Source organism: Streptomyces sp. NPDC043853, assembly GCF_056436025.1.
Map to the genome: position 1 here is coordinate 1 of NZ_JBWKDJ010000012.1, position 114,460 is coordinate 114,460.

Sequence of the window (114,460 nt, forward strand, 5' to 3'; positions counted from 1 at the left end):
TCCTTCGTACTGACCCTCGCGGGCTTTCCTCCGGGCGCTTCCTTCGTTCTTGCGTTTCCGACTCTATCAGATCTTTTCCGACCCGATTTCCTCGGTGCTTTCCGGTTCCGGCGCTTTCACGCTTTTCCCTTTCGGCGTTTCCAACCTTACCAGACCTTTTTCGTTCCCCGCTTCTCGAAAGTCGCGGTCGGTTCGAATTTTGATTCCGGTGGCCGTTGGAGGGCCTTTTCCCTTTCGGGCGGACCAGACCATATCAGGTTTCCCGGGTCTGGATTCCCACCACCTGCAGGACCCGTCCAGGCACACGTGTGTGCCTCGGTTCTTGCGGGGTGGAGTCGTCAACGTACTGGAGCGGGGCCCCGGATGCAAATCCGGAGCCCCGCTCCCGCCGTGTCGTCACCGACCTGGCTCAGACCTCGACCACGACCGGGAGGATCATCGGGCGTCGGCGGTAGCCGTCGGAGACCCACTTGCCCAGCGTGCGGCGGATGAGCTGCTGCAGCTGGTGGGGTTCCGCGACGCCGTCCGAGGCGGCCCTGGCGATCGCCTCCTCGATCTTCGGGACCACCGCGGCGAAGGCGGAGTCCTCGATACCGGAGCCCCGGGCGTTGATGTTCGGGCCGCCCACGACCTTGCCCGTGGTGCTGTCCACCACGATGAAGACCGAGATGATGCCCTCTTCGCCCAGGATCCGGCGGTCCTTCAGCGCGCCTTCCGTGACGTCGCCGACCGACAGGCCGTCGACGTACACGTAACCGGCCTGGACCTTGCCGGCGATGCGGGCGCGGCCGTCGATCAGGTCGACGACGACGCCGTCCTCCGCGATGACGATGTGGTCCTTCGGGACGCCCGTCATCGCGCCGAGCTCGGCATTGGCGCGCAGATGGCGCCATTCGCCGTGGACCGGCATGAGGTTCCGGGGGCGGCAGATGTTGTAGAAGTACAACAGCTCGCCCGCGGAGGCGTGGCCCGAGACGTGCACCTTGGCGTTGCCCTTGTGCACCACGTTGGCGCCCCACCGGGTCAGGCCGTTGATCACGCGGTAGACCGCGTTCTCGTTGCCCGGGATGAGGGACGACGCCAGGATCACGGTGTCGCCGGGGACGATCCGGATCTGGTGGTCGCGGTTGGCCATGCGGGACAGCGCGGCCATGGGCTCGCCCTGGGAACCCGTACAGACCAGCACGACCTCGTCGTCCGGCAGGTCGTCGAGGGTCTTCACGTCGACGACCAGGCCGGCCGGCACCCGCAGGTAGCCCAGATCCCGGGCGATGCCCATGTTGCGGACCATGGACCGGCCGACGAAGGCGACCCGGCGACCGTACTCGTGGGCCGCGTCGAGGACCTGCTGGATGCGGTGCACGTGGCTGGCGAAGGACGCGACGATGATCCGCTTGGTGGCGCCGGCGAAGACGCCGCGGATCACGTTGGAGATGTCGCGCTCCGGCGGGACGAAGCCCGGGACCTCGGCGTTCGTGGAGTCCGACAGGAGGAGGTCGATGCCCTCCTCGCTCAGCCGCGCGAACGCGTGCAGGTCGGTGAGCCGGTTGTCCATCGGCAGCTGGTCCATCTTGAAGTCGCCGGTGGCGACGACCAGCCCCGCGGGGGTGCGGATGGCGACCGCGAGGGCGTCCGGGATGGAGTGGTTGACCGCGATGAACTCGCAGTCGAAGTTGCCGAGGCGCTCCCGGTCCCCTTCCTTCACCTCCAGGGTGTAGGGGCGGATGCGGTGCTCCTGGAGCTTCGCCTCGATCAGCGCGAGCGTCAGCTTGGAGCCGATCAGCGGGATGTCCGGCTTCTCCCGGAGGAGGTAGGGGACGGCGCCGATGTGGTCCTCGTGGCCGTGGGTGAGGACGATGCCGTCGATCTGGTCGAGGCGGTCCCGGATGGACGTGAAGTCCGGCAGGATCAGGTCGATGCCCGGCTGCTCCTCTTCGGGGAAGAGGACGCCGCAGTCGACGATCAGGAGGCGGCCGTCGAACTCGAAGACGGTCATGTTCCGGCCGATTTCGCCGAGGCCACCGAGGGGGGTCACACGCAGGCCGCCCTTGGGCAGCTTCGGCGGCGGGCCGAGTTCCGGATGCGGATGGCTCAAAAGACTCTCCTCACCACACGCGCCACGTACCCCTTTAAGGCACGTGGCGCGCGTGACATTCGTGCACTTGCTGTCTGTGTGTGGTGGTGCTTATTCAGTTGTGAAGTCTGGTGTCAGAGCTGTACCCCGCCGGCCGCGAGATCCAGCTTGAGCTGGGCGGTCTCGGCGTCGTTCAGGCCGACCATCGGCAGCCGCAGCGGGCCGGCCGGGAGGCCCTGCAGGGCCAGGGCGGCCTTGGTCGTCATGACGCCCTGGGTGCGGAACATCCCGGTGTAGACCGGGAGCAGCTTCTGGTGGATCTCGGTGGCCTTCTGCACGTCTCCGCCGACGTGGGCCTCCAGCAGGGCCCGCAGGTCGGGGGTGACCAGGTGGCCGACGACGGAGACGAAGCCTACGGCGCCGACGGAGAGCAGCGGGAGGTTCAGCATGTCGTCGCCGGAGTACCAGGCCAGGCCACTGCGGGCGATGGCCCAGCTGGCGCGGCCGAGGTCGCCCTTGGCGTCCTTGTTGGCGACGATGCGGGGGTGCTCGGCGAGGCGGACCATGGTCTCGGTGTCGATCGGGACGCCGCTGCGGCCGGGGATGTCGTAGAGCATCACCGGGAGGCCGGTGGCGTCGGCGATCGCCGAGAAGTGCTGGTACAGGCCCTCCTGGGTGGGCTTGTTGTAGTAGGGCGTGACGGCCAGCAGGCCGTGTGCGCCGTCGCGCTCGGCCTGGCGGGCGAGTTCGAGGGTGTGGTGGGTGTCGTTGGTGCCGATGCCGGCGACGACGTGGGCGCGGTCTCCGACCGCTTCGAGCACGGCTCGTACGAGGTCGCTTTTCTCCGCGTCGTTGGTGGTCGGGGACTCGCCGGTGGTCCCGTTGATGATCAGGCCGTCGTTGCCTGCGTCCACCAGGTGGACGGCGAGCTGCTGCGCGCCGTCGAGGTCGAGTGCGCCATCAGCCGTGAACGGCGTGATCATGGCGGTGAGGACCCGCCCGAAGGGGGTCTGCGGAGTCGAGATCGGAGCCATGGGTAACACGCTACTCGCTGCCATGCTCGCGATGCCCCCTCGGGGGACGTGTACCGGAGGCGGCTCGCAGTCGCGCTTGGAGGTGTTGGAGCCCGGCACTGCCTGCTCGGGGGTTCAAGCAGTGCCGGGTCCGTTTGATCAGCCTAGATGAACTTCACGAAACGTCGCAATACGGACACTTCGGTCTGTGGCTTCGCACATCCGACCGGGCGTGCGTTACGGGGCCACACGGCCGTTCGCATTGAAGGCGGCGTAGGTCAGCGGCATGAGCTTCGCCCAGTGCTGCTCCATCCTCTCGCCCACCATCTCGATCTCCCGCTGCGGGAAGGACGGCACCTTCGCCAGCTCGTGCTGGGTGCGCAGGCCGAGGAAGTGCATCAGCGAGCGGGCGTTGCAGGTGGCGTACATCGACGAGAAAAGTCCCACCGGCAGGACCGAACGGGCCACCTCGCGGGCAACGCCGGCAGCGAGCATCTCCTGGTAGGCCGCGTACGCCTGGCGGTAGGAGTCCTCCATGACCCGGCCGGTCAGCTCCTGCTGCGCCTGGGTGCCCTCGACGAAGACGTACTTGCCCGGACGGCCCTCCTGGACCAGCTTGCGCTCGGCGTCCGGCACGTAGAAGACGGGCTGGAGCTCCCTGTACCGGCCCGACTCCTCGTTGTACGACCAGCCCACGCGGTGCCGCATGAACTCGCGGAACACGAAGATCGGCGCGCTGATGAAGAAGGTCATCGAGTTGTGCTCGAAGGGGCTGCCGTGCCGGTCCCGCATCAGGTAGTTGATCAGGCCCTTGGAGCGCTCGGGGTCCTTCTGCAGCTCTTCCAGCGACTGCTCGCCGGCCGTGGACACCCGGGCGGCCCACAGCACGTCGGAGTCGGTGGCGGCGTGCTTCACCAGTTCGACGGTGATGTCGCTCCGGAAGTCGATCTTCGGCTCGGGGGTCTCGCTCACGAGGTCCTTCCCGTTCGTACGGTCGAGGGGCGCGACCACTCTACGGCGATCGGGGCGCGCCTCCCGCCACTGCCCGGCGGCTCACGCGGGCGGGGGCGGATTTTGGGCAATGCGCGGTAATCCGGCACCGATCGGGATCTCCGCTCGTCCTTACCGGTAGCAGTGTGAACACGCCATCGTGAGGGGTGAGGCCCGAAATGTTCGGTCGGCGCGAGCCAGTTCCGTTCGCCTTCGTCGCCGAGGCGGAGCGTTTCCGCAGTAACGTCACTCCACCGCCCCGGGAGCGCCTGAGCGCGGCGCAACTCGCCGCCCGTACCCTGGTCGGACTGACCGTGGTGGCGGGGCTCGTCGGCTCGCTGGTCTTCGGCATGCCCGCACTGCAGCCGCACGAGGCGCCGGAGAAGGCGCAGCAGTCCGAGGCGGCCGAGGGCCGCTGACGCGCCCGCCGCCGATGTGCACATGAGTGAGGATCAGCCGTGCCCCTGCCCTTTCTGACGGCCGAACCGGAAGACGTCGCGCTGCCCCACGACGACCATGACCGCTGGCGGCGGCCCTACCGGCCGGGCCCCTGGCGCGTGGCCATCGGTGCGGTGCTGCTGCTGATCGCGTCCTTCATGCTGCTCGCCACGATGATCATCGCCTTCGCCGGTGGCTGGAGCGGCGCCGCCGTCTGTCTGGCGGCCGCGCTCGCGGTGGTCGCCGGCACCGCGCGGATGCTGCGGGCCGGGGTGTGGGTGAGCCGTACGGGCCTGCGGCGGGTGTCCTTCTTCGGGACCCGTTCGGTGCCCTGGAGCCAGGTCGGCGAGCTGCGTACGGTGCAGCAGCCGGTGCGCTGGATGGGGCTGCCCCGGACGGTGCAGGGGCAGGCGCTGACCGTGGCGGCGGCCGGCGGCACGCAGCTGCCGGTGCTGTTCACCGACCACGGCCCGGACTTCCTGGCCCGCGCGGAGGCCTTCGAGCGCGCCGTCGACAGCATCGGGGCGTGGGCCGAGGAGTACCGGGGCGTTCCCGCGGGCCGGTGAAACGCGCCGGCCGGCCCCTGGAGGGCCGGCCGCGGCATGGGAGCCCGTACGGGGATCAGACCCGTACGGGCTTCTTGTCGTGCAGGGCGATGGCCCGCTGCATGGCCTTGCGCGCCCGCGGGGTGTCCCGGGCGTCGTGGTAGGCGATCGCCAGGCGGAACCAGGAACGCCAGTCCCCCGGGGTGTCCTCGGTCTCCGCCTTGCGGCGCGCGAAGACCTCGTCGGCGGAGTCCCGCAGGATCCTCCCGTACCGGTCCCGTTCCAGCTCGTCCACCGGCAGTCCGCCCTCCGCCTCCAGCTCCTCGGCGAGCCGGTTGGCCTTGCTGACGAACTGGGTGTTCTTCCAGAGGAACCAGATGCCGATGACCGGCAGGATCAGCACGGCCGCGCCGAAGGTGACGGTCAGCGGGGTGCCGATGCGGATCAGGGCCACGCCCCGGCCTCCGGCCAGGACGAAGTACAGGGCCAGGACGGCCGCGGTGACGAGGTAGGTGATCTTCGCGCGCATGGGGTGCTCAGCTCAGGTCGAGGAAGTGTTCCAGGCCGAAGGTGAGGCCCGGGGTCTGCGGCACACGGCGGGCGCCGAGCAGGATGCCCGGCATGAAGCTGCTGTGGTGCAGGGAGTCGTGACGGATGGTGAGGGTCTCGCCCTCGCCGCCGAGCAGGACCTCCTGGTGGGCCAGCAGGCCGCGGAGCCGTACGGCGTGGACCGGTACGCCGTCCACGTTCGCGCCGCGCGCGCCGTCGAGGGCGGTGGCCGTGGCGTCGGGCTGCGGGGCGCAGCCTGCCTTCGACCGGGCCTCGGCGATGAGCTGGGCGGTGCGGGTGGCGGTGCCGGAGGGGGCGTCCACCTTGTTCGGGTGGTGCAGTTCGACGACCTCGACGGATTCGAAGTAGCGGGCCGCCTGGGCGGAGAACTTCATCGTGAGGACGGCCCCGATGGAGAAGTTGGGGGCGATCAGCACGCCGGTCTCCGGGGAGGCGGAGAGCCAGGTGTCCAGCTGGGCGAGGCGGTCCTCGGTCCAGCCCGTGGTGCCGACCACGGCGTGGATGCCGTGGCGGATGAGGAAGTCGAGGTTCCCCATCACCGAGCCGGGGGTGGTCAGCTCGACGGCGACCTGGGCCCCGGTCTCGACCAGGGTCTCCAGCTTGTCGCCGCGGCCGAGCGCGGCCACCAGTTCCATGTCCTCGGCGGCCTCCACGGCCTTGACCGCCTCGGAGCCGATGCGGCCCTGGGCCCCGAGTACCGCCACGCGCAGCTTGCTCATGATCTTCGCTTCCTTCACTCCGTACGGACTACGCGACCGCTTCGTCGAGGCGGGCCGCCTGCTTCTCCTTGAGCGGGCCGATCACCGACAGCGACGGTCGCTGTGCCAGTACATCCTGCGCGACGGCGCGGACGTCGTCCGGGGTCACCGCGGCGATGCTGGTCAGCATGTCGTCGACGGACATCTGGGTGCCCCAGCACAGCTCGCTCTTGCCGATGCGGTTCATGAGGGCGCCGGTGTCCTCCAGGCCGAGGACGGTGGAGCCGGAGAGCTGGCCGACGGCCCGCTTGATCTCCTCGTCGGTGAGGCCCTCGGAGGCCACCTTGTCGAGTTCGTCGCGGCAGATCCGGAGCACGTCGTGGACCTGGCTGGGGCGGCAGCCGGCGTAGACGCCGAAGAGGCCGGTGTCGGCGAAGCCGGAGGTGTACGAGTACACGCTGTAGGCCAGGCCGCGCTTCTCGCGGACCTCCTGGAAGAGCCGGGAGGACATGCCGCCGCCGAGGGCGGTGTTCAGGACGCCCAGGGCCCAGCGGCGGTCGTCGGTGCGGGCCAGGCCCGGCATGCCGAGGACCACGTGGGCCTGCTCGGTCTTCCGGTGGACCAGGTCGACCCGGCCGGCGGTGCGGCGCCGCTTGGTGCCGCCGCGGGGGCCGGTGGGGACGGCGTCGGTGCGGCCGAGCGCGCCGGCGTTCTCGAAGGCGGCGCGGACCTGGCGGACCACCTTGGCGTGGTCGACGTTGCCGGCGGCGGCGACGACCAGGTGGGTGGGGTCGTAGTGCTTCTTCCAGAAGCGGGCGATCTGGTCGCGGGTGAGCGCGTTGATCGTGTCCACGGTGCCCAGGACGGGGCGGCCCAGCGGGCTGTTGCCGAACATGGTCTCGGCGAAGAGGTCGTGGACCATGTCGCCGGGGTCGTCCTCGGTCATGGCGATCTCTTCGAGGATGACCCCGCGCTCGGCGTCGACGTCCGATTCCAGGATGAGGGAGCCGGTGAGCATGTCGCAGACCACGTCGATGGCCAGCGGCAGGTCGGTGTCGAGCACCCGCGCGTAATAGCAGGTGTACTCCTTCGCCGTGAAGGCGTTCATCTCGCCGCCGACGGCGTCGATGGCGGAGGAGATGTCGAGGGCGGACCGCTTCTTGGTGCCCTTGAAGAGGAGGTGCTCCAGGTAGTGCGTGGCGCCGTTGAGGACGGGGGTCTCGTCCCGGGAGCCGACGTTCACCCAGATGCCGAAGGTCGCGGAGCGGACCGAGGGCAGTGTCTCGGTGACGACGCGCAGTCCGCCGGGAAGGACGGTGCGCCGGACGGTGCCGATGCCGTTCTCGCCCTTGAGCAGGGTTTGGGTACGGGCGACGGCCCGCCCCTCCGAAGAGGGGCGGGCCGTCACACGGGAACTACGCGACGTCACTTGTCGGAATCGTCCTTGTCAGCCTCGTCGGCGGCGTCCTCGCCCTCGATCACGGGGATCAGGGAGAGCTTGCCGCGCTGGTCGATCTCGGCGATCTCGACCTGGACCTTGGTGCCGACCGCGAGCACGTCCTCGACGTTCTCCACGCGCTTGCCGCCGGCGAGCTTGCGGATCTGCGAGATGTGCAGCAGACCGTCCTTGCCCGGGAGCAGGGAGACGAAGGCACCGAAGGTGGTGGTCTTGACGACCGTACCCAGGTAGCGCTCGCCGACCTCCGGCATGGTCGGGTTGGCGATGCCGTTGATCGTGGCGCGGGCGGCCTCGGCGGCCGGGCCGTCGGCGGCACCGATGTAGATGGTGCCGTCGTCCTCGATCGTGATCTCGGCGCCGGTGTCCTCCTGGATCTGGTTGATCATCTTGCCCTTGGGGCCGATGACCTCACCGATCTTGTCCACGGGGATCTTGACGGTGATGATCCGCGGGGCGTTCGGGGACATCTCGTCCGGGGTGTCGATCGCTTCCATCATCACGTCGAGGATGTGGAGGCGGGCGTCGCGGGCCTGCTTGAGGGCCGCGGCCAGGACGGAGGCCGGGATGCCGTCCAGCTTGGTGTCGAGCTGGAGGGCGGTGACGAACTCCTTGGTGCCGGCGACCTTGAAGTCCATGTCGCCGAAGGCGTCCTCCGCACCGAGGATGTCGGTGAGGGCGACGTAGTGCGTCTGGCCGTCGATCTCCTGGGAGATCAGGCCCATGGCGATGCCGGCGACGGGGGCCTTGAGCGGCACACCGGCGTTCAGCAGCGACATGGTGGAGGCGCAGACCGAGCCCATGGACGTCGAACCGTTGGAGCCGAGGGCCTCGGACACCTGGCGGATCGCGTAGGGGAACTCCTCGCGGGTCGGGAGGACCGGCACGATCGCGCGCTCGGCGAGCGCGCCGTGGCCGATCTCGCGGCGCTTCGGCGAACCGACGCGGCCGGTCTCGCCGACGGAGTACGGCGGGAAGTTGTAGTTGTGCATGTAGCGCTTGCGGGTCACCGGGGAGAGGGTGTCCAGCTGCTGCTCCATGCGGAGCATGTTGAGGGTGGTGACGCCCAGGATCTGGGTCTCGCCACGCTCGAACAGCGCCGAGCCGTGCACGCGCGGGATGGCCTCGACCTCGGCGGCGAGGGTACGGATGTCCGTGATCCCGCGGCCGTCGATGCGGACCTTGTCCTTGATGACGCGCTCGCGCACCAGGGCCTTGGTCAGGCTGCGGTAGGCGGCGGAGATCTCCTTCTCGCGGCCCTCGAAGGCCGGGAGGAGCTTCTCGGCGGCGATCTCCTTGACGCGGTCCAGCTCGGCCTCGCGGTCCTGCTTGCCCGCGATGGTCAGCGCCTGGGACAGCTCGCCCTTGACGGCGGCCGCGAGGGCCTCGTACACGTCGTCCTGGTAGTCCAGGAAGACCGGGAACTCGCCCTCGGGCTTGGCGGCCTTGGCGGCCAGGTCGGCCTGGGCCTTGCAGAGGACCTTGATGAACGGCTTGGCGGCCTCGAGGCCCGCCGCGACGATCTCCTCGGTGGGCGCCTCGGCGCCTCCCTTGACCAGGGCGATGGTCTGCTCGGTGGCCTCGGCCTCGACCATCATGATCGCGACGTCGCCGTCCTCCAGGACGCGGCCCGCGACGACCATGTCGAAGACGGCGTCCTCGAGCTCGGTGTGCGTCGGGAAGGCGACCCACTGGCCGCGGATCAGCGCGACGCGGACGCCGCCGATCGGGCCGGAGAAGGGCAGGCCGGCCAGCTGGGTGGACGCGGACGCGGCGTTGATCGCGATGACGTCGTACAGGTGGTCGGGGTTGAGCGCCATGACCGTGGCGACGACCTGGATCTCGTTGCGCAGGCCCTTCTTGAAGGACGGGCGCAGCGGGCGGTCGATCAGGCGGCAGGTGAGGATCGCGTCCTCGGAGGGGCGGCCCTCGCGGCGGAAGAAGGAGCCGGGGATCTTGCCGGCCGCGTACTGGCGCTCCTCGACGTCCACCGTGAGGGGGAAGAAGTCGAGCTGGTCCTTGGGCTTCTTCGACGCGGTGGTCGCAGAGAGGACCATCGTGTCGTCGTCCAGGTAGGCAACGGCGGAGCCGGCGGCCTGGCGGGCCAGACGGCCCGTCTCGAAGCGGATGGTGCGGGTGCCGAAGGCGCCGTTGTCGATGACGGCCTCGGCGTAGTGGGTCTCGTTCTCCACTAGCGTTTTCTCCATTTTCGTCGTCTCCGTCCTCCGCCCGTGTGGCGGGGGACGGTCGGAGAAGCGCGCCTTGCGTGCGGGCCGGTCTTCGATCGAAGCACCCGGGATTGGGGCCCGTACGGGCTCTCCGGATGCCACTACCGAGGACCGGCGGTGCGTAGGGAGGGCGCTCCCCCTCTTCATTTGTGCTTCGGGTGTGCGTTGCGACCAGACTACAAAGCGTCCGGTACGTCCCGCACGTACAGCAAAGGGAGCGGTCCCCTAAGCGTGGGAACCGCTCCCTTCACAGCGTCTTACTTGGCGCCCGCGGCACCGCGGCGGATGCCGAGGCGCTCCACCAGCGTACGGAAGCGCTGGATGTCCTTCTTGGCCAGGTACTGCAGAAGGCGGCGGCGCTGGCCGACCAGGATCAGCAGACCACGGCGGGAGTGGTGGTCGTGCTTGTGGGCCTTGAGGTGCTCGGTCAGGTCCGAGATCCGGCGGGAGAGCATCGCGACCTGGACCTCGGGGGAGCCGGTGTCGCCCTCCTTGGTGCCGAACTCGGCGATGATCTGCTTCTTCGTGGCGGTGTCGAGCGACACTGTTACTCCTCGTGAGTGAACATTGCCTCCGAGTGCCCCAGGTCTGCTTCTCTGAGGAGCTTCCGTAACTCGGGAGGCGGGGTCGGTGCTCCGTCCGCGGCTGATGATCAGCGCGTTCGGGCGCAGCCCGAGGGGTGAACCCGGGGCGCATGCACAAACGACCGTCACACAGCGTACCAGGCCGCGGGGAGGCCGGTCTCAGCTGGTGAGAGAACGGGCCTGGGTGAAGACGTCGAGCACGGCCAGGCAGAGCGGGACCAGGCTGAGCAGTACCGCCGCCTCGGCGAGGTCGAGGGTACGGCCCCAGAAGGGTGAGAGGCCCTTGCGGGGGATGACCAGGCCGATGCCGGCGAGGAGCGCCGCGCCGGCGGCCACGGCGGCGGAGAGCCAGATCGTGCGCAGGTCCAGGCCACCGCTCTCGCCGGTCTTGGCGAGCTGGAGGACCAGCTCCCGGGGCGGGTTCAGGGCGAGGCCCAGGACGAGCAGGGCGATGGCGGCGAGGCCCGCGGCCAGGGCGCAGACCACCTGCGAGGTGTACCGGAAGAGGCGGGCCCGCAGCAGCATGGCCAGGCCGGTGGCCAGGGCCAGCAGCTTGCCCCAGGTGTTGTCGGAGAAGCCGAGTACGGCGGCGGAGCCGACGGCGACCGCGGCGCAGCCGCCGACCAGGCCGAGCAGCATCTCGTGGCCGCGGCGGGCCTGGGCGGCGATCAGCTCGGCGTCGAGCGGGGTGACGGGGTCGGAGCCCTCTGCGGTCTGGTCGCCGTAGGGGTCGGTGTCGTAGCCGTCGGAGCCCGGGTACTCCTCGGTGGAGCTCTGCGGGGCGGCGTAGCCGATGGGCAGGCGGGCGAAGCGGGCGGAGAGGCCCGGGAGGAAGGCGACCAGGCCGATCGCGACGGGGGCGCAGACCGCGGCGGTGGCGGTGGCGGTGGCCGAGGTGACGATCGCCAGGAAGGTGGCGAGGGTGCCGGTGGCCGCGAGGAAGGTGGTGGCGACGAACAGGGCGTCGCCGCTGGGGGTGAGCGCGACCAGGATGACGGAGGCGACCAGGACGGTCACGCAGCCGAGCAGGAACTGGAGGCGGCCGGGGCCCTCGCCCTCGGCGGGGGCGAGGATGCCGGAGCCGGCGATCAGCAGCTGCGGAAGGGCGCCGAGGCCGAGGACGACGGCGGAGCCGCGGTCCCGGTAGACCCGGGCGCGGACGCCGGCCGCGGCGGTGAGGAGCAGACCGGCGGCTCCGGCGATGATGCCGGGCAGCCCGTGCATGTCGTGGCGGACCGGGTCGGCGTACCAGAGGACGAAGCCCAGCAGGACGAAGAGCACGGCGGCGGCGGTGAGGCCGGCGGCGCGCAGCATGTCGTCGCTCCAGCGGTGCCGGTCGCGGACCACGGCCGAGGCGACGGCGTCGGCGACGTCGTCGAAGACGGCGGGCGGCAGGGATTCGGCGAAGGGGCGGAGGCTGAGCACCTCTCCGTCGAGGATCGTCTGTGCGGCGAGGGTGCGTGCGCCGTCCAGGACCGAGCCGTCACGGCGGACCAGATGGAAACCGGTGGGGCTGCCGACGGGCTGGGTCTGCCCGGTGAGGCGGAGCAGTTCCGGGTAGACGTCGGCGACGGCGATGTCCTCGGGGAGCGCGACGTCTATGCGGCTGTCCGGGGCCACCACGGTGACCCTCACGAAACCGGTCGCCTGGCCCGTACTCACCTGTGTGACCCCCATGTTCGGTGGCTGCTTCGCGGATGCGCATGAATGCGCGCGCCACCCTACCGGCAGTGGGGGTGACTGTCGGCAAGTAGGATCACCATCCCCCGGCCACCGCCGGGATGACGTCCCGTCCGTCTTCGAGGGATTGATGCTCCGGTGAGCCAGATCGTCGTCAAACGACCGCCGCGGTCCCTGCCGCCCGAGGTCCCTTCGGACGAACTGCGGCTGGAACCTCCGCCGGAGCTTCCGCGCGGGCAGCAGGAGGGTGTTGCGATGCAACTCCTGCCGCTGCTCGGCATGGGCTCGTCGGTGGTGTTCTTCTTCATGCCCACCGGCATGCCGTTCATGAAGATCATGGGCGTGCTGATGCTGGTGTCCACCGTCGCGATGGTGATCGCGCAGCTCGTGCGGTACCGCAAGGGTACGCAGGGGCAAATGGCAGATGTGCGACGGGACTACCTGAAATACCTCGCGCAGACCCGCCGTCAGGTGCGGCGCACGGCGCGGGCGCAGCGGGACGCGCAGCTCTATCTGCACCCGGCCCCCGAGCAGTTGTGGTCGGTGGTGGCGGAGGGCTCGCGGCTGTGGGAGCGGCGGGTCGGCGACCAGGACTTCGGGCAGGCCCGGCTGGGGCTGGGTCCCCAGCGGCTGGCGACTGCGCTGATCGCTCCGGAGACGGCACCGGTGGACGAGCTGGAGCCGTTGACGGCGGGCGCGATGCAGCGCTTCCTGAAGATCCATTCCTCGCTGGACGCGCTGCCGGTGGCGGTGTCGATGCGGGCGTTCTACCACGTGGCGGTGTCCGGTGAGCCGGAGTCGGCGCGGAGCACGGCGCGGGCGCTGGTGGCGCAGCTGGCGACCCTGCACTCCCCCGAGGACCTGCTGGTGGCCGTGGTGGCGGCGCCGGACGCGGTGCCGCACTGGGACTGGGTGAAGTGGCTGCCGCACACGCAGGTGTCCGGACAGCCCAACGGATACGACGGGGCCGGTACGAAGCGCCTGTTCGGCGACGACCTGGCCGAGGTGGAGGGGCTGCTGGGTTCCCGGCTGGACGGGCGGCCGCGGTTCAGCCGGGACGTTTCGCCGGTGCTGGACCAGCCGCACGTCGTGCTGGTGCTGGACTCGGACGCGCGCGGCGGACTGGTTCCGCCGGACTCGGTGTTCGCGGCGGCCGAGGGCCTGCAGGGCGTGACCATCGTCGAGGTGGTGGCGGGCGAGCTGGACGAGCCGCGGGGCGGGCTCTCGGTCGTGGCGCGGCCGGGCCGGCTGCTGCTGGAGTCGGGTGGCGGCGTCGCCTACGAGGGCACCCCGGACGGGCTGTCGCTGCCGGCGGCGGAGGCGCTGGCCCGGCAGCTGGCGCCGCTGCGCACCGGCGGTGGTGACGAGGACGAGCCGCTGCTGGCCAACCTGGACTTCACCGACCTGCTGAACCTGGGCGACGCCGCGTCGATCGACGTGGCGCGGACCTGGCGGCCGCGGTCGGCGGGCGAGCGGCTGCGGGTGCCCATCGGCGTGGGCGTGGACGGTGCGCCGGTGATGCTGGACCTGAAGGAGGCCGCGCAGGAGGGCATGGGCCCGCACGGGCTGTGCGTGGGCGCGACCGGTTCCGGCAAGTCGGAGCTGCTGCGCACGCTGGTGCTGGGCCTGGCGGTCACGCACACCTCGGAGACGCTGAACTTCGTCCTCGCGGACTTCAAGGGCGGTGCGACGTTCACCGGGATGTCGCAGATGCCGCACGTGGCGGCGGTCATCACCAACCTCGCGGACGACCTGACGCTGGTCGACCGCATGGGCGACTCGATCCGCGGTGAGCTGCAGCGCCGGCAGGAGCTGCTGCGGTCGGCGGGCAACTACGCGAACATCCACGACTACGAGAAGGCGCGGGCGGCGGGTGCTCCGCTGGAGCCGCTGGCCTCGCTGGTGCTGGTCATCGACGAGTTCTCCGAACTCCTCACCGCCAAGCCCGACTTCATCGACATGTTCATCCAGATCGGCCGGATCGGCCGGTCGCTGGGCGTGCACCTGCTGCTGGCCTCGCAGCGCCTGGAGGAGGGCAAGCTGCGCGGCCTGGACACGTACCTGTCGTACCGGATCGGTCTGCGGACCTTCTCCGCGGCGGAGTCGCGGACGGCGATCGGCGTGCCGGACGCGTACCACCTGCCGTCGGTGCCGGGTTCGGGCTACCTGAAGTTCGGCACGGACGAGATGGTGCGGTTCAAGGCGGCGTACGTGTCGGGGGTGTACCGCTCGGGCGGCCCGGACCTGTCGGTCGGGCAGTTCCCGGTGGAGCGGCGCCCGGTGCTGTTCACGGCGGCGCCGGTGCCGGTGGTGTACGCGGCTCCGGACCCGGCGTACCTGGCGGCCCCGGCGGAGTCCCGGGAGGACGACGCGCTGGCGGACACGGTGCTGGACGTGATCGTGGGCCGGCTGGAGGGTCAGGGCGTGCCCGCCCACCAGGTGTGGCTGCCGCCGCTGGACCAGGCGCCGCCGCTGGACCAGCTGCTGCCGGCGCTGGCGGTGAACGAGGCGCGCGGGCTGCACGCGGAGGGCTACACGCGGCCGGGCGGGCTGGTCGTGCCGCTGGGCCTCATCGACAAGCCGTTCGAGCAGCGGCGCGAGGTGCTGTACCGGGACTTCTCCGGCGCGGCCGGCCACATGATGGTGATCGGCGGTCCGCAGTCCGGCAAGTCGACGCTGATGCGGACGCTGATCTCGTCGTTCGCGCTCACCCACACCCCGCGCGAGGTGCAGTTCTACGGGCTGGACTTCGGCGGTGGCGGTCTGTCGGCGGTGCAGGACCTGCCGCACGTGGGCGGGATCGCGTCCCGGCTGGACCCGGAGCGGGTGCGGCGTACGGTCGCGGAGGTCGCGGGCATCCTGAACCGGCGGGAGGAGTTCTTCCGGGCGAACAGCATCGACTCGATCGCCACCTACCGGCGCCGGCGGGCGGCGGGCGAACTGCCGGGCGAGCCGTGGGGCGACGTGTTCCTGGTCGTCGACGGCTGGGGCGGCTTCCGCAGCGAGTACGAGGGCCTGGAGCCGGTGGTCACCGACATCGCGGGACGCGGTCTGGGCTACGGCATCCACGTGGTGGTCACCGCGGCGCGGTACATGGAGGTGCGGGCCGCGCTCAAGGACCAGATGCTGAACCGGCTGGAACTGCGGCTCGGTGACGTCATGGACTCGGAGTTCGACCGGAAGGTCGCGGCGAACGTGCCGCCGGGCATGCCGGGCCGCGGCCAGGTGGCGGAGAAGCTGCATTTCCTCGGCGCGCTGCCGCGGACCGACGGCTCGCACTCCGCGGACGACCTGTCGGAGGGCACGGCCGCGTTCGTGGCGGCGGTGCAGGCGGGCTGGTCGGGTCCGTCGGCGCCGGGGGTGCGGCTGCTGCCGCGGCTGCTGCACGCGGACCAGCTACCCAAGGGCGGCGAGTACCCGGGCCGCGGGATCGCGTTCGGCATCGACGAGACCGATCTGGAACCGGTGTTCGTGGACTTCGAGACCGACCCGTTCTTCCTGGTGTTCGGCGAGAGCGAGTCCGGCAAGACGAACCTGCTGCGGCTGATCGCGCAGCAGATCGCCCAGCGGTACACCCCCGACCAGGCACGGCTGGTGGTCGGCGACTACCGGCGGACGCTGCTGGGCGCGCTGCCGGAGGAGCACCTGCTGGAGTACGCGCCGATGGCGAGCTCCCTGCAGATGCACATGGAGGCACTGGGCGGGGTGTTCTCGCGGCGGCAGCCGCCGGACGACGTCACCCCGCAGCAGCTGCGCGACCGCAGCTGGTGGACCGGCCCGGACGTGTTCATCATCATCGACGACTACGACCTGGTGGCGACCAGCCAGGGCAACCCGCTGGCCCCGCTGGTGGAGTACCTGCCGTTCGCCCGGGACACCGGTGTCCGGTTCATCATCGCCCGGAGTTCGGCGGGCGCCTCGCGGGCCATGTACGAGCCGTTCATGCAGCGGATCAAGGAGCTGGGCGCGCAGGGCGTGGTACTGGCCGGTGACCCCTCCGAGGGCGACCTGATCGGCAACGTCCGGCCGCGGCCGATGCCGCCGGGCCGGGGCTACTTCGCCTCGCGGAAGCGCGGCACCTCGCTGGTGCAGCTGGGCCGGATGCCGGGGATGTGAGCCCCCGCCCGGGGCGGATCCGGGCGAACACGGCCACGGGCGCGGCCCGTGGCCGGATAATCGGGGGCGGCGGACGCCACACGGCGGACGCCGCACCACCGAGGGGAAGGCCGCCCATGGGCACTCAAGCGGAGAAGGACGAGCTGTACGGGCTCGACATCAGCGGTGCGGAGTGGGAGGGACCGCCCGGGACCAGCCCCGACGAGGAGCGGGTGGAGATCGCGCACCTGCCGGGCGGCGGGGTCGCCATGCGGTCCTCGCTGGACCGGGAGACCGTGCTCCGCTACACCGCGGCCGAGTGGGAGGCGTTCGTGCTCGGCGCCCGGGACGGCGAGTTCGACATCGAGACGCCGTAGGTCCGCCGGTACGGGAAAGGGGCGCGCCCGGTGCGGGCGCGCCCCTTCCGTGTTCGCCGGGCACGCGTGTGGCGGCACGTGGTGCCGGGCGGGAGGCTCAGAAGGCCTCGGTGAAAAGGCGCGAGGCCTTCACGTCGGTGGCGCGGTAGTCGCCCTTGCCCTGCTCGATGATCTTGGCGACGTTCTCGAGGGTGTCGCGCATGTGCTCGGCGCGGCCCTTGTACTTGGCCTGGAGCTGGACGTACTGCGCGTGCGCCTCACCGTCCCAGGTGTCGGTGACGACCTTCAGCGCCGTGTCCATCTCGTTCAGATCGTCGACGATCTTCTTGGAGACGGCGCGAATGCGGTTCGCCATCTCCTGGACGCTCTCGTACCGGACCTTCATCTGGCCCTGGTCACCGGCCATGTTCTTCTCCTTAGTGCTGGGCGGACGCTTCCGAAAGGACGGTGGTCCGTCAGATGCCGTTCAGACCGGACGAGTTGGCGGACTGGGCCTTGATGCTGTTGAAGGCCGCGCGCACGTCGTCGTCCTGGGCGTTGCTGAGGTTCTTGGTTTCGGCCACCGCGTGGTGCAGCACGCCGAGGAGGCGGCGGATCGCGTCGTGGTCCTCGTTCACCATGGTCTGCGCCGTGACGAAGCCCGAGGCACCCGAACCGGTCCAGCCGGCACTCACCGTGGCGAGGATGTCGGCCAGCTCGCGCGCCTGCGTGGTGACGGCGTTGGCGGTGCTGTTGATCTTGTTCTTCGCCTGGACGATCGGATCGTCTGCGAGTCCGAAACCGCCTGCAGGGTTACTCATCTTCAAGCTCCTCACTTCTTAATTCACTGACCCGACCGGCGTGGTTACGTCAGTCCCCCGATCACAGTCGTGAAGGCTGTTGTCACTCTAGTCAGTTCATCTGCCCGTCCCAACACCGGCACGGGCGTGCTGTAGGCGAACTGTGACGGTTCACTGCAAACGACGACGGCGGTTCCGGGCATCCCGGACGACCACGGCCGTACCCGCGATGACGGCGATCAGAACGGCGGCCGTGCCCAGCGCGTAGGTGCCGAGCCGCTCCTCTCGTTCCTGCGCCGTCTCGGTCAGTTGCAGCGGGGCCACGTCGGGCGCGGCGGCCGGCGGCGGACCGGGGTCCGGGACCGGGGCCTTGGGCCGCTCGTGGTCCTGGGTGACCGCCCGCACCGGGTCGACGACACCCCAACCGACGTAGTCGTCACGGCCCTTGACGGACCGTTCGGCGGTCTGCTGGATCTGCCAGATGATCTCTTCCGGGGTCCAGTCCTTGTGCTGGGCCTTCAGCAGCGCCGCGACCCCGGCGACGTACGGGGCGGAGAAGCTCGTGCCGTTGTCGACGCACTGGCCGAAACGAGGGACGGTGGACAGCATGTCGACGCCGGGCGCGGCGACCGCGAGGAAGGTGCCCGGCTGTGAGAACGCCGCCCGCTCGTTGTTGCGGTCGGAGGCGCCGACCGCGAGCACCTTGGGGTAGGCCGCCGGGTACGTCTTGCGCTTCTGGCCGTTGAGGCCGTCGTTGCCGGCCGAGGCGACGATCAGCACGTTCTTGTCCACCGCGCGCTTGACCGCCTGGCCCAGCATGGAGTTCTCGCCCAGCGGGGCGTCGGTGTCCTGCGAGATGTTGATGATGTGGGCGCCCTTGTCCACCGCGTGGTCGATGGCCTTGCTGAGGCTCTCCGCGTTGCCCTTGCCCTGCCCGTCGTTCTGCCGGATCGGGATGATGGTGGCCTCGGGGGCCAGGCCGACGAAGCCGGTGCCCTTGTTGGGGCGGGCCGCGATCAGGCCGGCGACCTTGGTGCCGTGGCCCACCGTGTCGTTGGTCCCGTCCCCCTTGCCGTCGATGAAGTCCTTGCCCGCGCCCACGTCGAGGGCGCCGCTGAGCTGGGGGTTGACCCGGTCGACGCCGGTGTCGATCACCGCGACCCGGACGTCCTTGCCCTTGCTCTCCGCCCACAGTTCGTCGAGCAGCAGCCGCTGCAGGGCCCACGGGCGGCCGGGGGTCTGCTTCTTCATGGGGAAGGTGCACTCGCCCGCGCCGGACAGCGTCAGCGCGGCGGCGGGGCTTCCGGTCCGGGGGGCTGCGGCACCGGTGGTGCCGAGGGCGGCGGTCAGGGCCAGGGCGGCCGCCAGGCGCGCCGCCCGGAGCGGCCGGGACTCCGGCCGGTGTGTCGTCGCTGTCGCCGCCTTCATCGGATTCGCCGGAGTCGGCGGAGTCGCCGGATTCGGCGGTGTCGTTGGATTCAGTGGTGTCATCGGCGGGCGTCCCGTCCTCACGAACCCTGCGGCTGGCGGGCCGCGTTGGTGTCCAGGCGGGGGCCCTTGGAGAGGAACTCCGACCAGGTGATGGGCACCAGGGCCGGGGCCACGTCCTTGTAGCCGAGCCGCGCCTGGGCCTGGCTGGCCTCCGGAGCGCCGTCCGACTTGCCCTTGCCGTCCTCCGTCCCGGGCTGCGGGGAGGCTCCGATCCCGGACTGCTCCGCGTCGCTGTCGCCGTTGGCCTGGACGGCGTACCGCAGGCCGGTGTCGGTGACCAGGAAGAGGGAACCGCCGCCCTTGGCCTGCTTGCCCTGGAACTGGGTGTAGAGCAGGCCCGAGCCGGGGGTGACGTACGAACTGGTGCCGCTGGCGCTGATGTCCACGGGGTAGCCGGGGCCCGCCCAGGTGCTCAGGGTGGTCCTGCCCTGGCCGTCGACGGAACGCAGCACGTTGCAGACGGTGCTGCGGGGGCCGCCCTGGGCGGCGCTCGCGGCGGCCGCGCCCGTGCTCCCGTTGACCTGGCTGGACTGGGTCCTGGGCCAGCGCTTCTTCTCGTAGAACTGGGTGCCGTCCGGGCGGATCGACTGGAGGTCGACCTCCTTCGCCCGGCCGTTCATGTTCAGGCGCTCCGCGGCGGGCGAGTTGATGAGCAGCCAGGCCGTGAAGGAGGAGACCCGGGAGACCTTGCCCGCCTGGACGACGAAGTGCTGCGGGCCCGAGCCGGTGCGGGCCAGCAGCACCATGCCCACCCGGTTGTCGGCCGTGGCCAGGCCCTCCGCCTTGGCGTCCTCGCCGGGCTTGCCGTCGAGCTTGGGGAAGGCCAGGTCCTCGCCCGTGTTGAGCGTCTCCAGCCACTGCGGGGTGACCTGCTGCGGGGTGCCGGTGCCGACCAGGGCCATGGTGAGGGTGGCCGCGTCGGGCGTGCCCTCCGGGAACTTGTACTTGGTGCCGGCGGAGTCGACCAGGTAGCGCACGGTGACCTCGCCGCCGTCCGGCCGACGCGTCTTGGCCTGGACGTAGAGCACCTGACCGTCGTTCAGCCTGCGCTGGTCGTCCATCAGGCCCGCCTCGCGGGAGGCCAGCACGAACGCGGCGGTCTGCACGCCCTTGTTGTTGCCGCCGGGCTGCTGACAGACGGCCCAGCGCTTGGCCTCGCCCGCGTCCTTGGCCGAGGGCAGCCGGTCCGGGGCGTAGGGGATGCCGATGATGGGGCCGCGCGGCGGTGTGCCGCCGTCCAGGATCTTGTCGTCGACCTGGATGACGTCGAACTTGCCCGGGTCGAGGAGGAGTCGGGCGGAGGACAGGTTGAGCACCGGGTGCAGGCGGGGCTTCCCGTCCGTGTTGAGCACCACGTAACGGGTGGTCGAGGTCTTGCCGACGATCACCTTGGTGCCGGGCTTGTCCCACTCCTTGGGGGCCTGCGGCTTGAACATGCCCCAGGCCCCGAACCCGGCGAGCACCAGGGCGCCCACGACCAGGCCGGGCACCACGGCCCGCAGCGGGCGCGGGGCGCCCTCCTCGGTGCCGGTGGCGGACGGCTGGAGGAACGCGGCCACCGAACGGCGCTTCGCAAAGGTGTACGCGTTGAGTTCGTCGCGTCGTGATGCCATGGCCGCCTGCTTCTCCCCGCCCGGCCCGGTCGGTGGGTACGGTCCCCGGGCCTCGATTGTCGGACCGGGCACCTACTATGCCTGTTGACGAAGGGGTTGTACGGGGCGGGTAGGGTGAGGCGGCCGCTCGGGGCCTTCCTGTGCCGCTCGTTGCCTCCCGTTGCCTCCCGTTCCGGTCCCATCTGGGCCCGTTGGGGCGGATCGGGAGATTCCGGCGAGCCGCGGAAACCGTCCGCACCGCTCCGGTGCGCGCGGGGGCGCCCGGGGGCGGGGCCGTGGAAGGGGAGGTGTGCCGGAGATGGCCATCGCGACGGAACAGCGCGCTGCCGCGGCCGCGCCGCCGCGCGGCGGGGTGACGCCGCATCCGAAGTCGAGCCCGGGCCGGTTCGGCCCGTTCCGATTGCAACAGCTCGTGTTGCTGCAGGTCGCCGCCGCGTTGCTGGTGGCCGCCTGGGTGGTCGATCCGCTGCTGCTGGCGCCCGCCGGCGTGGCGGCCGCCGTCCTGCTGGTCCTCGCGGTCGTACGACGGCACCAGCGGTCCCTGCCCGAGTGGATCGGTACCGCCGTGTCCCTGCGGGGGCGGCGCCGACGGGCCGCGGCGTTCACCGTGCCGGCCGGCACCGAGCCGGGACTGGCCCCGGTGGTCGAGGCGGAACCGGCGCTGCGTACGTACACCTTCAGCGACCGCGACCGGCGGCCCGTCGGGATGATCGGCGACGGCACCTTCCTGACCGCCGTGGTGCAGGTCGACATGGACGCCACCGCGCTGCGGCCGGACCGCTCGGCGCGGCCGCTGCCGCTGGGCATCGTCCGGGACGTGCTCGAAGTGGACGGGATCCGGCTGGAGTCGGCGCAGCTGGTGCAGCACACCCAGCCCGCGCCCGCCCCGCACCTGCCCGCGCAGTCGATGGCGGCGCGCAACTACGCGCCCCTGCAGGCCCGGACCGGCACGCCGGCCGTCCGGCTGACCTGGGTGGCGCTCAAGCTGGATCCGGAACTGTGCCCGGAGGCGGTGGCCGCGCGCGGCGGCGGCCTGACGGGCGCGCAGCGGTGCGTGGTGCGGGTGGCCGACCAGCTCGCCAGCCGGCTGGCCGGCGCGGGCTTCCGGGCGACCGTGCTGACCGAACAGGAACTGACCGCGGCGCTGGCGACGTCCACCTGCGCGAACCCGATGGCCATCACCCAGGCCGGCCGGTCCACGAGCACCGGGCGGCGCACCGAGGAGACGGCGCGGGCCTGGCGCTGCGACGACCGGCGGCACACCACGTACTGGCTGTCCCGCTGGCCCGAACTGGGCGGCGGGGCGGCTCCGCTCCCGCAGTTCGTGGCGCTGCTCACGTCGCTGCCCGCGCTGGCGACGAACTTCAGCCTGACGCTGGCTCCGGCCGACCGGCACGGGGTGACGGTGAGCGGGCACGTACGGGTGACCGGCCGGAGTGACGAGGAACTGGTGGCGGCGCGACGGGAGCTGGAGCGGACGGCACGCGGGATCAAGGCCGGCCTGGTCCGGCTGGACCGCGAGCAGGTGCCGGGGCTGCTTGCGTCGCTTCCGCTGGGAGGTGCGCGATGAGCGGGGTGCGCGGAGTGCGTACGGGGCGCGGGGCGGGACGCGGCGGCGGCACTGCGGGCGCGGGGCGCGGCCGCGGCGGCGCGTCGGGGCTCGGGGGAACGGGCGCCGGGCATGAGGCGGGTGCCGGGCAGCCGTCCGGCGCCGGCTCCGGCGCCGGTACTGGTTCCGGCCGGATCGGGTACGGGCTGCTCGGGCCGCGGCGCGAGCGGCACACGATATCCGCGGCCGAACTGGACGCACTGGCCGTACCGGTCGGCGACGACGGGGTGGTCATCGGGGTCGACTCGGAGGGCCGTCCGGCGGTGCTCGGCGTCAACCGGCCCACGCCGTACGAGGTGACGCTGATCGGCGGCCTGTGGACGGCGCAGGTACTGGCGCTGCGGGCCGCTGCGACGGGGGCCCGGGTCGCGGTGGAGACCGGCCGGGCCCAGGTGTGGTCCGCGCTGGCGCAGGCCGCGGGCGGCGGGCAGCAGTGCGTGACCCTGCACGAGGTGGGCCGGGTCCCGCCGCAGGGCGCCTCGGCGGGCAGTCCGGTCCTGGTGGTCCGGGACTGCGGCATGCGGCCGCCGCGCGGGCGCGTGGTGGCGGGCCCCTGGCAGTCGGTGCTCACTCTGCTCCCCTACCTGAGCCCGACGGCGCCGCGGTTGCTGCGACAGTCCTCGCTGGTCGGGGTGCAGCGGGTGTCACCGGACGAGGCGGAACAGATCGGCCGCCTGATGAACCTGCCCCGGCCGGCGGTGGAATCCCTGCCGACGCTGGGCGACGGCGTGACCCTGTGGTGCACCGGCCGCGACCGCCAGTTCGTGATGACCCAGGGCACCGAGGCCGAGTCCGGCCTCCTGGGCCCCGCGCGACGGATCGACTGACGGCGGTTCGGCTGACGGCGGCTCGGCTGACGGCGGAGGGCCGAGGGGTGAGGGCCGAGGGGTGAGGGGTGTGTCGCGGGCCCCTTTTCGGTGGCCCGCCCCGGGCCCGCGCCGCGGTAGGAGCGAGGCCCTTACCGGTGGGGCTTGTGACACCCTGCACAGGTGACAGGGAGCCGGGGGCAGTTCCTTGGCCCGCCAGGCCGGCCGGCGCACGGCGGTTGTGGTCGGCGGCCCCGCCCCGGGGCACCGCGAGTCGTCCGGACTCGGGCACCGGCGTGGTGCGGGGGACAGCAGACGGGCCACCGGGCCGGACGGGGTACCACTGCGCAGCGGCTGCGCCGGGTCCGGGTGGGGAGGGACTGTGCGGACCTGCCCTGGATCCCGGCGCCGGACGTCCGCGCCATTAGGCTGACCGTGGGCGCGTCGTCTCGTGCGGACGCCCGAACGGCTTGAACGGCGGAACGGGACCGAGGGCCCGACCAGACCAGGAGGACGAAGTGAACGGCGATCGGAACGAGAGCCGCGGCGGGGCGTGGGACGTCCCGACGGACGATCAGTCCGACGCGGAGCCCGAGCTGACGGGCGAGTTCACCATCGACTACACCCCGCCCGCCTGGTACACGCAGAACGCGTCGGCCGCGGCGGTGCCGGACCTCCCGGCGGGCAGCGGCTTCCAGCCGCACCGCCCGGACGATGTGTCCGCGCCGTCCACGACCCGGCCGGCCCCGCCGTCGCGCCCCGCGGACCCGACGCCCTCGCCGGCGGCCGGTACTCCGGTCGGCCCGGGCGGGCAGGGCGATCCGGAGGCTGCGGGCCGGCCCTCGCCCCTGCCTGGAGCGCCGCTCTCCGACCTGCCGGGCAACCCGGCGCCGTACCGGGCCGCGCCCGGGGGCGGTGACGCCCCGGGGCTGTCCCCCGCGAGCGGGACGCCGTACCCGGCCGTCTCACCCGCCGGGGGTACGGCCTCCGTGCCCGCCCCCGCCAACACCCCCGACGTGCACGCGCCGTACGCGCAGACGCCTGCCGCCGGTGAGGCCGGCGGGACGTCCCCTGCGGGTGCTCCGCCGTTCCCGTCCGCTCCGCCCGTCGCGGGTGCGCCCGTGGCGGCCCCGGCCGACGCACCGGTGGCGTACCCGTCGACCCCTCCGGGCGGGATTCCGTACTCTGCCGCCGGTGGCGAGGCCGCGGGTCTGTCCCCCGCAGGTGGGACGCCGTTCCCGGTGGCCTCCCCCGCCGGGGGTACCCCTCCCGTACCGGCGCCGGTCGATGGCTCCGGCGTTCCTGCGGCGTACCCGGGTGTTCCGGCCGACGCGGACAGCGATCCGTACCGGGCGGTCGCCGCCGACGGTGAGGGCGGGCTCAGCCTGGCCAAGACCTCCGAGACCTCCGAGACCTCCGGTGTCTCCTACACGGCCACCCCGCCGAACGGCACCCCGCTGCCCGCCGCTCTCGTGGATGCGGCCGCCGGTGAGCCGGGACCGGCTCCGGTCTGGCCCGGGAGCGCGGGTGAAGCGAAGTCCGGTGACGCCGCTTCACCCGTTCCGGCGAGCGGCGATCTGGCCGCCGTACCGCAGGACGCCGTACCGGCCGAGGCCGACCGGCAGGCGTGGGGTGTGCCGGCGCCGCAGGACGAACCGTCTTCGGCCGAGCCCGCGTTCACCGCTGCCGGGCCCGAGGACCGCAGGCCGGACGCCCCGGCCGTCGCGGCCGACGGACACGAGGTCCCGTCCGTACCACCGCAGGCCCCCGCCTCGTACGACTTCCCGCCGGCGCAGCCGCAGGCCGCTCCTGCCGGGTACGGCTTCCCACCCGTGCAGGCGCAGCCCCCGGCGCCGCAGCCCGAACCGCACCCCACGCCCGACGGATACGGCTTCCCGCCGCCGCAGCCCCAGCAGGTGCGGCCCGGAGCGCAGCCGCCCGCCGGGTACGGGTTCCCGCAGCCGCAGGTGCAGCAGCAGCCGCAGCCCGGCGCACCCTGGGGTGCGCAGCCGGGTACGCCGGCACCGGCACCCGTGGATCCGCAGCACCAGCCGCAGCCGGGGCAGCAGCCGTTCCAGCAGCCGCAGGGTGACCCCCGGCTCAACCAGCAGTGGGCGCCGCAGAACGAGGGCCCCGTCGGGCAGGGGGGTCCGGGCGGTCAGGGCGGTCCGGGCAGCCCCTTCGCCGCAGGTGGTGGTCCCGCCGGTCCCGTCGGCCCTGCCGGACCGGGCGGCATCGCAGGCCCCGGCCCCGCAGGCCCCGGCGGTCCCGCCGCGCACGATCCCCGCTACCAGGGCGCGCCCGGCGCCGGTGCGCCGCTCGGCTACACCGCCGCCGTGGAGCTCTCCTCCGACCGCCTGCTGCGCAACAAGCAGAAGCCCAAGAGCAACCGGCCCGCCGGCGGCGGCTCCCGCTTCCGGCTGGGCGGCAAGGCCGCCGAGGCGGAGCGCCGCCGCAAGCTGGAGCTGATCCGCACCCCCGTGCTGTCCTGCTACCGCATCGCGGTCATCAGCCTCAAGGGCGGTGTCGGCAAGACCACGACGACCACCGCCCTCGGCGCCACCCTCGCCTCCGAGCGCCAGGACAAGATCCTCGCCATCGACGCGAACCCGGACGCCGGCACCCTCGGCCGCCGTGTGCGCCGCGAGACCGGCGCCACCATCCGCGACCTCGTGCAGGCGATCCCGTACCTGAACTCCTACATGGACATCAGGCGGTTCACCTCCCAGGCCCCCTCCGGTCTGGAGATCATCGCCAACGACGTGGACCCGGCCGTGTCGACCACGTTCAACGACGAGGACTACCGGCGCGCGATCGAGACCCTCGGCCGCCAGTACCCGATCATCCTCACCGACTCGGGCACCGGGCTCCTCTACTCCGCCATGCGCGGGGTCCTGGATCTCGCCGATCAGCTGATCATCATCTCGACGCCGTCCGTGGACGGTGCGTCGAGTGCGAGCACCACGCTCGACTGGCTCTCCGCGCACGGCTACGCCGACCTGGTCTCGCGCTCCATCACCGTCATCTCGGGGGTCCGCGAGACCGGCAAGATGATCAAGGTCGAGGACATCGTGCAGCACTTCGAGACCCGCTGCCGGGGCGTGGTCGTGGTGCCGTTCGACGAGCACCTCTCCGCCGGTGCCGAGGTCGACCTCGACATGATGCGGCCCAAGACCCGCGAGGCGTACTTCAACCTGTCGGCGCTGGTCGCGGAGGACTTCGTACGGGCACAGCAGGCGCGCGGGCACTGGGCCCAGCCGGGTCAGCACCAGGCGGGCCAGCCGCAGCAGCCGTACGGGCAGCCGGGGCAGCCCGCCCCGAACGGTCCGCAGCAGCCGCCGCAGCAGCCCTACGACCAGCCGTACCAGCAGCCGCCGCAGCAGCCGTACGGGCAGCCGCAGCCGGGGCAGCCCCAGCCCTACCCGCAGCAGCAGCCCCCGCAGCCGTACCCGCAGCAGCCGGGCCAGCCGGGCCAGCCGCCGTACGGACAGCCCCAGCAGCCCCAGCAGCCGGGGCCGGGCTGGCCGCAGCAACAGCCGCCGCAGGATCCCCGCCAGGACCCGCGGCAGCCGCGCTGAAACGCCGAGGGCCCGTACCGTTCCCCGTGGGACGGTACGGGCCCTCGCCCGTCAGCCGGTTCCGCGGATCGGCCCGCGGATCGGCCCGCGGATCGGACGCGCGTCAGCCCGCGGAGCGTGCCGCGGCCGAGTCGTACGCCTCCGTCAGCGTCCGCGCCCGCTTCACATCGTCGGCCATGGCGTCGAGCAGCCCCTCCAGGGAGTCGAACTTCGCCATGCCCCGCACGTACGCCAGGAAGTCCACGGTGACGTGCAGCCCGTACAGGTCCAGGCCCACCCGGTCGATCGCGTACGCCTCGACCGTCCGCTCGGTCGCGTCGAACTGCAGGTTCGTGCCGACCGAGATCGCCGCGGGCATGCGCTCGCCGTCCGCGGTCAGCCAGCCCGCGTACACCCCGTCGGCCGGGATCGCGGTGTGCGGCAGGGTCTCGACGTTCGCCGTCGGGTAGCCCAGCTCGCGGCCGCGCTGCGCGCCGCGCACGACGACCCCCTCGACCCGGTGCGGGCGGCCCAGGATCTCGGCCGCGCCCTCCACGTCGCCTTCGGCGACCAGCCGGCGCGCCAGCGTGGAGGAGAACGGCTCGCCGCCGCCCGCCTCCCCGCGCACCACCAGGTCGAGGATCTCGACCTGGTAGTCGTAGGTGGCGCCCAGCTCGGTCAGGAACCCGACGTTGCCGGCGGCCTTGTGGCCGAAACGGAAGTTCGGGCCCTCGATGACGCCGCGCGCGTGCAGCTTGTCGACCAGCACCTTCACGATGAAGTCGGCCGGGGACAGCTGCGAGAACTCCGGTGTGAACGGCAGGATCAGCAGCGCGTCCACGCCCAGCTCGGCCATCAGCTCGGCGCGCCGGTGGTGCGGGGCGAGCATCGCGGGGTGGCTGCCGGGGCGGACGACCTCGCTCGGGTGCGGGTCGAAGGTGACGACCACGGCCGGCACACCGAGCTGGCGGGCCCACTCCACGGCCCGCCCGATGATCAGCTGGTGTCCGCGGTGCACGCCGTCGTAGGAGCCGATGGTGACGACGCTGCGTCCCCAGTCCTGGGGGATGTCCTCCAAGCCACGCCAGCGCTGCACTGTGACCGCTCCTCGCCCGAACCCGTGTAGTGCGTAAGTGAAGATTGCAGATCTAAGACTGCCATGCCGCCGGGCGGGGCCCCGCATCGGTATCGGGACAACACCTCGGGACGGCACCGGCGGGGTCCCGGCCGGGGACGGGCTCCGGGACCGGCCGGGCCCCGGTACCCAGGTTCTCGACGGTGTGCCGGCCGCTCGGGCCCAGCAGCGAGGACGCCTCGTGCGGCTCCTCTCGGAGCCAGCGGGCGATCAGCCGTCCGAAGGGCGGGAGTTCACGGGACAGGGAGACGGTCCGCCGTTCGAACTCGGCCGCGCCGCCGGGCACGACGAGCAGCCGGCGCCCGGTACGCCGCACCAGCTCGCGGGTTCGGCGCTCGCCGCGTTCGACGGTGGCCCGGGCGACCGCGCCGAGCAGTTCGCCCAGTACGGCCGGGTCCGTCTCGGTTCCGAGGAACAGGTCGAGCAGCTCTCCGCGCAGCGCCGTCGTGGCTGGTGCGCCGGCCGCGCCGAGCACCCCGGCGAGGGCCGCCCGGACCGGCCGCTCGCCGCGGAGCAGCCCGTCGGTGAGCCGGCGGAGCGCGTCGGCGGCGACCGGCCCCCGCTCCAGCACGCGGTCGACGTACGCCGCCGCGTGCGGGGCGTCCCCGGGGTGCCGTTCGGCGTGCTCGCGTACGAGGACGGCGGCGCGGGCGGCGGCCGCGGGCGAGGTCAGCCCGGCCAGGGCCGGCAGCACCTGCCCGCCGGTGCGGGCCCGCAGGGCGTCGAGCACCGCCTCGGCCCGGCCGGGCAGTGCGTCGGCGGCGGCCACCAGCGCGCCCGGGGGCACGCCGGGGCAGGTCAGCGCACGGGACACGTGCGCCTCCCGGGTCTCCGGGTCGAGGAGCAGCATGCCGAGGGCGGGGCCGTGCAGGCCGGTCTCCCCGGTACGGTCGAGCAGGGCGAGGGCGGCGCGGCGGAGCAGGACGCGGTCGGCTCCGTCCGCTGCCGCGGCGGCGGCCGGACCGTACGCGGCGGCCGCGACCCGGCGCTCCGGGCGGGGGTCCCGGGCCCAGCGGTCCACGGCCCTGGCCATCACGGCGGGCTCCTCCTCGGCCAGGACGGCGAGCAGCTCGTCGGCGCGCGGGTGCGCGGCGCAGACGAGCGCCTCGGTGAGCCCGTCGGGCGCGAGCCGGCGGTGGGTGTGCAGCAGCGCCTGGGCGGCGGCGGCCACGGTGGCACCGGGCCGGCCGCGCAGCCGCCGGTCGTCGCCGAACCAGTCGCAGAGCAGGGGCTGTACGCCCTGCGGGTCCCTGCGCAGTCTCCGCGCGGTCGCGTCCAGACACCCCGGTTCGGCGGGGAGCACTCGGCGGAGGAGGTCCATCCGCTCGGGTTCCGGCAGCCGAAGCCGGCTCCAGAACCGGGCGTCGAACCCGTTCCCAGGCCCCTCGTCGCCCTCGCACCGGTCGGACCCGGAGCCGGTACCGGTGTGGGTGTGGGTGTGGGAGACGTACTCGGCCAGCGCGTGCAGCAGATCGAGAGAGGGAAGCGCATCGGGCAGGCGCAGCAGCGTCCCGCGCACCAGCCGCGCGGCCCACCAGGCCCGCTCGTCGCCGGTGCCGCCGCCCCCGGGTCCCCCGGCGCGTCCGGACGGGGGGTACAGCGACCGGAGCAGGGTGCCGAGGTGCTCGGCCCGGGCCGCCGGGGGCAGCAGGAGGAGGGCCTCCTGGACGGGTCCGATGCGGTGCCGCGGTACGGGAGGGCCGGTGCGGAGCAGCGTGTCGAGGGCAGCGGGGAGGTCGAGGTGAGTGGCCATCAGCCAGTCGGCGAACTCCTCGTCGGCGAAGCGGTGACCGGCGCCGGCCGGAACGAAGAGGCCCTCGGCGAGGACGGCCTCCGCCCAGCCGGAGTCGGTCGGGAAGAGGGCGCCGAAGGCGGCCTCGTGCAGGACGCCCTGTCCGGGGCCGAGGCAGCGGCACGCGGCCTCGTGCACCCGTCCGGCGACGCGGATCGCCAGCCGGCCCACGGCCCGGCCGGGGGCGTCGCCCCGGAGCCGGGTCGCCACGCGCAGGCACACGAGGTCGAGGTACGCCTGGAACACCTCGGCGCGCCCGGGCCGCCCGGACGTGACCCCGGCCTCCCGCACCTCGGCCAGCATCCGCAGGGTGAGCGGGTGCCGGCTGTCCGTCGCGCGCAGGGCACCGGCGGGAATCCGGTACCGGTCCCGGGCACGTTCCGCCTCGGCGGCGGTGAGGTCGTCGAGCGGGTGGGTGAGGGCGCTCCCGTCCGGGTGGAGGGCCGCGACCCGCTCCCAGTACTCGGGCCGGGTGGCCAGGACCAGCCGCACCCGGTGCCGGCGGAGCCAGGCGGTCGTGGCGGCGGTCCACTCGTCGAGCCGGCGGGCGAGCCGGGGCGGCATCTCCTCGGGCGCGTCGAGCAGGACGACGAGCCCGCGCCCGGCGCCGTCCGCCACCCGGGCGATCTCCTCGACCCCGGCCGCGGCCCCGCCCTCGCCCCCGCCCTCGCCGTAGCCCCCGGCCCCGGCCCCGCGCCGCGGTGACAGGCCACGGCCGAGTGCTTCGGCCAGCGAGGTGTCCGACGGCAGGAGGTCCGCGCCGCGGAGGTGGATCACGGGTGCCGGGTGCGGCTCCCGGGACCGGCGGCCGGCCAGCGCCGCGAGCTCCGTGCTGCGGCCCGTACCCGGGTCGCCGACCAGGGCGAACACGACGGCGGGCGAAGCCAGGAAGGCGTCGATCGCGCCCACCACCGCCGCCCGCGCCACCGGCTCGGGGCCCGCCGGGCGGGCGGGGCGCCGCGGTCGGCTCGTGAGGCGGAGGGCCGCGGCCAGGTTGAGGTCGGGGCCGTAGCCGGGGGCGGTTTCCGCGTTGCGGGCCAGGAGGGCCGCCAGGGGGCCGTGCGGGTCGGCCGCGGCGGCGGACCGCAGGGGGATCGCGAAACCGCCCGAACGGTGCTCCGCGTGCAGGGCGGTGCCCAGGACCGCGAGCACCGCTCCGGTCTCGGCGTCCAGGACGGGCCCGCCGCTCGCCTCGCCGCCGGTGCGCAGCGCGTCCATGCCGTCGGTGCCGATGGCCAGCTCCAGCGCGGTGCCGAGCCGGTGGGTGCCGTCCGCCGTGCGGCAGAGGACCTCTGCTTCCGCCAGGACCCGGGCCTGCCGCCGGCCCCGCGCGTACAGCCGTACGTACGTCCCGGCGGGGACCCGCTCCCGTACGGTCACCGCGAGCGGTGCCACCCCGAGCCCGACCGCCTCCGCCGTCCGTACGAGGGCCAGCCCCGCCTCCGCCAGGAGGGTGATCGCGTCCGGGCCGGCCGTGCAGGTGCGGCCGTCGGGGCCGCGCAGCACGAGCCGGTCCAGGCCGGCCACGACCTCGTGGGCGGTGATCAGCGTGCCGCGGTCGTCGGCCACGAAGCCGGTGCCCCGCGGCCGGCCCCCCGGATCGCAGATCCTGACCAGCGGTTCTGCCCGGTCCTCCGTGACCTTCATTGCACGACCGTAGGTCGGTGAAGATCACCTCGGGAAGCGTGTGCGCCGAACGCGCCCCCCTGTGCTCCCTCCATTCACTCCGAGCGCCTGCTCGTGCGAGTGAATACGCGGCTCCAGATGGATAGAGACCTACAGCGAGGGGGGTCGTGGAGCGGTGAGCAGCAGTCCTGCCTCGGCGGACCACATGCGCTCACCGCTCCACGTCAATCGGGGCTCCAGGTCAATCGGAGCTTCCCGTCCATCGGGGCCCCACCTCGATCGATGGCGACGCGAGGCGCCCTACGCGAAGACCGCCAGGGACTTCGCCTTGCCGGACTTGCTCTCCACCAGGCCGAGCAGCCGGCCCTCCGGGCCGAACACCGCCACCGTCCTGCCCGGCTCGTACTCGTCCGGCATGTCCAGCCGCACCCCGTTGCCGAGCAGCGACGCGCGCCGCGCGTCCAGGTCCCAGCGGGGGAACGCCGCGGCCGCGGCCTCGGCGATCGGCATCACGGTCAGCTCCTCCTGGAGCTGGTCCAGGGTGCGCGCCTTGTCCAGCTTGTACGGGCCGACCCGGGTGCGCCGCAGCGCGGTCAGGTGGCCGCCGACACCGAGGTCGGCGCCGAGGTCGCGGGCCAGTGCCCGGATGTACGTACCGCTGGAACAGACCACGGAGACGACCAGGTCGATCACCGGGGTGCCGTCCTCGGCGGTGGCCTCGCGCATGTCGTAGACCCGGAAGGACGAGACGGTGACCGGACGGGCCGGGATCTCGAACTCCTCGCCCTCGCGGGCGCGCTTGTAGGACCGCACGCCGTTGATCTTGATGGCGCTGACCTTCGACGGGACCTGCATGATCTCGCCGGTCAGTTTGCGGATGCCCTCGTCCACGTCCTCGCGACGGACCCCGGAGGCGTCCGTCGACGAGGTGAGGTCGCCCTCGGCGTCATCGGTCAGCGTGTTCTGGCCGAGCCGGATGGTGCCGAGGTACTCCTTCTCGGTCAGCGCGAGGTGCCCGAGGAGCTTGGTCGCCTTCTCGACGCCCAGGACGAGGACGCCCGTGGCCATCGGGTCGAGGGTGCCGGCGTGGCCGACCCGGCGGGTCTTGGCCATGCCGCGCATCTTGGCGACCACGTCGTGCGAAGTGAAGCCGGACGGCTTGTCGACGATGACAAGGCCGTCCGGCGTGGTGGGTACGTGCTTGCTCATTCGGCCGCGTCGTCCTCGTCCTGCTTCTTGTACGGGTCGGCCTCGCCGGCGTACGTGGCGCCCGAGGACGCCTGGCGCACCTCTTCGTCGGAGGCGCGCGCCCGGTCGAGGAGGTCCTCGATGGTACGGGCGTTCTCCGGCAGGGCGTCGGCGACGAAGGTCAGGGTGGGCGTGAACTTGATGCCCGCCGCCTGGCCGACCGCCGAGCGCAGGATGCCCTTGGCGCTCTCCAGGCCCTTCGCCGCGGCCGCCCGCTCCTCGTCGTCCCCGTAGACCGTGTAGAAGACCGTGGCCTCCCGCAGGTCGCCGGTGACCCGGGTGTCGGTGATCGTCACGTGCGTACCGAGGCGCGGGTCCTTGATTCCACGCTGCAGCTTCTGGGCGACCACCTCCCGGATGAGGTCTGCCAGCTTCTTCGCCCGCGCGTTGTCGGCCACTGGTCCGTCTCCTTCATTTCTTTGCAGGCAAGCTGCAGGTCAAGCAATCAATCAGTCTTCATCACCGTGGAGGCGCCGTCGTACGGACAGCAGCTCCACTTCCGGACGTGCCGCGACCAGCCGCTCGCAGCGGTCGAGCACGTCCGACAGGAATCCGGGGTCCCCGGACACCATCGCGACCCCTATCCGGGTCCTGCGGTGGAGGTCCTGGTCGCCCACCTCCGCCGCGCTCACCGAGAACTTGCGCTGGAGCTCGGCGACGATGGGCCGGACAACGGAGCGTTTCTCCTTCAGCGAATGCACATCGCCGAGGAGCAGGTCGAAGGACAGAGTCCCCACGTACATGCGGTGCCGGATGTCCCGCCGGTTCGGGTTCGGTGGCCTGCCGGCCGTCGCTCGGCAGGAACACCAGAACCGTACACGCAACGGCCGGGGCCGATCGACGGAAATTCCGCCGACCGGCCCCGGTCACGACACAGGTCGTGAGACAGTCGCGATCGCTGCGCGTCAGACGCGCGGCTTCTCGCGCATCTCGTACGTCGCGATGACGTCGTCGATCTTGATGTCGTTGAAGTTTCCGAGGTTGATACCGCCCTCGAAGCCTTCGCGGATCTCGGTGACGTCGTCCTTGAAGCGACGCAGGCCCGAGATGGTGAGGTTCTCCGCGACGACCTTGCCGTCGCGCAGCAGGCGCGCCTTGGTGTTGCGCTTGACCTCGCCCGACCGGACCAGGACACCGGCGATGTTGCCCAGCTTGGACGAGCGGAAGACCTCGCGGATCTCCGCCGTACCGAGCTCGACCTCTTCGTACTCCGGCTTGAGGAGACCCTTGAGGGCCGCCTCGATCTCCTCGATGGCCTGGTAGATCACCGAGTAGTACCGGACGTCGACGCCCTCGCGCTCCGCCATCTGCGCGGCACGGCCGGCCGCACGGACGTTGTAGCCGATGACGATGGCGTCGGAGCCCATCGCCAGGTCGATGTCGGACTCCGTGACCGCACCGACGCCGCGGTGCAGGACCCGGATGTCGACCTCTTCGCCGACGTCGAGCTGGAGCAGGGAGGACTCCAGGGCCTCGACCGCACCGGACGCGTCGCCCTTGATGATGAGGTTGAGTTCCTGGATCTGACCGGCCTTGAGCACCTTGTCGAGGTCCTCGAGGGAGACCCGGCGGACCCGCTTGGCGAAGTTGGCGTTGCGCTCGCGCGCCGCGCGCTTCTCGGCGATCTGGCGGGCCGTACGGTCCTCGTCGACGACCAGGAAGTTGTCGCCGGCACCCGGGACGTTGGTGAGACCCAGGACCAGGACGGGGGTCGACGGACCCGCTTCCTCGACGTTGTTGCCCTTGTCGTCGAGCATCGCGCGGACACGGCCGTACGCGTCGCCGACGACCATCGTGTCGCCGATGCGCAGCGTTCCGCGCTGGACCAGGACGGTCGAGACGGCACCGCGACCGCGGTCGAGGTGGGACTCGATCGCAATACCCTGCGCGTCCTGCTCCGGGTTGGCCCGCAGGTCGAGCGAGGCGTCGGCGGTGAGGACCACGGCCTCCAGCAGGGAGTCGATGTGCAGACCCTGCTTGGCGGAGATGTCGACGAACATGGTGTCGCCGCCGTACTCCTCGGCCACCAGGCCGTACTCGGTCAGCTGACCGCGCACCTTGACCGGGTCGGCGCCCTCGACGTCGATCTTGTTGACCGCGACCACGATCGGGACGTCCGCAGCCTTGGCGTGGTTGAGCGCCTCGATGGTCTGCGGCATGACGCCGTCGTTGGCCGCGACCACGAGGATCGCGATGTCGGTGGACTTGGCACCACGGGCACGCATGGCGGTGAACGCCTCGTGACCCGGGGTGTCGATGAAGGTGATGCGACGCTCTTCGTCGTTCACCTCGGTGGAGACCTGGTAGGCACCGATGTGCTGGGTGATGCCACCGGCCTCGCCCGCGACCACGTTGGTCTTGCGGATCGCGTCGAGGAGTCGGGTCTTACCGTGGTCGACGTGACCCATGACGGTCACGACCGGCGGACGCGCGACGAGGAACTCCTCGCCGCCCTCGTCCTCGCCGAACTCGATGTCGAAGGACTCGAGAAGCTCGCGGTCCTCCTCCTCCGGGCTGACGACCTGGACGGTGTAGTTCATCTCCTGGGCCAGCATCTCCAGCGTGTCGTCCGACACGGACTGGGTGGCCGTGACCATCTCGCCCAGGTTCATCATCACGGCGACGAGCGACGCCGGGTTGGCGTTGATCTTCTCCGCGAAGTCGGTGAGCGACGCACCGCGCGACAGGCGAATGGTCTCGCCGTTGCCGCGGGGCAGCATCACGCCGCCCACGGACGGGGCCTGCATGGCCTCGTACTCCTGGCGCCTCTGCCGCTTCGACTTGCGGCCGCGACGGGCCGGGCCGCCGGGACGGCCGAAGGCGCCCTGCGTGCCACCACGGCCGCCGGGGCCGCCGGGACGGCCGCCGAAGCCGCCGGGACGACCGCCGCCGCCACCCGCGGGACCGCCGCCGAAGCCGCCGCCACCACCGGGACGCGGGCCGCCGAAGCCGCCGCCGCCTGCCGGGCGGGAGCCCGGACCGGCCGGACGGCCGGCGAAGCCGGGACGACCGCCGCCGCCACCGGGACCGCCGGGACGACCGCCGCCGGGACCGCCGGGACGACCGCCGCCGCCGGGGCCCGGACGCGGGCCGGCAGCGGGACGCTGCGGCATCATGCCCGGGTTCGGACGGTTACCGCCCGGACCGGCGGGACGCGGGCCGCCCTGCGGGCGCGGCATGCCGGCCGGCGAGGGCCGCCCACCGGGCTGACCGCCCTGGCCGGGACCCTGCGGACGGGGACCGCCCTGACCGGCACCCTGCGGACGCGGGCCGCCCTGGCCGGCGCCGGGGGCACCCGGACGCGGGCCGCCCTGCGGGCGCGGAGCCTGCGGGCGGGCCATGCCGGTGGAGCCGCCGGACGTGAAGGGGTTGTTACCGGGACGCGGGCCGGCCGGACGGGCACCCGGACGCGGGGCCTGCGGAGCCTGCGGGCCACCCGGACGGGGGGCCTGGGCGCCGGGGGCACCACCCGGGCGCGGCGCGCCGGGACGGGCACCGGGCGCGGCGGGACGCTGCGCCGCCGGGCGCGGGCCCGGGGTCGCGGCGGGACGCGCCGGGGCGGCCGGAGCCGACGGCGGGGCCTGGAACTCGGCCGCGACCGGAGCCGGAGCCGCCGGAGCGGGCTTCGGGGCCGGAGCCTTGGGACCGGGACGCGGGCCGGGAGTGGCCGGGGTCACCGGGGCGCTGACGGACGGAGCCTCGGACGCGGCCGGCTTGGGGGCCGGGGCGCCGGGCTTCGGGGCAGCAGGACGTGCCGCGGCCGCCGGAGACGGCGCAGCGGGCTTCGCAGGCGTCGCCTTGCGGGGCGCACCGGGCTTCGCAGCGGTCTTGCCGGCACCGCCGGGACCCTGCAACGCGTCGGTCAGCTTGCGTACAACGGGCGCCTCGATCGTCGAGGACGCCGAACGGACGAATTCACCGAGTTCTTGGAGCTTGGCCATGACGACCTTGCTCTCAACTCCGAACTCCTTGGCGAGTTCGTATACCCGGACCTTAGCCACTTCGCTCCTTTTAGGTCCGGGTTACCGCCGGACCGTTGCTACTTCATGGGCGTACTCATCGCGTACTCATCGAGTGCTCATCGCAATCTCGACCTACTTCCAACTCGCGAGGTACCTGACCGCACGGGGTATCCGTGCCGTACTTCTCTTCTTACGGTGTCGCCTCGATGACCGTCCGCAGCGCGGAGGTCTCGAGAGTCCCCTGGACCCGGAGGGCCCGGGGGAACGCCCGGCGGCGTACCGCCTGGTCGAGGCAGACCACGGCAGGGTGCACGTAGGCACCCCGGCCGGGCAGCGTACCGCGATGGTCGGGCACACACTCGTCCCCTACCGCCACGATGCGCAGCAGATCGTTCTTGGCCGCTCGCTCCCGGCACCCCACGCAGGTGCGCTCAGGGCATGCGCGGGCATGCGTCCGGCCAGACACGTTCAGTCTACCTCCCCGTACCGACCTCACCCCTTCAGGCGAAAAATCGAACGGATGTCGTCCTCATTCAGGCCGCCGAACCGGCGCCTTCCTGTCTACCGGCCCGGAACCCGGACCGGTAGCGGTTTATTCCGCCGCGGGCTCGGTGTCGGGGCGGATGTCGATGCGCCAGCCGGTGAGCCGGGCGGCGAGGCGGGCGTTCTGCCCCTCCTTGCCGATGGCCAGCGACAGCTGGTAGTCGGGCACGGTCACCCGGGCGGACCGCGCGGCCAGGTCGACGATCTCCACCTTGCTCACCCGGGCGGGTGACAGGGCGTTCGCGACCATCTCCGCCGGGTCGTCCGACCAGTCGACGATGTCGATCTTCTCGCCGTGCAGCTCGGCCATCACGTTGCGCACCCGGCCGCCCATCGGGCCGATGCAGGCGCCCTTCGGGTTCAGGCCCGAACGGGTGGAACGCACCGCGATCTTGGTGCGGTGGCCGGCCTCCCGGGCGATCGCGGCGATCTCGACGCTGCCGTCGGCGATCTCCGGGACCTCCAGCGCGAACAGCTTCTTCACCAGGTTGGGGTGGGTGCGCGACAGGGTCACCGACGGACCCCGGACGCCCTTGGCGACCCGGACCACGTAAGTGCGCAGCCGCAGTCCGTGCGGGTACTCCTCGCCGGGGACCTGCTCCTGCACCGGCAGGATGGCCTCCAGCTTGCCGATGTCGACGAGGACGTTCTTGGGGTCCTTGCCCTGCTGGACGACGCCGGTGATGACATCGCCCTCGCGGCCGGCGAACTCGCCGAAGGTCAGGTCGTCCTCGGCGTCGCGCAGACGCTGGAGGATCACCTGCTTGGCGGTGGTGGCGGCGATCCGGCCGAAGCCCGACGGCGTGTCGTCGAACTCCTGGGCCTCCTGGCCCTCCTCCAGATCCTGCGGGTCTTCCTTCGCCCACACGACCACGTGCCCGTTGGTGCGGTCCAGCTCGACGCGGGCGCGCCGGTGGCTCCCCTCGGTCCGGTGGTAGGCGATGAGGAGGGCCGACTCGATCGCCTCGACGAGCAGGTCGAAGGAGATCTCCTTCTCCCGGACCAGACCCCGCAGGGCACTCATGTCGATGTCCACGGCTACGCCTCCTCTTCCTTCTTGTCCTTGCGGTTGAACTCGATCTCGACACGCGCCTTGGCGACGTCCGTGAAGGCGATGCGGCGGGAGGTGGCCTTGCGGCCCTTCACACCGGGGACCTCGAGATCCATGCCGTCCTCGTCCACGCCGAGGATGCGGGCGATCAATTCCCCGCCGTCTGCCAACTGGAACTTCACGAGGCGGCCGGTCGCCCGGACGTAGTGACGGTGCTCGCTGAGCGGGCGGTCCGCGCCCGGGGAGCTGACTTCGAGGACGTACTCGTCCTCGCCCATCGCGTCGGTCTCGTCGAGCCTGTCGGAGATCTCGCGGCTCAGCTCGGCGCAGGTGTCGAGCTCCACGCCCTCGTCGGAATCCACCACGATACGGAGCATCCGCCGCCGCCCGGCCCGGGAGATCTCGATCTCCTCCAGGTCCAGGTCCTTCGCGGCGACGAGCGGTTCCAGCAGTCCGCGCAGCCTGTCGCTCTGGGTGGTGCTCATCCGGGTGACTCCTCGGCCGCGTGTGCTGTTGTGGTTCCGTCGCGTGGATCGCGTGTCAGATCAAAGGGTATCCGGTCGCAGAGGGTGTTGCCGTCCGCCCCTTGGACCGTGCCCCCGGGTACCGTGATCACAGCCTGTCCCGGCTGCTCCCCGCCCCGCGCCCCCGAGGACTCCACCGTGCCCCTGATCCTGCCTTCGCGAAGAAGCCTGCTCACCGGCGCGGCCGGGGTGGCGGGCGCCGCGCTGCTCACCGGCTGCTCGGATTCCGGCGCGCGTCCCGGCGCACGCCCCGAGGTTCCACTCGATCGGCGGATGCGCGAGGCCGCCGTCCGTGACAGCCGGGGGCTGCTGGAGCGCTACGACGCCACCCTCGCGGCGCATCCGGCGCTGCGGGAGCGACTGGCCCCGCTGCGCGCGGCGGTCGCCGCCCACGCCGAGGCCTTCGCCCCGCAGGACGCGGGCGGGTCCACCGCGCCGGCCGCTCCCTCCGCACCCGCCTCTCCGGCGGCGGGCGCGCCGGCCGCTCCGGCCGTGCCGCAGAAGGCCGAGGAGGCCCTGGGCGCCCTGGCCGTCGCCGAGCGCTCGCTCGCCGAGGCCCGCACGATCACGCTCGCCGACGCCCCCGGGGAGCTGGCCCGGCTGCTGGCCTCGGTGGCGGCCTGCGGGATCGTCCACCACCACCTGCTGACCACCAACGGCAACCAGGGAGCCGCGGCATGAGCACCGACGTCCTCGCGGCGGCGCAGGCCGCCCTCGCCGCGGAGCACGCGGCCGCGTACGCCTACGGAGTGGTCGGCGCCCGCGCCGCCACCCGCACCGCCGAGGCCCGGGAGGCGTACGGCGCCCATCTCGCCCGGCGCGACGCCCTCGCCCGGACCGTGCGCGGGCTGGGCGGCGTACCCCGTGCGGCGGAGGCGGCGTACCGGCTGCCGTTCGACCTGCGCACCCCGGGAGACGCCGAGCGGCTGGCCGCCGAGATCGAGGACCGGGTGGCGGGCGCGTACTCCGACCTGGTGCGGGCGGCGAGCGGCCCGCTGCGCCGGGAGGCCGCCGACGCGCTGACCGCGGCGGCGGTCCGCGCGGCACGCTGGCGCGGCGGCGGCGTAGCCTTCCCTGGGCTGACCGAACGAGCGGGACCACCGCGATCGGCCCCGCACAGCTGAAAGGGACCACGCACGCATGGTTTTCGAACCGCCGGAGCGGCTTGTACGGGCGCTCGGCGAGCAGCCGGACACAGCACCGCAGCAGGAGTGGCTGGACCGGCTCCCCGGCCTCGTCGACGAGGCGCAGGCCCGACGCGGGGTGCAGGTGCAGCGGGTCCAGGCTCCCGGCGGCCGGAGCAGCGTGGTGCTCCTGGTCCGCTACCCCGACGGCACCCCGGCCGCGCTGAAGCTGGCCCCGCCGAGCGCCCGCCCGGACCTGGAGCTGGCCGCGCTGGCGCACTGGGCCGGGTTCGGGGCCGTGCGCCTGCTGGACACCTGGCACGGGGACGGCGGCCTGTTGCTGGAACGGCTGCAGCCGGAGGTGTCGCTGCGGTCCCTGCCGGAGGCGAAGGCGCTGCTGGAGGCGGCCGGGACGGTCCGGCGGCTGTGGGTGGCCCCGCCGGCGGAACACGGCTTCGAGACGGTGGCCGACCGTACCCAGCGCCAGTCCGCGGTGCTGAAGGAGGCCCCGGCGGAGCTGCGGGCCCTGGCCGATCTGGCCCTCTCGGTCCGGGACGAGCTGACGGCGCTGCCGCCGGAGGAAGTGCTCCTGCACGGCAACTTCCGGCAGGGCAAGGTGCTGGCCGGTGAGCGGGCGCCGTGGCTGACGGTCGGCCCGGAGCCGGTGGTCGGCGAGCGCGCCTACGACCTGGCCCGGCTGGTCCGGGACCGGCTGGAGGACCTGGTCGCCGCCTCCGCGGGGGCCGCGGGCGCGCGACGCCGGGTGAACAAGCTGGCGGACTCCCTGGAGGTGGACCGGGAGCGGCTGCGGGGCTGGTCCGTGTTCCGCGCGGTGGAGTCGGGTCTGCGGGCGCTGGCCGCCGGGCGGCACCGGGACTCCGAGCTGCTGCTGGAATTCGCGGCGTGGCTGTAGGGAATATCGTAACCAAGAGGACATAACACCCAGAACCAGCCGCTTGATCGGCCGGGCAGGGGGCCGTCATGGTCGAAGAACTGCTCACCGCGGCGGTCGCCGCCGCCACCGGGATCGCGCTCTACAGCGCGGCCGCGGCCCGGGTGGTACGCCAGTACGAGCGCGGGCTGGTGTTCCGGTTCGGCCGGCTCCGGCACGAGGTGAAGTCACCGGGGTTCACCATGATCATTCCGTTCGTGGACCGGCTGCACAAAGTGAACATGCAGATCGTGACGCTGCCGGTGCCCGCGCAGGAGGGCATCACGCGGGACAACGTGACCGTCCGGGTGGACGCGGTGGTGTACTTCCGGGTGGTCGACCCGAAGAACGCGGTCATCGAGGTCGAGGACTACCGTTTCGCGGTCTCACAGATGGCGCAGACCTCGCTGCGCTCGATCATCGGCAAGTCGGACCTGGACGACCTGCTCTCCAACCGGGAGAAGCTGAACGAGGGCCTGGAGCTGATGATCGACTCGCCGGCGGTGGGCTGGGGCGTGCAGATCGACCGCGTCGAGATCAAGGACGTGTCGCTGCCGGAGGCGATGAAGCGGTCGATGGCCCGGCAGGCGGAGGCCGACCGGGAGCGGCGGGCCCGGTTGATCAACGCGGACGCGGAACTGCAGGCTTCGCGGAAGCTGGCGGAGGCGGCGGCGGTCATGGGCAAGGAGCCGGCGGCGTTGCAGCTGCGGCTGCTGCAGACGGTCGTGGCCGTGGCGGCGGAGAAGAACTCGACGCTGGTCCTGCCGTTCCCGGTGGAACTGCTCCGCTTCCTGGAACGGGCGACGGACGCCCACCCACCGGGCGCGTCTTCGCCGGCCGTGGCCGCCATGCCGCCGCAGCCGGCCGTTGCCGAGCCGCAGCCGCCGGCCGTGGCCGCCATGCCGCAGCCGGCCGCTGTGGAGCCCCCGCCGGTGCCGCGTCCGGCCGACGCGGAGCCGCCGGGTGCGGCCGCGCCGGCGGTCGTCAACGGCTCCCCCGCCGAGCCGGAACCTCCGACGGGGCCCGTGGACGCCCCGGTCCCGCCCGACGCCGCCGACGAGCCGGTCCCGCCGGACCCGCGGCCGTAACCACCGTGGCGGGGCTCCGCCCCCGCCCCCTTCCGGGGCTCCGCCCCGGCTCCGTGCGGAGCTGCGCCCCGGGCCGGGTTCCCGGGCCTGGGCCCGCTCCCTGGGCCGGCTTCGGGTGGGGCGGGGTTCCACCGCACGCGGCAGTGTCCCCGGTGTGCCCACCCTCCCCCAAGCTCTCGACTTCGCTCGAGCAGGGGGGACCCCCATCGCCCTGCGGGACGCCTGCCCACACCGCGGTAGTCCGCCTGCCCGCGCCGTTCGGCTTCTGTCACCACCTCGCCGGAGGCCGGAGTGCCGCGGGAGGGGGTCGGGGGTGGAGGGTGGGGGTGTCCGGGACACTAAAGCGTGATTTGTGGCGCGCCCCCGCCCGACAACCGGACTCCGCGCAACGCGCCGTAAATCATGCCGTCCCGGATGCCCCCACCCGGAGCCCACGGCCCCGCCCAGCGGCCAACACCCCCCGGGCCCGAAGCCCTCGCCCGGCCCGGCCCAGCCCAGCCCGCCAGCCAAAGCCGAAGCCGAAGCCGAAGCCGGAGCTAAGCCGAAGTCAGGCGCGCCAGCGCGTCCGGCAGGGGCAGCTCCTCGCGCGTGCCCGCGCGGCGGTCCTGGAGTTCCACGACCTGCTCGCCCGCGCGGCGCCCGGCGACCAGGATCCACGGGACGCCGATCAGTTCGGCGTCGGTGAGCTTCACGCCCGGCGACAGCCCCGCCCGGTCGTCCAGCAGCACCCGCAGCCCCGCCGCGGCCAGCGCGTCCGCCGCCTCCGCCGCCAGCTCCTGCTGGGCCGTCTTGCCCGCCGCGACCACGTGCACGTCCGCCGGTGCCACGGACGCCGGCCAGCACAGTCCCTTCCCGTCCGCCGTCTGTTCGGCGAGCGCCGCGACCACGCGCGAGACACCGATCCCGTACGACCCCATGGTCACCCGCACCGGCTTGCCCTGCTGTCCCAGCACGTCCAGCCCGAACGCGTCCGCGTACTTGCGGCCCAGCTGGAAGATGTGGCCCACCTCGATCGCCCGGTCCAGGGACAGTGCCTCGCCGCAGGCGGGGCAGGGGTCACCCGGCTCCACCACGACCACGTCGAGGTACCGGTCCACCTCGAAGTCCCGCCCGCAGACGACGTTCCGGGCGTGGGTGTCCACCCGGTTCGCGCCGGTGACCCAGGCGGTGCCCGGCGCCACCCGCGGGTCGGCCAGGTAGCGGACCTTCTCCAGGCCCTGCGGGCCGACGTAGCCGCGTACGAGGTCGGGCCGGTCCACGAAGTCCTCGGCGGTGACCAGCTCCACCACCGCCGGAGCGAGGTGTTCGCCCAGTTTGCCGAGGTCGACCTCGCGGTCGCCGGGGACGCCCACCGCGACGATCTCACCGTCCACCTTGACGAGCAGGTTCTTCAGCGTGGCGGAGGCGGGCACGCCGAGGTGCGCGGCCAGGCTCTCGATCGTCGGGGTGTCGGGGGTGTCCAGCTCCTCCACCGGCCCGTGAGCACTGCCCTCCCCCGCGGCAGCGGTGAGCGGGAACGTGACCGCCTCGGTGTTCGCCGCGTAACCGCAGGCACCGCACGAGGCGAAGGTGTCCTCCCCCGCCGCGGCCGGCGCGAGGAACTCCTCGGAGGCGGAGCCGCCCATCGCGCCGGAGACCGCCGACACGATCCGGTGGTCCAGCCCCAGCCGGCCGAAGATCCGTACGTACGCCTCGCGGTGGAGGCGGTAGGACTCGGCCAGCCCCTCGTCGGTCACGTCGAAGGAGTACGAGTCCTTCATCTGGAACTCGCGCCCGCGCAGCACGCCCGACCGGGGCCGCGCCTCGTCCCGGTACTTCGTCTGGATCTGATAGAGCATCACCGGCAGGTCCTTGTAGGACGCGCACTGGTCCTTCACCACCTGGGTGAAGATCTCCTCGTGGGTGGGCCCGAGCAGGTAGTCCGCGCCCTTCCGGTCCTTGAGCCGGAACAGCAGGTCCCCGTATTCCGACCAGCGCCCGCTGACCTCGTACGGCTCACGCGGCAGCAGCGCGGGCAGCAGCACCTCCTGGGCGCCGATGGCGTCCATCTCCTCGCGGACGATGCGGGAGACGTTGTCGAGGACCTGCTTGCCGAGCGGCAGCCAGATCCACACCCCCGCGGAGGAACGGCGGACGAAGCCGGCCCTGACCAGCAGCTTGTGGCTCAGGGTCTCGGCGTCGGCGGGGTCTTCCCGGAGGGTCCGCGCCAGCAGGGTGGACATGCGCCGGACGCGCTGTGCGTGTTGTGTGGACATGTCCGGAGGCTAGCGGCGCAGCAACGGCAGTGTCGCGCCCATTACGGCGTAGGGCAGGCTCGCGCTGGGGAAGTGGACCTGGCGGGCGATGTCCTCGTAGCCGAGGGAGCGGTAGAGGCCCCGCGCCGGGGTGTCGGTGTCGACGGCGGAGAGGATGGACCGGTTCTGCTCGGCGGCGTCGGTGAGCCGGGTGATCAGCTCGCGGCCGACGCCGTGCCCCTGGAAGCCCGGGTGGACGTGGAGTTCGGTGACGGCGAAGGCGTCGTCGAGCCAGTGGTCGTTGCCGCCGGCCTTCAGGTACGGCTCGACGATCGTGGACCACCAGTGGCCGCGGTCGTTGGGCATCCCGTAGACGAATCCGGCGAGGGCACCGTCCTCGGTGAACGCGCCGAGCGCGCGGGCGCCGGGGCAGGTCATGTGGCGCTGCACGATGTAGCGCCGGATGCCGACCTCCTCCTCGCTGAGCCCGAAGGCGACGGCCTGCACCCGCAGCGCCTCGTCGACGCGTGCGGCGAGGTCGAGCGGGCCGATCTCCAGACCTGCGGGGAAGGGCAGCACCATGCAGCGACCTTACTTCGCGGTACCCGGCGGGGAACAGCGGCCCCGGGCAGGACCGCGGCGAATCGGACGAAGGATCGGACGACGGACCGAACGGCGCATCGGACAGCGGATCAAACGGCGGACCAGAGGACCAGAGGACCAGGGGACCAGGGGATCAGAACAGGACGCTCATGAACGCGCCGACCTCGCGGAAGCCGACGCGCCGGTAGGCGGCCCTGGCAGCGGTGTTGTAGTCGTTGACGTAGAGGCTGACCACGGGCGCGACATCGCGCAGGGCGAATTCGATCACGGCGGCCATCCCGGTCTCGGAGTGGCCGCGCCCGCGGAACTCGGGGGCCACCCACACGCCCTGGATCTGGCAGGCCTGCCGGGTGGCGGCGCCGATCTCCGCCTTGAAGACCACCCTGCCGTCCTCGACCCGGGCGAACGAGCGGCCGGCCGTGACCAGCTCGGCGACCCGGGCCTGGTAGAGCAGGCCGCCGTCGCCGGCGAGCGGGGAGACACCGACCTCCTCGGTGAACATGGCCACGCAGGCGGGCATGATCAGGTCCATCTCGTCCTTGCGGACGCGGCGGACCAGCGGGTCGGGGGCGATGTCGGCGGACGGCCGTTCGGTGATCATGAGCGGCTGGCGGGCCCGGACCTCGCGGGCCGGGCCCCAGTGCGGTTCGAGCAGCCGCCACAGCCGCGCCGTGGACTCGGCGGGGCCGACGATGGAGGAGCAGCGGCGGCCGGTGCGCCGGGCCCGGTCGGCGAAGGCGCGTACGGCCTCGGGGGTGGCGCACACGGGCACCAGGTTGGCGCCCGCGTAGCAGAGCGAGCGGAGCTCGCCCTCGCTGTACCAGCCCCACATCTCGCCGCCGAGCCGCCAGGGGTCGAGTCCGGCGACCTGGACCCGGGAGGTGACGAAGGCGTTCGCCACCGGGTCGCGTTCGAGTACCTCGAGCGCGGCGGGGAGGTCGCCGGGTTCGAGGACCCTGGTGGTGGTCTGGGTCAACACGTGGGCGCCTCACCGTACGGATCTGCTGATCTCCGCACTTTACCCGGCGTGACGCGCGGACGCCGCTCACCGCAGGTCACGAAAAGGCCCCGGCCTCCTGCGTTCGCAGGGGGCCGGGGCCCTCGTACTCCGGTCGGCGGTCGAACGCCGGTGGGCGGTCAGACGCCGATGGCGACGGTCGGCTCGCCGGAGGCCACGCCGTCCTTCTCCATCTGCTCGGCGATCTTCATCGCCTCCTCGATCAGCGTCTCCACGATCTTCGACTCGGGGACGGTCTTGATGACCTCGCCCTTGACGAAGATCTGGCCCTTGCCGTTGCCGGAGGCCACGCCGAGGTCCGCCTCGCGGGCCTCGCCGGGGCCGTTCACGACGCAGCCCATGACGGCGACGCGCAGCGGGACCTCCATGCCGGTCAGGCCCGCCGTGACCTCTTCGGCCAGCTTGTACACGTCGACCTGGGCGCGGCCGCAGGACGGGCAGGAGACGATCTCCAGACGGCGCTGGCGGAGGTTCAGCGACTCCAGGATCTGGATGCCGACCTTGATCTCCTCGGCCGGCGGGGCGGACAGCGAGACGCGGATGGTGTCGCCGATGCCCTGGGAGAGCAGTGCGCCGAAGGCGACCGCGGACTTGATGGTGCCCTGGAAGGCCGGGCCGGCCTCGGTGACGCCGAGGTGCAGCGGGTAGTCGCACTGGGCGGCGAGCTGGCGGTACGCCTCGACCATGACGACCGGGTCGTTGTGCTTGACCGAGATCTTGATGTCGCGGAAGTCGTGCTCCTCGAAGAGGGACGCCTCCCACAGCGCGGACTCGACCAGCGCCTCGGGGGTGGCCTTGCCGTACTTCTTGAGCAGGCGGGCGTCGAGGGAGCCGGCGTTGACGCCGATCCGGATCGGGGTGCCCGCGTCCTTCGCGGCCTTCGCGATCTCCTTGACCTTGTCGTCGAACTGCTTGATGTTGCCCGGGTTGACCCGGACCGCGGCGCAGCCGGCGTCGATGGCGGCGAAGACGTACTTCGGCTGGAAGTGGATGTCGGCGATGACCGGGATCTGCGACTTCTTGGCGATGACCGCGAGCGCGTCGGCGTCGTCCTGGGTCGGGCAGGCCACCCGGACGATCTGGCAGCCGGAGGCGGTGAGCTCGGCGATCTGCTGCAGGGTGGCGCCGATGTCGGACGTGCGCGTGGTGGTCATCGACTGGACGGAGACGGGCGCGTCTCCGCCGACGGCCACGGAACCGACCATGATCTTGCGGCTGACCCGTCGGTCGGCGAGCTTCGTCGGCACGGACGGCATTCCGAGAGAGATGGCAGTCATCTGCTGTGCAACCCCAAGGTGTGGATCAAGGTCCCGATATCGGCGGGCTCAGGCCTCCGAGACTACGGCACACCCCGCTTCGGGCCCGCATCGCAGGGGGTGCGCCACCCGAACGTAGGGAGCCGGACACGTTTCGTGTCCGGCTCCTCACGCCGTGGGTTACGCGGGCGCAATCAGGTGATCTTGATGGGGTTGACCACGTCCGCGATCATCACGAGCACGGTGAAGCAGACGAACACGCCGGCCACCACGTACGCCACGGGCATCAGCTTGGCCACGTCGAACGGGCCGGGGTCGGGCCGCCGGAACAGCCGGGCGGTGTGCCGCCGTACGGATTCCCACAGGGCGCCCGCGATGTGCCCGCCGTCGAGGGGCAGCAGCGGGAGCATGTTGAAGAGGAACAGCGAGAGGTTGAACCCGGCGAGCAGGTTCAGGAACCACACCAGCTGGTACTTGGCGGGCACGTCGAGGGTGAAGATCTCGCCGCTGACCCGGGCCGCGCCGACGATGCCCATCGGGCTGTCCTGTTCGCGCTCGGCCCCGTTGAAGGCCGCGTCCCACAGGGCCGGGATCCGGGACGGCAGGTCGATGATCGACTGCACGCCGGACTGCATCATGTCGCCCATGTAGGTGAGCGACTGCCCGAAGGACTGGGTCACGTAGCCGCCGGCGGGGGCGAAGCCGAGGAAGCCGGCGGTGACGTACTCGCCGTCCACGTAGCGGCCGCGGCCGTCGGTCTTGGCGACCTTGTTCTCGATCAGGTTCGCCTTGAGGTCCAGCCGCTGTCCGGCCCGTTCCACCGTGAGGGTGGCGGGGCCGACGGTGGCCCGGATGTCCTTCTGCAGGGTGGCCCAGTCATCGACCTCGGCGCCGTTGAAGGCGACGATCTTGTCGCCCAGCTTCAGCCCGGCGGCCTTGGCGGGGGCGACCGGGTCACCGGCCCGGCAGTCCTCCCGCTTCTCGCTCTGCTGGATGACGCAGTCGGAGACGGAGCTGACCACGGTGGTCCGGGTGTTCACGCCGAAGGTCATCAGCGTGGTGAGGAAGATCGCCACCGCGAGGACCAGGTTCATGAAGGGCCCGGCGAACATCACGATGACGCGCTTCCACGGCCTGCGCGTGTAGAACAGGCGGGTCTCGTCTCCGGGCTGCAGCTCCTCGTACGCCGCCGACCGCGCGTCCTCGATCATCGTGCGGAACGGGGAGGTGGACCGGGCGGTGACCTTGCCGTCCTCGCCGGGCGGGAACATCCCGATCATGCGGATGTAGCCGCCCATCGGGATGGCCTTGATCCCGTACTCGGTCTCGCCCTTCCGCCGCGACCAGATGGTCGGACCGAAGCCGACCATGTACTGCGGGACGCGGATGCCGAAGAGCTTGGCCGTGGAGAGGTGTCCCAGCTCGTGCCATGCGATGGAGACGAGCAGGCCTACGGCGAAGATGACTATGCCGAGCACCGTCATGAGAGCTGTCATGCGCGCGCCTCCACGGCGGCCTTCGCCGCCATCTCCCTGGCCCGGGCCCTGGCCCAGGTCTCCGCTTCGAGGACGTCCGCGACCGTCAGGGAAGTTCCCCCGGCCGGCGTTCCGTGCTCTTCGACCACGGCAGCGACCGTATCCATGATTGCTGTGAACGGCAGCCGACCGGCCAGAAACTCCTCGACGCACTCCTCGTTCGCCGCATTGAACACGGCGGGGGCGGTGCCGCCGAGTCCGCCGACGTGCCGGGCCAGGTCCACGGCCGGGAAGGCCTCGGTGTCCAGCGGGAAGAACTCCCAGGTGGAGGCCTTGGTCCAGTCGAAGGCGGGGGCGGCGTCGGGGATCCGGTGCGGCCAGCCGATGCCGATCGCGATCGGTCCGCGCATGTCCGGCGGGGTGGCCTGGGCGAGCGTGGAGCCGTCGGTGAACTCCACCATCGAGTGGACGTAGGACTGCGGGTGGACGACCACCTCGATCCGCTCGAACGGGATGTCGTAGAGCAGGTGCGCCTCGATGACCTCCAGTCCCTTGTTGACCAGGGTGGCGCTGTTGACCGTGATGACCGGGCCCATGGCCCAGGTCGGGTGGGCGAGGGCGTCATCCACGGTCACGGCGGCGAGCTCGGCGCGGGTGCGGCCGCGGAAGGGGCCGCCGGAGGCGGTGACGACCAGCCGGCGGACGTCGGCGCGGGTACCGGCGGCCAGCGCCTGGAACAGCGCCGCGTGCTCGGAGTCCACCGGGATGATCTGGCCGGGCTTCGCCAGGTTCTTCACCAGCGGGCCGCCGACGATCAGCGACTCCTTGTTGGCGAGGGCGAGGGTCCGGCCGGCCTCCAGGGCGGCGAGGGTGGGCGCGAGGCCGATGGAGCCGGTGATGCCGTTGAGGACGGTGTGGCAGGGGGAGGCGGCCAGCTCGGCCGCCGCGCCGGGGCCGGCCAGGATCTCGGGCTGCGGCTCCGCGCCGTAGCGGTCGCTCAGCGCTGCCTTGAGGGCGGGTACGGCCTCCTCGCGGGCCACCGCGACCTTCTCGACCCGCAGCCGGTGGGCCTGCTCGGCGAGCAGCTCGGCCCGGCCGCCGGCGGCGGACAGCGCGGTCACCCGGAAGAGACCGGGGTTGCGCAGGACGAGGTCGATGGCCTGGGTGCCGATGGAGCCGGTGGACCCGAGGATGACGATGTCCCGGCGGCCGGCCGCGGCGTCGAAGAGGAGGTGCGGATCGGCGAGGGGGGCTGGGCTGTCGCTCATGCCCCCATTCTTGCCGGAACCCGGGAGTGCCCGGACACGGCCCTCCCCCTCCCCGCCGCCGGGACGGCGGCGGGGAGGGGAGTATCCGGGGCCGTGCGGCCGGCGGAACGGGCGGGCGGTGGCGGGCGGACCGTACGGTCAGCGGATCGGGCGGTCAGCGGATCGGGCGGTGGACGTTCTTCCGTTCGGAGGGCCCGGGGGCGGCGTCCGCGATCCAGGGTCCGTCGCCGGACGGGTCGAGGACCCCTTCCTCCAGCCAGGTGTACGTGCCGGAGAGGACCCCCGCCACCACCTTGCGGTCGAGGTCGTCGGTGTTCGACCACAGGCGGCCGAACAGCTCCTCCACCCGCAGCCGGGACTGCCGGCAGAAGGCGTCGGCCAGCTGGTACGCCTCACGGCCGTGGTCGCCGGAGACCCTCAGGTGCTCGGCGCGGACGCAGGCGGCGCTCATCGCGAAGAGTTCCGCCCCGATGTCGACGACCCGGCCGAGGAACCCCTGTTTGGTCTCCATCCGGCCCTGCCAGCGGGACATGGCGTAGAAGGTGGAGCGGGCGAGCTTGCGAGCGGTGCGTTCGACGTAGCGCAGGTGCACCGAGAGGTCGGTGTGGCCGCGCGGATGGAACTCCCGGTAGCTGGTGGGCACGTGGCCGGGGCCGGCGGCCAGCTTGGGCAGCCAGCGGGCGTAGAACCCGGCGGCACGGGCGCCCGCCTTCGCCTTGTCGCCGAGGTCCTTCTCCGGGTCGATGAGGTCACCGGCGACCGAGAGGTGGGCGTCGACGGCCTCGCGGGCGATCAGCAGGTGCATGATCTCGGTGGAGCCCTCGAAGATCCGGTTGATGCGGAGGTCGCGGAGCAGCTGCTCGGCGGGGACGGCCCGCTCGCCGCGCGCGGCCAGCGACTCGGCGGTCTCGAAGCCGCGTCCGCCGCGGATCTGGACCAGCTCGTCGGCCATCAGGCAGGCCATCTCCGAGCCGTAGAGCTTGGCGAGGGCGGCCTCGATGCGGATGTCGTTGCGGTCCTCGTCGGCCATCTGGGAGGCGAGGTCGACGACGGCCTCCAGGGCGAAGGTGGTGGCGGCGATGAAGGAGATCTTCGCGCCCACGGCCTCGTGCCTGGCCACCGGCCGGCCCCACTGCTCGCGGACCGCGGACCACTCGCGGGCGATCTTCAGGCACCATTTGCCGGCACCGACGCACATGGCGGGCAGGGAGAGCCGGCCGGTGTTGAGGGTGGTGAGCGCGATCTTCAGCCCGGCGCCCTCGGGGCCGATCCGGTTCGCGGCGGGCACCCTGACCCGGTGGAAGCGGGTGACGCCGTTCTCCAGGCCGCGCAGCCCCATGAAGGCGTTGCGGTGCTCGACGGTGATGCCCGGCGAGTCGGCCTCGACGACGAAGGCGGTGATGCCGCCTTTGTGTCCCTCGCTCTTGGGTACCCGGGCCATGACCACGAGGAGGTCGGCGACCACCCCGTTGGTGGTCCACAGCTTCACCCCGTCCAGGACGTACGCGTCCTCGCCGTCGGGCACGGCGGTGGTGGCCAGCCGGGCGGGGTCGGAGCCGACGTCGGGCTCGGTGAGCAGGAAGGCGCTGATGTCGGTGGTGGCGAGGCGGGGCAGGAAGGCGTCCTTCTGCTCCTGGGTGCCGAACATCTTCAGCGGCTGGGGCACGCCGATGGACTGGTGCGCGGAGAGCAGCGCGCCGATGGCCGGGCTGACCGAGCCGACCAGGGCGAGCGCCTTGTTGTAGTAGACCTGGGTGAGGCCAAGCCCCCCGTACTTGGGGTCGATCTTCATGCCGAGGGCGCCGAGCTCCTTGAGCCCGCGCACGGTCTCGTCGGGGATGCGGGCCTCGCGCTCGATGCGCTGCCCGTCGATCTGCGTCTCGCAGAACTCCCGCATCCGGGCCAGGAACGCCTCGCCGCGGCGGACGTCCTCCTCGCCGGGCACGGGGTGCGGATGGATCAGGTCGAGCCGGAACCGGCCGAGGAAGAGCTCTTTGGCGAAGCTGGGCTTGCGCCAGTCGGCCTCCCGGGCCGCCTCTGCGACCTGCCGGGCCTCGCGCTCGGTCACCTTGGGCTGCTGTGCGGGCTGTGTTGCGGACATTGAGGAGCTCACCTCGCCGCCGGAGTCGGGGACTCGTTGCGATTGCCGGGGGTGCGATCACCGGATGGCACTACCGGTGGGTGCTACCTGTCAGTCGTACCCAATCCCGTCCGCCCGGAAAAGCGGGGTTGGGCAGGGCGGGGGAACCCGGGCGGTCCCGGCCCGCGGACGAGGGCTGACGCGCCGGGTCCGACCTGCCCCTTCGCCCCGTCGGTGGCCGCGGCGGCGGATCCGGCCCCGGACTTCACACGTCCGGGTGCGTCCGGCACGGTGGGTGCGGCCGGTCCGGGGTGCGCCCGGCCCTGGGTGCGCCCCGCCCGTTTCCCGGAGGGCGCCGGTCGGCGGCAGCGGATCCCGGTGTCCGAGCTGCGCCTACTGGAGTCGAGCAGGACCCGGTCGACGGGCGAACGCCCGGAGTTCCTGCGGCAGGGGCTCTGACAGTCCCTCAGGGGCGCTTCGCGGGGCGGGAGAAAAGGGGGACGGCCGGAGCCCCCGCACAGTAGGCTCCGGCCGTCGGCTTGTGGGCCGTACGAGATCAGATGTCGAGGCCGGTCAGGACCAGGACGCGCTCGTACGTGTAGTCGTCCATCGCGTAGCGGACGCCCTCACGGCCCACGCCGGACTGCTTGACGCCGCCGTACGGCATCTGGTCGGCGCGGTAGGAGGGGGCGTCGCCGATGATGACGCCGCCGACCTCGAGCTCGCGGTGCGCGCGGAACGCGGTCTGGATGTCGCGGGTGAAGACGCCGGTCTGCAGACCGAACTTCGAGTCGTTGACGGCGGCGAACGCCTCGTCGGTGTCCTCGACCTTCGTGAGGGTGAGGACCGGCCCGAAGACCTCTTCGGTGGCCAGCTTGACGCCCGCCGGAACGTCCGCGAGGACGGTCGGCTCGACCGAGGCGCCCGTGCGCTTGCCACCCGTCAGCAGCTTCGCGCCGGCGGAGACGGCCTCCTCGACCCACGCCTCGACGCGCTTGGCGGCGTCCTCGGAGACGAGCGGGCCGACGTCGGTGGCGTCGTCGGACGGGTCACCGGTGACCTGCGCCTGCACCTTGGCGACGACCTTCTCGGCGAGGCGGTCGTAGACGGAGGCGGTGGCGATCACGCGCTGCACCGAGATGCAGGACTGGCCGGCCTGGTAGTTCGAGAAGGTCGCGATACGGGTCGCGGCCCAGTCGAGGTCGGCGTCCGAGGCCCAGTCGTCGAGGACCACGGCCGCGGCGTTGCCGCCGAGCTCCAGGGTGCAGTGCTTGTGGGGCACCGACTGCTGGATGGCGTAGCCGACGGTGTCGGAACCGGTGAAGGAGATGACGGGCAGGCGGTCGTCCTTGACCAGGGCCGGCATCTTCTCGTTGGCGACGGGCAGCACGGACCAGGAACCGGCCGGCAGGTCGGTCTCGGCGAGCAGCTCACCGAGGATCAGACCGGACAGCGGGGTGGCCGGGGCCGGCTTCAGGATGATCGGGGCGCCGACGGCGATGGCCGGGGCGACCTTGTGGGCGCACAGGTTCAGCGGGAAGTTGAACGGGGCGATGCCGAGGACCGGGCCCTTGACGAAGCGGCGGGTCAGGGCCAGACGGCCGACGCCGCCGGCGTCGGTGTCGAGGCGCTGGGCGTCTCCGCCGTTGAAACGGCGGGCCTCTTCGGCGGCGAAGCGGAACACGGACACCGCACGGCCGACCTCACCGCGGGCCCACTTCATGGGCTTGCCGTTCTCGGCGGAGATCAGCTGGGCGATCTCCTCGGTGCGCTCGGCGAGCCGCTTCGACACGTGGTCGAGGGCGGCGGCCCGGACGTGGGCGGGGGTCGCGGAGAACTCCGCCGTCACGGCGTACGCCGCGGCCACGGCCTCTTCGACCTGGGCGTCGGTGGGCACGCTGACGGTGCCGACGAGACGGCCGTCCCACGGGTTGTGGACGTCGAAGCTGTCCTCGCCGGTGGCCTGGCGGCCGGCGAGCCAGAAGGCGTGGGTGGAAGTCATGCGAATCCCGGCCCTTCGTGGAGTGCGGTGTGCGGTGTGCGGCGCAGGGCGCTGCCTGTCCCTCTCAAGGTAGGGGGGCGCGCCCGTTCTGTGGCTTGTCCGCGGTGGAGAACCTTTGCGGCGCCCTTCGCCGCTTTGGCAGTGTTTCCTGCCGCACCGGCCACGCCGGCCGCCGTTGCCGCAGGTCAGCGGGGGTCCGCTGCGCGGGCCTTTCCCCTCCCGGCCCCTTCCCGAAACTGGGACCTGCGGCCCCAGCCCCCGCTTGGGGGGGGCTCCGCCCCCACGCCCCGCGCCTCAAACGCCGGCGGGGCTGGGGATGCCCAGGGGCGCGGGGAAGTGCGCGACCAGCCACCACGGGCCCGCAGACCCGGCCGGCCGATCCGCCCCGCACGGGGGGGTGGGGTCTGGGGCGGAGCCCCCGTTTCGGGAAGGGGCGGGGAGGGGAGGGGCCGCAGCGGCTACGCACGTGGCTACGCCGGTGGGGCGGACGCCTTCAAGGCGAGCCACAGCTCCATACGGACGTCCGGGTCGTCCAGGGAGCGGCCGAGTATCTCCTCGACCCGCCGCATCCGGTAGCGGAGGGTGTGCCGGTGGACGCCCAGGTCGGCGGCAGCGGCATCCCACTGGCCGTGCCGGGACAGCCACGCCTGCAGCGAGGCGACCAGATCGCCCCGGCCGGTCGCGTCGTGGTCCCGCAGCGCCCGCAGCGTGCCCTCGGCGAAGGCGCGTACGGCGTCGTCCGCCAGCAGCGGCAGGACCGACCCGGCCGCGAGGTCCTCGTGCTCGACCAGTGGCCGGCCCCGCCGACGGGCCACCGCCAGCGCCTGGTCGGCCTGCTTGAACGCCGCCGCGGCGGTCGCCGGCCCGGCCGGCGCGGACAGTCCGATCACGAGTTCGTCCGGTTCGGGGCCGGTCGCGTCGCGGCCCCGGCGGGACTCCAGCGCCTCCGCGTGGTCGGCCACGGTCTGCACCGCCGCCCCGCCGTCCGCGGCGAGGATCACCAGCCGACCCTGTTCCGGGACCACCAGGAGCGCCTCGCCGGTACGGCCCGCCGCCGCCTCCACCGCGTCGGCGAGCACCGCCAGCCCCTCCGGCTGGGCCGTGCCGGCCAGCGCCGGCTCCGCGATGACCAGCCGGAACGGCGCCTCCAGCAGGGCCCCGTACAGGTCCCCGGCCACCGACCGGGCGTGTTCGGCCTCCCCGGCGAGCAGCATCCGCAGCACGGCCGAACCGAGCCGGGTCTCGGCGTCGCGCAGCGAGCGGGAGCGTTCGGTGGTGAGGGTGAGCAGGGCGACCGCGGAGTGCACGGCGTACCGCTCGGCGGTGCCCAGCGGGGCCTCGGTGCCGACGGCCAGCGCGCCCCGGGCCCGCCGCCCGGTGCCCAGGGACTGCAGTTCGACCCGGTCCTCGGCGCCGCCGACGACGGCGCTGGCGGGCGCGGGCCGCTCGCGCAGCCGCTCCACGTCGGCGGTGAGCCGGGCGGCCCGGCGCGCGGCCCACTCCGGGGCGGCGGCCACGACCGTGCCGGAGGCGTCGTAGAGCGCGGCCCAGCCCTGGACGTGCGCGGCCAGCTTCGCGAGCAGCTCGGCGGGACCCTCTGCGGAGAGCGCGGCGCGGGTCAGCTCCCGCTGCGCCTCGAAGCCGGCGGTCACGGCCCGGTACTGGTCGGCCGCCAGGGCGGCGGAGACGGCCTTGCTGATCGCGAGGAACGGGGTGCGCCGCGGCACCTCCAGCAGCGGCAGGTCTTCGGACCGCGCGGCCTCGACCAGTGCCTCGGGGACGGCCTCGTAGTTCACGCCGACGGCGAAGCCGATGCCGACGACACCCGCGGCGGCGAGCCGGCGCACGTACCGCCGCATCTCCTCCGGGTCGTCCGCGTCCAGTTTCATCGCGGTGATCAGTAGGAGTTCGCCGCCCTCCATGTAGGGCACGGGGTCGGCGAGCTCACTGACGTGCGCCCAGCGCACGGGGGTGTCGAGGCGGCCCTCCCCCGCGCGGACGCTGAGCTTGAGCGCCGAGTGCTGGACGAGCGAGGCGAGGGTGAGCGGCATCGGCTTCGGTCACGGCTTTCGTGGGGGCGGCGGGAATTCGGCTGCGGGGATTCAGCTGGAGGGATTCGGCTGCGGAGATTTTCGCCGTGGCGTATGAACGGCTCAGCTCGATTCTGCCACCCCGTACGGGTACCGCGCCGCCCGGTTCGCCGGACCCGTCCGGCCGGTCCCCCGGGCTCAGCCGTCCAGCCGGACCAGCAGCGGAGCCGCCCGCTCCCCCTGTACGGAGGTCAGCGAGAGCACCGCGTGCCCGGCCGGCACGGCGTGCGCGAGCTCCGAGGCGGACCACCGCTCCCGCTCGACCTGCCGGACGGTCACCGCGTCCGTGGTCACGGCCTTGCCGGTGACCAGCTTGCGGAAGGAGTTGACCATGCGGGTGAGCGGCTGGTCGGCGTAGACCGTGCGGTGGGTGACGTCCCGGGTCTCCACCCATTCGGTGCCCCAGGCCTCGGCGAAACGCTGCCCGTCCCAGGTGGTGACCCCGGCGAACGCGGCCCGGCAGCCGACGGCGCCGAGCAGCGGGGCCCGCAGGGTCTCCGGTACGTCGTCCAGGCTGCGCAGGGCGAGCAGCACTCCGGCGTTCGCCGAGCGCAGCCGCTGGAGGCCCCGTACGGACTCGGGGGTCAGGGTGTGGGCGGCGTCGTCCAGGGCGAGGAAGGCGAAGAGGGAGCGGTCGGCACGGGCGGTGGCCCCGGCGGTGAACTGGGCCAGGAGCAGCCGGGCCAGCATCCGGGAGGCGTCGGCGTGCCCGTGTTCGGGCAGTTCGACGCGGACCCGGACGGGGTGCTCCAGGGTCCGCAGGGAGAAGGGGCGGCCCTGTCGGCCGGTGGTGTCGAAGAAGCCCTGGAAGGCGGGCCGGTCCAGCAGGGCGATCCGTCCGGTGAGCAGCGGGCCGGGGTCACCGGGGGCGCCGTGCTGCCGGTCGCGGGCGTCGAGCTCGCGGAGCATCGCGTGCTGCCCGGCGGCCTCCAGGGTGCTGCGCAGCCGCTCCTCGGCGGCGGGGGCCCGGTCGAGGAGCTCGCGGAGTTCGGGGACGCCGGGAAAGCGCCCGTGTGCGGCCCGGAACGGCCCGAGCAGCTGGGCGAGCGCGGTCGCGGCCCGGCGCACCTCGGTGCCCGTCTGGTCGCCGGCCAGCGCTTCGGCGAGCAGTCCCGCGGCCTCGTCGGGGTCGGTGGTGCCGCCGTAGAGGTCGAGGTCGTGGAGGGTGGTGGGGTCGCCGATCCGGATGACGACGTCGTACGCCTCGTCGGACCCGAGCGGGGTGCCGGCCGGGCAGACGGCGACGACGGCGGCCTGTCCGGCGAGCGCCTGGAGGGCGAGCGACTCGACGACCGGGCGGACCAGCCGACGGGTCTTCCCCGCGCCGGAGGGGCCGACGGCGACCATCGAGGTGCCGAGCACGGCCGGGTCGAGGGCCAGGCCGGTGCCGCGGCGCGGGTACGGGTTGCGCTCCTCGTCGGCGACCGTGCCGAGCCGGACCTGACGGGCCAGCAGGTCGTGCCGGGCGGTCCGGACGGGCAGGTCGCGGGCTCCGGAGGGGTGCGCGCAGGCACCGGCGCCCCGGCCGCGCACGGCGTCGGCGAAGGCGGTACGGCGGCCGGGGTCGGCGGTGACCGAGTCCCAGGCCCGGCGGATCCGGGCGGCGTCCACGTCGTTCATCCGGCCGGCCGCGGCCTCGGCGCCCAGCCGCTCGGCGGCCTCGGCCAGTCCGGCGGCCCTCAGTTGCGGCCAGCCGGCCGGGTCCTCGGCCCCGCCGGGGGCGGGGGCGGGGGCTTCTCCGGCGGCGCCGGCGCGGCGGCGGGCGGAGCGGCCGAGGGCGAGCCAGCCGAAGGGGACCAGCACGGCCAGCCGGATCAGCAGGTCGGCAGTCTCGGCCATCTCGCCGTTCGCGACGGCCGCCTCCATGGTGCCGCTGCGGTCGATGGGCAGCAGGCTGTAGACGACCGGGCCGAGCGGCAGGGCCTGCTCGGCCACCAGGGCGACGGTGATCAGGGCGCCGGCGACGGCGAGCGCCACCCGCACCCCGGCCCGGGGGGCGGCGAGGCGGTTCCAGGCCTCCCGCCAGCCACCGAGCCTGCCGAAGCCGTAGAGCAGGCCGGCCACGAGGAGCAGCTCGTAGATCGCCAGTGCCGCGTCGCCGCCGGTGCCGGGCACCGGCCCGCCGTTCAGCCGGTCCCACCAGTCCGCCGGAGTGAACAGCTTCACCGGGACGGTCCAGTACGGGATGTAGCCCCTGCGCAGCAGCGACCAGACCAGCACGCAGGCGAGCAGGGAGATCACGGCGCCCGACAGCATCGCCCGGGCCGGCATCTCGTCGGGGGCGGTGTCGGGCCGCGGGACGTGCCCGTAGCTCCAGACCCCGGGACCGTCCGAACGCCGGGGCGTCCGCAGCCAGTCGACGAGCGAGGGCCGCGCGTCGGGCCGGTGCGCGGGGGGCCGGGGAAGGGAGGGCGACCCGGCGGAAGGCGGGGCCGCGGCCGGCGGCGGGACCGAAGGCGCCGGCGGTGCGGCGGAGACGGGCGGTGGGGCGAGTCCGTCCGCGGCGGGCTTCGGCGCTCGCGCGGGCGGGAGTCCGGCCGGCCCCGGGGCGTCCGGCGGCCGCACCGCGTCCGGCCTCCCGTTCCCCCCGTTCCCCGCGCGCCCGCCGTACGTGCCGTCCGTGTCCATGAACCCCTGCCCCCTGCCAAGTCCCGGTGCTGCGCCGCTCAATCTAGTGCCCGCCCGCGCCGCAACTGCCGTATCCGGGCCCGATCCACAAGACACCCCGTATGGCCGTCACGGACAAGGACACGCGGGCACCACTACCGAACGGAGCATGCCCGAGGCCCTCCCCCGGGCCTAGCCTGCGGATCAAAGACACAAGTGCGTCCGAAACCACCCCAGGAGCCCCCCTATGACCTCTGTCCCGCAGGAGCGCAAGCTCGTCACCGCGATCCCCGGCCCCAAGTCGCAGGAGCTTCAGGCCCGTCGGCTGTCGTCGGTCGCCGGCGGCGTGGGCTCCGTGCTGCCCGTGTTCACGGCCCGCGTGGACGGCGGCATCATCGAGGACGTCGACGGCAACCGCCTGATCGACTTCGGCTCCGGCATCGCCGTGACCTCGGTCGGCGCCTCCGCCGAGGCCGTGGTGCGCCGCGCCACCGCGCAGCTGGAGAACTTCACCCACACCTGCTTCATGGTGACCCCGTACGAGGGCTACGTGGAGGTCTGTGAGGCGCTGGCCGAGCTGACCCCGGGCACCCACGCGAAGAAGTCGGCGCTGTTCAACTCCGGCGCCGAGGCCGTCGAGAACGCCGTCAAGATCGCCCGTGCGTACACCAAGCGCCAGGCCGTCGTCGTCTTCGACCACGGCTACCACGGCCGCACCAACCTGACCATGGCGCTGACCGCGAAGAACATGCCGTACAAGCACGGCTTCGGTCCGTTCGCCCCCGAGGTCTACCGCGTGCCGGTCGCCTACGGCTACCGCTGGCCCACCGGTGCGGAGAACTGCGGCCCCGAGGCCGCCAAGCAGGCGATCGACCAGATCACCAAGCAGATCGGCCCGGAGAACGTCGCCGCGATCATCATCGAGCCGGTGCTCGGCGAGGGCGGCTTCATCGAGCCGGCCAAGGGCTTCCTGCCGGAGATCGTGAAGTTCGCCAACGAGAACGGCATCGTCTTCGTCGCGGACGAGATCCAGTCCGGCTTCTGCCGCACCGGCCAGTGGTTCGCCTGCGAGGACGAGGGCATCGTCCCCGACCTGATCACCACCGCCAAGGGCATCGCGGGCGGCCTGCCGCTCGCCGCCGTGACCGGCCGCGCCGAGATCATGGACGCCGCGCACGCGGGCGGCCTGGGCGGCACCTACGGCGGCAACCCGGTGGCCTGCGCCGGTGCGCTCGGCTCCATCGAGACCATGAAGGAGCTCGACCTCAACGCCAAGGCGAAGAAGATCGAGTCCATCATGAAGTCCCGCCTCTCCGCGATGCAGGAGAAGTACGACATCATCGGCGACATCCGCGGCCGCGGCGCCATGATCGCGATCGAGCTGGTCAAGGACCCCGCGTCCAAGACCCCGAACCCGGAGGCGGCCGGCGCGCTCGCCAAGGCCTGCCACGCCGAGGGCCTGCTCGTCCTCACCTGTGGCACCTACGGCAACGTGCTCCGCTTCCTCCCGCCGATCGTCATCGGCGAGGACCTGCTGAACGAGGGCCTGGACCTGATCGAGGCCGCGTTCGCCGGCATCGGTGCCACCGACACCGTCTGATCCGGAGCCGGATCGGCCGTTCCGCCCGGTCAGCGGTCGGACAGCCGATCGGACGGCCGACACCCTGCTCGACCGGTACCGGCGGTAACGGTCGGGCGTTGTGAAGAACGTGTGGGGGGCCGATGGCAGGAACGCGATCCTGCTGTCGGTCCCCCCTGTGCTGCCGTACGGTTTCTGCAGATGAGTGAGACACCCCGCCCGCGGGAAACCGCGGGCGACCCCGGAACCGGGCTTCCCCAGCGCCGTACCGGGCATGCGTTCGCGCAGCATTTCACTCCTCGGAGATCGGACGAACGCCCGCCCCAAACCCCCCGGGGCGCGCGCCGAACCGATCCGGCCGGCCGTCCCGGAACCATCCCCCCTGTTCCGGGACGGCCGGCCACCCCCCTCCTTCTCCTTCTCGGTTTCCTCTGCCTCGCCGGACTGGCCCTGGTCACCTGGCAGGTGCTCGTCCGCGGCCCGCTGCTGGCCCCCGACGAGGCCCTCAGCCGGTCCCTGGTACGGACCGTCCCGGACCCGGTCACCGACCCCCTCGCCGACCTCGGCAACATCACGGTCGCCGTACCCGTGCTGGTCCTGGCCATGGCGTACGCGCTGTGGCGCGGGGCGCGCCGCCGCGCGGTGCTCGCCGCGGGACTGGCGATGGCGCTGGTCCCCGCTCTGGTCGTGCCGCTCAAGGAGTGGACGGCCCGGCCGGGGCCGCTGGAGCCCTTCGCCGCGGGCTACTTCCCGTCGGGCCACACCGCCACCGCGCTGACCGCCTACGTCGGCGCGGCCCTGCTCGTCTCCCCCTACACCCGGCGCCGCTGGCCGGCGGCCGCCGCCGTCCTGCTCACCGCGGCGACGGGCGTGGGACTGGTCCTGCGCGGGTTCCACTGGCCGCTGGACGTACTGGCCGCCGTGCTGCTCTGTACCCCGCTGCTGCTGGGGGTCGGCGCCGCGCGGGGCGCCCGTCACCCGGGCTGACCGGCCACCAGCGCCGCCGCCTCGTGCATCGCCAGCTCCAGGACCGCCGGGTCGGTCAGGGTCCCCTTGCCGTCCGGGACCACCAGCCAGCGCGCCCCGCCCACGGCCCGGCCCGGGTACGGCACCGCGATCCAGGTGCCGCGACCGGCTCCCCGTACGCCGGTGCCCAGCCAGCGCGAGGCGGTGCCCTCGGGCACGAAGAAGCCCAGCCGGGCGCTCCCGAAGTCGGCGAGCACCGGGCCGGGCCGGGCGAGCAGCAGGGTCAGCACCTCGAAGGTGGCCCGGCCGAGCCGCCCGGGGAGGATCAGCACGTCCCACTGCCGCCCGGCGGGCAGCAGTGCCACGCCGTACGGGTTGCGCTCCCATTCCCACCGGCAGGTCCGGGGGTCCGGCGCCGCCGAGACCAGCCATTCCACCGCCGTCTTGAACTCCCTGGGCTCAGGGCTCTGCATGGCCCGGCCTCCGTTTCCCCGTGCGGTCCCTCCGGAAAGAGGGCTGTCACGGGGAGAGAGCGCGCCCGCGCCCGGTGATGACGCGGGTTCGGTGCCCTCGTGGAGGTGAAATGCCGCGTGGCGCCCCCCGCGGAGTGCGCCGGGGGCGTGCGGGTCGCACGGCAGTGCTGCTCGGGGCCTGTCCGGCGGATCAGGGTCGGAGTGGCCCTAGCTGTCGAAGCCGAGGCCGAACTTGTCCATCGTCTTCAGCCACAGGTTGCGACGGCCGCCCCGGGCGTCCGCGCGGGCCAGGGACCACTTGGTGAGGGCGATCCCGGTCCAGGCGATCGGCTCCGGCGGGAACGGCATCGGCTTGGACTTCACCATCTGCAGTTCGGTGCGCTCGGTGCGCTCGCCGTCCAGCAGGTCCAGCATCACGTCCGCGCCGAAACGGGTGGAGCCGACCCCGAGGCCGGTGTAGCCGGCCGCGTAGGCGACCCGCCCCGAGTGCGCGGTGCCGAAGAAGGCCGAGAACCGCGAGCAGGTGTCGATGGCGCCGCCCCAGGCGTGGCTGAACCGCAGTCCGTCGAGCTGGGGGAAGCAGGTGAAGAAGTGCTGGGCCAGCTTGAGGTAGGTCTCGGGACGGTGGTCGTAGTCGGAGTTGAGCTTCCCCTTGTAGGGGTAGATCGCGTCGTAGCCGCCCCACAGGATCCGGTTGTCCGGGGTGATCCGGAAGTAGTGGAACTGGTTGGCGCTGTCGCCCAGACCCTGCCGGTTCTTCCAGCCGACGGCGGCCAGCTGCTCCTCGCTGAGCGGCTCGGTCATCAGCGCGTAGTCGTACACCGGGACGGTGAACGGCCGGATCCGCCGGACCAGGGACGGGAAGATGTTGGTGCCGAGCGCGACCCGGCGGGCGAAGACCCGGCCGTAGGGGGTGCGTACGGCCATCCCGGCGCCGGAGGAGCTCAGCGACAGGCCGCGGGTGTTCTCGTAGATCCGCACGCCGAGGCCGAGGCAGGCCTGCTTCAGGCCCCAGGCGAGTTTGGCCGGGTGGAGCATGGCCACGCCGTCGCGGTCCCACAGCCCGGCCAGGAAGGTGGGCGAGTCGACCTCGTCCCGGACGGCGTCGCGGTCGAGGAAGACGGCCCCGCCGAAGCCGAGCCGTTCGGCCTCCTCGTGCAGTTCGCGCAGCTCCTGGACCTGGTGGGGTTCGGTGGCCACGTCGATCTCGCCGGTGCGTTCGAAGTCGCAGTCGATGCCGTAGCGGGCGACCGCCTCCTCGATCCCGTCGAGGTTGCGGGCGCCCAGCTCCTCCAGCTTCGCGAGTTCGCCCGGCCAGCGGGCGAGCCCGTTGGCGAAGCCGTGGGTGAGGGAGGCGGCGCAGAAGCCGCCGTTCCGGCCGGAGGCGGCCCAGCCCGCCTCCTTGCTCTCGATCAGTACGACGTCCCGGCCTGGGTCGCGCTCCTTGGCGAGCAGCGCGGTCCACAGACCGCTGTAGCCGGCCCCGATGACCAGCAGGTCGCAGCTCTCGTCGCTGGTGAGGGCGGGCTGTGCGGCCGGCTTGCCGGGGTCGTCGAGCCAGTACGAGACCGGGGCCGCGTCGGAAAGGGATCGTGTGACACTTCGCATGGCGACTGGGGCCATGGCTTCCAACTCCCTACAGAGTTACTCGGGCGCTACTTCGGTTGTGCTTTCTTGCGGCGGTTGCCGGCCATCTGGCCGGCGAGGACCACCAGCACCGCGATGACGAACATCGCCGTACCGATGACGTTGATCTGGACGGGCGTGCCGCGCTGGGCCGATCCCCACACGAACATGGGGAAGGTGACGGTGCTGCCCGAGTTGAAGTTGGTGATGATGAAGTCGTCGAAGGACAGCGCGAAGGACAGCAGCGCGCCGGCCGCGATGCCGGGGGCGGCGATCGGCAGGGTGACCCGCAGGAAGGTCTGCACCGGTCCCGCGTAGAGGTCGCGGGCGGCTTCCTCCAGCCGGGGGTCCATCGACAGGACGCGTGCCTTGACGGCGGCGACGACGAAACTGAGGCAGAACATGACGTGGGCGATCAGGATCGTCCAGAAGCCCAGCTCGATGCCCATGTTGAGGAAGAGCGCGAGCAGCGAGGCCGCCATCACGATCTCCGGCATGGCCATCGGCAGGAAGATCAGCGAGTTGACCGCGCCGCGCGCCTTGAAGCGGTAGCGGACGAGGGCGAAGGCGATCATCGCGCCGAGGACGGTCGCGCCGATGGTGGCCCAGAGGGCGATCTGGAGGGAGAGCGCGAGGGAGCCGCACAGGTCGGCGACCCCGCAGGGGTCCTTCCAGGCGTCCAGCGAGAACTCCTGCCAGGCGTAGTTGAACCGCCCGGTGGGGTTGTTGAAGGAGAACACCGTCACGACGACGTTCGGCAGGATCAGGTACGCGAGGGTGCTCAGACCCGCGATGACGACGAGATTGCGTCGGAGCCACTGCATCAGACCAGGTCCTCCGTCCCCGCTCGGCGGATGTAGATGGTGACCATGATCAGCACGATCGCCATGAGGATGAACGACAGCGCGGCCGCCGTCGGGTAGTCGAGGATGCGCAGGTACTGCGACTGGATGACGTTGCCGATCATGCGGGTGTCGGTGGAGCCGAGCAGTTCCGCGTTCACGTAGTCGCCGCTCGCCGGGATGAAGGTGAGCAGGGTTCCGGAGACCACGCCCGGCATGGACAGCGGGAACGTCACCTTCCGGAAGGTCGTCAGGGGCGTGGCGTAGAGGTCGCCGGCGGCCTCGTGGAGCCGGGTGTCGATGCGCTCCAGCGAGGTGTACAGCGGCAGGATCATGAAGGGCAGGAAGTTGTACGTCAGGCCGCAGACCACCGCGAGCGGCGTGGCCAGCACCCGGTCGCCCTCGGTCATGCCGAGCCAGCTGGTGACGTCCAGGACGTGCAGGCTGTTCAGCACGCCGACCACCGGGCCGCTGTCCGCGAGGATCGTCTTCCAGGCGAGGGTGCGGATCAGGAAGCTGGTGAAGAACGGCGCGATGACCAGGATCAGCAGCAGGTTGCGCCAGCGGCCCGCCCGGAAGGCGATCAGGTAGGCGAGCGGGTAGCCCAGCAGCAGGCACAGCGCGGTGGCGGTGCCGGCGTACAGCAGGGAGCGCAGGAACTGCGGGTAGTACTCGGTGAAGGCCTCCCAGTAGGTCTGGAAGTGCCAGGTGACCTCGAAGCCCTCCTCCAGCGAGCCCGTCTGCACGGAGGTCGAGGCCTGGTAGACCATCGGGAGGACGAAGAAGACCAGCAGCCACAGGATGCCGGGCAGCAACAGCCAGTACGGGACCAGCCGCTTGCGGGCGGAGGGCTTGTGGACCGGGGGTTCCGCGGCGGCGGGCGCCTTCGGCGGCGCCTCGGCGGTGGCGGTCATGCGCCCTCCTCGACCGTCTCGACGCCGGCGTCGCCCATCGTCCCGGCAAGCAGGGATTGCGAGGCGTCCAGCCCGAAGGTGTGCTCCGGGTTCCAGTGCAGCACCACCTCGGCGCCGGGGACGAGGCGGGCGTCGCGCTCGATGTTCTGCACGTACACCTCCAGCTCGGCGCAGACCGGGCTGTCAATGACGAACTGGGTGGAGACGCCGATGAAGGAGGAGTCGGCTATCTTGCCGGTCACCTTGTTGCGGCCCTCGGCGATCGTGTGCTCCTCCTCGGCCGGGACCAGGGAGATCTTCTCGGGGCGGACACCGACCAGCAGCGCGCCGCCGGAGCGCGGGGTGGTGGAGCAGCGGGCGCCCGGCAGCCGCAGCTTCGTCCCGCCCGCCGAGACCACGACCTCCTCGCCGGCCGACTCCACGGAGGCCTGGATGAGGTTGGAGGTGCCGAGGAAGTTCGCCACGAAGGTGGTGCGCGGGTTCTCGTACAGCTCGGCGGGGGCGCCGAGCTGCTCGACCCGGCCGCCGTTCATGACCGCGACCGTGTCGGCCATGGTCATGGCCTCCTCCTGGTCGTGTGTGACGTGCACGAAGGTGATGCCGACCTCGGTCTGGATCCGCTTGAGCTCCAGCTGCATCTGGCGGCGCAGCTTCAGGTCCAGGGCGCCGAGGGGCTCGTCGAGGAGGAGCACCTGGGGGTGGTTGATCAGGGCGCGGGCGACGGCGACGCGCTGCTGCTGGCCGCCGGAGAGCTGGTGCGGCTTCTTGCGGGCGTGCTCGCCGAGCTGGACCAGGTCGATCATCTCGTCGACCTGCTTCCTGACCGACTTGATGCCGCGGCGGCGCAGGCCGAACGCGATGTTCTCGAAGATGTCCATGTGCGGGAAGAGCGCGTAGCTCTGGAAGACCGTGTTCACCGGGCGCTTGTACGGCGGCAGGTGGGTGACCTCCCGGTCACCGAGGCTGACCGTGCCGGTGGAGGGGTCCTCCAGGCCGGCGATCATGCGCAGGGTGGTGGTCTTGCCGCAGCCCGAGGCGCCGAGCAGGGCGAAGAACGAGCCCTGGGGGATGGTGAGGTCGAGCGGGTGCACGGCGGTGAAGGAGCCGTAGTGCTTGCTGATCCCGCTGAGGCGGACGTCGCCGCCGGTGGTGGTCGTGTCAGTCATGGGTCGCGGTCCCGGTTGTCTGTGGTGGGCGGGAGGGGGCGGAGGCCGAGGGGCCCGTCAGGCGCCGATGAGCTTGGTGAACTTCTCCTCGTACGCCGTCTCTTCCTCGGAGGTGAGGGAGCGGAAGGCGTGCGACTTCGCGGCCATGGCCTTGTCCGGGACGATCAGGGTGTTGTCCGCGAGCGCGGGATCGATCTTGGCGAGCTCGTCCTTGACGCCTTCGACGGGGCAGACGTAGCTGATGTACGCGGCCAGCTGGGCGGCGACCGGGAGCTCGTAGTAGTAGTCGATGAGCTTCTCGGCATTGGCCTTGTGCCGGGCCTTGGCGGGGACCAGCAGGTTGTCGCTGGAGGTGATGTAGCCGGCGGCCGGGATGGCGTACTGGATGTCGGGGTTGTCGGCCTGGAGCTGGATGATGTCGCCGGCCCAGGCGAGGCAGGCGGCGAGGTCGCCCTTGTCCAGGTCGGAGGTGTAGTCGTTGCCGGTGAAGCGGCGTATCTGCTTCTTGTCCACGCCCTTCTGGAGCCGGCCGATGGCGGCGTCGTAGTCGGCGGTGGTGAAACTGCCCGGGTCCTTGCCCATGTCGAGCAGGGTCATGCCGACCGAGTCGCGCATCTCGGTGAGGAAGCCGACCCGGCCCTTGAGGGAGGGGTCGTCGAGGAGCTGGGTGACCGAGTCGACCTTCTTCCCGCCGGTGGCCTTGGTGTTGTAGGCGATGACGGTGGAGATGCCGGTCCACGGGTAGCTGTAGACGCGGCCCGGGTCCCAGTCGGGGCTGCGGAACTGCGGGGACAGGTTGGCGAAGGCGTGCGGCAGGTGGGAGGCGTCGAGCTTCTGTGCCCAGCCGAGCCGGATCATGCGGGCGGCCAGCCAGTCGGTGACCACGATCAGGTCGCGGCCGGTGTCCTGGCCGGCCGCGAGCTGCGGCCTGATCTTGCCGAAGAACTCGACGTTGTCGTTGATGTCCTCGGTGTACTTGACCTTGATCCCGGTGCGCTTGGTGAACTCGGCGAGGGTCGGGCGGGACTTCTCGTCCTCGCTGATGTCCATGTACTCGGTCCAGTTGGAGAAGTTGAGCTCCTTCTCCGTCGCCGAGTGGTCCTCGGAGGCCGGCGCTCCCGGGCCCTCTCGCTTGGCGGCCGGGATGCCGCAGGCGGTCAGGGCGGACAGGCCGCCGAGGGTGAGCGCCCCGACTCCGGAGGCGCGCAGCAGCGAGCGGCGGGTGAGGGCTCCGCGTCCGCTCGTCAGGCTGCGCCGCATCGCGGCGAGTTGCGCCGCCGAGAGGCGGTCGGGCTCGTACTGCTCCATGCGCTGTTGCCTTTCGGGAGGTGTACCACCGCTGGTCGGGCGGTGAGAAAGGGTGGCTATCGGTCCCCGAAGATCGTGCGGTGCCAGTCCTTGGCCGCCACCGCGGTGTTGTCGTACATCACATGCTTGACCTGCGTGTACTCCTCGAACGAATAGGAGGACATGTCCTTGCCGAAGCCGCTCGCCTTGTAGCCCCCGTGCGGCATCTCGCTGATGATCGGGATGTGGTCGTTGACCCACACGCAGCCGGCCTTGATCTCCCGGGTGGCGCGGCCGGCCCGGTAGACGTCACGGCTCCAGGCGGAGGCGGCGAGGCCGTAGGGGGTGTCGTTGGCCAGCGCGATGCCCTCGTCGTCGGTGTCGAAGGGGAGGACCACGAGCACCGGGCCGAAGATCTCCGCCTGGACCACCTCGCTGTCCTGGGGCGCGTCGGCGATGAGGGTGGGCCGGTAGTAGGCCCCGTCGGCCAGCTCGCCGCCGGGTACCTCCCCGCCGGTGACCACGGTGGCGTACGCCCGGGCCCGCTCGACGAAGCCGGCCACCCGGTCGCGCTGGGCGTGGGAGACCAGCGGGCCGAGGTCGGTGCCGGGGGCGAAGGGGTCGCCCAGGCGTACGGTCTCCATCAGCTCGGCGACCCGGGCGGTGAAGGCCTCGTACAGCGGGCGCTGGACGTAGGCCCGGGTGGCGGCGGTGCAGTCCTGTCCGGTGTTGATGAGGGAGGCGGCGACCGCCCCGTGCGCGGCGGCCTCCACATCGGCGTCGTCGAAGACGAGGAAGGGGGCCTTGCCGCCGAGCTCCAGGTGGAGCCGCTTGACGGTGGTGGTGGCGATCTCGGCGACGCGCTTGCCGACGGCGGTGGAGCCGGTGAAGGAGGTCATCACCACGTCCGGGTGGCCCACCAGGTGCTCCCCGGTGTCCCGGCCGGCCCCGGTGACGACGTTGATCACGCCGTCGGGGATGCCCGCCTCCGTGGCCGCCTGGGCGAACATCAGCGAGGTGAGCGGGGTGAGCTCGGCGGGCTTGAGCACGATGGTGTTGCCCGCGGCGACGGCCGGGAGGATCTTCCAGGCGGCCATCTGGAGCGGGTAGTTCCAGGGGGCGATGGAGCCGATGACGCCGATCGGCTCGCGGCGTACGTAGGAGGTGTGGTCGCCGGAGTACTCGCCGGCGGCCTGGCCCTGGAGGTGGCGGGCGGCGCCCGCGAAGAACGCGGTGTTGTCGATCGTGCCCGGTACGTCGAACTCGGTGGAGAGCTTGAGCGGCTTGCCGCACTGGACGGATTCGGCGTACGCGAAGTCCTCGGCCTGCTCGGCGAGGACCGCGGCCAGCCGGTGCAGGGCGTCGGAACGCTCGCCGGGGGTGGCCGCGGCCCAGCCGGGGAAGGCCCGCTTGGCTGCGGCGACGGCCAGGTCCACGTCGGCAGTGCCGGCCAGCTCGTAGTCGAGGACACCCTCTCCGGTTGCGGGATTGACAACGGTGTGTGACCGTCCTGAGGTACCGGGCCGCAGCCGCCCGTCGATGTACTGCGCGCCCTCTGCGAAGCGGTCCTTGATCTGGAAGCGGTTGCCCATCACGCTCTCCGTAGCTCCAGCTCGAATTGAAGGCCGATCCTGACAGAGGCGTTCGACTCCGCCAAGTGATTCCGTTGTTGCCTTTTGATTACGCGACGGAATCGGTCGACCATGTGTCGAGACTGACAGCAAATCCCGTACGAAGTGTCCGTGGCGGCTGCCAGACTGGCGTGCATGGAGCAGATCGAGGCGCTGATCGGGCAGGTCAGCCGGGGTGAACGGGTCAAGTATCTGCCCTTCTGGGGGCACCGTCCGCGGCCGGACGGATCACTGGGACCGAGCTGTCTGAGCCAGTGGTGGCCTTCCCCGTTCACGGTGGGTGACGTCGAGTACGCGACGGCGGAGCACTGGATGATGGCCGAGAAGGCACGGCTGTTCGGCGACGCCGAAGCGGAACGGGCCGCGCTGGCGGCCGGCACCCCGGCGGAGGCGAAGAAGGCCGGCCGACTGGTGCGCGGCTTCGACGACGCGGTCTGGGAGCGCGAGCGGTACGACATCGTGGTGGCGGGCAGCACGCACAAGTTCGCCTCCACCCCGGAACTGCTCGGGTTCCTGTTGGGCACGGGCGAGCGGGTGCTGGTGGAGGCCAGCCCGCTGGACCGGATCTGGGGCATCGGGCTGCCCGCCGACGACGAGCGGGCCCTGGACCCGGGCCGCTGGCGCGGGCTGAACCTGCTCGGCTTCGCCCTGATGGAGGCGCGGGACCGGCTCCGGTCGGGCGAGGGCCTGGCCTGACGGGGGCGCGGCCTGACGTGCGGGGGCCGGGCCTGAGGGGGTGCGGTCGGCGACGCAGCCACCGGCTAATTCGGTGGCGGCCCGCTGTGTCCCGCCGTTAGCGTGCAGCGCGTGAACGCACCTCCCGGTGCGCCGGCTGCGGCTACTTCCACTGACGACGCCATGCCGCCGCCACTTCTGAACTCGGGAGGTGCGTCCGGGGAGCGCCCGGTGCGCAGGCTACGGCTCCTTCCAACCCGGAGGCCGTGGGTTCGAATCCCACCCGGTCCGGCCCGCGCGGCCCGGACCGGTGGAGCAGCCAGGCAGCTCGCCGGGCTCCGTGTCCGTCGCCGACTTCCGATCTCGGGCACCCCGGATCCGTTCCGTTCCGCGCCGTCCCACACCTCCAGGGGGAGCAGATCGCCCGTTACCGTCCCCTCATGTCCAAGATCTGGACCGATCCCGTCAGCAGCACGGCGGCACGGACCGCCGAGCTGATCGCCGAGGGCGCTCCCCTCACCTGGGAAGGCGGGCCCGGCCGCGAACGCGAGCCGCGTTCCGAGCTGTTCCTCCTCGCCGTGTCCCATTTCGCCTCCCAGCGCTCCTTCTACGAGAGCGGGCAGGCTCGCGACACCCGGTTCGCGCAGCTCGTACGGCGGCTCGCCGTCGAAGACCCCGGCTGGACGGCCGACCTCCTGGGCTGGCTGCGGGGCGAGGGCAACATCCGCACCGCCGCGATCGTCGGCGCAGCCGAATACGTCGCCGCCCGGCTCGAGGTCGGAGCGACCGGCGGCCCGTCCAACCGGACCGTCGTCGACTCCGTGCTCCAGCGTGCCGACGAGCCCGGCGAACTCCTCCGGTACTGGACGGCCACGCACGGACGGAACGTGCCCAAGCCCGTCAAACGCGGAATCGCCGACGCCGTCCGGCGGCTCTACTCGGCCGGCGCGTTGCTGAAATACGACACCCCTTCCCAGCGCTTCCGCTTCGGTGACGTGCTCAACCTGGTGCACGCCTCCCCCGACCCGGCCAAACCCTGGCAGGGCGACCTGTTCCGATACGCCCTCGACCGGCGGCACCGCCCGGAGGCCGTGCCACCCGTCGGCAGTCGCACCCTCACCGCCCACCGGGCGCTGATGGAACTGCCGGTGGCCGACCGCCGTGCCGTGGTCACCGCGCCAGGCGCCGCGGAGCGGCTGGCTGCGGCGGGCATGACCTGGGAGTCACTGGCGGGTTGGCTGCAGGGGCCGATGGACGCGGCCGCCTGGGAGGCGGTGATCCCGTCGATGGGCCCGATGGCCCTCCTGCGCAACCTGCGGAACTTCGACGGGGCCGGGGTGTCGGACGCGGTGGCCGCGCAGGTCGCGGCGAGGATCTCCGACCCCCGGGTCGTCGCCACGGCCCGGCAGTTCCCCTTCCGCTACCTCGCCGCGCACCGGCACGCCCCGTCACCGCGCTGGGCGGAGCCGCTGGAGAAGGCGCTCGGCCTGTCCCTGGCTCACGTACCGGAGCTGCCGGGGCGCACCCTGGTGCTGGTGGACCGCTCCGGCTCGATGTTCTGGTCGCAGCTGTCCGACCGCTCGCAGCTGTCTTGGGCGGATGCCGCGGCCGTGTTCGGGACCGCGCTGGCCCTGCGGGCGGAGTCCGCCGACCTCGTCGAGTTCGGCACCGGCAGCGCACCCGTGGAGTTCGCGCGGGGGGAATCGGTGCTGCGGGTGGTCGAGCGCTTCGGCGACCTCGGCGGGACGGACACCACCGAGGCGGTCCGCAGGCACTACCGGGACCACGACCGTGTTCTGATCATCACCGACGAGCAGGCCGCGCACCACCGGTCCGGCGGGCCGACCGACCAGGTCCCCGATCAGGTGCCCGTCTACGTGTGGAACCTGACGGGTTATCGGGTCGGCCACAGTTCCACCGGCCGGCCGCGGTACACCTTCGGCGGCCTCACGGACGCGGCGTTCCGGATGGTCCCGCTGATCGAGGCCGGCCGGTCCGCCGACTGGCCCTGGACGAGCTGAGGGCCGTACGCCCCGCCGGTGCGGACCGGCTCAGGCGCGGTGCAGCACCTGGGAGGTCGAGGTGGACGGCGGCGTGTACTCGTAGTCGTCGTCGTCCTGCACGTCCTGGACGAAGGCGATCACCGTGATCGCGGCCAGCACACCGCCTATGACGACCCCGACGGCGCCGAGGATGATGCCGGCCAGCGCCACTCCCCCGTTGTCCGCCTCGCCCCGCGCGACCCGGCCCCGGCCCAGGACTCCGAAGATGATCGCCACGATGCCGATGATCACGGCGACGAAGCTGAGGCAGAACGCGACCGCCGAGATGATGCCGAGCACCAGCGCGGTGATCCCGAAGCCGTTGCTCATCGGGGCGCCGTACGGCGGGTAGGCCGTCTGTGCCGGATATCCCGGGTAGCCCGGGTAGCCCGGGTACACGGTCTGCTCGGGCTGCCTGCCCGTGTGGGTCGGATAGCCGTAACCGCCGCCGCCCGCGGGCGGGTACCCGTACGGCGCGCCCGCCTGCGCCGGCGCTCCGGACCCGGGGCCCGGGTCGGCCGCGGGCTGCCGGCCCTCGGCCGGCGGGGGTCCGCCGGCCCCGGGCATGCCGATGATCGTCGGCTGGTCGTGCACCGAGGGCGTGGCAGGCGTGGCGCCCGGACCTCCCGGCACGGCACCCTGGTCCGGCGGCGCCCACGGATCGTTCGGTTCGGGCCTCTGCTCGGTCATGCGGCTCCCCCCTCTGGTACCCCGCCATGCTACGGGCTGCCGCCGACAGCGACCGGGCCTGCCTACGATGAGCCCTTGCCCGTACGGCCCCACCGACCGCACCGAGAGGCCCTCATGACCGAGCTGCTCCCCTTCATCGAGGGGCTGCCCAAGGCTGAACTCCACGTCCACCACGTCGGTTCCGCCTCCCCCCGCATCGTGGCCGAACTGGCGGCCCGGCACCCCGACTCCAAGGTCCCCACCGATCCCGAGGCGCTGGCCGACTACTTCACCTTCACCGACTTCGCACACTTCATCGACGTCTACCTGTCCGTCGTGGACCTGGTCCGCACCCCCGAGGACGTCCGGCTGCTGACCTACGAGGTCGCCCGCGACATGGCCCGGCAGAACATCCGCTACGCCGAACTCACCATCACCCCCTACTCCTCCACCCGTCGCGGCATCGAGGAACGGGCCTTCATGGCCGCCATCGAGGACGCCCGCAAGGCCGCCGAGGCCGAACTCGGCGTCATCCTGCGCTGGTGCTTCGACATCCCCGGCGAGGCCGGCCTGGAGGCCGCCGCCGAAACCGCCCGGCTCGCCGTCGACCTGCGCCCCGAGGGCCTGGTCTCCTTCGGCCTCGGCGGCCCCGAGATCGGCGTGCCCCGCCCGCAGTTCAAGCCCTACTTCGACCGGGCCCGGGCGGCCGGGCTGCACAGCGTTCCGCACGCCGGCGAGACCACCGGCCCGGAGACCATCTGGGACGCCATCAACGAGCTGGGCGCCGAGCGCATCGGCCACGGCACCAGCTCCACCCAGGACCCCAGCCTGCTGAAGTACCTGGCCGAGCACCGGATCGCGCTCGAGGTCTGCCCGACCTCCAACATCGCCACCCGCGCCGTCACCGACCTGGACCTGCACCCGGTGAAGGAGATGGTCGAGGCCGGCGTGCTGGTCACCATCAACAGCGACGACCCGCCGATGTTCGGCACCGACCTCAACAACGAGTACGCGGTCGCGGCCCGGCTGCTGGAGCTGGACGAGCGCGGCCTGGCCGCCCTCGCGAAGAACGCCGTCGAGGCCTCCTTCCTGGACCCGGCCGGCAAGGCGAAGCTGGTCGCGGAGATCGACACGTACACCGACACCTGGCTGGCCCGCTGACCCCTGCGGACAATGGGGACATGCGCACCCTGACGGCCGTCGGTCACCGCGGCGATCCCTACCGGTTCCGTGAGAACACCCTCGACTCGGTCCGCTCCGCGTTCGCGCGCGGAGCCGACGCCGTCGAGATCGACGTGCGGCTGACCCGCGACGGCGTCCCGGTGCTGCTGCACGACGCCTCGCTGAAGCGGCTGTGGCGGGCGGACGTCCTGCTGGGCACGATGAGCGCGGCCCAACTGCGCGAACTCACCGGCGGCGGGGTGCCGACCCTGCGCGAGGCCCTGCTCGCCGCAGGCGCGGGCCGGGTCATGCTCGACCTGCCCGGCGCGTCGGCGGAGGACGTCCGGAAGGTGGTCGACCAGGTGCGCGAGTGCGGCGCCCGGGACCGCACGTACTACTGCGCGGGGCCGACGACGATGCTGGCGGTGCGCGCCGCCGACCCCGGCGCGGAGATCGCTCTGACCTGGACCACGCTGAGCCCACCGCGCCGGGTACTGCTCGACGCGGTGCGGCCGGCCTGGCTCAACTACCGCTTCGGGCTGGTCGGCCGGGAACTGGTGGACGCCCTGCACGCGGACGGGCTGAAGGTGTCGGCCTGGACCGCTGACACCCGGCGGAGCATGCGGAAACTGATCGCGGCGGGGGTCGACTCCGTCACCACCAACCGTCCTTCGGTGCTGGCCGGTCTGCGGGACCGGGCCGGCCGGTGACCGGGATACGGACGCTCGGAGACCGGCTGCGGCGGGCGAGTCCCTGGATCGTGGACCTGGCACTGACCCTGCTGGTACAGCTCGCCGTCACCATGCCCTTCGTGCTACCGCGGGAGCCGGATCTGCCGGCCGCGACCTGAACCACGTACGCGCTGACCACGCTCGGGGTGGTGCCGCTGGCGTGGCGGAGCCGGGCCCCGGTCGCGGTGCTGGTGCTGATCCTGGCCCTGGCCCTGGGCGGGGCGTACCGGCTGGCGGCGGACGGCCAGGTGGTCTGGGTGAAGTCCGGCGGCCGGCCCGGCTACAACACGGGAATCGGCGGGGCCGAGGACGGCTCGCGGATCATCGTCTTCTCGGTGACCTCGAAGAACGTCAAGTCGGAGCAGAGCAGCACAACCCGGTGACCTACGGGATCGCCGTGGCCGCGCTCGCGCGCTGAGGCAGCGCCTCCATTCGCTTGATCATGCGGCGGAGGACCAGCAGCGGGAGGATCCCGAAGACACCGAAGGCCATGTCGATGACGCTCCACCAGAAGGGGATCCCGCGGATCGGCCCGCAGATCAGGGCCAGCGGGATGATGCCGGCGCAGGCGATCATGCCGGCTTCGACGATCCAGATGTTGCGCACCGGGTCACGGTGGACGCCGTAGAAGAAGACGGCGATGACCAGGTGCGCGAAGGCCAGCCAGTCGGTGCCGTAGAGAAGGAAGGGGTATTCGGCGTCGGCTCGGTCGAGCCCGTCGGTGACGCGCCGGATCCAGGCGTTGTCCACCACGGAGTTGAGCCAGTGCAGCTCGGTGACCAGGGGGAAGGCGGTGGCTCCGCTGAGGACCAGGCAGACCAGGAAGAAGGCCAGCCAGATCCGGATGCGCCGGAGGAGGGCGCTGCGCTCGCTCATGGCAACACCCTACGCCGATCGACTGAACGCGTTCAAGAAAAATCCTGAACGCGTTCAGTCCGCCCGCCCCGGCCGGATCAGAGGCCGACGATCGCGTTCCAGCGTTTGGCGAGGGGGCGGCGCTCGGCCGCGGAGATGTCGCGGGCCACCGCGAGCCGCTTGCGCATGTCCTCGTCGGGGAAGATCAGCGGATTCTCGGCCAGTTCGGCGGTCTCCTTGTCCTCCGCGGCGGCCAGCACCTCACGGGCAGCCGGAACCGGGCACACGTAGTTGACCGAGGCGGCGAGCTCGGCGGCGACCTCCGGGTCGTAGTAGTGGTCGATCAGGGCCTCCGCATTGGCCTTGTGCCGGGCGAGGTTGGGGATCAGCAGGCTCTCCGCCCAGAGTTCGGCCCCCTCCTCGGGGATCACGAACTCGATGTCCGGGTTGTCGGCCTGGAGCTGGATGGCGTCGCCCGAATACGCCTGGCAGGCCAGCACGTCCCCCTTGCTCAGATCGGAGGTGTAGTCGTTGCCGGTGAAACGGCGGATGTGGCCCTTCCGGACCTTTGCCTCGACCTGGTCGCAGACCCGGTGGAAGTCGCTCTCGGTCCAGCGCGTGACGTCCACACCGTTGCCCTGCATCAGCAGGGCGAAGGACTCGTCCAGCCCGGAGAAGAGCGTGACCTTCCCGGCCAGGTCCGGGTGCCACAGGTCGCCGACGGAGCGGATCTCACGACCCAGGGCCTTGCGGTTGTAGGCGATGCCGGTGATGCCGGACTGCCAGGGGACGGAGTGCAGCCGGCCCTCGTCGAAGGCGGGCGAGCGCAGCTGCGGGTCCAGGTGTTCGGCCACGTTGGACTGGCCGGCGCGGTCCATCCGCTGGGCCCAGCCGAGGTGGACGAACCGGGCCGCCATCCAGTCGCTGACCACCATCAGGTCGTGGCCGGTCTCCTGGTGGTTCATCAGGGCCGGGCCGACCTTGCCGAAGAACTCGTCGTTGTCGTTGATCTCCTCCGTGTAGCGGACGGCGATCCCGGTCCGCTCGGAGAAGGACTCCAGCGTCGGCCGCTTCGTCTCGTCCTCTTCGTCGGTGTCGATGTAGAGGGGCCAGTTGGCGAAGGAGACGCTCTTGTCCCGGCCGGACCGGTCCGGACCGCCCCGGCGCTCCTCCGGCACGTACGCGGCGGGAACACCGCAGCCGGCGAGGGCGGACACCAGGCCGGCGGCACCGAGGCCGCGCAGCACCGAGCGGCGGGTGAAGGGGAGTTCTGGCATGGCCCAAGACTCGGGGAACGCCGAGGGGCGGGCAATAGACACTCTGTCTACTGCCCGCCCCGTCAGGACTCAGCTGTGATCAGTCGGGTGATCGGTCATCCGGCCACCCGGCCGCCCGGATCAGCCGTCGAGGGAGGTCATCACGTGCTTGATGCGCGTGTAGTCCTCGAAGCCGTAGGCGGAGAGGTCCTTGCCGTAGCCGGACTTCTTGTAGCCGCCGTGCGGCATCTCGGCGACCAGCGGGATGTGGGTGTTGATCCACACGCAGCCGAAGTCGAGGTTCTTGGACATGCGCATCGCGCGGGCGTGGTCCTTGGTCCAGACCGAGGAGGCGAGGGCGTACTCGACGTCGTTCGCGTAACTCAGGGCCTGGGCCTCGTCCGTGAAGGACTGGACGGTGATGACCGGGCCGAAGACCTCGTTCTGGATGATCTCGTCGTCCTGCTTGAGGCCGGAGACCACGGTCGGGGCGTAGAAGTAGCCCTTGTCGCCGACCTGGTGGCCGCCCGCCTCGACCTTGGCGTGGGCGGGCAGGCGGTCGATGAAGCCCGAGACCTGCTTGAGCTGGTTGGGGTTGTTCAGCGGGCCGTAGAGCACGTCCTCGTCGTCCGGCTGGCCGGTCTTGGTGTCGGCGGCGGCCTTGGCCAGCGCCGTCACGAACTCGTCGTGGATGGACTCGTGGACGAGCACGCGGGTCGCGGCCGTGCAGTCCTGGCCGGCGTTGAAGTAGCCCGCGACGGCGATGTCCTCGACGGCCTTGGCGATGTCGGCGTCCTCGAAGACCACGACCGGGGCCTTGCCGCCGAGCTCCAGGTGGACGCGCTTGACGTCCTTGGAGGCGCTCTCGGCGACCTGCATGCCGGCCCGCACCGAGCCGGTGATGGAGGCCATCGCCGGGACGGAGTGCTCGACCATGGCCTTGCCGGTCTCGCGGTCACCGCAGATGACGTTGAAGACGCCCTTGGGCAGGACCGAGTCGATGATCTCGGCCATCAGGACGGTGGAGGCCGGGGTGGTGTCCGAGGGCTTGAGCACCACGGTGTTGCCCGCGGCGATGGCCGGGGCGAACTTCCACACGGCCATCATCATCGGGTAGTTCCAGGGGGCGACCTGGGCGCATACGCCGACCGGCTCGCGGCGGATGATCGAGGTCATCCCGTCCATGTACTCGCCGGCCGAGCGGCCCTCGAGCATACGGGCGGCGCCCGCGAAGAAGCGGATCTGGTCGACCATGGGCGGCAGTTCCTCGCTGGCCGTGAGGCCCAGCGGCTTGCCGGTGTTCTCGGACTCGGCGGCGACGAGCTCCTCGGCGCGCGCCTCGAAGGCGTCCGCGATCTTCAGCAGCGCCTTCTGGCGCTCGGCGGGCGTCGTGTCGCGCCAGCCGGGGAAGGCCGCGGCGGCCGCGGCCATGGCGGCGTCCACATCGGCCTGGCCCGACAGCGGCGCGGTCGCGTACACCTCGCCGGTGGCGGGGTTGACCACCTCGGTGGTCCGCCCGTCGGCGGCGTCCTTGAACTCCCCGCCGATGTAGTTGCGCAGACGACGCAGTTCGGTGGTCACTACACCCACACTCCCGATCAATGTCCAACGGTTGAGACAGTCACCTCAGCCTAGCTCCTCAGGTGACGCTTTCGACAGGGCAAGACACGAGGAACTACGAAATCCGTGAGATTCACTCCGATGGACAACGGATTTCATCGATTCCGGGTTGCGGAACAGACGACTCCTCGTGCACAGTGAGGCCGTGGTCAGTCGAAGCGCAGATTCCAGGAACAGACAACCGTCCCCTTCGGTCGATGCTGTGTCCCTGGCGATCATCGAGCAACTGCAGGAGGACGGCCGCCGTCCCTACGCGGCCATCGGCAAGGCCGTGGGCCTGTCGGAGGCGGCCGTGCGCCAGCGCGTGCAGAAGCTGCTCGACCAGGGCGTCATGCAGATCGTCGCCGTCACCGACCCGCTCACCGTGGGCCTCCGGCGCCAGGCGATGGTCGGGATCCATGTCGAGGGAGACCTCGACCCGGTGGCCGACGCCCTGACCGCGATGGCCGAGTGCGAGTACGTGGTGATGACCGCGGGCTCGTTCGACCTGATGGTGGAAATCGTCTGCGAGGACGACGACCACCTGCTGGAAACGATCAACAAGCGGATCCGCACGCTCCCCGGCGTGCGATCTACCGAAAGCTTCGTTTACCTGAAGCTGAAGAAGCAGACCTACATGTGGGGAACCCGATAACCGTGACCCAGGACCTGTCCAAAACCGCGTACGACCACCTGTGGATGCACTTCACCCGCATGTCCTCGTACGAGAACTCTCCCGTCCCCACCATCGTGCGGGGCGAGGGCACCTACATCTACGACGACAAGGGCAAGCGCTACCTGGACGGTCTCGCCGGACTGTTCGTGGTCAACGCCGGACACGGCCGCAAGGAGCTGGCCGAGGTCGCCTACAAGCAGGCCCAGGAGCTGGCGTTCTTCCCCGTGTGGTCGTACGCCCACCCCAAGGCCGTAGAGCTCGCCGAGCGCCTGGCGGACTACGCCCCCGGTGACCTGAACAAGGTCTTCTTCACCACCGGCGGCGGCGAGGCCGTCGAGACCGCCTGGAAGCTCGCCAAGCAGTACTACAAGCTGCAGGGCAAGCACACGAAGTACAAGGTCATCTCGCGTGCGGTCGCCTACCACGGCACCCCGCAGGGCGCCCTGTCCATCACCGGCCTGCCGGCCCTGAAGGCCCCCTTCGAGCCGCTGGTCCCGGGTGCCCACAAGGTCCCGAACACCAACATCTACCGCGCCCCGATCCACGGCGACGACCCCGAGGCGTTCGGCCGCTGGGCCGCCGACCAGATCGAGCAGCAGATCCTGTTCGAAGGCCCCGACACCGTCGCGGCCGTCTTCCTCGAGCCGGTGCAGAACGCCGGTGGCTGCTTCCCGCCGCCGCCCGGGTACTTCCAGCGGGTCCGCGAGATCTGCGACGAGTACGACGTCCTGCTCGTCTCCGACGAGACGATCTGCGCCTTCGGCCGACTCGGCACGATGTTCGCCTGTGACAAGTTCGGCTACGTGCCGGACATGATCACCTGCGCCAAGGGCATGACCTCGGGCTACTCCCCGATCGGCGCCTGCATCGTCTCGGACCGCATCGCCGAGCCGTTCTACAAGGGCGACAACACCTTCCTGCACGGCTACACCTTCGGTGGCCACCCGGTGTCCTCGGCGGTCGCGATCGCCAACCTCGACATCTTCGACAAGGAAGGCCTGAACCAGCACGTGCTGGACCAGGAGGGCAACTTCTTCAACACCCTGAAGAAGCTGCACGACCTGCCGATCGTCGGTGACGTCCGCGGCAACGGCTTCTTCTACGGCATCGAGCTCGTGAAGGACAAGAACACCAAGGAGTCCTTCACGGACGAGGAGACCGAGCGCGTGCTCTACGGCTTCCTCTCCAAGGCGCTCTTCGACAACGGCCTCTACTGCCGTGCCGACGACCGCGGTGACCCGGTCATCCAGCTGGCCCCGCCGCTGATCGCCGACCAGGGCACCTTCGACGAGATCGAAGGCATCCTGCGCTCGGTGCTCACCGAGGCCTGGACCAAGCTCTAGCCAGAGCCCGCTCCGGTCAGGGACCGTACTGACCGGAGCCCCGGCGCCCCGGGAAGAGCCCGCCGCCGTCCCGGCGCCCCCCACGGCCCGGATCCTCCGTTCGAGTGAGAACGGCGGGGTCCGGGCCGTGTGCTGTGGGCACTCCCGCCGATTGTCGGATTGGATGACTTCACGGCGCCAGTGACCGATCCGGCTCCGCTTCGTTCCCCCGGACGGAGGTGTACGCCATGGTGGCTCCCCCGGACAACGATGTGCTCTGGGCACGGTCCCTGCACTACTCCCACGACGGTTCCCCCGGAATCGTCGGCGTCTCCGCCGGCGTCCGCGAGGGCGAGATCCTCGCCGTCACCGGCCCCCGCGGCTCCGGTAAGACCACCCTGCTGCGCTGCCTCTCCGGACAGCTCCGCCCCGACCAGGGCGAGGTCTGGTTCAACAGCGTCCCCGTCCACACCATGGGCGAGCTCGCGAGGGAGCGGCTGCGCCGGGACCGGTTCGGCTGGATCGGCCCGGAACCCCACCTGCTGCCCGAGCTGAACGTCTGGGAGAACGCGGCCCTGCCCCTGCTCATCGCCGGGGTACCGCACCGCGCGGCCAAGCGCACCGCGATGGACTGGCTGGACCGGCTCGACATCGGCGCCTTCGCCCGCAAGCGGCCGCGCGTCCTGAACCGCGCCGAGTGCCAGCGGGTCGCACTGGCCCGGGCCCTGGTCAACGAACCCGCGGTGATCTTCGCCGACGAGCCCACCGCCCCGCTCCACCGCGCCGACCGCGCAACTCTGCTGCGCACCCTGACCACGGCGGCCCGCTCGCACTCCATCACGGTGCTGCTCGCCACCCATGACCCGGAGGTCGCGGACGCCGCAGACCGCCGGACCGCCCTGCTCGACGGCCGCCCCGCCGGGGCCGCACCGCAGCAGACCGGCTACCCCGACGCACCGGAAGGCCAACCCGAGTGCTCGCTCTCCGCCTGACCCGGGGCTCCGGCCCACTGCTCCAGCTGCGCCGACTGCTGGTCGCCGCCGCCTCCGCCGGCACCGGATACCTGCTGCTGTGCATCCTCGCCGACGCCGCGGCAGCCACCGGTCCGGCCGAAGCTGCCGGATCGTTCCCTCGCCTGCTGTGGGCCCTGGTACCGCTCGCCGTCACCGCGCAGCTGGCCGTGGCCGTGGCCCGCACCGACCCGGCGACCCGGCCGCCCGAGGCGCTGACCGCCGCCGGACTGGGCCCCGTACGCACCGCCCTGATCGCGGCCGTGTCCACCGCCGTCGCCTGCACCCTGGGGAGCGCGCTCGCGCTCGCCGTCTTCCTGCACCTGCGCGGGGACCTCACCGGCCTGCCCTTCGACGGGGCCGGCTCCGCGACCCTGCACGAGGGTCTGGCCCTGCCGGCGGCCGGCGCGCTCACCCTCCTGGCCCTGACCCCGCTGACCGCGTCCGCCTCCGTGGTCCTCGCCCTCCGGCCGCGCACCCCGCGCGCCCCCCAGGCCGGACTGCCGTGGGGGGTCGCGCTCACCGCCTGCGGCCTCGCCGTCCAGGGGTTCGCCGGCCGGGGCACCCCCGGCGCCCTGGCCGGCTGGTCGCTCACCGCCGTCGGCCTGGCCCTCGCCGGTCCCGCCCTGACCTACGCCTGCGGGACCGCGGTGCAGGCCGCCCGGCCCGGCGCGCTGCGGCTGCTGGCCGGACGCGCACTGCAGGAGGAGGCATCCCGGGTCGGCGGCCCGCTCGGGGTGACCTGCGCGGTGACCGCCGGCGGGCTCACCGCCCTGGCCCTGTCCGGCTCCGGCGGGACGCTGGTGCCACTGGGCGCGCTGACCGGCCCGGCCGCCGCACTGGTGGCCGGGTGCGCGGCGGCCACCCTGTTCACGGCGGCCGTCGAGGTCCGGCAGGCCCGGGCCGGGGCCCGGCAGACCCTGGTGGACCTGGGCACCCCGGTCCGGGTGCTGCGCAGCGCCGCCACCCTGAGGGCGGGTGCGCTCCTGGCACTGTGCCTGCCGCTCAGCTGGGGCGTGGCCCAGCTGATGGCGGTCGCGCTGAGCCGCTGACCCGCAGGCCCGCAGGCCCGCCGACCCGCGGGCCGGACCCGGCCAATGCAGTTGCCTTTGAGCTGCGGGGATCGTTGCCCCACGAGTGACGGGGTGGGACGCGGGGCAACGGGTGCGGATCGGGATATGCCGGGCCCGCGCCCGCCTCGGCGAGGACGTGCTGGAGACCGTGTTCCGCTTGGTGGTCGGCCCGCTCGCCACCCGGAACACCCCGGGCGCGTGGTGGCGGGGGCTGCGGCTCCTCGCCCTGGACGGCACCCAGTTCGATCTCCCGGACTCGACGAGCAACGGCGACACCTTCGACGGCCCCTCCACCACCGGCGGCGTCCCCTTCGGCTTCCCCCAGGTCAGGGCGGTGGTCCTCGCCGAGATCGGAACACACGCAGTTCTTGACGCTCGTCTCGGCGGGTACCGCGACGGCGAACGCAGCCTCGCCTACCCGCTGGCAAGCTCCACCAGCCCCGGAGACCTGGTGATCGCCGACCGCGGCTTCTGGTCGGTCGAGTTCGCTCACGTCTTCACCATGGGGGGCGCGGATCTGCTGGTCAGGCTCCAGTCCAACCACCTAGGAACCGTCCAGAAAGAACTACCGGACGGCTCATATCTGTCGATGGCGCGACCGGGAAAGGAGGTCCGGCTCCGAGCCGCGCGAGAGGGCCGAACGCTGCCCAAGCACGTGATCTACCGCGTCATCACCTTCGCGAAGGGCGACAAGGCCGCCCACCTGGGCACGACGCTGCTGGACCCGGAGCAGTATCCGGCCGACGAACTGGTCGCGCTCTACCGGGAACGCTGGGAGATCGAGCTCGCCTTCGACGAGATCAAGAACCATCTCGGCCCCGGCGGGCCGATCAGGTCGCGCACACCGGAAGGCGTCCGGCAGGAACTGTGGGCCTACCTCGCGGTCCACCACGCGATCCGCCAGTTCGCCCACACAACCGCGCTCGCCCGCCCGATCGTGGACGCCGACCGTGTCTCCACCTGAGTGCGTCCGCATCATCCGTCGCAGCATCCCGTCCCAGCTCGGATCGACCGCCACCAAGCTCACCCGCTCACTCACCGAGGCCAGGCGGGAGGCACGCCTACGCCTCCTCCCGGCCCGGCGTAATCGCGACTGCCCACGGGCGATCAAGAAGCCGAACCGTTGGCCGGTGCTGAGGACCCGAGCCAGACGCGGCACCGTCCAACCAGGCCGCTGGTCTCACAATCCGACCTCGAAGCCGAAGAGCACCCGCCGGGCTGGAAGGCCGGCACTCAAGGGAACGCAAACTCCGCCGTCGTCCTAACCGCCTGCGTTCACCCTCGACGCCCCTGCCCGCTCCGCGTCGTCCCCGTCCCATCAGCCCTGGCCTCTGACCCGCCCTCCCCATAGGCTGCGTGATCCACATCGTTCGGGGGGATCATGAACTTCACGCGTTATCGCAGACCGTCGGCCTTCATGTTGCTGACTGTCGCGGTCGTCCTCGGCGCCGCGGCCGTGGTCGGGCTCGGTTCGGGAGGCGAGGGCGCTCTGGTCCTGCTGCTCGGGCTTCGCGAGTACGTCCTTCTGCTGGGTTGGCTCGCCCTGGCCGCGTTGACCGGGGCGGTCCTGTTGGGGCTGCCGGAATCTTCGCTGCGGGTGCCCTTGGCCACCGTCTTGCTCGGTGTCGGCGTCCCGATGTTGCTTCTGGGTGGCCTCCTCTCCGCAGCGTTCGGTGATGACGAGAAGGGGAAGACGGAGGCGGCGGCTCCCGGCCGCGGCGACCGCCGGTTCGTGGTGACGCTGGGCGGCTTTGTCGACCCTGTCTGGTGCGTCTACGTCCACCAGGGAGATCAGCCGCTGGAACGCCGCTGGCGTGTCGGCCGCTTCAACGGTGACTCCGAAGACAACGCGCTACGCGAGACCGTGTGGACGGCTCCCGACCGAATTCGCATGACCACCGAGGGAGGCGCGGTCCACGAAGTGACCATCGCCCCAGGCGGTCGGCCCGACCACATTGTTTCCGTCGGTTAGCGACCTGAGTCAGCAGACGTTCTTCGGCTCGATCGATCGGGGTGGCCGGGCCCGCTCCTGACCAGGCTGCGGCTCGTCTCGACATAGCTGGCCCAGTACCCGAAAGCCGGGCGAACTGCCTAGGAGTCTCCGACCCAGGTCACAAGCTAGGTGCCGACCCCAGCGGCGCACTCGTTAAGGCAACTGCATTGGCCGGACCCGGCCCCCGGTGCCGCTGACCTCCCGACGCGTCACGGGAGGCAACTTCGGGGCCCGTTCGCACGTCTGGCAGAGGTACGTACAACCTGCCAGACGTGAACGGAGCCCCCCGGTGCTCATAGGCTTGCTGACCGCTGTCGCGGCGTCCATCTGCTACGGCACGGGATCCGTGCTGCAGGCGGTGGGGTCCCGCCGGGCCGCCCGCGAGAACCCCGCCGCCGCAGGGGTCACCGCACACGGCGGACCGAACCTGGCCTCCACCGCCAAGGCCGCGATGACCTGGGAGTTCATCCTCGGCACGGTGCTGGACTTCGTCGGCTTCGGGCTGGGCGCGCTGGCCGCCCGGCTGCTCCCGCTGTTCCTCTCCCAGACGGTGATCAGCGCGAACCTGGTGATCACGGCGGTGCTGAGCGTGAAGATGCTCGGGATCCGGCTGAACCGGAAGGAGTGGGCGTCGATCGCCACCGTCTGCGTTTCGCTGGTGCTGCTGGCCACGGCCGCGGGGCACGAGGGCAGCGGCCATACCGACCGGTCCACCCACTGGTGGCTGCTGGCCGTGACCGTGCTGATCATCGCGGGCGGGACGGTGGCCGTACGGCTCCTGGGCGCGCGGGCCGCCATCCTCGCCGGTCTGCTGTCCGGCCTGGGCTTCGGCGCGCTGGGCGTCGGCGTCCGCGTCCTCGACGGGGTCGACCCGTTCGACCTCGCCACCCTGCTCGCCGACCCCGCGCTGTACGCCATCGTGGTGGCGGGCGCCGGCGGCATGTACCTGCACACGGTCGCGCTGCAGATCGGCTCGGTGAACGGCGCGACGGCCGCCCTGGTCGTCGGCGAGACCGTCCTGCCGGGCGCGATCGGCGTCCTCTGGCTGGGCGACGCCTCCCGCCCCGGCCTGGCCTGGCTCGCGGTGGCCGGTTTCGTGCTCGCCGTGGCCGGCGCGGTGGCGGTGGCCTGGTTCGGCAACCACGGGGCCCCGGCGGAAGCGCCGGATCCGGCCCCGGCGCCGGTCCCCGTGCCGTAGCCGGGGCAGGGCGCCGGCGAGGGGCCCCGACGAGAGCCCCGGCGAGGGCCGGGCGCTACTCCGCGGGGAGGACCACCACGTCCGAGGGCGCGAAGGTCACCGAGACCGAGGCTCCGACCTCCGGGGCCTCCGCCAGCTCGCACTCCGCCTCCAGTCCGGGACCGGAGTGCGGGCGGAGGGCGACCGCCACATGGGTGCCGCGGAACGTACGGGACTCCACCACGCAGTCCAGTCCGGAGGGGGACAGCAGGACTCCGGCCGGGCGGACCAGCAGGCGGCACTCCCCCGCCGGGGCGCCCGCCGGGACCGGCACCCGGCCCCACGGGGTCTGCGCCGTGCCGTCCGACACCGTCGCCGGGACCACGTTCTCGAAGCCCAGGAAACGGGCGACGAACTCGGAGGCCGGGCGCTGCCAGACCTCCAGCGGGGTGCCGGCCTGGGCGATCCGGCCCTCGCGCATCACCACCACGCGGTCGGCGAGGGCGAAGGCCTCACCCTGGTCGTGGGTGACGGCCAGGACGGTGGTGCCCAGCCGGGAGAAGAGTGAGCGGAGTTCCACGACCAGCCGTTCCCGCAGGCCCCGGTCGAGCTGGCCGAGCGGCTCGTCCAGCATCAGCAGGCGCGGGGAGGGGGCCAGCGCGCGGGCCAGGGCGACGCGCTGCTGCTCGCCGCCGGACAGGGAGGCCACGGCGCGGCGCTCCGCCCCCGGCAGTCCGACCAGCCGGAGGAGTTCGGCGACCCGCGGCCCGTACGAGGCCTTGCCCGATCCCTGCATCCGCAGGCCGAAGGCCACGTTGCCGCCGACGTCCCGGTGCGGGAACAGCTGGTGGTCCTGGAACATCAGGCCCACCCCGCGCCGGTGCACCGGCACGCCGGCCTGGTCCGCGCCGCCGAGCCGGACCCGGCCGGCGGAGACCCGCTGGAGGCCGGCGATCACCCGCAGCAGGGTGGACTTGCCGCTGCCGCTCGGGCCGAGGACGCACACGATCTCGTGCTCGGCGACGTCCAGGCGGACGGAGTCCACCACGGCGCGCTCGCCGAAGCGGACGGTGACGTCCTCCAGTTCCAGCAGTCGCATCAGAATTCTCCGGAGGTCTTGTCGGGCCGCAGCCGCTCCAGCACCAGCAGGGACGCCGCGCACACCAGCATCAGGATGGTGCTCAGGGCCATGGCCTGGCCGTAATTGAGCTCACCGGCCCGGCCCAGCAGCCGGGCCACCGCCACCGGCAGCGTCGGGTTGTCCGGCCGGGCGATGAACACGGTGGCCCCGAACTCTCCGAGGGAGACCGCGAAGGCGAACCCGGCCGCGACGAGCAGGGCGCGGCGCACGAGCGGCAGGTCGACCTCCCGCCAGGCCCGGAAGGGGGACGCGCCGAGCACGGCCGCGGCCTCGCGCAGCCGCGCGTCCACCGCCCGCAGCACCGGCAGCATCGTCCGTACGACGAAGGGCACGCCCACCAGGGCCTGGGCCAGCGGCACCAGGATCCACGAGGTGCGCAGGTCCAGCGGGGGTTCGTCCAGGGTGATCAGGAAGCCGAAGCCGACGGTCACCGCGGACACCCCGAGGGGGAGCATCAGCATGGCGTCGAAGCCGCGCACGAACGGGCCCGCGCGCCGGGTCAGGGCGGCGGCGGCGAGACCGCCGATGAGCAGGGCGATGGCGGTGGCGGCCAGGGCGTACTGGAGGGAGTTCCACACGGCCTCCAGCGGGGCCACCACGAAGGTGCCGGTGGCGCCGGCGTCCTGGAGGGCGCGGTAGAAGGCCAGGCCGTAGCCGTCGGCGGTGTCGAAGGATCGTTCCACCAGGACGCCCAGCGGCAGCACGATCAGCAGCGCGACCGTCAGCAGCACCCCGCCGAGCAGGGCCCACTGGCCCGCGCCGCGCGGCCGGTGCGCCGTGCCGGAGGGGTCGACCAGGCGGAGCGCGGTCTCCCGGCGGCGGACCGTCCGGGCGTGGATCGCGAGGATCAGGGCCATCGCGGTGAACTGGACCATGGTCAGCACCGCCGCCGTCGACAGGTCGAGCAGCTGCGCGGTCTGCCGGTAGACCTCCACCTCCAGGGTGGCGTACGACGGCCCGCCGAGGATCTGGACGACGCCGAAGGAGCTGAAGGTGAAGAGGAAGACCATCAGCGCGGCGGCGGCCACCGCCGGGGCCAGCGCGGGCAGCGTGACCCTGCGCCAGGCCGCGAACCGGCCGGCGCCCAGGACCCGGGCGGCCTCCTCCTGCCGCGGGTCCAGCTGGGCCCACAGCCCGCCGACGGTCCGGACGACCACGGCGTAGTTGAAGAAGACGTGTGCGAGGAGGATCGCCCAGACGGTGGTGTCCAGGCGGACGCCCCACAGTTCGTCCGTCAGTCCGTTGCGGCCGACCAGGGCGAGGAAAGCGGTGCCGACGACCACGGTCGGCAGCACGAAGGGGACGGTGACCACCGCCCGCAGCACTTCCTTGCCCGGGAAGGAGAAACGGGCGAAGACGTATGCGGCGGGCAGGGCGATCACCAGGGTCAGCACGGTGGAGGCCAGGGCCTGCCAGGTGGTGAACCAGAGCACGTCGGCGATGTCCGGGCGGCCCAGCACCTCGCCGACCCGCCCGAACTGCCAGCCTTCCTCCGTCTTGAGTCCGCGCCCCACGATGGCGGCGACGGGCCAGGCGAAGAAGACGGCGAAGAAGGCGGCCGGCAGGGCCATCAGGCCGAGCCGGACCATCGTGCCCCGGCGGGCGGCCGCGCGGTCCGCGGCCGCCGCCGTGCCGCCCGGTGTTACTTCACGACGAGCGAAGTCCACGCCTGGACCCACTGCTCACGGTTCTTGGCGATGGTGTCCGGAGTGACGTTCTCCGGCTTCTCGATCACCACGCCGTGCTTGGTGAAGACCTCCGGCAGCTTGGCGTCCTTGACGACCGGGTTCACGAACATGTTCAGCGGCATGTCCTCCTGGAACGCCTTGCCGATCATGAAGTCGATGAAGGCCTTGCCGCCCGCCTCGTTCTTCGCGCCCTTCAGCAGACCGGCGAACTCGATCTGGCGGAAGCAGGTGCCGGTGGAGACACCGGTCGGGGCCTCGGCCGGCTGCGGCTCGGAGAACAGCACCTCGACCGGCGGGCTGGAGGCGTAGGAAACGACCAGCGGGCGGTCGCCCTTGGCCTTCTTGCCGCCGGCGGAGCCGGAGAAGCGCTCGTTGTAGGCCTGCTCCCAGCCGTCGACGACCTCGACGCCGTTGGCCTTGAGCTTGCTCCAGTAGTCCTTCCAGCCGTCCTCTCCGTACTTGCCGACGGTGGCGAGCAGGAAGCCGAGGCCGGGCGAGGAGGTCGCGGCGTTCTCGGTGACCAGCAGGTTCTCGTACTCGGGCTTGACCAGGTCGTCGAGCGTCTGCGGCGGGGCGAGCTTCTTGTCCGCGAAGTACTTCTTGTCGTAGTTGACGCAGATGTCGCCGGTGTCGACCGGGGTGACCCGGTGCTGCTCCTTGTCGAGCTGGTACGCCGCGCCCACGCCGGCCAGGCCCTTGGCCTCGTACGGGGTGAAGATGCCGTTGTCGAGGGCACGGGAGAGCATCGTGTTGTCCACGCCGAAGAACACGTCGCCGCGCGGCTTGCCCTTGGTGAGGATCTCCTGGTTCAGCGCCGCGCCCGCGTCGCCGCTCTTGACCACCTTGACCGTGTAGCCGGTCTGCTTCTCGAACTCCTTCAGGACCTCCTTGGAGGGGTTGAAGGAGTCGTGACCGACGACGGTCACCGTCTTCGACGCCGGTCCGCTGCTCGCGGCGGCGTCCTTGTCCTTGGCCTCGCCGCCGCACGCGGTGAGCGTGGTCACGCCGAGCGCCGCGGCGAGCGCGACCCCCGCGATCTTCTTGGTGGTACTCACGGAAACATTCCTCCTGGAGTGACCAGGAGAAGACGCGGCCCCGCCCGGGCGCTCATGAGGAGCGGGGCGCCCGGGCAGGGCGCAACAGCTTGAGGTGGTGACCGAACTTCCTACCCGGAATGACCCGGGCGAGGTTCAGAGGGTCTGCGGCCTGACGGTTGCCGCACTCTCAGCGCTGTGGCGCTCCCCTGTCGGAATATGCAGATGTACGGGGGCCAGACTACCGTTCGCTCGCGGCGAGCTGTCCGCACGCTCCGTCGATCTCCTGGCCCCGGGTGTCCCGGACGGTCACCGGGACGCCGTGGGCGGCGATGGCCTCGACGAAGGCCCGCTCGTCCTCGGGGCGGGAGGCGGTCCACTTGGAGCCCGGGGTCGGGTTCAGCGGGATCAGGTTGACGTGCACCCGCTTGCCCTTGAGCAGCCGGCCGAGCAGGTCGCCCCGCCAGGCCTGGTCGTTGATGTCGCGGATCAGGGCGTACTCGATGGACACCCGGCGACTGGACTTCTCGGCGTACTCCCAGGCCGCGTCGAGCACCTCGCGGACCTTCCAGCGGGTGTTCACCGGGACCAGGGTGTCGCGCAGCTCGTCGTCGGGGGCGTGCAGCGAGACCGCGAGGCGGCACTTGAAGCCCTCGTCGGCGAAGCGGTGGATGGCGGGGACCAGGCCGACGGTGGAGACGGTGATGCCGCGCTGGGACAGGCCCAGGCCGTCGGGCTCGGGGTCGGTGAGGCGGCGGATGGCGCCGACCACCCGGTTGTAGTTGGCGAGCGGCTCGCCCATGCCCATGAAGACGATGTTGGAGAGGCGGGCCGGGCCGCCGGGGACCTCGCCGTCGCGCAGGGCGCGCATGCCGTCGACGATCTGGTGCACGATCTCGGCGGTGGAGAGGTTGCGGTCGAGACCGGCCTGGCCGGTGGCGCAGAACGGGCAGTTCATGCCGCAGCCGGCCTGCGAGGAGATGCACATGGTGACCCGGTCGGGGTAGCGCATCAGGACGGACTCCACGAGGGTGCCGTCGTGGAGCTTCCACAGGGTCTTGCGCGTGGTGTCGTCGTCGCAGGAGATGTGCCGTACGACCGACATCAGATCGGGGAGCAGGGCCTCGCGCAGCTTCTCGCGCGCGGCGGCCGGGATGTCGGTCCACTCGGCGGGGTCGTGGGCGTACCGCGCGAAGTAGTGCTGGGAGAGCTGCTTGGCCCGGAACGGCTTCTCCCCGATGGCGGCGACGGCCTCGCGGCGCTCGGCCGGCGTGAGGTCGGCCAGGTGCTTGGGCGGCCGCTTCGCGCCGCGGGGTGCGACAAAGGTGAGCTCGCCGGGAGCGGGTCGGGCAGCCATGAGTGGTTCTCCTCAGTACGACGAGGCCTGGGCGCGTCTCCGCAGGAGCGGAGCGGACTGGTGGCTCGACCCGAGCCAGAGAGACCTCACGGGGTTCCGCCCCCGCGGGTGCGGAACGGAAAAGGCGCGCCACCCGAGAGTGGCGCGCCTTTCAGGATACGTCGTCCGGTGTGCGACGGCCGAACGGCTGTGGATCACCGGAACCGGACGGCACCGGTGGGACCCGCGCGGCCGCCCGGCTGCCGTCCGCTCAGCCCGTCCCGACGAACAGGGCCAGCAGCAGCCAGACCACGGGGGCCGTCGGCAGGAGGGAGTCCAGCCGGTCCATGATCCCGCCGTGGCCCGGGAGGAGCGTTCCCATGTCCTTGATGCCCAGGTCCCGCTTGATCATCGACTCGCCGAGGTCGCCCAGGGTGGCGCTGACCGCGACCACCAGGCCCAGGACCAGGCCCTGCCACCAGGTGCCGTCGTCGATCAGGAACTCCATGCACAGCGCGCCGGCCGCCATGGCGAAGGCCACCGCGCCGAACAGGCCCTCACGGGTCTTTCCGGGGCTGATCCGCGGCGCCAGCTTGTGCTTGCCGAAGCGCCAGCCGACCGCGTAGGCACCGGTGTCGCTGACCACGGTGAGCACCAGGAAGGTGATCACCCGCTGCGGGCCGTCGTCGGCGGCGAGCAGCATGGCGACGAAGGTGGCCAGGAACGGCACGTAGAACGCGGCGAACACGCCCGCCGTGACGTCCTTGAGGTAGTCCTCGGGCGGCTCGGTCATCCGCCACACCAGCACCGCGAGCGCGGTCAGGGCCATGGCGACCCAGGCGCCCTCGGCCCCCCGGACGTAGCCGGCGATGACCATGGCGGCGCCGCCGACCGCGAGCGGCACGAGCGGGGCCTTGATGCCCTTGCGCTCCTGCAGCCGGGAGGTCAGCTCCCACAGGCCGACGACGACGGCGACGACGATGACGCCGACGAAGACCGCCTTCACGATCAGCAGCGAGGCGAAGATGACGGCGCCGAGGCCGACGCCGACCCCTATGGCAGCACGCAGGTCACGCCCGGCGCGCTTCTTGGGCGGCGGCGAGGCGTCCTGCGGGGCATGCGGGGGTGGCGTGGGCATGGGCTCCTGCGGCGGCATGTCGGCGCGGAACGGGGGGCCGTCCGGAAGGACGGCCCCCCGATCATATGCGGGACCTGCCGGAACCGGCTCCGCCTCCCAAGGAGAGTCGTTCATCAGACCTCGAGGAGCTCGGCTTCCTTGTGCTTGAGCAGCTCGTCCACCTGCGCGACGTACTTCGCGGTGGTGTCGTCGAGCTCCTTCTCGGCGCGGCGCACCTCGTCCTCGCCGGCCTCCTTGTCCTTGACCAGCTTGTCGAGGGAGTCCTTGGCCTTGCGGCGCACGGAACGGATGGAGACGCGGGAGTCCTCGGCCTTGCCCTTGGCGACCTTGATGTACTCGCGGCGGCGCTCCTCGGTCAGCTCCGGGAACGTCACACGGATGATGTTGCCGTCGTTGCTGGGGTTGACGCCCAGGTCGGAGTCGCGGATGGCCTGCTCGATGTTGCGCAGGGCGCTCTTGTCGAACGGCGTGACCACGGCCATGCGCGGCTCGGGCACGGAGAACGAGGCGAGCTGGTTGATGGGCGTGATGGCGCCGTAGTAGTCCGCCACGATCTTGTTGAACATCGCCGGGTGCGCACGGCCGGTGCGGATCGCGGCGAAGTCCTCCTTGGCCACCACGACGGCCTTCTCCATCTTCTCCTCGGCTTCGAGGAGGATTTCTTCGATCACCACGTGCTCCTGCATGTCAGATTTGGATGGTTCGGGCGGGCGGGCCGGCGTGGGCCGGCTGAGCGGTCAGGCCCGGGTGCCCTGGTCGCTCACGAGCGTGCCGATCTTCTCACCCTTGACCGCCCGGGCGATATTGCCCTCGGCCAGCAGCTCGAAGACGAGGATCGGGAGCTTGTTGTCGCGGCACAGCGTGATGGCGGTGGCGTCGGCGACCTTGAGGTCGCGGGAGAGCACCTCGCCGTACTCCAGCGCGTCGAACTTCACGGCGTCCGGATTGGTCTTCGGGTCGGAGTCGTAGACCCCGTCGACGCCGTTCTTGCCCATGAGCAGGGCCTCTGCGTCGATCTCCAGCGCGCGCTGGGCGGCGGTGGTGTCGGTGGAGAAGTAGGGCATGCCCATACCGGCGCCGAAGATGACGACGCGGCCCTTCTCCAGGTGCCGTACGGCCCGCAGCGGGATGTACGGTTCCGCGACCTGGCCCATGGTGATGGCGGTCTGGACGCGGGAGTCGATGCCTTCCTTCTCCAGGAAGTCCTGGAGGGCGAGGCAGTTCATGACCGTGCCGAGCATGCCCATGTAGTCGGACCGGGCACGGTCCATGCCGCGCTGCTGCAGCTCGGCGCCGCGGAAGAAGTTGCCGCCGCCGATGACGACGGCGATCTCCGCGCCGTCACGGACCACGCCCGCGATCTCACGTGCGATCGCGTGCACGACGTCGGGGTCGACGCCCAGTCCCCCGCCGCCGGAGAAGGCTTCACCCGACAGCTTCAGCAGGAAGCGGCGGACGCCCTTCTTCTCGTGGTGGCTCTTGGTGTCGGAAGCGGTGTGGGGGTCCACGCCCTGATTCATGGAGATCTCCTCGTGCACATACGAAGAAGGCCATTGCCGGGGTCCTTGCGGTTCCCTGTGCGGCAATGGCCTCCTCGTCAGATCTGCGGTCGTCCTGCGCGAGCGCGGCCGACTGCTTCAGACCCTACCGGGGTCCGGGTGTCCGTCGCGTACGGACTCAGATGCCGACCTTGATGCGGGTGAAGCGCTTCAGGGTGACACCGGCCTCGTCCAGGATCTGCTGAACGGTCTTCTTGTTGTCCAGCGCGTACGGCTGGCCGAGGAGGGTGGCCTCCTTGAAGAAGCCGTTGACCCGACCCTCGACGATCTTGGGGAGCGCGGCCTCGGGCTTGCCCTCGGCGCGGGTGGTCTCCTCGGCGACGCGGCGCTCGGTCTCGATGACCTCGGCCGGGACGTCCTCCTTGGAGAGGTACTTCGGGGCGAACGCGGCGATGTGCTGCGCGATGCCCTTGGCGAGGTCGCCCTCGGCCTTGTCCAGCTCGACCAGGACACCGATCTGCGGGGGCAGGTCGGGCATGGTGCGGTGCATGTAGGCGTAGACGGAGCCGTCGGCGAACTGCGCGAAGCGGTCCAGGACGATCTTCTCGCCGAGGTTGGCGTTGGCCTCGTCCACGAACGCCTGGACGGTCTTGCCGGCCTCGATCTCGGAGGCGAGCAGCGCCGCGATGTCCGCCGGGGAGGTGGCGGCCACGTGCTTGGCGATGTCGGCGGCGACGGACTGGAACTTCTCACCCTTGGCGACGAAGTCGGTCTCGCACTTCAGCTCGACGAGGACACCGGAGGTGTTGTCCTCGGCGATCAGGGAGACGACGGCACCGTTCTCGGCGGAACGGCCCTCGCGCTTGGCGACGCCCTTCTGGCCCTTGATGCGCAGGGCCTCGACGGCCTTGTCGACGTTGCCCTCGGCCTCGTCCAGCGCCTTCTTGCAGTCCATCATGCCGGCGCCGGTGAGCTCGCGGAGCTTCTTGACGTCAGCGGCGGTGTAGTTCGCCATGAGTCTGTGATTCTCTCTCGAAGTCGTAGATCTACGGGTGAACGGCGGGGGCCGGTGCTCTGGTTCGCACCGTCCCCCGTCGTCATCGTCCGTGCTGCGAGTGCCCGGCGGATGAACGCCGGGCCACTCTCAGTGGGATCAGGCCTGCTCGGCGTCCGCGGCCGGAGCCTCGGCGGCCGGAGCCTCGGCAGCGGGGGCCTCGGCAGCGGGGGCCTCGGCGGCAGGGGCCTCGGCGGCCGGAGCCTCGTCGGCCTTCTTCTCACCCTCGAGCAGGTCGCGCTCCCACTCGGCGAGCGGCTCGCCGGCGGCCTTGTCGCCCGGCTTCGAGTCACCGGTGGCGACGCCGGAACGGGCGATGAGGCCCTCGGCGACGGCGTCGGCGATCACGCGGGTGAGCAGGGTGACGGAGCGGATCGCGTCGTCGTTGCCCGGGATCTTGTAGTCGACCTCGTCGGGGTCGCAGTTGGTGTCGAGGATCGCGACGACCGGGATGTGGAGCTTGCGCGCCTCACCGACGGCGATGTGCTCCTTCTTGGTGTCGACGATCCAGACGGCGCTGGGCACCTTCTGCATCTCGCGGATACCACCGAGGGTCTTCTCCAGCTTGGCCTTCTCGCGGGAGAGGACCAGGAGCTCCTTCTTGGTGAGGCCGGAGGCGGCCACGTCCTCGAAGTCGATCTGCTCGAGCTCCTTCAGGCGCTGAAGGCGCTTGTACACGGTGGAGAAGTTGGTGAGCATGCCGCCCAGCCAGCGCTGGTTGACGTAGGGCATGCCGACGCGGGTCGCCTGCTCGGCGATGGCCTCCTGGGCCTGCTTCTTGGTACCCACGAACATGATGGAGCCGCCGTGCGCGACGGTCTCCTTGACGAACTCGTAGGCGCGGTCGATGTACGACAGCGACTGGAGCAGGTCGATGATGTAGATGCCGTTGCGCTCGGTGAAGATGAAGCGCTTCATCTTCGGGTTCCAGCGACGGGTCTGGTGACCGAAGTGGACGCCGCTCTCCAGCAGCTCCCGCATCGTGACGACGGCCATGGCCGTATCTCCTTGGATTCTCGGTTTCATTCCTGACGCCCCGGCGCGTCCTGCCCCCGTCGAAGGGGACCGAGGGACGCTGCCGCCAGACCGTTGGACCGGCCGGCGCTGGGGCGTGCGAAGTCGACCCGGTGACCCGGATCGCCACAAGAAGTGTACGGGACCCGGCGCGGTGCCGGGTGACGCCCTCCCGGACGCCGTCCGGAGTACCCGCAGTCCACAGGCGGCCCCGTCGTCCACAGGCCGGAGCGCGGGAGGCGGCTCCGCGGGACCCTGCGGGCATGAACGCACTGCTTCCGGTCTTCCTGCCGGCCCTGCTCCCGGCCCTGCTGCCGGCCCTCCTCCCGGCCCTTCTCCCGACCTCGCCGCCCGGCTCGCTCCCGGTCCCGGCGCCGGTCTCCGCGCCCGCCGCCGTGCCCTCGCCCGGTCCGGTGCGGCAGGTCCGGCCGCTGCCCGCGCCGCTGACGGTGCTGCGCTGGTGGGATCCGCCGCCCACCCCGTACGCGGCCGGGCACCGCGGGGTGGACCTGGCCGCCCCGGTGGGTACGGACGTGCGGGCGGTGGGTGCCGGCCGGGTGCATTACGCCGGACAGGTGGCCGGCCGCGGGGTGCTGTCCCTCACCCTCCCGGGGGGTCTGCGCACCACGTTCGAACCGGTCCGCCCGCTGGTCTCCGCGGGCGAGCCGGTGCGGGCCGGGCAGGTGGTGGCGGTCCTGGACACGGGGAGCCACTGCCCGGCGTCCTGCCTGCACTGGGGGCTGCTCGCCGGGGACGCCTACCTCAACCCGCTGGCCCTGGTTCCCCGGGCCTCGCCCCGGCTGCTTCCGCCGGGCGCCGCTCTCAGCCCCGTACGCCGCGCAGGGCCATGGCCACGGCCGCCTCGGTGACCTCGGCGGGCTCCTCGGCGGCACCGAGCTCGATCCGGCGCACGGCGGCGTCCACGATCCCCTGGAGCAGCATCGCGGCGAGCCGGGGCTGGTCGTGGCCGAGGTCGCCGAGCGCCTCGACGATCATCGCCACCAGGCCGCCGTGCGCCGCACGGATCTTCTCCCGGGCGCCGGCGTCGAGCTCGCTCGCCGAGATCGCCACCACGGCACGGTGCCGCCGGTCCCCCACCAGGGCCAGCTGCTGCCGGACGTACGCCTCGACCTTCGCCTCGGGGGTGTCCGCGGCCTCCATGGCCGCTTCGATCTCGGCCGCCCACACCGGGAAGTCCACGGCGCACAGCTCCTCGACCACGGCCGCGCGGGAGCGGAAGTACTCGTAGACGGAGGACCGGGCGAGGCCGGTCCGTTCGGCGAGGGCGGGGAAGGTCAGCGCCTCCGTACCGCCCTCGGACAGCAGGGACCGGGCGGCGTCCAGGAGGGCGCCGCGCTGCATCGTCCGGTGCTCGGCCACGGAGGCCGCTCGAATCCTGGGCACGTCTCCACTTTACGGAGGTGCCGCAAGGTCACCGGCCGACATCCGCCAGCTTCGCCCGCAGTTGCAGCACCGACTTGGTGTGGATCTGGCTGACCCGGGACTCGGTGACGCCGAGCACGTTGCCGATCTCGGCGAGGGTGAGCCCCTCGTAGTAGTAGAGGGTCACCACCGTCTTCTCCCGTTCAGGAAGGGTGTTGATGGCCCGGGCGAGGAGCCGGCGCAGCTCCCGGTCCTCCGCCACCGCGACCGGGTTGTCGGCGGCGGTGTCCTCCAGGGTGTCCATCAGGGTGAGCCGCTCGCCGCCCTCGCCGCCGACGTGCAGCAGCTCTTCCAGGGCGACCATGTTGGCGAGCGACAACTGGCTGAAAACGGTGTGGAGTTCCTCCACCGAGATGCCCATCTCGGCGGCCACCTCGGTCTCGGAGGGGGTGCGCCTGAGCTGCGCCTCCAGGGTTGCGTAGGCCCGCTCGACGGCGCGCGCCTTCTGGCGGACGGAACGCGGGATCCAGTCCAGGGCGCGCAGTTCGTCGATCATCGCGCCGCGGATGCGGGTGATCGCGTACGTCTCGAACTTGATGGCCCGGTCGATGTCGAACTTCTCGATGGCGTCGATCAGTCCGAAGACCCCGGAGGAGACGAAGTCCGCCTGCTCGACATTGGGCGGGAGCCCGACACTGACCCGGCCGGCCACGTACTTCACCAGCGGCGAGTAGTGCAGGATCAGCTGCTCCCGCAGGCGTTCGTCACCCGAGTCCTTGTAGGAGCGCCACAGCGCGTCCAGGGACGAGGGCGCGGTGGACCGCTCGCTGCTGCGGGCAGCGGGGGGTGCCGCAGCGCGGTCAGACCCTGAGGTGTGCTGGGGCATGCGTCGCCTTTGTCGGGACCGGATTCCTTGGGAGCGTAGCGTGACTGAACAGTCGCGGTGCGCGAAGAGTACGGGATCGTATGACGGCCCCGGCGCCCGCGGTGCCACGCGGGCGGTCCGGGACCGGCGCCTCGCGCACGGTCCAGGCGACTGCCACCGGGAATGCCGCGTCTCTCATCGGCTTCACTCTTTCACCGGAACGCCCCAGGTCAACGACCGCCTCGCCGGGCGCCACCGGTTCGAGTGGCCGCATCGGCGGCGTGTCCCGTCAACCTCCATCCGTCGCCTTGCCGTTCGACGAACCCCAGAGAGTGAAGTTCGTACAGTCTGCCGATGACTTCATCGGTGCCGCTGCCGGCGGAGAGCGCCACCTCCCCGGCACGGGCGGGCCGGCCGGCCGGGAGCGCTTCCAGTACCCGGGCGGTCTCCGGCGGGAGCAGGTCCCGGGGGAGCACCGGTCCCCTGCGTTCGGGGGCCAGTTCGCCCATGCCGCCGACCAGTTCGACGATCTCGTCGGCGTCGGTGACCAGGACGGCCTCGCCGCGCAGCAGCTCGTGCACCCCGGCGGAGAGCACGCTGGTGGCGGGGCCGGGCACGCCCATGGTGAGCCTGCCGAGCCGCTGGGCGCGGCGGGCGGTGACGAGGGAGCCGCTGCGGTGGGCTGCCTCGACGACCACGGTGCCGCGGGTGAGGGCGGCGATGACCCGGTTCCGCAGGACGAACCGGCTGCGGGTGGGATGGCTGCCCGGTGGCAGCTCGCCGATCAGCAGGCCCTGCCCGGCGATCCGCCCGAGCAGGCCGGCGTGCCCCGGCGGGTAGTGCGTGTCCACCCCGCAGGCCAGTACGGCAGCGGTGGCACCGCCCGCGGAGAGCGCCCCGCGGTGGGCGGCTCCGTCGATGCCGTAGGCCGCTCCGGAGACCACCACCCAGCCGCGCTCGGCGAGTCCGGCGGCGAGGGTCTGCGCCATGTGCGTGCCGTACGGGGTGCAGGCGCGGGCGCCCACCAGGGCGACCGAACGCAAGGCCCAGACCCGGAGGTCCGGCCCGCCCCGGAGCCACAGTCCGACGGGGCGGGCGTCCCCGAGGTCGTCGAGCTGGCTGGGCCACTCCGGGGCGCCCGGCGGCACGAAGCGGCCGCCCAGGCCCGCGATGACCGCCAGGTCCCGCTCGGGGTCGGCCCGGGCGGCCCGCTCCCGGTATCCGGTGAGCCGCCCGGGCCCCACCCCGTCGAGGGCCTCGCACTCCCCCGGCGGGCCGGTCAGCCGCCGTATCACCCCTTCCGCGCCGAAGCGCCGCAGCCAGCGCCCTCCGTGCTCGTCCCCCGGCTCCAACACCCGCGTGAGCGCCGCCCTGGCGAGCAGTTCGCCCTGGTCGCCGGCCATCACACGAGACCGGGTGCGACGGGGACGCCGCGTGCCACGCCCGTACGGAGTTCCAGGGCGACGGCCACGTCCAGGGCGTCCGGCCGGTCCTTGCCGGCCAGGTCGGCGACGGTCCAGGCGACGCGGAGCACCCGGTCCAGGCCGCGTGCGGTGAGCAGCCCGCGCTCCAGCTCCCGCTCGGCCTGGGCGAGCGCCCCCGGAGCGGGTTCCCAGCGGGTCCGCAACTCGTGCCCGGGGATCTCGCCGTTCACCCTCCAGGGCGTGTCCTCCAGCCGGGCCGCCGCCCGGCACCTGGCCTCGGCCACCCGCGCCCCCACGGCCGCGCTGGTCTCACCCCGTCCGCCCCGCCCCAGCAGATCGGACCTGCTGACCGGCTCCACCTCGACCCGCAGGTCCACCCGGTCGAGCAGTGGGCCGGAGAGACGGGCCTGGTAGCGCCGGATCGCCGCCGGCGGGCACTCACAGCCGATGCCGTGCACCGTGTGCCGCCCGCAGGGGCAGGGGTTGGAGGCGAGCACCATCAGGAACTTCGCGGGCAGCCGCACCACCCCGGCCGCCCGCGCGACGACCACCTCGCCGGACTCCAGCGGCTGCCGCAGCGCGTCCAGCGTCTTGGTGCTGAACTCGGGCGCCTCGTCCAGGAAGAGCACGCCCCGGTGCGCCAGCGAGACCGCGCCGGGCCGTGGCAGCCCGCTCCCGCCGCCCACCAGCGACTGCATGCTCGCCGAGTGGTGCGGGGCGCAGTACGGCACGGCCTGTACGAGCGGATCGCCGGGCGCCAGGAGGCCTGCGACCGAGTGGACGGCGGTGACCTCCAGGGACTCCTGCCGGGTGAGGGCCGGCATGATCCCCGGGAGGCGTTCCGCCAGCATGGTCTTGCCGGCGCCCGGCGGGCCGGTGAGGAACACGTGATGTCCGCCGGCGGCCGCCACCTCCAGGGCCCGCCGGGCCGCCCGCTGCCCGGCCACGTCCGCCAGATCGGGCAGCCCGGCACGGCCGCCACGCCCGATTCCGGCACCGACCGCCACTCCCGGGACGACCAGGCCGGCCAGCATCGGGTCGGGCCGGTCCGGCGGGTCCGAGGGGTCCTCGTCCGGGATCTCGCCCTCGCTGAGGACGGCGATGAGCTGGCGCAGGCTGCGGACGCCGAGCACGGCGACATCGGGGACCAGGGCGGCCTCGCCCGCGCACTGCTGCGGCACGACCACCTGCCGGTACCCGGCCTCGGCCGCGGCCAGGACGGCCGGGAGCACGCCCCGGACCGGGCGGGCACGGCCGTCCAGGCCGAGCTCGCCGACGATGACCAGATCGGCGATGGCCGCCGGGTCGATCCGTTCCGCAGCGCCGAGCACCGCGGTGGCGATGGCCAGGTCGAATCCCGAGCCGGACTTCGGCACGGAGGCCGGGCTCAGGCCCACGGTGAGCTTCTTCTGAGGCCATTCCGCGCCCGAGTTCACCACCGCGGCCCGGACCCGGTCCCGGCTCTCGAACAGGGTCTTGTCGGGGAGTCCGACCAGGGTGAAGGCGGCCAGTCCCGGCTCCAGGTCCGCCTGGACCTCGACCAGCACGCCCTCGACGCCGACCGGCGCCACCGAGCAGGTCCGCGCGAAGCCCATCACGCCACCCCCCGGACGTGCTCCACGACCGGGGCGCCCCGCCGCGGCAGGACCACCCCGACCACGTCGATCCGCACCCCGCCCGGGGGCGCTCCGCCGTGGTCGGCGATCCAGCGCTCCGCGAGCCTCCGGAGCCGCTCGGCCTTGTCCCGTCCGACCGCCGCCATCGGGTGTTCGAACGGGCCCGCCCGGCGTGTCTTGACCTCGCAGACCACCAGCGCGTCGCCGTCCTGGGCGACGATGTCGATCTCTCCGCCCGGCCCCGACCGCCAGTTCCGCGCGATCACCCGCATCCCGGCCTCGGTCAGCCGCCGCGCGGCCAGGTCCTCGCCGTACCTGCCCAGTGCCCCTCGGGTATCCATTGCGCACCACCTCCGGGACAGACGGTCCCGTACCGGTGCGCACATTGTGGATCTTGGTGGACAACCGCCGGCCTGTGGACAACCCGCTCACCCACAGGGGTGAGATCAGCTGCCGGGGAGCTCCAGGTCGCTCTTGTTGAGCTCCTCGATGTTCACGTCCTTGAACGTCAACACCCGAACCTGCTTCACGAACCGGGCCGGCCGGTACATGTCCCAGACCCACGCGTCGGCCATCGACACCTCGAAGAACACCTCGCCCTGGACCGAGTGCACCTGCATCTCGTAGTCGTTGGTGAGGTAGAACCGTCGTTCGGTCTCGATCACGTACTTGAACAGCCCGACGACGTCGCGGTACTCGCGATAGAGCTTCAGCTCCATCTCGGTCTCGTACTTCTCGAGGTCCTCGGCGCTCATGGCATGTTCCCCTTCAGCCGTGCGTCCCCCTATTGTGCGCCAGCCCTGTGCGCCCCTAAACGATTTCGGGGTCCAGGACCACCGGCGCGGCCGGGGGACCGTCGTCGAGCAGTGCGCGGAACAGCTCGGCGAGCTTGGTCGGGTACACCGTCTCACGTGCCGCGAGAAGTTCCTCGCAGGTCCACCATCTCGCCCCGGTGACGCTGCGCCGTTCCAGCTCGGTGAGGGCGGCCGGGGCGGTGGCGGTCTGGGTGGTTCTGGCCAGGAAGTACCACTCGTCCTGTTCCCAGCGCCGCCCGTCGAAGGGGAAGGAGCAGTACCGGTGCCAGAGCACCGGCCCGAGCTCCACCTGCCCGATCCCGGTCTCCTCCGCGAGCTCGCGCAGCGCGGCCTCTTCCCGGGTCTCTCCGGGCTCCAGGCCGCCCCCCGGGGTGAACCACCAGTCGTCGGCCGGATCGGCCGGCTCGAAGCCGTGCAGCAGCAGGATCCGGTCCGCCGGATCCAGCAGGATCAGCCGCGACACCTTGCGCGGGCCCGGGTCAGCGGACACCGTTCGGCTCCCGCCGCCCCCGGCCCAGCCGCCGCGCGACCGGCCCGTACGCCGCTCCGCCGACCACCAGCGCCGCGCCGACGACCGCCGCGATCAGCTGGATCCTGATCGGGCCGGGCGAGGAGACCCCGCCGGGCAGTGCCGCGTAGGTCCGCGGACGCTCCAGCATGGCCGCCGAGGGCCATGCGCGGGCGTCCACCCGCGCAGTGACCGCGGAGCGCTCCACCATGCCCTGTCCGGCGTCCTGGAGGTGGGCCCGGGAGTCCAGCGAAGCGGCCCGCCGGTCACCCAGCAGGAACAGCTTGCCCTTGGGCACCGTCACCTCGAACGGCGTGTCCGAGGCGAGGCCCGAACGGCGCCCGGAGCCGTCGGCCTTCACGTCGTCGATGTACGGCTCGTCCAGTTCCTTGCCGTTCACCGTCAACCGGCCGTCCTGGTCGCAGCAGCGCACGGTGTCGCCGCCGATGCCGACGACCCGCTTGACCATCGGCGCGTTGCTCCACACGGAATCGGTGAAGATCACCACGTCGCCGCGGCGCACCTCACCGCCGTCGATCCGCTCGGCGAGCACCCGGTCCCCCGGCCGCACCGTGGGCATCATCGAGTCCGTCGGCACCGTGTACGGCTGGTAGACCAGCGCACCCCACACGAATCCCCCCAGGAACAGGGCAAAGCCGATGGCCACGGCCAGCCCCGACAGTATGTTGCCGAGGCGGCCGCGGCCACCCGTTCCACGTGCTGCTTCGCCCATCCCAGCGCCCCCCACCTCGGAGATCGTCGACTGGGCGGCAATCTACCCGGCGGTACGCCCCCGGGTCAGCACCCGCCTGCGCCACATCACCAGCGGTACCGCACCGGCCACGCCCAGTCCCGCCGGACCCAGCCCGATCGCGGCGGCCGCGGCCTGGTTGCCCAGGCCCGGCTGGTCGAAGGTGTCCGGCACCGGCAGGGTCGCCCAGCGGCTCAGCGGCCAGGCCACGACCACGGCCCGTCCGACGACCTTCTCGTTGGGCACGAAGCCGCCCGTCTTGTCGTCCCCGTGGTACCGCGAGTCGTAGGAGTTCTGACGGTGGTCGCCCATGACCCACACGTGGTCCTTCGGCACCTTCAGCGGCCCGAACGGCTTGTCGTCGCACGGGGTGTTGCCGGGGAAGATGTACGGCTCGTCCAGCGCCTTCCCGTTGACCTTGACCGGTCCGCCCTTCTGGCACTCCACCGTGTCGCCGCCGACCGCGATGACCCGCTTGATCAGGTCCTTCTCGTCCGGCATCAGACCGATCCAGCGAAGGGCCGTCTGGAACACGTTGGGTTCCGGGGTCGGCTCTCCGGCCAGCCACTCGTCCGGGTCCTCGAAGACCACGACCTCGCCCCGCTCCGGCTCCGAGCCGAACCACGGGGTCAGCTTGTCCACCAGCACCCGGTCACCGCGCTGCAGGGTGTTCTGCATCGAGTCGGAGGGGATCGAGAACGCCTGCAGCAGGAAGGTCTTGATCAGCAGGGCCAGCACCAGGGCGATGCCGATGAGGAGGGGCAGCTCCTTCCAGAAGGAGCGCTGCGGGCTCTCGGCGGCCTCGTCGTCCCCGGTGGTCCCCTCGGCACCGGCGACGGCGTCCTCCGGCTGCTCGGCCCCCGGCCGCTCGGGCCGCTCCTCGGGCTCCTCGCGTCCGGAACGTGCGCCTACTGCCACATCCCCCACTTCCACTCCTCACTTCGAAACATGCGCCCACGCCGGAACTGACGGGGCCTCCACTCCCCTAACGAGCGGGAGTTCCCCAAGGATCGGGAGACGGAGGACACACTATGCGACGGGCCTGTGCCTCCTGCGTCCCCGGCGCGCGGGATCGGGCACCGTGGCGAAGACCGCGGGCTTGTCCAGGCCGCCCCAGTGGCCCGACGGCCAGGCGATCACGAAGGCGCGGCCGACCACGCCCGCCTCCGCGATGGTCCCCTGGAACTGCTCGTCGAGGTGGTAGCGGGAGTCCGCCGAATTGGCCCGGTGGTCGCCCATCACGAACAGCCGGCCCTCCGGCACCTTCACCTCGAACCTGATGTCGGACGGCGCGTTTCCGCGCATCACGTACGGCTCATCGATGGACACGCCGTTGACGCTGACCCGGCCCTTGGCGTCGCAGCACTTGACCGTGTCACCGCCCACCCCGATGACCCGCTTGATCAGGTCCTGCTCGTCGGACGAGGGCAGCAGGCCGATGAAGGTCAGCGCCTGCTTGAGCTGTTTGACGCCGATCGGATCGGGGGCGGGCCGCTGCTCGCCCTTGAGCCAGCCGCCCGGGTCCCTGAAGACGACCACGTCGCCGCGCTCGGCCTTGGCCCCGAACCACGGGGTCAGCTTGTCCACGAGCACCCGGTCGCCGATCCGGATGGTCTGCTCCATCGAGCCCGACGGGATGAAGAACGCCTGTACCAGGAAGGTCTTCAGGAGCAGCGCGATGCACAGCGCCACGACCACCAGCAGCGGCAGCTCGCCCGCCCGCCGGGTCCGCCGGCGCCGCTTGCTCTTGCGGGCCAGCCGGCGGCGTTCGGCGCGCCCGCCGAGCCGCTGGATCTCGGCGTCGCGCTCGCGGGCCGAGCGCCCGCGGCTACCCATCCGTACCGCCGGCGCCACCACCGGGTCTGCCCCAGCGGGAAAGCGGCCAGCCGATCCAGTCGGCCCGCCCGATCACCTTGTCCACCGGCACCATCCCGCCGCCCGGCGAGCCGAGGTGGTCGCGGGAGTCCCGGGACTGGGAGCGGTGGTCCCCCATCACCCACAGGGTGCCGAGCGGCACCACGGTACGGAACGGGACCGTCGAGGGGACGTCCCCGGGGTACAGGTAGGGCTCGTCGAGCACCTTGCCGTTGACCTTGATCCGGCCGCGGTCGTCACAGCAGACCACGTCGTCGCCGCCCACGCCCACCACCCGCTTCACGAAGTCCGTGTCGGCCGGCTCGGCCAGCCCGAGGGCCGCGGCCGCGCCGCGCAGTGCCTCGCCGACCGGATTGCCCTCCGGCCCTTCCTGCACGAAGGAGCCGCGGCCGTCGAAGACCACCACGTCGCCGCGGCGCGGTTCCTCGCCGAAACGGTACGCCAGCTTGTTGACCAGCACCCGGTCCCCGACCTTGAGGGTCGGCTCCATCGAGCGGCTGGGGATCAGGAAGGGCTGCAGCACGAAGTTGCTGAAGAGCAGCACGCCGACGGTGAGGGCGACACCGGCCAGCCCGGCCCGCCGCCAGGTCAGACGTCCGGAAAACGCGAAACGCGACCGCTCCGCCCCCTCGTCGGGGGAAGAGTGGCCGCGCTGCGTGACTCGTGCTTCGGTGTCCATCGGGAGGAGCCTATCCGGCCGCTCCCGGACCCCGGGCGCGAGATCAGTTGTCGCGCTTCTCCTTGATCTTCGCGGCCTTGCCACGGAGCTCACGGAGGTAGTACAGCTTCGCACGGCGGACGTCACCGCGGGTGACCAGCTCGATCTTCTCGAAGATCGGGGAGTTCACCGGGAAGGTGCGCTCGACGCCGACGGAGAAGGAGACCTTGCGAACGGTGAAGGTCTCGGAGACGCCGGAGCCCTGGCGGCGGATGACGACGCCCTTGAACTGCTGGATACGGGAGCGGTTGCCCTCGATGACGCGGACGTGCACGTTGATCGTGTCACCCGGGCGGAAGGCCGGGACGTCCGAGCGCAGGGAGGCGGCGTTCACACCGTCGAGGAGAGAAGACATGTTCTTCGTCTGCTTTCTTCGCACGACGCCACAGGCCGCCGTGCGGGTTTCCGTAGAGAATTCGGGAGCTGTGCCACCCGGCGGGCGACGGTCCCCCTGTGGCAGGGGCGCACGCGGGCGTACAGCAGCCGCCTATTCTTCCACGGCCTCCGGCCTGCGCCAAAATCGGCCGTCCGGAGTGGGGGACCAGCCCAGGATGCTGAGGGTCTCGCGGTCCTTCTTGTCGAAGGCCGTGGCCTCGGTGCGCTCGATGAGGTCCGGACGGTGCCGCGCGGTGCGGGCGAAGGCCTCGTCCCGGCGCCAGCGCGCGATCTTCCCGTGGTGGCCGCTCAGCAGCACCTCGGGGATGCCGCGCCCGCGCCACACCGGGGGCTTGGTGTAGACGGGGCCTTCGAGCAGGTTGGCCATCTCGCCGGGCGCGAAGGAGTCGTCCCGGTGCGATTCGGCGTTGCCGAGGACGCCGGGCAGCAGCCGGGCCACCGCCTCGGTGATCACCAGGACCGCGGCCTCGCCGCCCGCCAGGACGTAGTCACCGATGGAGACCTCGTAGACCGGCATACGGGTGGCGTACTCGTCCATGACCCGGCGGTCGATGCCCTCGTACCGGGCCGGGGTGAAGATCAGCCAGGGGCGCTCGGAGAGCTCGACGGCGAGTTCCTGCGTGAAGGGCCGGCCGCTGGGTGTGGGGACGACCATGACCGGGCCGTGGGCGCCGGCCTCGTACCCGGCGGCGAGGGCGTCGTCCAGGCAGTCGCCCCACGGCTCGGTCTTCATGACCATGCCGGGGCCGCCGCCGTACGGGGTGTCGTCGACGGTGTTGTGCCGGTCGTACGTCCAGTCGCGCAGGTCGTGCACGTGTACGTCGAGCTGCCCGCGGGTCCGCGCCTTGCCGACGAGGGAGACGTTCAGCGGCTCCAGGTAGTCGGGGAAGATCGTGACGACGTCGAGGCGCATCAGGCTTCTTCCCCGCTGTCGCGCGAGGAGGCGACCTCGGCGCGGTCGTCGATCAGACCCGGCGGCGGGTCGATCACGGCCCGCTGCTCCTCCAGGTCGATCTCGGTGACGATCTCCTCCACGAAGGGGATCATGACCTCGCTGCCGTCCTCGCGCTCGACGATGAACAGGTCCTGCGAGGGCAGGTGGGAGATCTCGCTGATCCGGCCGATCAGGGTGCCGTCGGCGAGGACCACGTCGAGGTCGAGCAGCTGGTGGTCGTAGTACTCGTCCTCCTCCTCGGGCAGCTCCGAGGGGTCGACTTCGGCGATCAGCAGCGTGTTGCGCAGCGCCTCGGCGGCGGTGCGGTCCTTCACGCCCTCGAAGCGGAGCAGCAGCCGGCCGCTGTGCACCCGGCCGGTCTCGATGGTGAGCGGGCCGGCGGACGCGGGCTCGGTGTGGAGCACGGCACCGGGGGAAAGCCGGAGTTCCGGCTCGTCGGTACGCACTTCGACGGTGACCTCACCCTTGATGCCGTGGGCGCGGCCGACCCGGGCGACTACGAGCTGCACGCTGTTTCTCTCCCTGCCTTGCGGCTGAACCGCCGCCGCTTTCGCGGAGGTGGTACCTCTCCGTCGTGGTTACTCAATCGATGGTTGCTCTGATCGCCGTTGAAATCGACACACGGGCCGGAGCAAAAACGACACGGGCCGGGGTGGGCAGCGGATGCCCTCCCCGGCCCGTGCCGGTGGTTCAACTTCTCAGCGGACCTGGTCCACGTCGACGAGGTCGACGCGGATGCCCCGTCCGCCGATCGCTCCCACGACGGTGCGCAGGGCGCGCGCGGTGCGACCGTTGCGGCCGATCACCTTGCCGAGGTCGTCGGGGTGCACCCGGACCTCCAGCACCTGCCCACGGCGCAGGTTGCGCGAGGCGACCTGCACGTCGTCGGGGTTGTCGACAATGCCCTTTACGAGGTGCTCAAGAGCCTCCTCGAGCATGCTCAGGCCTCGGTCGACTCGGCGGCGGCCTCGGCCTCGTCCGCCTTCTTCTCAGCCTTCTTCTTCTGGGTGATGGCCTCGCCCTTGGCGTCGCCACCCTCCAGCGCCTTCGCGAACTCGTCGAAGGAACGACGCTTGTCTTCCTTCGTCGCCGGCTGCAGCAGCGGCGCCGGGGCCGGCAGGCCCTTGTGCTTCTGCCAGTCACCGGTGAGCTTCAGGAGGGCGAGGACCGGCTCGGTCGGCTGGGCGCCGACGGACAGCCAGTACTGCGCGCGCTCCGAGTCGATCTCGATGCGCGAGGGGTTGTACGTCGGGTGGTACAGACCGATCTCCTCGATGGCCCGGCCGTCACGGCGGGTACGGGAGTCGGCGACGACGACGCGGTAGTGCGGCTGGCGAATCTTGCCGAGGCGCTTGAGCTTGATCTTGACTGCCACTGGAGTGGTGTCTCCTGGTCTTGACGTGGTTGGGCACATGAGATGCCACGTGGGGTTGCGGTACTCGGGTGCCCGATGGACGCGTCAGCCGGAGGAGAGAGGGGTCCTGTGCGGCTGTCGAGTACAGCTAGTCATTCTGCCACATGCCCGCGGCACGTCAGGACGCGGCTGCCACCACCGCGACTTCCGGGATGCGGAAGGGTTTGCCGCAGCCGCCGCACATGATGGGCGCCTGGGCGAGCACGGACGGCACCACCCGTACGTTGCGCCCGCAGTCGCAGACCGCCTTGACCCGGACGCCGCCGCCCGAGGAGCCGTGCCGTGCGGCCGGTCCGCGGAAGCTGCGCTTGGTGTCGGCGGCGGTGGCCACGGTGTGCGCCCGCAGGGCCCGCTGCAGCCGCTCCATGGTCGGGCGGTAGCGCTTCTTGGCCTCCGGGTTCAGCGTGACCAGGGAGAAACCGCTGCTCGCGTGCGGTTCGTCGGAGTGGTCGAGGCCCATCTCCTCGGCGATGGCCAGGAAGCGGCGGTTGTGGTAGCGGCCGGCGCGCGAGGTGTCCCGGACGCCGCGGGCCGCGGCGATGCCGTGGACTGCCTCGTGCAGCAGTCGCTCGAAGGAGAGCTCGGCGCCGCAGGCGGACGAGGACTCTCCGATCAGGGACTCGGGCGCGGCGAGGTCGGGCAGCTCGGGGTGGTACCGCTGAATGTCGGCCCACGCCAGCGCCAGCTCTGCGGCCAGAACAGGTGGTGTCGTGCTCACGTCGTGACAACGAGCCTGGGTGCCCCGGTGTTCCGATTCCGGGCCATTCCAAATTTTTTGCACGTACCAGTCAGTTCAGTCTCATGCGTCCCGATGAGGGCGGGTGCGCAGAACTCCGGAGGAGTCGGTACGTACAGGGGTGCCCCGGACTACGTCCCGGGGCACCCCTGCCGTCACACCCGTCGCATCACGCGCATCGCGCCACATGATGCGCAGGCGTACTCACGGGTCAGTACGAGCCGACGGTCACCACCAGCCGACGGGTCAGTACGAGCGCGCCACGATGGCCAGCGTGCCCGGGGCGTCGTCCGCCTCCGGCACCGAGCCGTCCTCGGCGACCAGGCACCGGACGGTCACGGCCTGCTCGCCGAGCTTGGCCTCGCCCTCCGGACCCAGGTCGGCCCACGGGATCCGCGCCCAGCCGCCGGCGACCGCGGCCTCGGCGGCCTCCTCGAGGGTGGCCACGTCGGTCGTACGGGACTCCCGGCGCTCGCGGGACTCGCGCAGCAGCTGCGCCTGGTCCTCGTCCAGCACCTTGGGCAGCAGGTCGGCCAGGGCGTCGATCTGCACCGGCTCCTTGCCGCCCGGGATGCGGCGGGCCAGCATCGCGGTTCCGGCCTCCAGGTCACGGGGGCCGATCTCGATGCGAACCGGGACGCCCTTGAGCTCCCAGTCCACCGCGCGGCGGCCGAACGGGACGTCGACGCGGTCGTCGACCTGGACCCGCAGGCCGACGGCCTTCAGGCGGTCGCCGAGCTCGCGGACCTTGGCCACGGCCTCGTCGCCCTTGATCGCCATGACCACGACCTGGACGTGGGCCAGGCGCGGCGGGACCCGCAGGCCGTTGTCGTCTCCGTGGGACATGATCAGACCGCCGACCATGCGGGTGGAGACGCCCCAGGAGGTCTGCCAGACCAGCTCCTGCTTGCCCTCCTTGGACAGGTAGGAGGTGTTGAACGCCTTGGCGAAGTTCTGGCCGAGCTCGTGGCTGGTGCCCATCTGCAGGGCCTTGCCGTCGCCCATCATGCCCTCGAGGGTGAGGGTGTTGATGGCGCCGGCGAAGCGCTCCTTGGGGGTCTTGCGGCCGAGCACGACGTCGATGCCGAGCACGTTGGTCATGAAGTCGCCGTACACGTTCCGGTGGATGTGCGCGGCGTAGTCGCGGGCGTCCTCGTAGGTGGCGTGGGCGGTGTGGCCCTCCTGCCAGAGGAACTCACTCGTGCGGAGGAAGATGCGGGGGCGCATCTCCCAGCGGACCACGTTGGCCCACTGGTTGATCAGCAGGGGCAGGTCGCGGTAGCTCTGGACCCACTTCGAGAAGTAGTCGTTGATGATCGTCTCGGAGGTGGGGCGGACGACGACCGGCTCCTCGAGCTCCTTGCCGCCGCCGTGGGTGACGACCGCGAGCTCGGGGGCGAAGCCCTCGACGTGCTCGGCTTCCTTCGTCAGGTACGCCTGCGGGATGAACATCGGGAAGTACGCGTTCTGGGCGCCCGATTCCTTGATGCGGGCGTCCATCTCCTGCTGCATCCGCTCCCACAGCCCGTAGCCGTACGGTCGGATGACCATCGTGCCGCGCACTGGGCCGTTGTCGGCCAGTTCGGCCTTGTTGATCAGATCCTGGTACCAGCGGGGGAAGTCCTCCGCCTGGGGGGTGAGAACGGGAGCCTTTGCCATGGCGCGAATGGTACGGCGCCGCGGGTGCCGAGCGTGAATCGGCCCGTGATCCGGACGCGGTCCGGGGATGGTCAGGGGGTGGTCAGGCGGTGTCCGGACGCGATCGGCGGGGTGATCGGGCGCGAACCCGGCGCGGTCCGGGCGCGGTCCGGGCGCGAACCCGGCGCAATCCGCGCTGACGTTCCTCTGGACGCGGCGGCGAAGTGGGAGTTCTCTGGCAACGGGGGCCAGGGGGCGATGAGGAATCAGGAGCGCTTCTTCGATGACACCTACGCCGACCGCGACGCTCGTCGCCCGGGACTGGGCGGAGATCCAGGAACGGATGCTGGTACCGCTGTACGAGGCGGTGTACGACCGGCTGGAGGTGGGGCCGGGCGACGGGGTGCTCGGCCTGGACTGCGGGGCCGGGCTGAGCCTGCTGCTGGCCGCGGGCCGGGGTGCCCGGGTGACCGGGGTGGAGCCGCGGCCCGCGCTGCGCGCCCTGGCCCGGGAGCGGGTGCTGGAGGTGCTGTCCGCCGCACCCGCGCCCGCCGTCCGGCCGTACGACGTGCTGACCGCCTTCTCGCCGGAGCCGGAGGCCCTGGCGGCCGCCCTGACCGGGGTCCGCCGGGGCGCCGCGGTGGTGCTCGCGGGCTGGGGTCCGGCGGAGCGCTGCACGGTGCCGGGCGCCCCGGCGCCGGCGGACCTGGACGGCCTGGCCGCCGGGGCGGGGCTGCGGCCGGACGGCTCGGGGCGGGTGTTCTGCCCGTTCGGGTACGCGGACCTGGAGAGCGCGGTCCGGGGGCTGCTGTCGACCGGTCTGTACGACGTCTCCGACCCGGGGCAGGCCGAGAAGGAACTGGCCGAGGAACTCCACCCGTTCGAGCGTGCGGACGGTTCGGTGTGGCTGCCGAACATCTTCCGGTACGTGATCGCCCGGACGGAGTAGCGCGACCCGGTGGAACCCGAGGCGGTTCCGCCGGTCCGGCCGGACCCGGGCCCCCCGAGTCGCGGGCTCCGGCGGGCTCTCGCGGGCTCCGGCGGGCCGGACCTCAGAGGGCGGGCTTGGACAGCCGCGGGATGCCCGCCGTCGCGTACGCCTCGTCCTCCTCCAGCGTCTCGTTGGCGAGCAGGGCCTCGGCGAGCGCGTCGAGCTTGTCCCGGTGCTCGCGCAGCAGGCGGCACGCTTCCTCGTAGCACTCGTCGACGAGGCGCCGCATCTCGGCGTCGACCGCGTCCAGGGTGGCGGGCGCGGCGGTGAGGCCGTACGGGGACTGCGCGTCGGACGGGATCGCGGTGAGCCGGCCCACCCGTTCGCTCATGCCCCAGCGGCCGACCATGCCCCGGGCCAGGTTGGTGACCTGCTCCAGGTCGTTCTCCGCGCCGGTGGTGATGATCCCGTAGACCACGTGCTCGGCCGCCATGCCGCCGAGCGCGCCGATGATCCGGCCGCGCAGGTACGGCTCGGTGTAGGCGTAGCGGTCCGAGTCCGGGGTGGAGAGGGTGACGCCGAGGGCCCGGCCCCGCGGCACGATGGTGATCTTGCGGACCGGGTCGGCGCCCGGCTGGAGCATGCCCAGCAGGGCGTGGCCGCTCTCGTGGTAGGCGGTGCGGCGGCGCTCGTCCTCCGGCATCACCAGCGGCCGTTTCGCGCCGAGCTGGACCTTCTCCAGCGCGTCGGAGAGGTCGGTGCGGGTGACGGCGTCCTGGTTCCGCCGGACCGCGAGCAGCGCCGCCTCGTTGGCCAGGTTGGCGAGTTCCGCGCCGGTCATGCCGGGGGTGGTGCGGGCGACCTGGGCCAGGTCCACGCCCGGGTCCAGGGGGATCTCGCGGGTGTGGATGCGGAGGATGGCCTCGCGGCCGGCGCGGTCCGGCGGGGAGACGGTGACCATCCGGTCGAACCGGCCGGGGCGGGTGAGCGCGGGGTCGAGCACGTCCTTCCGGTTGGTCGCGGCGATCACCACCACGCCCTCGGAGCCGGAGAAGCCGTCCATCTCGGTGAGGATCTGGTTGAGGGTCTGCTCGCGCTCGTCGTGGCCGCCGATGCCGCCGCCCGCTCCCCTGGCCCGGCCGATGGTGTCGATCTCGTCGATGAAGATGATGGCCGGGGCCACCTTGCGGGCCTCGGCGAACAGCTCCCGGACCCGTGAGGCGCCCACGCCGACGATCATCTCGATGAACTCGGAGGCGGAGGCGGAGAAGAACGGCACGCCCGCCTCGCCCGCCACCGCGCGGGCCAGCAGGGTCTTGCCGGTGCCGGGTGGCCCGGCCAGCAGCACGCCCCCGGGCATCCGGGCGCCCAGCCGCCGGTAGGCCTGGGGGTTCTTGAGGAAGTCGACGACCTCGCTGAGCTCGCTCTCGACCTCGTCGATGCCGGCCACGTCGTCGAAGGTGGTGCGCCGGCCGCCCTCCAGCTCGACCGGCTTGGGCGGCGCTTTGCGCCCGATGCCGCCCAGTCCTCCCCCGCCGAGCGCGCCGCTCATCCGGCGGGCGAGCAGCACCCACAGGCCGATCAGCAGCAGCATGGGCGCGAGCGAGAGCAGCAGGTTGGCGAGGAAGCTGCGCTGTTCGACCACGGGCTGGGCGGTGACCGTGACGCCCTTGGCGGTCAGATCGGCCCACAGGTCGTCGTCGGCGAAGGCGGGCCGCTGGGTCACGAACTTCTTGTAGTCGCCCTTGCCGCCGGGGAGCTGCTGCTCGTTCTTCAGCTCGCCCTGGATGGCGTCGCCCTTGGAGTAGATCCTGGAAACGTTGCCGGCTTCGACCTGCTTGGTGAACTCGGTGTACGAGACGGTCGGTTCGTCGACCTCGTTGAAGAAGGACAGCACCAGGTTGGTGATCAAGTAGATGATCAGGGCGGCGAGGATCAGGCCGCGCCAGCCGCCGGGCATCTTCTTCTTGGGCGGCGGGGCGGGCGGTGCGCCCTCGGACCGCCAGGGCGTGTCCGCCCGGTCGCGCGGGGGTACGGGGGTCGGGCTCGGCACCTTCGCCTCCTTCGTCCGTCCTCCGGCCGACATTAGGCGACATTCCGGGCGTCCGCCCGTCTGCGTGCCCGCCGACCGGTTGGCGCGGGGCGGGCCGGGAGGCGGCGGGAAGCGGGGCCCGGCATGCGGAAAGGGCCGCGCCGTCCTCCGTACGGGGGACGGCACGGCCCTTTCCGCGTGCTGCCTACTCCGGGCTCACTTCATGAACTTCTTGAACTCGTCGGGGAGTTCGAAGTCCTGGCCGGGCTGTCCGGCCGGCAGGCCGAACGGGTTGCCGGCGCCCGGCTCGACGCCGGCCGGGCCCTGCTCACGGCGGGCCGCGGCGGCGGCCTCCTCGGCCTTCCGCTTCATCGGGTTGCCGCTCTGGCGCTTGCCCTTGGCCTGCTTGACCTGCTTCTTCTGGCGGCCGGGGCCGCCACCCATGCCCGGGATGCCCGGCATGCCGGGCATCCCGCCGCCCTGCGCCATGCGCGACATCATCTTGCGGGCCTCGAAGAACCGCTCGACGAGGTTCTTGACGGCGCTGACCTCCACACCGGAACCCTTGGCGATACGGGCACGGCGGGAGCCGTTGATGATCGTCGGGTCCTGGCGCTCGGCCGGGGTCATCGACTTGATGATCGCGGCCGTGCGGTCGACGTCGCGCTCGTCGATGTTGTTGATCTGGTCCTTGATCTGGCCCATGCCCGGGAGCATGCCGAGCAGCTTGGAGATGGAGCCCATCTTCCGGACCTGCTCCATCTGGGCCAGGAAGTCGTCGAGCGTGAACTCCTTGGGGCCCTTGGCGAGCTTGGCCGCCATCTTCTCGGCCTCGGCCTGCGAGAAGGTCTTCTCGGCCTGCTCGATCAGGGTGAGCATGTCACCCATGTCGAGGATCCGGCCCGCCATCCGGTCGGGGTGGAAGGCATCGAAGTCGTCGAGCTTCTCGCCGTTCGAGGCGAACATGATCTGCTTGCCGGTGACGTGCGCGATGGAGAGCGCGGCACCACCGCGGGCGTCGCCGTCGAGCTTGGAGAGCACCACGCCGTCGAAGCCGACGCCGTCGCGGAAGGCCTCGGCGGTGTTGACCGCGTCCTGACCGATCATGGCGTCGACGACGAAGAGGATCTCGTCGGGGCTGACGGCGTCGCGGATGTCCGCGGCCTGCTGCATCAGCTCCTGGTCGATACCCAGGCGGCCGGCGGTGTCGACGATGACGATGTCGTACTGCTTGGTTCGGGCGTACTCGATGGAGTCCTTGGCGACCTGGACCGGGTCACCGATGCCGTTGCCCGGCTGCGGGCCGTAGAAGCCGACGGCGGCGCGCTCGGCGACGATGCTCAGCTGGTTGACGGCGTTGGGGCGCTGGAGGTCGCAGGCGACGAGCAGCGGGGCGTGGCCCTGACCCTTGAGCCAGTGGCCCAGCTTGCCGGCGAGGGTGGTCTTACCCGCACCCTGCAGACCGGCCAGCATGATCACGGTGGGTGCGGTCTTGGCGAACCGCAGCCGACGGGTC

At 72.0% G+C, this 114,460-nt stretch carries 100 protein-coding genes (1 of these 100 cut by a window edge); 28 read left to right on the top strand and 72 right to left on the bottom strand.

The features are described 5' to 3' along the window. Nucleotides 1-409 precede the first annotated feature (409 nt). The 3 genes from AC067U_RS27235 to thyX all read right to left on the bottom strand — a co-directional run bounded on the left by AC067U_RS27235 (nt 410) and on the right by thyX (nt 4,059). Complete coding sequence (locus tag AC067U_RS27235) at nt 410-2,095, bottom strand: ribonuclease J (protein ID WP_478832423.1); 1,686 nt, start codon at nt 2,093-2,095, stop codon at nt 410-412. 113 nt (nt 2,096-2,208) lie between these two features. After that, entirely contained in the window at nt 2,209-3,108 is a 900-nt protein-coding gene (gene dapA, locus AC067U_RS27240; RefSeq protein ID WP_478832424.1) for a 4-hydroxy-tetrahydrodipicolinate synthase, read from the bottom strand. A gap of 216 nt (nt 3,109-3,324) precedes the next feature. Continuing rightward, complete coding sequence (thyX, locus tag AC067U_RS27245; RefSeq protein ID WP_478832425.1) at nt 3,325-4,059, bottom strand: FAD-dependent thymidylate synthase; 735 nt, start codon at nt 4,057-4,059, stop codon at nt 3,325-3,327. A 197-nt stretch (nt 4,060-4,256) separates the two neighbouring features. Between thyX and AC067U_RS27250 the strand changes: the two genes are divergently transcribed. Next, nucleotides 4,257-4,496, top strand: a complete 240-nt coding sequence (locus AC067U_RS27250) for a hypothetical protein (protein ID WP_478832426.1) — start codon at nt 4,257-4,259, stop codon at nt 4,494-4,496. Between the two features lie 39 nt (nt 4,497-4,535). Next, nucleotides 4,536-5,081 carry a PH domain-containing protein gene (locus AC067U_RS27255; RefSeq protein WP_478832427.1) on the top strand — a complete coding sequence of 182 codons (546 nt, stop codon included), beginning with the start codon at nt 4,536-4,538 and terminating at the stop codon, nt 5,079-5,081. Nucleotides 5,082-5,136: 55 nt separating this feature from the next. On the opposite strand, the gene AC067U_RS27260 is transcribed toward AC067U_RS27255, so the two are convergent. The 6 genes from AC067U_RS27260 to eccD all read right to left on the bottom strand — a co-directional run bounded on the left by AC067U_RS27260 (nt 5,137) and on the right by eccD (nt 12,273). Continuing rightward, entirely contained in the window at nt 5,137-5,589 is a 453-nt protein-coding gene (locus AC067U_RS27260) for a hypothetical protein (protein ID WP_478832428.1), read from the bottom strand. A 7-nt stretch (nt 5,590-5,596) separates the two neighbouring features. Next, nucleotides 5,597-6,349: a 4-hydroxy-tetrahydrodipicolinate reductase gene (gene dapB, locus AC067U_RS27265; RefSeq protein WP_478832429.1), complete on the bottom strand. Its 753-nt coding sequence runs from the start codon at nt 6,347-6,349 to the stop codon at nt 5,597-5,599. Nucleotides 6,350-6,377: 28 nt separating this feature from the next. Next, the gene (locus AC067U_RS27270; protein ID WP_478832430.1) at nt 6,378-7,757 is read right to left on the bottom strand and encodes a M16 family metallopeptidase; all 1,380 of its coding nucleotides are present in this window, start codon (nt 7,755-7,757) and stop codon (nt 6,378-6,380) included. Further along, a complete protein-coding gene (locus AC067U_RS27275) occupies nt 7,754-9,976 on the bottom strand; it encodes a polyribonucleotide nucleotidyltransferase (RefSeq protein ID WP_478832636.1) in 2,223 nt (740 codons plus the stop codon). Before AC067U_RS27275 ends, AC067U_RS27270 begins: the two co-directional genes overlap by 4 nt. A 293-nt stretch (nt 9,977-10,269) precedes the next feature. Then, nucleotides 10,270-10,557, bottom strand: a complete 288-nt coding sequence (gene rpsO, locus AC067U_RS27280; protein ID WP_150207049.1) for a 30S ribosomal protein S15 — start codon at nt 10,555-10,557, stop codon at nt 10,270-10,272. 198 nt (nt 10,558-10,755) lie between these two features. Then, complete coding sequence (gene eccD, locus AC067U_RS27285) at nt 10,756-12,273, bottom strand: type VII secretion integral membrane protein EccD (RefSeq protein WP_478832431.1); 1,518 nt, start codon at nt 12,271-12,273, stop codon at nt 10,756-10,758. Between the two features lie 141 nt (nt 12,274-12,414). Here eccD and eccCa point away from each other — a divergent pair, with 141 nt between their 5' ends. Together eccCa and AC067U_RS27295 are read left to right on the top strand one after the other, a co-directional pair. Continuing rightward, nucleotides 12,415-16,392 (top strand): type VII secretion protein EccCa, encoded by a 3,978-nt coding sequence (gene eccCa, locus AC067U_RS27290; protein ID WP_478832432.1) that lies wholly within the window; start codon nt 12,415-12,417, stop codon nt 16,390-16,392. Between the two features lie 116 nt (nt 16,393-16,508). After that, entirely contained in the window at nt 16,509-16,748 is a 240-nt protein-coding gene (locus AC067U_RS27295) for a DUF397 domain-containing protein (protein WP_478832433.1), read from the top strand. 97 nt (nt 16,749-16,845) lie between these two features. On the opposite strand, the gene AC067U_RS27300 is transcribed toward AC067U_RS27295, so the two are convergent. The 4 genes from AC067U_RS27300 to eccB all read right to left on the bottom strand — a co-directional run bounded on the left by AC067U_RS27300 (nt 16,846) and on the right by eccB (nt 20,631). Then, nucleotides 16,846-17,154, bottom strand: a complete 309-nt coding sequence (locus AC067U_RS27300; RefSeq protein WP_478832434.1) for a WXG100 family type VII secretion target — start codon at nt 17,152-17,154, stop codon at nt 16,846-16,848. Nucleotides 17,155-17,203: 49 nt separating this feature from the next. Then, nucleotides 17,204-17,548, bottom strand: a complete 345-nt coding sequence (locus AC067U_RS27305) for a WXG100 family type VII secretion target (protein ID WP_478832435.1) — start codon at nt 17,546-17,548, stop codon at nt 17,204-17,206. 150 nt (nt 17,549-17,698) lie between these two features. Further along, on the bottom strand, nt 17,699-18,955 hold the full coding sequence (mycP, locus tag AC067U_RS27310; RefSeq protein ID WP_478832436.1) for a type VII secretion-associated serine protease mycosin: 1,257 nt from the start codon (nt 18,953-18,955) through the stop codon (nt 17,699-17,701). 80 nt (nt 18,956-19,035) lie between these two features. Then, a complete protein-coding gene (gene eccB, locus AC067U_RS27315; RefSeq protein ID WP_478832437.1) occupies nt 19,036-20,631 on the bottom strand; it encodes a type VII secretion protein EccB in 1,596 nt (531 codons plus the stop codon). A gap of 298 nt (nt 20,632-20,929) precedes the next feature. Here eccB and eccE point away from each other — a divergent pair, with 298 nt between their 5' ends. The 3 genes from eccE to AC067U_RS27330 all read left to right on the top strand — a co-directional run bounded on the left by eccE (nt 20,930) and on the right by AC067U_RS27330 (nt 26,624). Continuing rightward, nucleotides 20,930-22,201 (top strand): type VII secretion protein EccE, encoded by a 1,272-nt coding sequence (eccE, locus tag AC067U_RS27320; protein ID WP_478832438.1) that lies wholly within the window; start codon nt 20,930-20,932, stop codon nt 22,199-22,201. Beyond that, nucleotides 22,198-23,067 carry a hypothetical protein gene (locus AC067U_RS27325; protein ID WP_478832439.1) on the top strand — a complete coding sequence of 290 codons (870 nt, stop codon included), beginning with the start codon at nt 22,198-22,200 and terminating at the stop codon, nt 23,065-23,067. Before eccE ends, AC067U_RS27325 begins: the two co-directional genes overlap by 4 nt. A 497-nt stretch (nt 23,068-23,564) precedes the next feature. Continuing rightward, nucleotides 23,565-26,624 (top strand): SCO5717 family growth-regulating ATPase, encoded by a 3,060-nt coding sequence (locus tag AC067U_RS27330; RefSeq protein WP_478832440.1) that lies wholly within the window; start codon nt 23,565-23,567, stop codon nt 26,622-26,624. 103 nt (nt 26,625-26,727) lie between these two features. On the opposite strand, the gene AC067U_RS27335 is transcribed toward AC067U_RS27330, so the two are convergent. From AC067U_RS27335 to rimP, 9 genes are all read right to left on the bottom strand, one after another. Next, complete coding sequence (locus AC067U_RS27335) at nt 26,728-27,699, bottom strand: bifunctional riboflavin kinase/FAD synthetase (RefSeq protein ID WP_478832441.1); 972 nt, start codon at nt 27,697-27,699, stop codon at nt 26,728-26,730. Nucleotides 27,700-27,751: 52 nt separating this feature from the next. Beyond that, nucleotides 27,752-31,177, bottom strand: a complete 3,426-nt coding sequence (locus AC067U_RS27340) for a trypsin-like peptidase domain-containing protein (protein ID WP_478832442.1) — start codon at nt 31,175-31,177, stop codon at nt 27,752-27,754. Nucleotides 31,178-31,456: 279 nt separating this feature from the next. After that, the gene (gene truB / locus AC067U_RS27345) at nt 31,457-32,365 is read right to left on the bottom strand and encodes a tRNA pseudouridine(55) synthase TruB (RefSeq protein WP_478832443.1); all 909 of its coding nucleotides are present in this window, start codon (nt 32,363-32,365) and stop codon (nt 31,457-31,459) included. Beyond that, entirely contained in the window at nt 32,362-32,802 is a 441-nt protein-coding gene (gene rbfA, locus AC067U_RS27350) for a 30S ribosome-binding factor RbfA (protein WP_478832444.1), read from the bottom strand. The genes truB and rbfA overlap by 4 nt, the downstream gene beginning before the upstream one ends. A gap of 51 nt (nt 32,803-32,853) precedes the next feature. After that, nucleotides 32,854-33,147 (bottom strand): DUF503 domain-containing protein, encoded by a 294-nt coding sequence (locus AC067U_RS27355; protein WP_478832445.1) that lies wholly within the window; start codon nt 33,145-33,147, stop codon nt 32,854-32,856. 162 nt (nt 33,148-33,309) lie between these two features. Beyond that, nucleotides 33,310-36,405: a translation initiation factor IF-2 gene (gene infB / locus AC067U_RS27360; RefSeq protein WP_478832446.1), complete on the bottom strand. Its 3,096-nt coding sequence runs from the start codon at nt 36,403-36,405 to the stop codon at nt 33,310-33,312. 151 nt (nt 36,406-36,556) lie between these two features. Further along, entirely contained in the window at nt 36,557-36,832 is a 276-nt protein-coding gene (locus AC067U_RS27365; RefSeq protein ID WP_478832447.1) for a YlxR family protein, read from the bottom strand. A gap of 126 nt (nt 36,833-36,958) precedes the next feature. Then, a complete protein-coding gene (nusA, locus tag AC067U_RS27370) occupies nt 36,959-37,945 on the bottom strand; it encodes a transcription termination factor NusA (RefSeq protein WP_478832448.1) in 987 nt (328 codons plus the stop codon). Between the two features lie 2 nt (nt 37,946-37,947). Beyond that, nucleotides 37,948-38,445: a ribosome maturation factor RimP gene (gene rimP / locus AC067U_RS27375; RefSeq protein WP_478832449.1), complete on the bottom strand. Its 498-nt coding sequence runs from the start codon at nt 38,443-38,445 to the stop codon at nt 37,948-37,950. A 177-nt stretch (nt 38,446-38,622) separates the two neighbouring features. Here rimP and AC067U_RS27380 point away from each other — a divergent pair, with 177 nt between their 5' ends. From AC067U_RS27380 to AC067U_RS27395, 4 genes are all read left to right on the top strand, one after another. Continuing rightward, nucleotides 38,623-39,165: a hypothetical protein gene (locus AC067U_RS27380; protein ID WP_478832450.1), complete on the top strand. Its 543-nt coding sequence runs from the start codon at nt 38,623-38,625 to the stop codon at nt 39,163-39,165. Next, nucleotides 39,162-39,608: a DUF4439 domain-containing protein gene (locus tag AC067U_RS27385; RefSeq protein WP_478832451.1), complete on the top strand. Its 447-nt coding sequence runs from the start codon at nt 39,162-39,164 to the stop codon at nt 39,606-39,608. Before AC067U_RS27380 ends, AC067U_RS27385 begins: the two co-directional genes overlap by 4 nt. A gap of 16 nt (nt 39,609-39,624) precedes the next feature. Then, a complete protein-coding gene (locus AC067U_RS27390) occupies nt 39,625-40,521 on the top strand; it encodes an aminoglycoside phosphotransferase family protein (RefSeq protein ID WP_478832452.1) in 897 nt (298 codons plus the stop codon). A 68-nt stretch (nt 40,522-40,589) separates the two neighbouring features. Next, nucleotides 40,590-41,627, top strand: a complete 1,038-nt coding sequence (locus tag AC067U_RS27395; RefSeq protein WP_478832453.1) for a slipin family protein — start codon at nt 40,590-40,592, stop codon at nt 41,625-41,627. 536 nt (nt 41,628-42,163) lie between these two features. On the opposite strand, the gene AC067U_RS27400 is transcribed toward AC067U_RS27395, so the two are convergent. The 10 genes from AC067U_RS27400 to AC067U_RS27445 form a co-directional block, all read right to left on the bottom strand. After that, a complete protein-coding gene (locus AC067U_RS27400; protein ID WP_478832454.1) occupies nt 42,164-43,882 on the bottom strand; it encodes a proline--tRNA ligase in 1,719 nt (572 codons plus the stop codon). Nucleotides 43,883-43,891: 9 nt separating this feature from the next. Then, entirely contained in the window at nt 43,892-44,443 is a 552-nt protein-coding gene (locus tag AC067U_RS27405; protein ID WP_478832455.1) for a GNAT family N-acetyltransferase, read from the bottom strand. A 154-nt stretch (nt 44,444-44,597) separates the two neighbouring features. Then, a complete protein-coding gene (locus AC067U_RS27410) occupies nt 44,598-45,443 on the bottom strand; it encodes a GNAT family N-acetyltransferase (RefSeq protein WP_478832456.1) in 846 nt (281 codons plus the stop codon). 158 nt (nt 45,444-45,601) lie between these two features. Beyond that, the gene (gene ispG / locus AC067U_RS27415) at nt 45,602-46,759 is read right to left on the bottom strand and encodes a flavodoxin-dependent (E)-4-hydroxy-3-methylbut-2-enyl-diphosphate synthase (RefSeq protein WP_478832457.1); all 1,158 of its coding nucleotides are present in this window, start codon (nt 46,757-46,759) and stop codon (nt 45,602-45,604) included. Nucleotides 46,760-46,932: 173 nt separating this feature from the next. Continuing rightward, complete coding sequence (locus AC067U_RS27420) at nt 46,933-48,234, bottom strand: M50 family metallopeptidase (RefSeq protein ID WP_478832458.1); 1,302 nt, start codon at nt 48,232-48,234, stop codon at nt 46,933-46,935. Next, on the bottom strand, nt 48,231-49,481 hold the full coding sequence (gene dxr / locus AC067U_RS27425; RefSeq protein ID WP_478832459.1) for a 1-deoxy-D-xylulose-5-phosphate reductoisomerase: 1,251 nt from the start codon (nt 49,479-49,481) through the stop codon (nt 48,231-48,233). Before dxr ends, AC067U_RS27420 begins: the two co-directional genes overlap by 4 nt. A 154-nt stretch (nt 49,482-49,635) precedes the next feature. After that, a complete protein-coding gene (locus AC067U_RS27430; RefSeq protein WP_478832460.1) occupies nt 49,636-51,582 on the bottom strand; it encodes an acyl-CoA dehydrogenase family protein in 1,947 nt (648 codons plus the stop codon). Between the two features lie 535 nt (nt 51,583-52,117). After that, nucleotides 52,118-53,563, bottom strand: a complete 1,446-nt coding sequence (locus AC067U_RS27435; RefSeq protein ID WP_478832461.1) for an aldehyde dehydrogenase family protein — start codon at nt 53,561-53,563, stop codon at nt 52,118-52,120. Between the two features lie 470 nt (nt 53,564-54,033). Continuing rightward, nucleotides 54,034-55,614, bottom strand: a complete 1,581-nt coding sequence (locus AC067U_RS27440; RefSeq protein WP_478832462.1) for a PucR family transcriptional regulator — start codon at nt 55,612-55,614, stop codon at nt 54,034-54,036. A 177-nt stretch (nt 55,615-55,791) separates the two neighbouring features. After that, the gene (locus AC067U_RS27445; protein ID WP_478832463.1) at nt 55,792-58,281 is read right to left on the bottom strand and encodes an ATP/GTP-binding protein; all 2,490 of its coding nucleotides are present in this window, start codon (nt 58,279-58,281) and stop codon (nt 55,792-55,794) included. A 226-nt stretch (nt 58,282-58,507) separates the two neighbouring features. Here AC067U_RS27445 and gabT point away from each other — a divergent pair, with 226 nt between their 5' ends. After that, the gene (gabT, locus tag AC067U_RS27450) at nt 58,508-59,860 is read left to right on the top strand and encodes a 4-aminobutyrate--2-oxoglutarate transaminase (RefSeq protein ID WP_478832464.1); all 1,353 of its coding nucleotides are present in this window, start codon (nt 58,508-58,510) and stop codon (nt 59,858-59,860) included. A gap of 180 nt (nt 59,861-60,040) precedes the next feature. Beyond that, nucleotides 60,041-60,826 carry a phosphatase PAP2 family protein gene (locus AC067U_RS27455; protein ID WP_478832465.1) on the top strand — a complete coding sequence of 262 codons (786 nt, stop codon included), beginning with the start codon at nt 60,041-60,043 and terminating at the stop codon, nt 60,824-60,826. On the opposite strand, the gene AC067U_RS27460 is transcribed toward AC067U_RS27455, so the two are convergent. The 7 genes from AC067U_RS27460 to AC067U_RS27490 all read right to left on the bottom strand — a co-directional run bounded on the left by AC067U_RS27460 (nt 60,814) and on the right by AC067U_RS27490 (nt 68,705). Next, complete coding sequence (locus tag AC067U_RS27460; protein WP_478832466.1) at nt 60,814-61,278, bottom strand: hypothetical protein; 465 nt, start codon at nt 61,276-61,278, stop codon at nt 60,814-60,816. The genes AC067U_RS27455 and AC067U_RS27460 overlap by 13 nt on opposite strands. A 207-nt stretch (nt 61,279-61,485) precedes the next feature. Continuing rightward, nucleotides 61,486-62,901 carry an NAD(P)/FAD-dependent oxidoreductase gene (locus tag AC067U_RS27465; RefSeq protein ID WP_478832467.1) on the bottom strand — a complete coding sequence of 472 codons (1,416 nt, stop codon included), beginning with the start codon at nt 62,899-62,901 and terminating at the stop codon, nt 61,486-61,488. Between the two features lie 32 nt (nt 62,902-62,933). After that, entirely contained in the window at nt 62,934-63,728 is a 795-nt protein-coding gene (locus tag AC067U_RS27470; RefSeq protein ID WP_478832468.1) for an ABC transporter permease, read from the bottom strand. Continuing rightward, on the bottom strand, nt 63,728-64,660 hold the full coding sequence (locus AC067U_RS27475) for an ABC transporter permease (protein ID WP_478832469.1): 933 nt from the start codon (nt 64,658-64,660) through the stop codon (nt 63,728-63,730). The genes AC067U_RS27470 and AC067U_RS27475 overlap by 1 nt, the downstream gene beginning before the upstream one ends. Continuing rightward, nucleotides 64,657-65,826: an ABC transporter ATP-binding protein gene (locus AC067U_RS27480; protein ID WP_478832470.1), complete on the bottom strand. Its 1,170-nt coding sequence runs from the start codon at nt 65,824-65,826 to the stop codon at nt 64,657-64,659. The genes AC067U_RS27475 and AC067U_RS27480 overlap by 4 nt, the downstream gene beginning before the upstream one ends. Nucleotides 65,827-65,883: 57 nt before the next feature. Beyond that, complete coding sequence (locus tag AC067U_RS27485; RefSeq protein WP_478832471.1) at nt 65,884-67,134, bottom strand: polyamine ABC transporter substrate-binding protein; 1,251 nt, start codon at nt 67,132-67,134, stop codon at nt 65,884-65,886. Between the two features lie 56 nt (nt 67,135-67,190). After that, a complete protein-coding gene (locus AC067U_RS27490) occupies nt 67,191-68,705 on the bottom strand; it encodes a gamma-aminobutyraldehyde dehydrogenase (protein WP_478832472.1) in 1,515 nt (504 codons plus the stop codon). Nucleotides 68,706-68,879: 174 nt separating this feature from the next. On the opposite strand from AC067U_RS27490, the gene AC067U_RS27495 reads away from it, so the two are divergent. Together AC067U_RS27495 and AC067U_RS27500 are read left to right on the top strand one after the other, a co-directional pair. Then, nucleotides 68,880-69,440, top strand: a complete 561-nt coding sequence (locus AC067U_RS27495; protein ID WP_478832473.1) for an NADAR family protein — start codon at nt 68,880-68,882, stop codon at nt 69,438-69,440. A 419-nt stretch (nt 69,441-69,859) separates the two neighbouring features. Further along, nucleotides 69,860-71,440, top strand: a complete 1,581-nt coding sequence (locus AC067U_RS27500) for a TROVE domain-containing protein (RefSeq protein ID WP_478832474.1) — start codon at nt 69,860-69,862, stop codon at nt 71,438-71,440. Nucleotides 71,441-71,470: 30 nt separating this feature from the next. Here the strand turns inward: AC067U_RS27500 and AC067U_RS27505 are convergent, their stop codons facing one another. Then, nucleotides 71,471-72,151 (bottom strand): DUF4190 domain-containing protein, encoded by a 681-nt coding sequence (locus AC067U_RS27505; protein ID WP_478832475.1) that lies wholly within the window; start codon nt 72,149-72,151, stop codon nt 71,471-71,473. 114 nt (nt 72,152-72,265) lie between these two features. Between AC067U_RS27505 and AC067U_RS27510 the strand changes: the two genes are divergently transcribed. From AC067U_RS27510 to AC067U_RS27525, 4 genes are read left to right on the top strand one after another with little or no spacing between them, the layout of a single operon-like run. Next, the gene (locus tag AC067U_RS27510) at nt 72,266-73,291 is read left to right on the top strand and encodes an adenosine deaminase (protein ID WP_478832476.1); all 1,026 of its coding nucleotides are present in this window, start codon (nt 72,266-72,268) and stop codon (nt 73,289-73,291) included. Nucleotides 73,292-73,311: 20 nt separating this feature from the next. Continuing rightward, nucleotides 73,312-74,001, top strand: a complete 690-nt coding sequence (locus AC067U_RS27515; protein ID WP_478832477.1) for a glycerophosphodiester phosphodiesterase — start codon at nt 73,312-73,314, stop codon at nt 73,999-74,001. Continuing rightward, the gene (locus tag AC067U_RS27520) at nt 73,998-74,141 is read left to right on the top strand and encodes a hypothetical protein (protein ID WP_478832478.1); all 144 of its coding nucleotides are present in this window, start codon (nt 73,998-74,000) and stop codon (nt 74,139-74,141) included. Before AC067U_RS27515 ends, AC067U_RS27520 begins: the two co-directional genes overlap by 4 nt. Nucleotides 74,142-74,171: 30 nt before the next feature. Next, nucleotides 74,172-74,405, top strand: coding sequence for a hypothetical protein (locus AC067U_RS27525; protein ID WP_478832479.1), 234 nt, complete (start codon nt 74,172-74,174; stop codon nt 74,403-74,405). Between the two features lies 1 nt (nt 74,406). Here the strand turns inward: AC067U_RS27525 and AC067U_RS27530 are convergent, their stop codons facing one another. The 3 genes from AC067U_RS27530 to AC067U_RS27540 form a co-directional block, all read right to left on the bottom strand. After that, nucleotides 74,407-74,898 carry a hypothetical protein gene (locus AC067U_RS27530; protein WP_478832480.1) on the bottom strand — a complete coding sequence of 164 codons (492 nt, stop codon included), beginning with the start codon at nt 74,896-74,898 and terminating at the stop codon, nt 74,407-74,409. 77 nt (nt 74,899-74,975) lie between these two features. Further along, on the bottom strand, nt 74,976-76,154 hold the full coding sequence (locus AC067U_RS27535; RefSeq protein ID WP_478832481.1) for an ABC transporter substrate-binding protein: 1,179 nt from the start codon (nt 76,152-76,154) through the stop codon (nt 74,976-74,978). Nucleotides 76,155-76,274: 120 nt separating this feature from the next. Then, a complete protein-coding gene (locus tag AC067U_RS27540; protein WP_478832482.1) occupies nt 76,275-77,714 on the bottom strand; it encodes a gamma-aminobutyraldehyde dehydrogenase in 1,440 nt (479 codons plus the stop codon). Nucleotides 77,715-77,883: 169 nt separating this feature from the next. Here AC067U_RS27540 and AC067U_RS27545 point away from each other — a divergent pair, with 169 nt between their 5' ends. The 7 genes from AC067U_RS27545 (at nt 77,884) to AC067U_RS27575 (ending at nt 85,004) form a co-directional block, all read left to right on the top strand. Continuing rightward, the gene (locus AC067U_RS27545; protein ID WP_478832483.1) at nt 77,884-78,387 is read left to right on the top strand and encodes an Lrp/AsnC family transcriptional regulator; all 504 of its coding nucleotides are present in this window, start codon (nt 77,884-77,886) and stop codon (nt 78,385-78,387) included. Next, nucleotides 78,372-79,751, top strand: coding sequence for an aspartate aminotransferase family protein (locus tag AC067U_RS27550; protein ID WP_478832484.1), 1,380 nt, complete (start codon nt 78,372-78,374; stop codon nt 79,749-79,751). The genes AC067U_RS27545 and AC067U_RS27550 overlap by 16 nt, the downstream gene beginning before the upstream one ends. Before the next feature lie 227 nt (nt 79,752-79,978). Continuing rightward, nucleotides 79,979-80,722 carry an ABC transporter ATP-binding protein gene (locus AC067U_RS27555; RefSeq protein ID WP_478832485.1) on the top strand — a complete coding sequence of 248 codons (744 nt, stop codon included), beginning with the start codon at nt 79,979-79,981 and terminating at the stop codon, nt 80,720-80,722. Beyond that, nucleotides 80,704-81,792, top strand: coding sequence for a hypothetical protein (locus AC067U_RS27560; protein WP_478832486.1), 1,089 nt, complete (start codon nt 80,704-80,706; stop codon nt 81,790-81,792). The genes AC067U_RS27555 and AC067U_RS27560 overlap by 19 nt, the downstream gene beginning before the upstream one ends. 112 nt (nt 81,793-81,904) lie before the next feature. Then, entirely contained in the window at nt 81,905-82,777 is an 873-nt protein-coding gene (locus AC067U_RS27565) for an IS4 family transposase (protein ID WP_478832487.1), read from the top strand. Nucleotides 82,778-83,194: 417 nt separating this feature from the next. Beyond that, complete coding sequence (locus AC067U_RS27570; protein ID WP_478832488.1) at nt 83,195-83,785, top strand: hypothetical protein; 591 nt, start codon at nt 83,195-83,197, stop codon at nt 83,783-83,785. 310 nt (nt 83,786-84,095) lie between these two features. Next, the gene (locus AC067U_RS27575) at nt 84,096-85,004 is read left to right on the top strand and encodes a DMT family protein (RefSeq protein ID WP_478832489.1); all 909 of its coding nucleotides are present in this window, start codon (nt 84,096-84,098) and stop codon (nt 85,002-85,004) included. A 55-nt stretch (nt 85,005-85,059) separates the two neighbouring features. On the opposite strand, the gene AC067U_RS27580 is transcribed toward AC067U_RS27575, so the two are convergent. From AC067U_RS27580 to rpsB, 9 genes are all read right to left on the bottom strand, one after another. Continuing rightward, nucleotides 85,060-86,076: an ABC transporter ATP-binding protein gene (locus tag AC067U_RS27580; RefSeq protein ID WP_478832637.1), complete on the bottom strand. Its 1,017-nt coding sequence runs from the start codon at nt 86,074-86,076 to the stop codon at nt 85,060-85,062. A gap of 5 nt (nt 86,077-86,081) precedes the next feature. Then, the gene (locus tag AC067U_RS27585) at nt 86,082-87,695 is read right to left on the bottom strand and encodes an ABC transporter permease (protein WP_478832638.1); all 1,614 of its coding nucleotides are present in this window, start codon (nt 87,693-87,695) and stop codon (nt 86,082-86,084) included. 71 nt (nt 87,696-87,766) lie between these two features. Further along, complete coding sequence (locus tag AC067U_RS27590; RefSeq protein ID WP_478832490.1) at nt 87,767-88,867, bottom strand: thiamine ABC transporter substrate-binding protein; 1,101 nt, start codon at nt 88,865-88,867, stop codon at nt 87,767-87,769. Between the two features lie 220 nt (nt 88,868-89,087). Further along, entirely contained in the window at nt 89,088-90,203 is a 1,116-nt protein-coding gene (rlmN, locus tag AC067U_RS27595; protein ID WP_478832491.1) for a dual-specificity RNA methyltransferase RlmN, read from the bottom strand. Nucleotides 90,204-90,453: 250 nt separating this feature from the next. Continuing rightward, complete coding sequence (locus AC067U_RS27600) at nt 90,454-91,434, bottom strand: phosphatidate cytidylyltransferase (protein ID WP_478832492.1); 981 nt, start codon at nt 91,432-91,434, stop codon at nt 90,454-90,456. Then, nucleotides 91,434-91,991 carry a ribosome recycling factor gene (gene frr, locus AC067U_RS27605; protein ID WP_478832639.1) on the bottom strand — a complete coding sequence of 186 codons (558 nt, stop codon included), beginning with the start codon at nt 91,989-91,991 and terminating at the stop codon, nt 91,434-91,436. Before frr ends, AC067U_RS27600 begins: the two co-directional genes overlap by 1 nt. 66 nt (nt 91,992-92,057) lie before the next feature. After that, on the bottom strand, nt 92,058-92,840 hold the full coding sequence (gene pyrH / locus AC067U_RS27610) for a UMP kinase (RefSeq protein ID WP_478832493.1): 783 nt from the start codon (nt 92,838-92,840) through the stop codon (nt 92,058-92,060). Between the two features lie 157 nt (nt 92,841-92,997). Next, nucleotides 92,998-93,834 (bottom strand): translation elongation factor Ts, encoded by an 837-nt coding sequence (gene tsf / locus AC067U_RS27615; RefSeq protein WP_478832494.1) that lies wholly within the window; start codon nt 93,832-93,834, stop codon nt 92,998-93,000. A 138-nt stretch (nt 93,835-93,972) separates the two neighbouring features. Continuing rightward, nucleotides 93,973-94,869, bottom strand: a complete 897-nt coding sequence (gene rpsB / locus AC067U_RS27620) for a 30S ribosomal protein S2 (protein ID WP_478832495.1) — start codon at nt 94,867-94,869, stop codon at nt 93,973-93,975. 281 nt (nt 94,870-95,150) lie between these two features. Here rpsB and AC067U_RS27625 point away from each other — a divergent pair, with 281 nt between their 5' ends. After that, nucleotides 95,151-95,756 (top strand): M23 family metallopeptidase, encoded by a 606-nt coding sequence (locus AC067U_RS27625; protein ID WP_478832496.1) that lies wholly within the window; start codon nt 95,151-95,153, stop codon nt 95,754-95,756. On the opposite strand, the gene AC067U_RS27630 is transcribed toward AC067U_RS27625, so the two are convergent. The 18 genes from AC067U_RS27630 to proS form a co-directional block, all read right to left on the bottom strand. Beyond that, nucleotides 95,710-96,267, bottom strand: coding sequence for a TetR/AcrR family transcriptional regulator (locus AC067U_RS27630; RefSeq protein ID WP_478832640.1), 558 nt, complete (start codon nt 96,265-96,267; stop codon nt 95,710-95,712). The genes AC067U_RS27625 and AC067U_RS27630 overlap by 47 nt on opposite strands. A 52-nt stretch (nt 96,268-96,319) precedes the next feature. Beyond that, nucleotides 96,320-97,156 (bottom strand): RNA polymerase sigma factor WhiG, encoded by an 837-nt coding sequence (gene whiG / locus AC067U_RS27635; protein ID WP_478832497.1) that lies wholly within the window; start codon nt 97,154-97,156, stop codon nt 96,320-96,322. A 209-nt stretch (nt 97,157-97,365) separates the two neighbouring features. Further along, complete coding sequence (dprA, locus tag AC067U_RS27640) at nt 97,366-98,538, bottom strand: DNA-processing protein DprA (RefSeq protein ID WP_478832498.1); 1,173 nt, start codon at nt 98,536-98,538, stop codon at nt 97,366-97,368. Next, a complete protein-coding gene (locus tag AC067U_RS27645; protein WP_478832499.1) occupies nt 98,538-100,154 on the bottom strand; it encodes a YifB family Mg chelatase-like AAA ATPase in 1,617 nt (538 codons plus the stop codon). Before AC067U_RS27645 ends, dprA begins: the two co-directional genes overlap by 1 nt. Beyond that, nucleotides 100,154-100,516: a YraN family protein gene (locus AC067U_RS27650; protein WP_478832500.1), complete on the bottom strand. Its 363-nt coding sequence runs from the start codon at nt 100,514-100,516 to the stop codon at nt 100,154-100,156. The genes AC067U_RS27645 and AC067U_RS27650 overlap by 1 nt, the downstream gene beginning before the upstream one ends. 105 nt (nt 100,517-100,621) lie before the next feature. Beyond that, nucleotides 100,622-100,930 (bottom strand): DUF2469 domain-containing protein, encoded by a 309-nt coding sequence (locus tag AC067U_RS27655; RefSeq protein WP_005311352.1) that lies wholly within the window; start codon nt 100,928-100,930, stop codon nt 100,622-100,624. A gap of 55 nt (nt 100,931-100,985) precedes the next feature. Next, a complete protein-coding gene (locus AC067U_RS27660) occupies nt 100,986-101,480 on the bottom strand; it encodes an NUDIX hydrolase (RefSeq protein WP_478832501.1) in 495 nt (164 codons plus the stop codon). Further along, entirely contained in the window at nt 101,470-102,231 is a 762-nt protein-coding gene (gene lepB, locus AC067U_RS27665; RefSeq protein ID WP_478832502.1) for a signal peptidase I, read from the bottom strand. Before lepB (AC067U_RS27665) ends, AC067U_RS27660 begins: the two co-directional genes overlap by 11 nt. 42 nt (nt 102,232-102,273) lie before the next feature. Continuing rightward, complete coding sequence (lepB, locus tag AC067U_RS27670) at nt 102,274-103,167, bottom strand: signal peptidase I (protein ID WP_478832503.1); 894 nt, start codon at nt 103,165-103,167, stop codon at nt 102,274-102,276. Nucleotides 103,168-103,278: 111 nt separating this feature from the next. Beyond that, entirely contained in the window at nt 103,279-104,085 is an 807-nt protein-coding gene (gene lepB, locus AC067U_RS27675; protein WP_478832504.1) for a signal peptidase I, read from the bottom strand. Then, entirely contained in the window at nt 104,078-104,803 is a 726-nt protein-coding gene (lepB, locus tag AC067U_RS27680; protein WP_478832505.1) for a signal peptidase I, read from the bottom strand. The genes lepB (AC067U_RS27675) and lepB (AC067U_RS27680) overlap by 8 nt, the downstream gene beginning before the upstream one ends. A gap of 43 nt (nt 104,804-104,846) precedes the next feature. Next, on the bottom strand, nt 104,847-105,197 hold the full coding sequence (gene rplS / locus AC067U_RS27685) for a 50S ribosomal protein L19 (protein WP_365111964.1): 351 nt from the start codon (nt 105,195-105,197) through the stop codon (nt 104,847-104,849). Nucleotides 105,198-105,329: 132 nt separating this feature from the next. Next, complete coding sequence (gene trmD, locus AC067U_RS27690; RefSeq protein WP_478832506.1) at nt 105,330-106,151, bottom strand: tRNA (guanosine(37)-N1)-methyltransferase TrmD; 822 nt, start codon at nt 106,149-106,151, stop codon at nt 105,330-105,332. Further along, nucleotides 106,151-106,702: a ribosome maturation factor RimM gene (gene rimM / locus AC067U_RS27695; RefSeq protein ID WP_478832507.1), complete on the bottom strand. Its 552-nt coding sequence runs from the start codon at nt 106,700-106,702 to the stop codon at nt 106,151-106,153. The genes trmD and rimM overlap by 1 nt, the downstream gene beginning before the upstream one ends. Nucleotides 106,703-106,891: 189 nt before the next feature. Further along, a complete protein-coding gene (locus AC067U_RS27700; protein WP_007266827.1) occupies nt 106,892-107,131 on the bottom strand; it encodes an RNA-binding protein in 240 nt (79 codons plus the stop codon). A gap of 2 nt (nt 107,132-107,133) precedes the next feature. Next, the gene (gene rpsP, locus AC067U_RS27705; RefSeq protein ID WP_478832508.1) at nt 107,134-107,568 is read right to left on the bottom strand and encodes a 30S ribosomal protein S16; all 435 of its coding nucleotides are present in this window, start codon (nt 107,566-107,568) and stop codon (nt 107,134-107,136) included. Nucleotides 107,569-107,725: 157 nt separating this feature from the next. Beyond that, the gene (locus AC067U_RS27710) at nt 107,726-108,325 is read right to left on the bottom strand and encodes a hypothetical protein (RefSeq protein ID WP_478832509.1); all 600 of its coding nucleotides are present in this window, start codon (nt 108,323-108,325) and stop codon (nt 107,726-107,728) included. A 264-nt stretch (nt 108,326-108,589) separates the two neighbouring features. Next, nucleotides 108,590-110,002 carry a proline--tRNA ligase gene (gene proS / locus AC067U_RS27715; protein WP_478832510.1) on the bottom strand — a complete coding sequence of 471 codons (1,413 nt, stop codon included), beginning with the start codon at nt 110,000-110,002 and terminating at the stop codon, nt 108,590-108,592. A gap of 262 nt (nt 110,003-110,264) precedes the next feature. Here proS and AC067U_RS27720 point away from each other — a divergent pair, with 262 nt between their 5' ends. Then, nucleotides 110,265-110,930 carry a class I SAM-dependent methyltransferase gene (locus AC067U_RS27720; protein ID WP_478832511.1) on the top strand — a complete coding sequence of 222 codons (666 nt, stop codon included), beginning with the start codon at nt 110,265-110,267 and terminating at the stop codon, nt 110,928-110,930. A gap of 103 nt (nt 110,931-111,033) precedes the next feature. On the opposite strand, the gene ftsH is transcribed toward AC067U_RS27720, so the two are convergent. Continuing rightward, nucleotides 111,034-112,965 (bottom strand): ATP-dependent zinc metalloprotease FtsH, encoded by a 1,932-nt coding sequence (gene ftsH / locus AC067U_RS27725; RefSeq protein WP_478832512.1) that lies wholly within the window; start codon nt 112,963-112,965, stop codon nt 111,034-111,036. 195 nt (nt 112,966-113,160) lie between these two features. Then, nucleotides 113,161-114,460, bottom strand: the 3' portion of a protein-coding gene (gene ffh, locus AC067U_RS27730; RefSeq protein ID WP_478832513.1) for a signal recognition particle protein. 266 nt of this gene lie beyond the right edge of the window; 1,300 of the gene's 1,566 nt are visible here — the last part of the coding sequence; its start codon lies off the right edge, out of view; its stop codon occupies nt 113,161-113,163.

What these genes read in the sequence shown, in the direction of transcription:
- AC067U_RS27625 (WP_478832496.1), top strand. Translation starts at nt 95,151, where the DNA reads ATGAACGCACTGCTTCCGGTCTTCCTGCCGGCCCTGCTCCCGGCCCTG.
- AC067U_RS27655 (WP_005311352.1), bottom strand. Translation starts at nt 100,930, where the DNA reads ATGAGCGCCGAGGACCTCGAGAAGTACGAGACCGAGATGGAGCTGAAG.
- eccD (WP_478832431.1), bottom strand. Translation starts at nt 12,273, where the DNA reads ATGGGGGTCACACAGGTGAGTACGGGCCAGGCGACCGGTTTCGTGAGG.
- lepB (WP_478832502.1), bottom strand. Translation starts at nt 102,231, where the DNA reads ATGGGCGAAGCAGCACGTGGAACGGGTGGCCGCGGCCGCCTCGGCAAC.
- proS (WP_478832510.1), bottom strand. Translation starts at nt 110,002, where the DNA reads ATGGCAAAGGCTCCCGTTCTCACCCCCCAGGCGGAGGACTTCCCCCGC.
- AC067U_RS27530 (WP_478832480.1), bottom strand. Translation starts at nt 74,898, where the DNA reads ATGAGCGAGCGCAGCGCCCTCCTCCGGCGCATCCGGATCTGGCTGGCC.
- AC067U_RS27455 (WP_478832465.1), top strand. Translation starts at nt 60,041, where the DNA reads ATGAGTGAGACACCCCGCCCGCGGGAAACCGCGGGCGACCCCGGAACC.
- AC067U_RS27305 (WP_478832435.1), bottom strand. Translation starts at nt 17,548, where the DNA reads ATGAGTAACCCTGCAGGCGGTTTCGGACTCGCAGACGATCCGATCGTC.
- dapA (WP_478832424.1), bottom strand. Translation starts at nt 3,108, where the DNA reads ATGGCTCCGATCTCGACTCCGCAGACCCCCTTCGGGCGGGTCCTCACC.
- AC067U_RS27700 (WP_007266827.1), bottom strand. Translation starts at nt 107,131, where the DNA reads ATGCTCGAGGAGGCTCTTGAGCACCTCGTAAAGGGCATTGTCGACAAC.
- AC067U_RS27650 (WP_478832500.1), bottom strand. Translation starts at nt 100,516, where the DNA reads ATGGATACCCGAGGGGCACTGGGCAGGTACGGCGAGGACCTGGCCGCG.
- AC067U_RS27555 (WP_478832485.1), top strand. Translation starts at nt 79,979, where the DNA reads ATGGTGGCTCCCCCGGACAACGATGTGCTCTGGGCACGGTCCCTGCAC.
- AC067U_RS27340 (WP_478832442.1), bottom strand. Translation starts at nt 31,177, where the DNA reads ATGAAGGTCACGGAGGACCGGGCAGAACCGCTGGTCAGGATCTGCGAT.
- AC067U_RS27465 (WP_478832467.1), bottom strand. Translation starts at nt 62,901, where the DNA reads ATGGCCCCAGTCGCCATGCGAAGTGTCACACGATCCCTTTCCGACGCG.
- ispG (WP_478832457.1), bottom strand. Translation starts at nt 46,759, where the DNA reads ATGACTGCCATCTCTCTCGGAATGCCGTCCGTGCCGACGAAGCTCGCC.
- AC067U_RS27405 (WP_478832455.1), bottom strand. Translation starts at nt 44,443, where the DNA reads ATGGTGCTGCCCTTCCCCGCAGGTCTGGAGATCGGCCCGCTCGACCTC.
- AC067U_RS27295 (WP_478832433.1), top strand. Translation starts at nt 16,509, where the DNA reads ATGGGCACTCAAGCGGAGAAGGACGAGCTGTACGGGCTCGACATCAGC.
- eccE (WP_478832438.1), top strand. Translation starts at nt 20,930, where the DNA reads ATGGCCATCGCGACGGAACAGCGCGCTGCCGCGGCCGCGCCGCCGCGC.
- AC067U_RS27440 (WP_478832462.1), bottom strand. Translation starts at nt 55,614, where the DNA reads ATGCCGCTCACCCTCGCCTCGCTCGTCCAGCACTCGGCGCTCAAGCTC.
- AC067U_RS27485 (WP_478832471.1), bottom strand. Translation starts at nt 67,134, where the DNA reads ATGGAGCAGTACGAGCCCGACCGCCTCTCGGCGGCGCAACTCGCCGCG.
- AC067U_RS27510 (WP_478832476.1), top strand. Translation starts at nt 72,266, where the DNA reads ATGACCGAGCTGCTCCCCTTCATCGAGGGGCTGCCCAAGGCTGAACTC.
- AC067U_RS27420 (WP_478832458.1), bottom strand. Translation starts at nt 48,234, where the DNA reads ATGACAGCTCTCATGACGGTGCTCGGCATAGTCATCTTCGCCGTAGGC.
- AC067U_RS27435 (WP_478832461.1), bottom strand. Translation starts at nt 53,563, where the DNA reads ATGACTTCCACCCACGCCTTCTGGCTCGCCGGCCGCCAGGCCACCGGC.
- lepB (WP_478832505.1), bottom strand. Translation starts at nt 104,803, where the DNA reads ATGGACACCGAAGCACGAGTCACGCAGCGCGGCCACTCTTCCCCCGAC.
- AC067U_RS27585 (WP_478832638.1), bottom strand. Translation starts at nt 87,695, where the DNA reads ATGGCCCTGCCGGCCGCCTTCTTCGCCGTCTTCTTCGCCTGGCCCGTC.
- trmD (WP_478832506.1), bottom strand. Translation starts at nt 106,151, where the DNA reads ATGCGCCTCGACGTCGTCACGATCTTCCCCGACTACCTGGAGCCGCTG.
- AC067U_RS27570 (WP_478832488.1), top strand. Translation starts at nt 83,195, where the DNA reads ATGAACTTCACGCGTTATCGCAGACCGTCGGCCTTCATGTTGCTGACT.
- AC067U_RS27535 (WP_478832481.1), bottom strand. Translation starts at nt 76,154, where the DNA reads ATGCCAGAACTCCCCTTCACCCGCCGCTCGGTGCTGCGCGGCCTCGGT.
- AC067U_RS27400 (WP_478832454.1), bottom strand. Translation starts at nt 43,882, where the DNA reads ATGTCCACACAACACGCACAGCGCGTCCGGCGCATGTCCACCCTGCTG.
- AC067U_RS27385 (WP_478832451.1), top strand. Translation starts at nt 39,162, where the DNA reads ATGAGCACCGACGTCCTCGCGGCGGCGCAGGCCGCCCTCGCCGCGGAG.
- dapB (WP_478832429.1), bottom strand. Translation starts at nt 6,349, where the DNA reads ATGAGCAAGCTGCGCGTGGCGGTACTCGGGGCCCAGGGCCGCATCGGC.
- AC067U_RS27720 (WP_478832511.1), top strand. Translation starts at nt 110,265, where the DNA reads ATGACACCTACGCCGACCGCGACGCTCGTCGCCCGGGACTGGGCGGAG.
- truB (WP_478832443.1), bottom strand. Translation starts at nt 32,365, where the DNA reads ATGAGCAAGCACGTACCCACCACGCCGGACGGCCTTGTCATCGTCGAC.
- AC067U_RS27500 (WP_478832474.1), top strand. Translation starts at nt 69,860, where the DNA reads ATGTCCAAGATCTGGACCGATCCCGTCAGCAGCACGGCGGCACGGACC.
- eccB (WP_478832437.1), bottom strand. Translation starts at nt 20,631, where the DNA reads ATGGCATCACGACGCGACGAACTCAACGCGTACACCTTTGCGAAGCGC.
- AC067U_RS27475 (WP_478832469.1), bottom strand. Translation starts at nt 64,660, where the DNA reads ATGACCGCCACCGCCGAGGCGCCGCCGAAGGCGCCCGCCGCCGCGGAA.
- dprA (WP_478832498.1), bottom strand. Translation starts at nt 98,538, where the DNA reads ATGGCCGGCGACCAGGGCGAACTGCTCGCCAGGGCGGCGCTCACGCGG.
- AC067U_RS27390 (WP_478832452.1), top strand. Translation starts at nt 39,625, where the DNA reads ATGGTTTTCGAACCGCCGGAGCGGCTTGTACGGGCGCTCGGCGAGCAG.
- AC067U_RS27490 (WP_478832472.1), bottom strand. Translation starts at nt 68,705, where the DNA reads ATGGGCAACCGCTTCCAGATCAAGGACCGCTTCGCAGAGGGCGCGCAG.
- AC067U_RS27300 (WP_478832434.1), bottom strand. Translation starts at nt 17,154, where the DNA reads ATGGCCGGTGACCAGGGCCAGATGAAGGTCCGGTACGAGAGCGTCCAG.
- AC067U_RS27260 (WP_478832428.1), bottom strand. Translation starts at nt 5,589, where the DNA reads ATGCGCGCGAAGATCACCTACCTCGTCACCGCGGCCGTCCTGGCCCTG.
- AC067U_RS27325 (WP_478832439.1), top strand. Translation starts at nt 22,198, where the DNA reads ATGAGCGGGGTGCGCGGAGTGCGTACGGGGCGCGGGGCGGGACGCGGC.
- AC067U_RS27470 (WP_478832468.1), bottom strand. Translation starts at nt 63,728, where the DNA reads ATGCAGTGGCTCCGACGCAATCTCGTCGTCATCGCGGGTCTGAGCACC.
- pyrH (WP_478832493.1), bottom strand. Translation starts at nt 92,840, where the DNA reads ATGAATCAGGGCGTGGACCCCCACACCGCTTCCGACACCAAGAGCCAC.
- AC067U_RS27480 (WP_478832470.1), bottom strand. Translation starts at nt 65,826, where the DNA reads ATGACTGACACGACCACCACCGGCGGCGACGTCCGCCTCAGCGGGATC.
- AC067U_RS27355 (WP_478832445.1), bottom strand. Translation starts at nt 33,147, where the DNA reads ATGTACGTGGGGACTCTGTCCTTCGACCTGCTCCTCGGCGATGTGCAT.
- AC067U_RS27430 (WP_478832460.1), bottom strand. Translation starts at nt 51,582, where the DNA reads ATGTCCGCAACACAGCCCGCACAGCAGCCCAAGGTGACCGAGCGCGAG.
- AC067U_RS27395 (WP_478832453.1), top strand. Translation starts at nt 40,590, where the DNA reads ATGGTCGAAGAACTGCTCACCGCGGCGGTCGCCGCCGCCACCGGGATC.
- AC067U_RS27460 (WP_478832466.1), bottom strand. Translation starts at nt 61,278, where the DNA reads ATGCAGAGCCCTGAGCCCAGGGAGTTCAAGACGGCGGTGGAATGGCTG.
- dxr (WP_478832459.1), bottom strand. Translation starts at nt 49,481, where the DNA reads ATGAGCGACAGCCCAGCCCCCCTCGCCGATCCGCACCTCCTCTTCGAC.
- whiG (WP_478832497.1), bottom strand. Translation starts at nt 97,156, where the DNA reads ATGCCCCAGCACACCTCAGGGTCTGACCGCGCTGCGGCACCCCCCGCT.
- AC067U_RS27505 (WP_478832475.1), bottom strand. Translation starts at nt 72,151, where the DNA reads ATGACCGAGCAGAGGCCCGAACCGAACGATCCGTGGGCGCCGCCGGAC.
- AC067U_RS27445 (WP_478832463.1), bottom strand. Translation starts at nt 58,281, where the DNA reads ATGGACACGGACGGCACGTACGGCGGGCGCGCGGGGAACGGGGGGAAC.
- gabT (WP_478832464.1), top strand. Translation starts at nt 58,508, where the DNA reads ATGACCTCTGTCCCGCAGGAGCGCAAGCTCGTCACCGCGATCCCCGGC.
- rpsB (WP_478832495.1), bottom strand. Translation starts at nt 94,869, where the DNA reads ATGGCCGTCGTCACGATGCGGGAGCTGCTGGAGAGCGGCGTCCACTTC.
- AC067U_RS27600 (WP_478832492.1), bottom strand. Translation starts at nt 91,434, where the DNA reads ATGAACGACTCTCCTTGGGAGGCGGAGCCGGTTCCGGCAGGTCCCGCA.
- lepB (WP_478832504.1), bottom strand. Translation starts at nt 104,085, where the DNA reads ATGGGTAGCCGCGGGCGCTCGGCCCGCGAGCGCGACGCCGAGATCCAG.
- rplS (WP_365111964.1), bottom strand. Translation starts at nt 105,197, where the DNA reads ATGTCTTCTCTCCTCGACGGTGTGAACGCCGCCTCCCTGCGCTCGGAC.
- AC067U_RS27515 (WP_478832477.1), top strand. Translation starts at nt 73,312, where the DNA reads ATGCGCACCCTGACGGCCGTCGGTCACCGCGGCGATCCCTACCGGTTC.
- AC067U_RS27250 (WP_478832426.1), top strand. Translation starts at nt 4,257, where the DNA reads ATGTTCGGTCGGCGCGAGCCAGTTCCGTTCGCCTTCGTCGCCGAGGCG.
- AC067U_RS27645 (WP_478832499.1), bottom strand. Translation starts at nt 100,154, where the DNA reads ATGGGCTTCGCGCGGACCTGCTCGGTGGCGCCGGTCGGCGTCGAGGGC.
- rlmN (WP_478832491.1), bottom strand. Translation starts at nt 90,203, where the DNA reads ATGGCTGCCCGACCCGCTCCCGGCGAGCTCACCTTTGTCGCACCCCGC.
- AC067U_RS27495 (WP_478832473.1), top strand. Translation starts at nt 68,880, where the DNA reads ATGGAGCAGATCGAGGCGCTGATCGGGCAGGTCAGCCGGGGTGAACGG.
- rimP (WP_478832449.1), bottom strand. Translation starts at nt 38,445, where the DNA reads ATGAGCACCACCCAGAGCGACAGGCTGCGCGGACTGCTGGAACCGCTC.
- mycP (WP_478832436.1), bottom strand. Translation starts at nt 18,955, where the DNA reads ATGAAGGCGGCGACAGCGACGACACACCGGCCGGAGTCCCGGCCGCTC.
- tsf (WP_478832494.1), bottom strand. Translation starts at nt 93,834, where the DNA reads ATGGCGAACTACACCGCCGCTGACGTCAAGAAGCTCCGCGAGCTCACC.